Genomic DNA, 114694 nt, shown 5'->3' on the forward strand with positions numbered 1-114694 from the left:
GCAGGAAACGACGAGCAACAGGCCGCCGCTCCAGCGGACGACGACCAGCACGCGGCCCAGATGGCGGCGGTCGCGGGTCAGCGCGAAACACAGCACTCCCCACCCTATCGCCAGTATCGTCGCCAGCAGCCACAGCCGCCAGAAGCCGAACACGGCCTCACTCCTCTGGCGGCAGCTGGTGGAAGCTGGACGGCGCGTCCAGCGGATCGTCGAAGCTGGCGTATTCCCAGGCCTCCGGCGTCTCCAACAGCTTGCGCAGCAGCTTGTTGTTCATCGCGTGGCCGGACTTGTGGCCGGAGAAGGCCGCGATCAACGGATGGCCGACGATGTAGAGATCGCCGATCGCGTCCAGGATCTTGTGGCGGACGAACTCGTCCGGGAAGCGCAGGCCTTCCGGATTCAGCACGTATTCGTCGTCGATGACGATGGCGTTGTCCAGACTGCCGCCGCGGCCCAGGCCGTGGTTGCGCATGTACTCGACCTCGTGCATGAAGCCGAAGGTCCGCGCGCGGCTGATTTCGTCGGTATACGAATGATGGGCGAAGTCGACTTCCACCGTCTGCGGCGCGCGATTGAACGCCGGATGGTTGAACTCGATCGACAGCGTGATCTTGAAGCCGTCGTGCGGGTCCAGCCGGACCCACACGCCGCGGTCTTCCACCATCACGGTCTGCTTGACGCGGATGAAGCGCTTCTTCTGGTCTTGCTCGATCACCCCGGCCGCCTGCAGCAAGTACAGGAAGGGGGCGGCGGAACCATCCATGATGGGGATTTCCGCCGCCGTCACCTCGACGACCAGGTTGTCGATACCGAAGCCGGCAAACGCCGACATCAGATGCTCGATCGTGCCGACACGCACGCCGGTATCCGTCACCAGCGTGGAGGAGAGGCGCGTGTCGTTGACGAGCGAAGGTTCCACCCTCACGTCGACCGGCTCGGGCAAGTCGGTACGACGGAAGATGATGCCGGTATCGGGCGGCGCCGGCAGCAGGGTGAGCTTCACCCGCTCGCCGGAATGCAGACCGACGCCCGTGGCGCTGATCGCTTGCTTCAGCGTGCGCTGCAAGATCATTTCAGGCTACTCAACCAAACGGGAAAACCCGATTCTAGCATAGCGACTGCCTATGCTTTATTGATTGATTCGCTTTCATGAATAGCGTTTATCTATCCGCGTCCCTCGCTCAATCGGCCTGCTTGCGCAGGAAGGCCGGAATGTCGTAGCTCTCGCTGACTTCCGGATTGGAGAAGTCCAGCGACGGCGACGCGCGACGGCGGCCGGTGCGCATGATGGCCGGCGCGTCCAGGTCCTCGTAGTTGACCATCTCGACGGCGCGGTCGTCGGTGCCGGTCTTGACGATCTTGATGTATTCCGGACGGTCTTCGTTGCGGACCGCCTTCTTCTGGCCGAGGCCGGTGGCGATCAGCGTCACGCGGATGGTGTCTTCCGGCATGTCGGCCACTTCGGCGGTGCCGAACTTGATCTGGGCGTCCTCGTCGGCGTACTGGCGCACGATGCTCATGATCTCGCGGTACTCGCTCATCTTCAGGCAACCCGGCGCGGTCGAGATGTTGACCAGCACGCCGCGCGCGCCTTCCAGCGTGATGTTGTCCAACAGCGGGCTGGCCACGGCCTGTTCGGCGGCCACGCGGGCGCGGTCGATGCCGGAGGCGTAGGCGGAACCCATCATCGCCAGACCCATCTCGCCCATCACGGTGCGCACGTCGGCGAAGTCGACGTTGATCAGGCCCGGGCAGGTGATCACTTCGGCGATGCCGGCCACGGCGCCCTTCAGCACGTCGTCGGCGGCGCGGAACGCTTCGCGCATGGTGACGTCGTCGCCCAGCACTTCCATCAGCTTCTCGTTCGGGATCACGATCAGCGAGTCGACATGCTTCTTCAGATCCTCGATGCCGTTCTGCGCGACCTTCATCCGCTTGCCTTCGTGCTCGAACGGACGGGTGACCACGCCCACCGTCAGGATGCCCATTTCCTTGGCCACTTCGGCCACAACGGGCGCCGCGCCGGTGCCGGTGCCGCCGCCCATGCCGGCTGTGACGAACACCATATTGGCGCCGCGCAGCGCCTCGGCGATGCGTTCGCGGTCTTCCAGCGCGGCGCTGCGGCCGACTTCCGGATTCGCGCCGGCGCCGAGGCCGCGGGTCAGATTGGTGCCCAGCTGCAGTTTCTGCGGCGCGCTATTGCGCTGCAGCGACTGCGCGTCGGTGTTGGCGCAGATGAATTCCACGCCGTGCACATGGCCGGTGATCATATTGTCGATGGCGTTGCAACCGCCGCCGCCGACGCCGATGACCTTGATGACGGCCGAGCTGGCCGTTTCCTGCATCACTTCAAAAATCATTCCGCTCATTTCCCTCTCCTCAACATAAGATGAGCTACGACTAACCGTGTGTACTACGCCCGAATTGCCGCGCCGCCGCGCCTCGCGGCGGCGCGTTTCTACTAGAAGTTCCCGGCGAACCAGGCCTTCATCTTGCCCAGCAACTGGCCCACGCCGGCGGATTCCACCTTGCCGCTGGGGCCCGAATAACCCTGAATCTGATCCTTGCCGTACAGCAGCAAGCCGACGCCGGTCGAGAAGCGCGGCGTCTTCACCACCTCGGCCAGGCCGCCGACGTACTTCGGCACGCCGACGCGGACCGGCAGGTGGAACACCTCCTCGGCCAGCTCCACCATGCCCGGCATCAGGCTGGCGCCGCCGGTCAGCACCATGCCGGACGACAGCAATTCCTCGAAGCCGCTGCGGCGCAGCTCCTGCTGCACCAGCTGGAACAACTCCTCGACGCGCGGCTCGACCACCTCGGCCAGCGTCGCGCGCGACATCTGGCGCGGACCGCGCTCGCCGACGCCCGGCACCTCTATCATCTGCGCCGGATCGGCCAGACCCACCAGGGCGACGCCGTGCTGGATCTTGATGTCCTCGGCCTCCTTGGTCGGGGTGCGCAGCGCCATCGCGATGTCGTTGGTGATCTGGTCGCCTGCGATCGGGATCACCGCCGTGTGGCGGATCGCGCCGCCGACATAGACGGCGATGTCAGTGGTGCCGCCGCCGATGTCGATCAGGCAGACGCCCAGATCCTTCTCGTCCTCGGACAGCACCGCGATGGCCGAGGCCATCGGCTGCAACACCAGGTCGGACACTTCCAGGCCGCAGCGGCGCACGCACTTGGTCACGTTCTGCGCGGCGGATACCGCGCCGGTGACGATGTGCACCTTGGCTTCCAGCCGCACGCCGCTCATGCCCAAGGGCTCCCGCACGCCTTCCTGGCCGTCGATGCTGTATTCCTGGGTCAGGATGTGCAGCACCTGGTGGTCCGGCGGGATGGTCACCGCGCGCGCGGTCTCTATCACCCGGTCGATGTCCATCTTGGTGACTTCGCGATCCTTGATCGCCACCATGCCGTGCGAGTTCACGCTCTTGATGTGGCTGCCGGCGATGCCGACGAACACCTCGTGAATCTTGCAGTCGGCCATCAGCTCGGCCTCTTCCAGCGCACGCTGTATCGCCTGCACGGTGGACTCGATGTTCACCACCATGCCGCGTTTCAGGCCGCGGGACGGGGTATGGCCCATGCCGACGATGTTAAGCTGGCCGTCTTCCAGCACTTCCGCCACGATCGCCACGATCTTGGAGGTGCCGATGTCCAGGCCGACCAGCATGCTCTTGCTTTCCTTTGGTTTGCTCACCTGTCGCTCCAACGCCTAATCACTTGTTTCCCTTGGCCGGCGGCGCCTTGTAATCGGGCATCCGCACGGCGAATCCGTTCGGGTAGCGCATGTCGACGTATTCGATGTGATACGGCAACCGCGCCAACCTGCTCTTCCAATAGCCGGCGAAGCGCTCCGCGCGCATCGCCGCGTCATTACGTCCCAGCTCCAGCTGCAACTGGTTGTCCAGCACCACTTTCCACGCCCGCCGCGACGACAGCCACAACTCGCGCGGCGCCAGGCCCGACGGCTGCAATGCCTGCCGCAACTGCGTCAGCATCGCCGTCATGTCCTTCTCGGCGCCGGCCGGGCCGTAGAACACCGGCAGCTTCGCGTCGCTGGCGGCGTCGAAACGCTCGCCGCGGGTGTTGACCAGGCCGTTCTCCCCCCAGCGCGCCAGCGCCGCGTGCTCCTCCACGGTGATGTCCAGCGCGTCCGGCCAGCGCCGCCTCACCTGCGCGTCGCGCACCCACGGCAACTTGCCGAAGGCGGACCGCGTCTTGTCGATGTCCAGCGTGAAGAAGGTGCCGGACAGCTCGTGCTCCGCGATGAACTTCAGTTGCTCCGCCGTCACCCGGTTCATGTCGCCCTGAATCCGTATCTTCTTCACCGGGAATACCGGCGCATGCGTCAGCCAGAATCCCCCCGCGTACAGCAACATCAGCGCTGCAGCGCCCAGCATCAGATTGGCCAGGCTCCGGAGCAACCGATAGTTATCCCACATGCACCGTATCCAATACCTTCAGACACAGGTCTTCGTAACTGATGCCCTCCGCCCGCGCCGCCATCGGCACCAGGCTGTGGCTGGTCATGCCCGGATTGGTGTTGGCCTCGAGCAGATACACGCCGCCGGCCTCGTCCATCAGGAAATCCACCCGGCCCCAGCCCTGGCAGCCCAATACCTTGAACGCCTTCAGGCACAATTCGCGCGCCCGGCTTTCCGCGTCGCCGGCGAGGCCGGGGCAGCGGTAGACGGTATCGTCGCGGAAGTACTTGGCGTCGTAGTCGTAGTACTCGGTCGCCGGCTCGATCTTCACCGTCGGGTAGGCGGTATCGCCTATCACCGCGCAGGTGTACTCGCCGGCGCCGATGAATTGCTCGGCGATGACGATGTCGTCGTAGCGGCTCGCTTCCTGGTACGCCGCCTTCAGGCCGCCCGGCATCTTGACCTTGGTCACGCCGATGCTGGAGCCCTCGGTCGACGGCTTGACGAAGATGGGCAGGCCGAGCGCCTTCTCGATCGCGTCGAAATCGCTGTCGTCGCTCAACAGCTCGAACGCCGGAATCGGCAGGCCCGCGCCCTTCCACAACAACTTGGTGCGCCACTTGTCCATGCAGATCGCCGACGCCATCACGCCGCAACCGGTATACGGGACGCCCAATGCCTCCAGCGCGCCCTGCAGCGTGCCATCCTCGCCGAACGGGCCGTGCAGCACATTGAACACGCTGTCGAAACCCTCGTCCTTCAGCGCAGCCAACGGCTTCTCGCTCGTATCGAACTTGTGGGCGTCCACTCCCTTGGCCAGCAGTGCCGCCAGCACGCCGGCGCCGCTCATCAGCGACACTTCGCGCTCAGCCGAGCTTCCGCCCATCAACACCGCCACCTTGCCGTACTGCTTCATCTGTCTATCCTCTGCGTGTCCGCGCCGACGGCGCGGACCAAATCCTGTCAAACAGCCAGCGCCAACACCTTGGCCGGCACCGCGCCGACCGAGCCGGCGCCCATCGTCACCACCACGTCGCCGTCCCTCGCCGCGTCGACGATGGCCTGCGGCAGATCGGCGATATCCTCGACGAACAGCGGCTCCACCTTGCCGCCGACGCGCACCGCGCGCGCCAGCGCCCGGCCGTCGGCCGCGACGATCGGCGCCTCGCCGGCGGCGTACACCTCGGACAGCAGCAAGGCGTCGACGCCGGACAGCACTTTGACGAAGTCCTCGAACAGATCGCGGGTGCGGGTGTAGCGGTGCGGCTGGAAGGCCAGCAGCAGCCGGCGTCCCGGGAAGGCGCCGCGGACCGCGGCCAGCGTCGCGGCCATTTCCACCGGGTGGTGGCCGTAATCGTCGACCAGCGTGAAGCTGCCGCCGTCCTTCGCCTTGACCTCGCCGTAGCGCTGGAAGCGGCGGCCGACGCCGGCGAACTCGGACAGACCCTTCTGGATCGCCGCTATGCTGGCGCCGCACTCCAGGCCGATGGCGATCGCCGACAGCGCGTTCAGCACGTTGTGGCGGCCCGGCAGGTTCAGCACCAGCGGGAAGCGGGTGATGGTGCCGTTCTTCACCACCACGTCGAAATGCATCTGGCCGGCCGCCGCGCGCACGTTCTCGGCGTAGATGTCGGCCGATTCGTCGAGGCCGTAGGTGGTCACCGGCTTGGTGACGCGCTCGCGGATCTCGCGCACATTGATGTCGTCTATGCACAGCACCGCGCGGCCGTAGAACGGCATCCGCTGCAGGAAATCGACGAAGGCCTGCTTCAGCTTGTCGAAGCTGTGGTCGTAGGTGTCCATGTGATCGGCGTCGATATTGGTCACCACCGCCATCACCGGACTCAGATGCAGGAAGGACGCGTCCGACTCGTCGGCCTCGGCCACCAGGAATTCGCCCAGGCCCAGCTTGGCGTTGGTGCCGGCGGCGGTCAGCTTGCCGCCGATGACGAAGGTCGGATCGAGCCCGGCCGCGCCCAGCACCGACGCGGTCAGGCTGGTCGTCGTCGTCTTGCCGTGGGTGCCGGCGATGGCGATGCCCTGCTTGAAGCGCATCAGTTCGGCCAGCATCATCGCGCGCGGAATCACCGGGATGCGCTTGTCGCGCGCCGCCAGCACTTCCGGATTGTCGGCCTTGACCGCGGTCGAGGTGACCACCACGTCGGCGCCCTCGATATAAGTGGCGTCATGGCCGAAGAACACGCGCACGCCCTCGGCGGCCAGCCGCTTGGTGGTGGCGCCGTCGGCCATGTCCGAGCCGGACACGGTATAGCCCAGGCCGTGCAGCACCTCGGCGATGCCGCACATGCCGACACCGCCTACGCCGACGAAATGTATGTGTTTGACCCTGTGTTTCATGTCTGTGTCTCTGCTGGGACGCTCGTTCGGCGCCCTGTCATTCCCCGGCCAGCTGCCGGCACAGCGCGGCCACTCGGCCCGCGGCGCCCGGACGGGCCTGCGCGCGGGCGCGCTCGGCCTTGTCCAGCAACTGTTCCCTGTCCAGCCCCGCCAACAGGCCAGCCAGCCTGTCAGCGCTCAATTCCTTTTGCGGCACATGCCAGGCCGCGCCTTCCTTTTCCAGCCACTCGGCGTTGTCGCGCTGGTGGCCGGTGGTCGACACAACCAGCGGCACCAGCACGCTGGCCACGCCGGCCGCGCACAACTCGCTGACGGTGATCGCGCCGGCGCGGCAGATCACCAGATCGCACTCGGCCAGGCGCCGCGGCATGTCGTCGACGAAGGGCAGCAACTCCACCGCGTCCGCCAGGCCGGCGGCCCGATAGACCGCCTCGACCGCGGCGAAGTTCGCCTCGCCGGTCTGATGCGTCAATAGCGGCCGCTGGTCGGCCGGCAAGCGGGCCAGCGCCTGCGGCAGCGTTTCGTTCAATACCCTGGCGCCCAGACTGCCGCCGACGACCAGCACCTTCAGCGGACCGGAACGACCGGCGAAACGCTCGGCCGGCGGCGCCATGCCCTCGATCTCTCCGCGCACCGGATTGCCGGTGACCTGCGCCTTGGCCGCGCTCGCCGCGCCGCCGTCGAAACCGCAGGCCAGCGTCTTGGCGAACGGCAGCAGGGCCTTGTTGCTCAGCAGCAGGCTGGCGTCGGCGTTGACCAGCACCAGCGGCTTCCACAGCAGGCCGGCCATCACGCCGCCGGGCAGGCAGACATAGCCGCCCATGCCCAGCACCACGTCCGGCCGGTGGCGCAGAATCAACGCCGCGCTGCCGAAAAAGGCGCCGACCAGTTGCAGCGCGCCCTTGACCGAGCCCAGCAGACCCTTGCCGCGCACGCCGTGGAAATTCAGCCTCTCCAGCGGAATGCCGGTCGGCGGCACCAGCTTGTTCTCCATGCCGCGACGGGTGCCCAGCCACACCACCTTCCAGCCGCTCTGCTGCAACTCCCTGGCCACGGCGAGGCCGGGGACGATGTGTCCGCCGGTGCCTGCCGCCATCACCATGACCGTTCGATTCACCATTTACCTTCTTCCCATGAGGCGGAAGCCCTAAGGGCCTCCCGCCTATTCATCACTGTTCATCCGCGCATGACGCGCCGGTTTTTGCTTCGCCCTTCGGGCTCGCAGAAACCGAAGGAAACGGCGCTGAAGCGCCTGGAAAGGCCTACAGCCTTTCCTTATGCGGGGCTAAACCTTATAGCCCCGCATAATCCTTCGATTTTCGTAATCAACCCGCAGCAGCACCGCCACCGCGATCAAATTCATCAGCATCGCCGAACCGCCGAACGACATCAGCGGCAGCGTCAGACCCTTGGTCGGCAGCAGGCCCATGTTCACGCCGATGTTGAAGAACACCTGGATGCCGAGCCAGATGCCCACGCCCTGCGCCACCAGCGCCTGGTAGTAGCGCTCCAGCTTTTTCGACTCGACGCCGATGTGGAAGGCGCGACGCACGATCCAGGCGTACAGGCCGATCACCACGCAGATGCCGGCGAAGCCGAACTCCTCGGCGATCACCGCCATGATGAAGTCGGTATGCGCCTCCGGCAGGTAGAACAGCTTCTCTATGCTGCCGCCCAGACCGACGCCGAACCATTCGCCGCGGCCGATCGCGATCAGCGAGTGGGACAGCTGATAGCCCTTGCCGTACGGGTCGTCCCACGGATCCATGAAGCCCAGCACCCGCTTCAGCCGGTACGGCGAGGAAATGATCAGCACCACGATCGCCCCCACCGCCATCACCGCCAGGCCGGAGAAGATGCGCATATTGATGCCGCCGAGGAAGAGCAGGCCCATCGCGATGCTCATCACCACCATCAGCGCGCCGAAGTCCGGCTCGCGCAGCAGCAGGAAGGCCACCACCACCATCGCCATGAACATCGGCAGAAAGCCTTCCTTGATGCTGTGCAGCAGATGGCTCTTGCGCACCGTGTAGTCGGCCGCGTACAGCACCACCGCGAACTTCATCACCTCCGACGGCTGCAGATTCAGCACCAGCAGGTTGATCCAGCGGCGCGAGCCGTTGACCACCTTGCCGATGCCCGGAATCAGCACCAGCACCAGCATCACCAGCCCGATCAGGAAGATCTTCCCCGAGTACTTCTGCCAGAAGCCGGTCGGAATCTGGAAGGCCATGTACGCCGCCGCCAGCCCGATCACCATGAACACCACGTGGCGGATCAGGTAGAAGTAGCGGTTCTGCGTCGCCGCGTCGGCCTCGGCGTAGGCGATCGACGCCGAGTACACCATCACCAGGCTGATCGACAGCAGCAAGGCCAACGCCCAGGCCAGCGCCTCGTCCAGCGGAGTGATCGCCGTGTAGCGGCGTGCCGGATTGGCGTTCATGGCCGCGCCGCCTTTACCGCCGCGACGGTGTCGATGAATACCTGCGCCCGGTGCGCGTAGTTCCTGAACATGTCCAGGCTGGCGCAGGCCGGCGACAGCAGCACCACGTCGCCGGAACGGGCCAGCGCCGCCGCGCGGCGGGTCGCGTCCTCCAGCGTGTCGTGGCGCTCCAGCGCCAGGCCGCTGCCGTCCAGCGCGGCCGCGATCTTGTCGGCGTCGCGGCCGATCAGCAGCACCGCGCGGGCGATGCGCCGGCAAGCCGGCATCAGCGGCGCGAAGTCCTGGCCCTTGCCGTCGCCGCCGGCGATCAGCACCACCGGCCGGGTCATGCCGTTCAAGGCCGCCTCGGTGGCGCCGACATTGGTGCCCTTGGAATCATCGATAAACGCGACGCCGTCGAATTCGTCTACCAGCTCGACGCGGTGAGCCAGGCCGCGGAAGGTCTTCAAACCGTCCAGCAGCTTCTCCAGCGGCAGGCCTATGCCCTGGCACAGCGCCAGCGCGGCCAGCGCGTTGGCGGCGTTGTGCAGGCCCTGCAGCTGCATGTCGGCGCAGTCGAACACCGTTTCGCCGGCGACGCCGAGACCGTAGCGCTCGCCGTCGCGCGCCAGCGCGTAGTCGGCGGCGCCGCTCAGCGAGAACCACTTGTGCGCCTGGCCCGGCCGCGCCATCGCGCGCACCAGCGCGTCGTCGCGGTTCAGCACCTGCACGCCGCGGCCGTTGAACACCCGCGTCTTGGTGTGCGCGTAGTCCAGCAGGTCGGCGTAGCGGTCGAGGTGGTCCTCGGAAATATTCAGCACGGTGGCGGCGTCGGCCTCCAGCGAGTAGGTCGATTCCAGTTGGAAGCTGGACAGCTCCAGCACCCACACGTCGGGGCGCTTGCCGCTCCGCTCTCTCTCCAGCTGCGCCTCCAGCACCGCCAGGCCGATATTGCCGGCGACGACGGTGTCGAGACCGGCGGCCTCGCACAGATGGCCGACCAGGCTGGTGACGGTGCTCTTGCCGTTGGAGCCGGTGATGGCGATCACCTTGCTGCCGTCGTTCCGGATCGCGCGCGCCAGCAACTCGATGTCGCCGACCACCTCGCCGCCGGCGCGGCGGAAGGCGGCGACGGCCGGATTGGCCAGCGGCACGCCGGGGCTGAGCACCAAGAGCTCGGAGCCGGCGAAGGTCGCGTCGTCGAAGGCACCGGCGATCACCTCGGTGCCCGGCAGATGACGTTCCAGCTCGGCCAGCCGCTCGTCGGACGGCCTGGCGTCGGCGACGCGCACGCGCGCGCCGTGGGCGGCCAGGTAGCGCGCGGCCGCCAGGCCCGAGCCTCCCAGTCCCACCACCGTCACATGTCGATTGGCGTAATCCATCTATTCCGTCCTCAGCGCAGCTTCAGCGTCGACAAGCCGATCAGCACCAGCATCATGGTGACGATCCAGAAACGCACGACCACCTGGGTCTCCTTCCAGCCCTTCAATTCAAAATGGTGATGCAGCGGCGCCATGCGGAACACGCGCTTGCCGGTCAGCTTGAACGAGGTCACCTGTATCATCACCGACAGCGCCTCCATCACGAACAGACCGCCCATGAAGAACAGCACGATCTCCTGGCGGACGATCACCGCCACGGTGCCGAGCGCGGCGCCGAGCGCCAAGGCGCCGACGTCGCCCATGAAGACCTGGGCCGGGTAGGCGTTGAACCACAAAAAGCCGAGGCAGGCGCCGCACATCGCCGCGCAGAACACCACCACCTCGTGGGCGCCCGGGATGAAGGGCAGGCCCAGATACTTGGAGAACACCGCGTGGCCGGCGACGTAGGCGAAGATGGACAGGCCGGCCGACACCAGCACGGTCGGCAGCGCCGCCAGGCCGTCCAGGCCGTCGGTCAGATTGACGGCGTTCGAGGTGCCGACGATCACCAGATAGGTCAGCACGCAGAAGCCGATCGCGCCCAGCGGGTAGGCGACGGTCTTGACGAAGGGCAGGATCAGCTCGGTCGAGGCCGGCAGCTTGGCGGTGACGATCAGGAACACCCCGGCGCCGATGGCGATGGCCGACTGCCAGGTCATCTTGAACTTGGCGGACACGCCCTTCGGGTCCTTGTACACCACCTTGCGCCAGTCGTCGTAGAAGCCCAGCGCGCCGGTGCCCAGCATCACCGCCAGCAGCAGCCAGACGTATTTGTTCGACAAATCGGCCCACAGCAGCGTGGTCAGCGTGATCGCCAGCAGAATCAGCGAACCGCCCATGGTCGGCGTGCCGGCCTTGACCAGATGGGTTTGCGGACCGTCGTTGCGCACCGCCTGGCCGACCTTCAACTCGGTCAGTTTGCGGATCACCCACGGCCCCAGCAGCAGCGAGATCGCCAGCGCGGTCAGCGCGGCCATCACCGCGCGCAGCGTGGTGTAGTTGAAGACATTGAAGGCCCGGATATGCGAACCCAACAGATCAGCCAGCCAAAGCAGCACCTTAAACTCCTTCTTTCTTTGCTTGCATCAGGTGTTCCACCACCCGTTCCATGCGCATGAAGCGCGAGCCCTTGACCAGAACGGCGGTACCCGAAGCCAGCCGGCTATCCAGGCACTCCAACAACTCGTCAATCGAATCGAAACCCTGTCCGGCGGCGCCGAAGGCCGTCGCCGCGCGGCGCGAAACCTCGCCCAGCGCGAAAAACTGCTCGATGCCGCGCGCGCGCGCATGCTCGCCGACTTCGGCGTGCAGCGCCGGCGCGCCCTCGCCCAACTCGCCGATATCGCCCATCACGAAGCAGCGCGGCGCCGGCAGGCCGGCCAGCACGTCTATGCCGGCCTTCATCGAGTCCGGGTTGGCGTTGTAGCTGTCGTCTATCACCGTCAGGCCGCGCGGACTCTGCTTGATCTGCAGCCGGCCCTTGGCGCCGGCGAAAGCGGCCAGGCCCGCGGCGATGGCGGCCAGCGGCACGTCCAGCGCCAGCGCGACGGCGGCGGCGGCCAGCGCGTTGCGAACGTTGTGCTCGCCCGGCGTCGGCAGCGATACCTCGATTTCGCCGGCCGGCGACAGCAGCGTGAAGCGGCTGCCCAGCGCCGACAGCGCCAGATCGCTCACGCTCACATCGGCCTGCTCCAGGCCGAAGCTCAGCTGGCGATGCGAAGCGGCCGCGGCGCAGAACAGCGCCAGATTGGCGTCGTCGGCGTTGACGACGGCCACGCCGTCGCCGCTCAGTCCCTCGAAGATCTCGGCCTTGGCGCGGGCCACCTCGGCGGTGGAGCCGAAATGGCCGAAGTGGGCGCGCATCGCGTTGTTGACCAGCGCCACCTGCGGCCGGGTCAGCCCGGTCAGGTAGCTGAGCTCGCCGTGGTGGTTCATGCCCATTTCGATCACGGCGTAGCGGTGTTGCGGTTTCAGCTGCAGCAGCGTCAGCGGCAGGCCGATGTCGTTGTTGAAATTGCCGGCGGTGGCCAGCACGGCGTCGGCGCCGGCATGGGCGCGCAGTATCGCCGCCAGCATCTCCTTGACCGTGGTCTTGCCGTTGGAGCCGGTGATGCCGATGCGGACGGCCGGCTGCGTCTCGCGCCAGCCGGCGGCCAGACGGCCCAGCGCCAGCCGGGTGTCGTCGCCCGCCTGGATCAGGCTGGCGCCGGCCAATTCGAAGCCGTCGCGCACCAGCGCGGCGGCGCCCTTGGCCACCACCTCGGCGACGAAATCATGGGCGTCGAAGCGCTCGCCCTTCAACGCGACGAACAGATCGCCCGGCTGCGCCAGGCGGCTGTCGGTGATCACCCGCGACACTTCGCCGTCGGCGCCGGCGAGGCGGCCGTTGGCGAGGCGGGCGGCTTGGCTCAGCGTCATCATGGCCGCTTCCCCCACGCCGTCAGCGCTTCCTCGGCGACGCGGAAATCGGAGAACGGCCGCTTGACGCCGGCGATGTCCTGGTATTCCTCGTGGCCCTTGCCGGCCACCAGCACCACGTCGCCGACGCGGGCCTGGCTCACCGCCCAGTGGATGGCGGCCTCGCGGTCGGCCTCGACATGGGCGCGCGCGGCGTCCATGCCGGCCAGCACGTCGCGGATGATGGCCTGCGGGTCCTCGCTGCGCGGGTTGTCGCTGGTCAGCACCGCCACGTCGGCGTATTTCTCGGCGACGCCGCCCATCATCGGGCGCTTGCCCGGATCGCGGTCGCCGCCGCAGCCGAACACGCAGAACAGCCTGCCGCCGGTCGGGCGGATGTCGGACAAGGTCGCCAGCGCCTTCTCCAGCGCGTCTGGCGTGTGGGCGTAATCGATCACCACCAGCGGTTCGTGGGTGCCGCCCACGCTCTGCATCCGGCCGCGCGCCGGCTGGATACGCGCCATCACCGCGGCGGCTTCCTGCAGGCCGATGCCGTTGACGCACAGCGTGGCCAGACAGGCCAGCAGATTGGCGGCGTTGAAGCGGCCGACCAGGCCGGTGCGCACGTCCACCGTGCCCCACGGCGTGGCGACGGTCAGTTGCAGGCCTTCCAGCGTCGCGGCCAGCGCCAGCGGGCGCACATCGCCCTGCTCCAGGCCGTAGCTGACCACCCGGGTCAGCTTGGGATCGATCTCGGCGGCCAGCTGGCGGCCGAAGGCGTCGTCGGCGTTGATCACCGCGTGCTTCAGGCCTTCCCAGAAGAACAGCTTCTTCTTCGACTCGCCGTAGGCCTCCATCGAGCCGTGGTAGTCCAGGTGGTCGCGGGTCAGATTGGTGAACACCGCGGTGGCGAACTCGACGCCGTTGACGCGGAACTGGTCCAGGCCGTGGCTGGACACCTCCATCGTCACCACGTGCGCGCCCTGGCGGCGGTATTCGGCCAGCTTCTGCTGCACCGTCACCGGGTCCGGCGTCGTGTGGGTGGTTTCGGTCAGCTGGCCGTAGAAACCGTTGCCGACGGTGCCGATCAGCGCGGCCTTCTGGCCCAGCAGCGAGAAAGCCTGCGCCAGCCAGTGCGAGATCGAGGTCTTGCCGTTGGTGCCGGTGATGCCGACCACGGTCAGGTCGCGCGACGGCAGGCCCAGCACCTGGGCGGCGACGATGCCGGCGCGCTCGCGCAGATTCGGCACCGCCAGATTCGGCACGGTCCACTCCGGCTGCCAGGCGAAACCATCGGCGTCGTCCCACAGCACGGCGGCGGCGCCCTTTTCCAGCGCGGCCGGGATGAAATCGCGGCCGTCGGCGTACTCGCCGCGGCAGGCGAGAAACACATCGCCCGGCAGCACGCGGCGGCTGTCGGCCTCCACCCTTTTGATCGGGAGGCCCAGCTGTTGCAACAAGGCCGGATCCCAGTCCGGCAACGCAGTCAAACGGCTCTTCATGATCTTAGAAATCCACCGGAACCGGGGTCGATTCCGGCAATAAAGTGTTGTTGGATGGCTCGTCCGGCGTGACGTTCAATATGCGCAGCGCGCCGCCCGCCACCTGCGAGAACACCGGGGCCGACACGGCGCCGCCGTAATACTTGCCCGCCGTGGGTTCGTCTATCATCACCGTCACGATCACCCTGGGCGCGTGGCCCGGCGCGAAGCCCATGAACAGCGCGCGGTGCTTGTTGGCCACATAGCTGCGGCCCTCCAGCTTGCGCGCGGTGCCGCTCTTGCCGCCTATGCTGTAGCCGATGATGCGGCCGCCGACGGCGCCGCCGCCCGGCTGGCTGTTGGCGATCAGCAGGTCGCGCATCTCGTGCGCGGTCTTCTCGTTGAGCACCCGCTTGCCCGGCATCGGATTCGACGTCTTGTACAGCGAGATCGGCAGCATCACGCCGTCGTTGGCGAAAATGGTGTAGGCGCGCGCCATCTGGATCAGGCTGACCGACAGGCCGTAGCCGAAGGACATCGTCGCCTGCTCGATCGGGCGCCACTTGTGCCAGTCGCGCAGCCGGCCGCTGGCCTCGCCGGGGAAGCCGGTTTCCGGCGCGCGGCCGAAGCCCAGCGCGTCGTAATGCTTCCAGGACTCTTCCGGGCTGTTCATCAGCGCCAGCTTGCTGGTGCCGACGTTGGACGACTTCTGGATGATGCCGAGAATGTCCAGGCTGGGACGCGGCGCCACGTCGCGTATCGTCGCCGGCCCTATCATGTAAGTGCGGGTATCCAGCACGGTGTTCAGATTGGCCTTGCCGTGCTCCAGCGCCAGCGAGATCGACAGCGGCTTCATCGTCGAACCGGGCTCGAACAAGTCGATCACGCCGCGGTTGCGCATCATCTCCGGCGTCACGCCGACGCGGTTGTTCGGGTTGAACGACGGATAATTGGCCAGCGCCAGCAATTCGCCGGTCTTGGCGTCCAGCACCACCACGCTGCCGGCCTTGGCCTTGTTGGCCTCCACCGCGGCCTTGATCTCGCGGTAGGCCAGGTACTGGATGCGGTGGTCCACCGCCAGCGCCAGCTTCTGGCCGTCGCGCGGCGGCTCGATGGCGGCGACGTCCTCGATGATGTGGCCGCGTCTGTCCTTCAGCACCACCCGGCGGCCGTCCTTGCCCGCCAGCATCTTCTCGCGGGCCAGCTCGACGCCTTCCTGGCCCTTGCCGTCCACGCCGGTGAAGCCGATGATGTGCGACACGATCTCGCCGGCCGGGTAGAAGCGGCGGTATTCCTGCTGCTTGGCGATGCCGGGTATGCCCAGCGCCATCACCTTGTCGGCCTGCTCCGGACTGATCTGGCGCTTGATGTAGACGAATTCCTTCTTGCGGTCGGACAGCTTGGCCGACAGCTCCTCCGGCGACAGGTCCAGCAGGCCGGCCAGCTCGCGCAGCTTGGCCGGCGGCACCGGCTCCATGTCGGTCGGACTGGCCCAGATGGTCTGCACCGGCGAGCTGATCGCCAGCGGCTCGCCGTTGCGGTCGGTGATCACGCCGCGGTTGGCTTCCAGCGTCAGCGTGCGGCGGAAACGCGCCTCGCCCTGGTTCTGCAGGAAGTCCTGCTGCACCACCTGCAGATAGACCGCGCGGCCGATCAGCGCCAGGAACAGCAGCGCGAGCACCAGCAGCACGCAGCGCACGCGGGTGCTGGTCATCCGCAGCGCCGGGCTGGCCGGCACCGGGCGGGTGCGCACGCTGTAACTGGAACCGGCGCGCATCAGAGCGGCCCTCCCGGTGCGATGACCTGGATCTGGCGCGGATCCGGCGTATGCATGCCGAGGCGGGTCGACGCGGCTTTCTCAATCACCGCGTGCGCGCCCCAGGTGCTCTGCTCCAGCTGCAACTGGCCGAACTCGACCTCCAGTTGCTGGCCCGACTTGGTTTCCTTCTGCAAGTCGCCATAGAGCTTGCGCGACACGTGGGTGGACGTCACCACCGACCAGGCGGAGAACACCGTCATCACCAACAGCATCGCGTTGAGCTTGTTCATGCGTCGCCCTCCCGCCACGGCGCCGCCGTGCGCTCGGCGACGCGCATGATGGCGCTGCGGGCGCGCGGGTTCTCACGCACCTCCTCGTCGCCGGAGCGGATCGCCTTGCCCACCAGCGCGATCGGCGGCTTGGCCATGTCGGCCGCGCGCACCATCGCCCAGGCCGGCAGCTTTTCCTCGCTGCTGACGTCGCGCAGGTAGAGCTTGACGATGCGGTCCTCCAGCGAGTGGAAGCTGATCACCGCCAGCCGGCCGCCTTCGTTCAGTAGCCGCGCCGCCTGCGGCAACACCGCCGTCAGCTCGTCCAGCTCGCGGTTCACAAAGATCCGGATCGCCTGGAAGGTGCGCGTGGCCGGATCCTGGCCCGGTTCGCGAGTACGGACGTTTTGCCCAACGAGCACAGCGAGCTCGCGGGTGGTCGTGATGGGAGTTTCCCCCCGTTGCGCAACAATGGCTGCTGCGATCTTGCGAGCAAACCGCTCTTCACCATAAGTCTTGATGACCTCTCTGATATCGGCCTCATCGGCCGTTGCCAACCACTCGGCGGCCGTCATGCCGCGGGTGGTATCCATGCGCATGTCCAGCGGCGCGTCGAAACGGAAGCTGAAACCGCGGCTGCCGTCGTCTATCTGCGGCGACGACACGCCCAGATCCATCAACACGCCGTCGACGCCGGCCACGCCGAGGCGGGCCAGCTCGGACGACAGCGTCTCGAAACCGTTGTGCACAATGCTGAAGCGGGCGTCGTCGGCGGCCAGCCGCTCGGCGACGGCGATGGCCTGCGGATCCTTGTCGAAGGCGATCAGCCGGCCCGACGGGCCGAGCTTCGACAGGATCAGCCGGCTGTGGCCTCCGCGCCCGAAGGTGCAGTCGACGTAGACGCCATCGGGGCGGATGGCCAGCGCGTCGACCGCTTCGGTCAGCAATACCGTGCGATGCACGAAGGTGGGGGTGCTCACAGCGTGAAATCTCCAAGGTGTTGCGCCAGGTCGGCCTGATCGATCGCCAGCGCGTCGGCGGTCTGGCTGTCCCATTCCTCGGCATTCCACAATTCGAAGCGGTTGCCCATGCCTACCAGGGCAACGTCCTTGTCCAGCGCGGTCAGTTCGCGCAGGCGGGCCGGCAGCAGCACGCGGCCGGCGGAGTCCATCTCCAGCGTCTCGGCATGGCCGAGCACCAGTCGTTGATAGCGTTTCAGGGTGGGATTGCCGGTGGGAAGGGCCAGCAGACGGGCCTCGACCGGGCGCCAATTGGGTTCGGGATACAGCAGCAGATGGTCTTGGGATTCGAGGGTGACGATCAACTTGTGGCCGAAAGCGGACAGCAGCGTCTCGCGGTGCTTGGCCGGAATAGCCAAGCGCCCCTTGCTATCGAGAGACAAGATACTGACGCCACCAATCATGATTTGAACCCGCTGACCGAGAAAACAGAGCCGTCGCTCCGGGGGGCAGTTACCCCACTTTCACCCACTTTACCCCACTTTTCGCCACTATAAGAAAGAACGGCCCCACGGTCAACATCGGAATTCCCTAATTCGCCTTTTGCGACAATGACTTACGGACAGGCATAAAAATGGAATCCCTGATAAATCAGCAACTTAAAATCAACGATGAAAGTGGGACATGAATATCGGGCATCGCGGCGGGGGCGGCGTGGCGGCAATCATTAGCGCTGGAACTGTTTGAACCACAAGCATCTTTAAGAAAAGCAACAAATTACCGGCGACAAACCACCGGGTGTATTTAAAAAACGACATGGCGGCCATTGCGGCCGCCATGCGCGTTTTCCAGACTCCGGTTTAAAGCAGCTTCTGGCGCAGGATATCCTGCACTTGCGCCGGATTGGCCTTGCCCTTGGACGCCTTCATCACCTGGCCAGCCAGCGCGTTCAGCGCCTTTTCCTTGCCGGCGCGGAATTCCTCCACCGCCTTCGGATTGGCTGCGATCGCCTCTTCCACCATCTTCTCGATGGCGCCGACGTCGGACACCTGCTTCAGGCCGTCGCGCTCGATGATGGCGTCGGCCGACAGATCGCTGTCCCACAGCGCCTCGAACACCTGCTTGGCCAGCTTGCTGGACAAGGTGTTGTCGGCGATGCGGACCAGCAGGCCGGACAGGCGCTCCACCGAAATCGGGCAGTCGGCGATGTCGGCGCCGTCGCGGTTCAGTCGCGCGGCGATCTCGCCGTTGATCCAGTTGGCGGCCAGCTTGCCGTGGCCGGACGCCTTGGCGGCGGCCTCGAAGTATTGCGCCTGCTTGAGGCTGGACGTCAGCAGCGCCGCGTCGTAGGCCGACACGCCGTAGCTTTCGATGAAGCGGGCCTGCATCGCGGCCGGCAGCTCCGGCATCTCGCCCTTGATGCGGGCGATCTGCTCGTCGGAGATGCGCACCGGCAGCAGGTCCGGATCCGGGAAGTAGCGGTAGTCGTGCGCGTCTTCCTTGCTGCGCATCATCCGCGTCTCGCCGGTGTCCGGATCGAACAGCACGGTGGCCTGCTGAATCTTGCCGCCGTCTTCCAGCGTGTCGATCTGCCACTGGATCTCGTACTTGGCGGCCTGCTCCAGGAAGCGGAAAGAGTTCAGGTTCTTGATCTCGCGGCGGGTGCCGAAGGCCTGCTGGCCTTCCGGGCGCACCGACACGTTGACGTCCATGCGGAAGCTGCCTTCCTGCATGTTTCCGTCGCAGATGCCCAGCCAAGTCACCAGCGAGTACAAGGCCTTGACGTAGGCCAGCGCCTCGTCGACCGAACGCATGTCGGGCTCGGACACCACTTCCAGCAGCGGCGTGCCGGCGCGGTTCAGGTCGATGCCGGACAGGCCCTGGAAGTCTTCGTGCAGGCTCTTGCCGGCGTCTTCTTCCATATGGGCGCGGGTCACGCCTATCACCTTCTCCTGATCGCCGACCAGGATCTTCAACCGGCCATGCTCGACGATGGGCAGTTCCATCTGGCTGATCTGGTAGCCCTTCGGGAGGTCGGGATAGAAGTAGTTCTTGCGGGCGAACACGTTCTTCTGGTTGATGCCGGCGTCCAGCGCCAGGCCCAGGCGGATCGCCTTGTCCACCACCGCGCGGTTCAGTACCGGCAGCACGCCGGGCAGCGCCAGCTCCACCGCGGAAGCCTGGGTGTTCGGCTCGGCGCCGAAGGCGGTGCTGGAGCCGGAGAAAATCTTGGAGACGGTATTGAGCTGCACGTGCACCTCGATACCGATGACGACTTCCCATTTCATGGTCGGAAAATCCTTATTCATGCCAGGACGCAGCCAGAGCTGCGCCCTCGAAAACGTAAACTTTCAGTCGGCGTGCGAGCGGCGCGAAGGCAAGCGCGCCCAACGCGGCATTCGCGTCGCGCGGCCGCCGGCGTTACAGCGCCGGCGCCTTGGCGTGCCAGTCTGTCGCCTGCTGGAACTGGTGCGCGACGTTCAGCATCTTCGCCTCGGCGAAATAGTCGCCGATGATCTGCAGGCCGATCGGGCGGCCGTTGGCGGCGAAGCCGGCCGGCACGCTCATGCCGGGCAGGCCGGCCAGGTTGACCGACAGCGTGTAGACGTCGGACAGATACATCTGCACCGGGTCGGACGACATCTGGCCCAGATCGAAGGCGGCGGTCGGCGCCACCGGTCCCAGAATCACGTCGCACTGGCCGAAGGCGGCCTTGAAGTCGTTGGCGATCAGCCTGCGTATCTTCTGCGCCTTGATGTAGTAAGCATCGTAATAGCCGTGGCTCAACACATAGGTGCCGACCATGATGCGACGCTTGACCTCGTCGCCGAAACCTTCGGCGCGGGTCTTCTCGTACATCTCGACCAGGTCCTTGTAATCGTTGGCGCGATGGCCGTAGCGGACGCCGTCGTAGCGCGACAGATTGGTCGAGGCCTCGGCCGGCGCGATCACGTAATAGGCCGGAATCGACAGCTCGGTGTTCGGCAGGCTGATCTCGACCGCCTCGGCGCCCAGCTTCTTCAATTCGCTCACCGCATTGTCGACGGCGCGCGCGACGTCGGCGTCCAGACCGGCGGCGAAGTACTCCCTGGGCAGGCCGACCTTCAGTCCGGCCAGCGAGCGGTTCAGATCGCGGCTGTAGTCCTCCGTGGCGCGCTCCAGGCTGGTGGAGTCGCGCGCGTCGAAGCCGGCCATCACGTTCAGCATCAGCGCGCAGTCCTCGGCGGTCTGCGCGATCGGGCCGCCCTGGTCCAGCGAGGAGGCGAAGGCCACCATGCCGTAGCGCGACACCGCGCCGTAGGTCGGCTTGATGCCGGTGACGCCGCAATGGCTGGCCGGCTGGCGGATCGAGCCGCCGGTATCGGTGGCGGTGGCCACCGGCGTCAGACGCGCGGCGACGGCGGCGGCCGAGCCGCCGGAGCTGCCGCCCGGAATCGCGTTCAGGTCCCACGGGTTCTTCACGGCGCCGTGGAAGGAATTCTCGTTCGACGAGCCCATCGCGAACTCGTCCATATTCGCGCGGCCCAGCGTCACCATGCCGGCGGCGGCGCACTGCTCGACCACGTGGGCGCTGTACGGCGAGACGAAGTTGTCCAGCATCTTCGAGCCGCAGCCGGTCTTCCAGCCTTGCTGGCAGAACAGGTCCTTGTGCACCAGCGGCACGCCGGTCAGCGCGCTGGCGGCGCCGGCGGCGATGCGGGCGTCGGCGGCGGCCGCCTCGATCAGCGTCTTCTCGCGATCGACGGTGACGATGGCGTTGAGCCGCGGGTTCAGCGCCTCGATGCGGTCCAGGTACTGGCTGGCCAGCTCCACGCTGGAGACCTCTTTGGCCGCCAGCTGTTGCGACAATTGCTTGAGGGTGGCTTGTGTCATTTCGATCAAATCTTGCTATCGGGATAGTCTGGCCCGGCAATCGGCGTCCCGCTGGGAACCAATCTCGCCGGGGCGGCTCAGAGGCTTACTCGATCACTTTGGGAACGAGGAACAGGCCTTTTTCCACCTGCGGCGCAACCGCCTGGAAAGCCTCGCGCTGATTGGTTTCGGTGACGACGTCTTCGCGCAGCCGCAACGAAACATCCTGCGGATGCGCCATCGGTTCGATGCCGTCGGTGTTGACCGCCTGCATCTGTTCGATCAGGCCGAAAATATTGTTGAGCTGCTCCGCGGTGGCGGCGATTTCCGCTTCGCCGACCTCGATGCGGGCGAGCTTGGCGATCCGTGCGACATCCTGGTGCGTCAGCGACATGGCTTCCTCGTTAAAACCTTTAATATTTCAAGCTTTATAGGGTATCATACCCCGTTTGATTCTCCCAAGATCGACATTGCGCCACGACGCATTCCCGGGGCATTTCCCGCCCCGCAGGAAGCCTGCGCCGGGGCCCGCAGACGCAGGCCGTATCCGCCGCCGGGAAAGACCGGCAACGTCATGTTGCCACGCCTGATAAAAAGGCGGGGAAATCGGCCTGCCACAGATTAAACTGGATTTTTACGGACGCCGCCGGCGTCCGCCACTGACGAAAACTGACCAGGACCGCCCAATGTTTCGTTCGCTGACCGGATACTTCTCCAACGACCTCGCCATCGACCTCGGCACCGCCAACACCCTGATCTACATGCGCAGCAAGGGCATCGTCCTCGACGAACCCTCGGTCGTCGCCATCCACAACGACGCGCCGACCAACAAGAAATCGATCCTGGCCGTCGGCCTGGAAGCCAAGCGCATGCTGGGCCGCACCCCGGGCAGCATCCAGGCGATCCGTCCGATGAAGGACGGCGTGATCGCCGACTTCACCGTCACCGAACAGATGCTGAAGCAGTTCATCAAGAAGGTGAACCCGAACCGCTTCTTCGCCGCCAGCCCGCGCATCGTGATCTGCGTGCCCTGCGGCTCCACCCAGGTCGAGCGCAAGGCGATCCGCGACTCGGCCCTGGCCGCCGGCGCGCGCCGCGTCGAGCTGATCGAGGAACCGATGGCGGCGGCGATCGGCGCCGGCCTGCCGGTGGAAGAACCGACCGGCTCGATGGTGGTGGACATCGGCGGCGGCACCACCGAGGTGGGCGTGATCTCGCTGGGCGGCGTGGTCTACTCCAACTCGGTGCGCGTCGGCGGCGACAAGTTCGACGAGGCCATCATCAACTACATCCGCCGCAACTACGGCATGCTGATCGGCGAGACCACCGCCGAGGAAATCAAGAAAACCATCGGCTCCGCCTTCCCGGGCGCCGAGGTGCGCGAAATGGAAGTCAAGGGCCGCAACCTGGCCGAGGGCATCCCGCGCGCGTTCACCGTGTCTTCCAACGAAATCCTGGAAGCGCTGACCGAGCCGCTGAACCAGATCGTTTCCGCGGTCAAGATCGCGCTGGAGCAGACCCCGCCGGAGCTGGGCGCCGACATCGCCGAGAAGGGCATGGTGCTGACCGGCGGCGGCGCGCTGCTGAAAGACATCGACCGCCTGCTGGCGGAAGAGACCGGCCTGCCGGTGTTCGTCGCCGAGGAACCGCTGACCTGCGTGGTGCGCGGTTCCGGCAAGGCGCTGGAAAAAATGGACAAGATCGGCACTATTTTCACCAACGTGCCTTAAACTTCCAGCAACGAACTTAACCCGAGCGAACGCCGCGCCGTCAAGGCGCGGCGGTTGTGGCCATGGATTTCGCCAACACCCCCAGCTTCTTCCGCTCCGGGCCGCCGCCGGGCGCGCGCCTCGCCATGAGCGTGGTCGCGTCCATCGCGCTGCTGATAGGCGATAGCCGCTACGGCCTGATGGAACAAGCGCGCGAGGCGCTGTCGCTGGCGCTGTACCCGGTGCAGCGCGCGGTCAACCTGCCGGCGCAGGCGATGCGCCACGCCGGCGACTACCTGACCTCGCAGACCGAGCTGAAGCAGGACAACACCGAACTCAGGGCCCGCCAACTGCAGATGTCGGCGCAGCTGTCGCGGCTGCAGACGTTGGAGCGCGAGCTGAACGAGTTGCGCGCGCTGAACCGCATCCGCGCCCAGCGCGACGACGCGGCCCAGATCGCCGAGACGCTTTACACCGGCCGCGATCCGTTCTCGTACAAGATCATCATCGACAAGGGCGACGACGCCAAGCTGCAAGCCGGCCAGCCGGTGGTCGACGGCCAGGGCCTGCTGGGCCAGGTGACCCGCGTGCAGCCGCTGACCGCCGAAGTGACGCTGATCATAGACAAGAACCAGATGGTGCCGGTGATGATAGCCCGCACCGGCGAGCGCGCCATCCTGTACGGCTACGGCGGCGGCATCGAGCTGCGCTACCTGCCGCAGAGCTCGGACGTCAAGGAAAACGACCGGGTGGTGACCTCCGGTCTCGACGGCGTGTTCCCGGAAGGCATCCCGGTGGCGGTAGTCAGCAAGGTCGACCGCAACGCCGGCGCCGCCTTTACCCGCGTCAGCACCCAGCCGCTGGCCGGCGTGCAGCAGACCCGCTACGTGCTGGTGCTGCAGGCCAGGCAGACGCCGGCGCGTCCGGCGGAACCGCCGGCGCTGCCGGAGAAGAAGACCAAGGGCGGCAGGAAGGCCGCCGACGAGGAGTAAGCCGCGATGTCGTTGGACCGCCCCAAGGAATTGCTCAAGCCGGTCAAGCGCCGCTTCATCATGACCACCTTCGTGATCGCGGTGTTGATCGAGCTGGTGCCGCTGCCGCACGGCAGCACGCGCTGGCTGCCGGACTTCATCGGCCTGTTGATACTGTACTGGGTGATCAATCAGCCGCGACGCGTCAATATCGGCATCGCCTTCATGATGGGCATCGTCGCCGACGTGTCCACCGCCGGCCTGTTCGGCCAGCACGCGCTGGCCTATTCGGCGACCGCCTTCCTGGCGCTGAGCCGCCAACGCCAGCTGGTGATGTTCAACCTGGGGCAGCAGGCGCTGGTGGTGCTGGGGCTGATGCTGACCAATCAGCTGATCATGGTGGTGGTGCGGATGCTGACCGGTTCGGCCTTCGTCGGCTGGAGTTATTTCATGCCGCCGTTGATCGGCGCGCTGCTGTGGCCGCTGTTGACCAAGCTGATGCTGATTCCCTACCGCCACAATTCGGTATGAGATCCGACTGACCCATGCGCCGCCCGTCCCGCCTCAAGAACCCGCAAACCGAAGAAGAACAGTTCGAGTTGCGGCTGGTCATCGCCTACGCGCTGATCATCCTGATGTTCCTCACGCTGCTGGCGCGCTTCGTCTGGCTACAAGTGCTGCAGCACGACCATTTCTCGACGCTGGCGCAGAACAACCGCATCTCGCTGGTGCCGATACTGCCTAACCGCGGCCTGATCCTGGACCGCAACGGCGTGGTGCTGGCGCAGAACTACTCGGCCTACACGCTGGAATTGACGCCGAGCAAGATCGCCGACCTCCCCGCCACCATCGCCAAGCTGAAAAAACTGGCCGACGTCAGCCCGCGCGACGAGAAGCTGTTCAAGAAGCTGCTGGCCGAGAGCAAGAACTTCGAGGCCATCCCGCTGAAGGTCAAGCTGACCGACGAGGAGGCCGCCCGCGTCGCCGCCAACGCCTGGCAATTCCCAGGCGTCGAGGTGAAAGCCCGCCTGTTCCGCGACTATCCGTACAAAGAGATGACCAGCCACGTGCTGGGCTATATCGGCCGGATCAACCAGAAAGACCAGGAGCGCCTCGCCGACGAGGACAAGACCACCAATTACAAGGGCACCAACTACATCGGCAAGACCGGCCTGGAGGAAGTCTACGAGGACGATCTGCACGGCCAGGTGGGTTTCGAGGAAATGGAAACCGACTCCGGCGGCCGCGCGGTGCGCAGCCTGCGCCGGACGCCGCCGGTCAACGGCAACACCTTGAAGCTGGCGCTGGACATCCGCCTGCAGGAAATGGCCGACAAGCTGTTCGGCGACCGCCGCGGCGCGCTGGTGGCGATAGACCCGTCCACCGGCGGCGTGCTGGCCTTCCTGTCCAAGCCCGGCTTCGACCCCAGCCTGTTCATAGACGGCATCGACAGCCAGACCTGGGCCTCGCTGAACACCGACTGGCAGAAGCCGCTGGTCAACCGCGCGCTGCGCGGCACCTATCCGCCCGGCTCGACGTTCAAACCGTTCATGTCGATGGCGGCGCTGATGACGCACAGCATCGGCCTGCACGATATGCGCGGGGCGCCCGGCTACTTCACGCTGCCCGGCTCCAGCCACCAGTTCCGCGACAGCAAGAAGAGCGGCAACGGCGTGATCAATCTGCAGCGCGCGATCACCGTGTCCAGCGACACCTTCTTCTACAAGCTGGCCTGGGACATGGGCATAGACAAGATCCACCCGGTGGTCGGCTCCTTCGGCCTGGGCAGCAAGACCGGCATCGACCTGGACGGCGAGGCCACCGGCGTGCTGCCGTCCAAGGAGTGGAAGGAAAAGCGCTTCGCCCGCTACAAGCCCGAAGTGCGGCGCTGGTATCCGGCCGACGTGGTCAGCGTCGGCATCGGCCAGGGCTTCAACGCCTACACGCCGCTGCAGATGGCCAACGCCACCGCCATCATGGCCAATAACGGCCAGGTGTTCAAACCGCACCTGGTGCAGCAGGTGGTGGACTCCAAGACCGGCCAGACCCGGCTGATCGAGCCGAAGCCGCTGCGGCAGCTGCCCTATCCGCAGGAATACTTCGACTACATCAAGGAAGGCATGCACGGCGTGATGATCTCCGGCACCGGTCGCCGCGTCGGCATCGGCCTGCAGTACTCGATGGCCGGCAAGACCGGCACCGCCCAGGTGGTGGCGATCAAGCAGGGCGCCAAGTACAACGCCGCGTCGCTAGCCGAGCAGTACCGCGACCACAGCTGGTTCATCGCCTTCGCGCCGGTGGAGCAGCCGAAGATCGCCGTGGCCATCATCGTCGAAAACGCCGGCTTCGGCGCGGCGGCGGCGGCGCCGGTGGCGCGCGGCCTGTTCGACTACTATCTGCTGGGCAAGGTGCCCAATGATCTGGCCGGCCTGCTGAAGACGGTGCCGATGGAAAACGGGGAAGCGCGTGAAGAGTCCGCTGATTAAACAAATCTGGCAGCAGATCAAGGAGCCGCTGGACGGCTGGATGATGCTGTTCCTCGGCCTGATCTTCGCGGTCAGCATGGTGCTGCTCTACTCCGCCAACAACCAGTCCTTCGACAAGATAGACAACAAGCTGGCCTACACCGTGCTGGCGCTGGCGGTGATGTGGGTGATCGCGCGGATGCGGCCGCAGAGCGTGATGAACTTCGCGCCGCCCATCTATGTGCTGGGCGTGCTGCTGCTGGTGGCCGTGCACTTCAAGGGCATCACCGTCAACGGCTCCACCCGCTGGCTGAGCCTGGGCGTCACCCGCATCCAGCCGTCGGAGATACTGAAGATCGCGCTGCCGATGATGCTGGCCTGGTTCTTCCAGAAATACGAGCTGTCGCTGCGCTGGTGGCACTACCTGGTCGCCGCCGCGCTGGTGCTGGTGCCGGTGGGCCTGGTGCTGAAGCAGCCCGACCTGGGCACCGCGCTGTTGATCACCGCCGCCGGCTTCTTCGTGCTGTTCTTCGCCGGCCTGCCGTGGAAGGTGATCTTCGCCGGCGCCGCGCTGTTCGCCGCCAGCCTGCCGGTGGTGTGGAACCATCTGCACGACTACCAGCGCAAGCGGGTGCTGACGCTGATAGACCCGACCACCGACCCGCTGGGCACCGGCTACCACATCATCCAGTCGATGATAGCGATCGGCTCCGGCGGGCCGTGGGGCAAGGGCTGGCTCAACGGCACCCAGACCCATCTGGACTATATTCCTGAGCGGACGACTGACTTCATCTTCGCCGTCTACTCCGAGGAGTTCGGCCTGGCCGGCAATGTGGTGCTGCTGGTGCTCTACCTGCTGATCCTGAGCCGGGCGCTGATGATCACCGCCAGCGCCCAGACGCTGTACGGCCGGTTGATGGCGGCGTCGATCACGATGTCCTTCTTCGTCTACGCCTTCGTCAACATGGGCATGGTGTCCGGCATTCTGCCGGTGGTCGGCGTGCCGCTGCCCTTCATGTCCTACGGCGGCACCGCCTCGGTGACGCTGTTCATCGGCATGGGAATGTTGATGGGCATCAGCAACCTGCGCCGGCTCTGAGAGCCTGTTTACGATCTTTTTACGAGCAGCGCAGGCCAGCCCTTCGGGACGGTTTTCTGCCGGCGCATGGCTTTGTCAAACGTCCCTTGCAGTGAGCGACACTGCCGCGGGCCGTTTTTCGTGCCCTGCATCCGGCAGAATACCGTCGATGCCGCAAAAAGATCGTAAACAGGCTCTGAGCCACTGGCAAAATCCCCGATCCTGCATTGCGCCTCCTTGCCGTACTATGTGTACTGCCTGCGTCGGCGCGCCTTGGCTCAGGGATTTTTCCAGCGGCTTGGCGTTAAGCGCGTCGTCTAGAACCGACGTGGGCAAGCATGCTTGCCCACCCTACGGCGCCAACGCACCTTGGCCCGGACATCTCGTCATCCGATACCGGTAGGGTGGGCAAGGCCCGCCTTGCCCACGCGGCGGTGTGTCGTCGAGAATGCGGCGTTTCGCCGCCCCGCCTCACCCGCCTTGCTGATCCGGCTGCGCCGTCTCCGCCGCGTCGGCCGGCGGCGCGCTGTCCGGCAGCGGCTTGCCGTCCCGGCCGAACAGGCGCAGCTGGCGCGGCAGGTCCTGGTCGTCGGCCATCTTCACGCCTACGCCCAGCAGGCGCACCGGCCGGCCGCCGCGCGCGTGGCCGGTGCGCAGCAGCTGGCCGAAGGCGGCCATCGATACGACATAGCCTGGCTGCTCGACCGTGGTCTGGCTGAAGTCGTCGAACTTCAGCTTGACCGACAGGCCCTTGAAATCCGGATTGCCATTGCGGGCCAGCCTGGCCTGCAGCCTATCGGCCAGCTCCGGCAGCTTGGCCAGACAACTGGCCAGGTCCGGCAGATCCTGCGCGTAGGTTTCCTCGACGCTGATCGATTTGCGGCCGCGATCGGTGGACACCGGCCGCTCGTCGCGCCCCTCGGCCAGCGCCAGCAGTCGCTCGCCGAAGCTGCCGAAATGGCGGAACAGATCGGCCGGCGACCAGTGCCTGAGATCGCCGCAACTGCGGATGCCCAGCCGGTGCAGCCGCTCGGCGGTGACCCGGCCGACGCCGTGTATCTTCTCCACCGGCAGCGTGACGACGAAGGCGTCGACGTCGCGCGGGCGGATCAGGAACTGGCCGTCCGGCTTGTTCCAGTCGCTGGCCACCTTGGCCAGGAATTTGTTCGGCGCGATGCCGGCCGAGGCGGTGATGCCGACCTCGTCGCGGATCTGCCGCCGTATCGCCTCCGCCATCAGCGTCGCGCTGCCTTGCTCGTGCGGCTGGCCGGTGACGTCCAAATAGGCCTCGTCCAGCGACAGCGGCTCGATCACCTCGGTATAGCGCTGGTAGATGGCCATGATCTGCTGGCTGGCCAGCCGGTAGCGCGCCATGTCCGGCGGCACGATCAGCAATTCCGGGCACAGCCTGAGCGCGCGCGCCGACGACATCGCCGAATGGATGCCGTAACGGCGGGCGATGTAATTGCAGGTGGCCACCACGCCGCGCGTTTCCGGCCGGCCGCCGACCGCCAGCGGCCGCTCGCGCAGGCTGGGGTCGTCGCGCATCTCGATCGCGGCGTAGAAGCAATCGCAGTCGATGTGGATGATCTTGCGCTGGACGGCGTTCATCGCGGCGTCAAGGACGGTCGCTGTGTCCCAGCGGCTTGTCCGGCGCGATGCGGTCGCGCAGGCGCTGCTTGAGGATTTTCAGTTCGGGAAAGCCGTCTTCCGCCTTGCGGTCCCACAGCAGCTCGCCATCGACCTCGACGCGGAACACGCCGCCGCTGCCGGGACGCAGCGCGACTTCGGACAATTCTTTTTCAAAGGTGGTGAGCAGTTCCTGCGCCAGCCAGCCGGCGCGCAGCAGCCAGCGGCAGCCGGTGCAGTAATGGATGACGACGCGGGGCAACGGGGGCAGTGGGGAATCGGCGCTGATCATGACAAAAGACAATGCGGACAAAAACAGAGCATAACGCAGAAAATGGCCGCCGCCCCCTGTCTTTAGCTTGTTTTCGGGTGCAAGGCACCCGCTCCTCCATCGTTTCTCTTGTAGTGGCAGACTTGGCGCAGTACCGATTGCGGGGGGCGGCAGCCGATGGCGTCTTGTTCAAAGCTCATTGCCAGGCCCAGTTTGCCCAGCGCGCCACGGGCTGTAAAGCGAATGCTCGGGCTCCGCCAGCTTGCTGCAAAGCACCATGTAACTTCGGCGCAACGCCGCCGCAAAGCGAATAAAAAACAGCAGCTTGTCCGTCTGGCGGGCAAGCTGCCGTTCATCGTTCCCGCCGGCTCATCGGCCGGCGCCGGTCAATGGCTGTGGCTCTCGGCCGGCATGCCATCCTGCACCACCACGTCGACGACGATGCTGCCGGCCTTCTCGAAGTTCAGCGTCAGCGGGAAGCGGTCGCCGGCCTTCAGCGGCTGCTTCAGGCCCACCAGCATCACGTGGTAGCTGCCCGGCGCGAACTTGACGGTCTGGCCCGGCGCGATCTCGACGCCGCCTTCGACCTTGCGCATGCGCATCACGCCGTTGTCGTTGACGTGGGTGTGCAGCTCGGCGCTGGCGGCGCGCGGCGTGCTGGCCGACACCAGGCGGTCGGCGCCCTTGCCCTGGTTTTCCAGCGACAGGTAGACGCCGCCGGTCGGGCTGGCGATCGGCATCGCGCGGCTCCACGGATGGCCGATGTGGATGGAGCCGAGTTGGAAGGAATGGGCGGCGGCCAGGCCGGACAGGCACAGGGCGAACAGGGCGGCGGCAAAACGTTTCATCGCGGACTCCGGCGGATCGGGAAAGGGAAAAAACGCGCCACTGTAACACAGCGCGCCGCAGCCCGGACGCGACAAAATGTCGCAGTCGTGGCGCCCGCCGCCACACCTTGCCATGCCGCTGGTCTAAAGCGCAGCCCCCCGCTACCCCGCCGCAACGTAAGCCTCTACAATCGCATGGCTACACAATCGGCCCGTACCCATGTTTAAGACGCTGTCGCTGCAATTCCTGTTTGGCGGTCTGCTCAGCCTGATCACCATCACCAATCCGCTGTCCAAGATTCCGCTGTTCATCACGCTGACGCGCGAGATGAACGACGTCCACCGCGACTCGCAGGCCAAGCGCGCCTGCGTGTTCGCCGCCGCCATCATGGCGGTCAGCCTGCTGGCCGGCAACCTGATCATGGCCGCCTTCGGCATTTCCTACGGCGCGCTGCGCATCGCCGGCGGCTTCGTCGTCGCGGTGCTCGGCTACCGCATGCTCTTCCTGTCGCAGGACCCGGGCCAGGCGCCCAGGCAGTCCGGCGAGCGCGAGGACTACGCCTTCTTCCCGCTGGCGATGCCCGGCATCAGCGGCCCCGGCACCATCGCGGTGGTGATAGGCATCTCCACCGAGATCGCCGAACTGACCACCGTGCCGGCCAAGGCGCTGGCCTTCGCGATGACTTTCGCCGCCATCGGCCTGACCTGCGCCGGCATGTGGCTGACGCTGAAATCCTCGCTGCTGATCTCGGAGCGACTGGGCCGCGGCGGCCGCGAGGTGATGACGCGGCTGATGGGCTTCATGCTGATCTGCATCGGCGTGCAGTTCGTCGGCTCCGGCATCCGCACCTTCATGGCCGGTTCCTGAACGGGATCGCGGCGCGCACAAGCCGCGCCGCCTCTGCCACAATGGACCGATCGCCACCGCCGGTCCATCCGATGTCCGCCCTTCCCGCCGAACGCTCCCTGCTGTTCCGCGCCGACGATCTCGGCGCGCTCGAATGCCTGGACGCGCAGTACGCCCGGCGAACCTTCCCGCCCCATTTCCACGAACAGTTCGTCGTCAACACGCTGACGCTGGGCGCCCAGTCCTACCGCCATCGCGGCGGCCTGCACCGCGCCGGCGTCGGCGCGCTGGTGCTGATCAATCCCGGCGAAGTGCACACCGGCGAGACCGCGCACGAGAACGGCTGGGCCTATCGCGGCTTCTATCCGGACGCCGAGATGATGCGCCGCCTGGCCGCCGACCTGGGCGGCGGGACCGCGCTGCCGTATTTCCGCGACACCGTCGTCGTCGATCCCGGTCTGGCGGACCGGCTCGACCGCCTGCACCGGCTGCTGCGCGACAGCCGCGACGCGCTGCGGCGCGAATCGGCGCTGACCGCCGTCTTCGGCGAGCTGCTGTTGAAACACATGCGGCTGCGCCCGCGCGAACAGGCGGCCGCCCCCGCCGCCGTGGAAACCGTCAGACAAATGCTGGCCGACGACCCGGCCGCCAACCATTCGCTGCAGCAGCTGGCCGCCGCGGTCGGCCTGTCGCCGTGGCAGCTGTGCCGCCAGTTCAAGCGGGAGACCGGCCTGCCGCCGGTCGCCTGGCGCAACCAGCTCAGAGTGGCACGGGCGCGCCGGCTGCTGGCCGCCGGCATGCGGCCCGGCCCGGTGGCGCTGGAACTGGGCTTCGCCGACCAGCCGCACCTGACCCGCGCCTTCCAGCAGGCGCTGGGCCTGACGCCGGCCGCCTACCAGAAGGCGGTGGGCGCCCGCGCCGGCTGAACCGGCCGCAAAATCGTTCAAGACAGCTCCGGCCGTCTGTTCCATCATCAGGAACAGGGCGCCGATGTTCGGCCCCGCCGCAACGCAGGACTCATCGATGCCCTCCTTACACCACCGACGCCGCTGGCTGCTGGACGGCGCGCGCGACACCATCCCGATGATGGTCGGCGCGGCGCCGTTCGGCGTGATCTTCGGCACGCTGGCCGTCGCCGCCGGCCTGTCTCCGGCCGCGACGGCGGCGATGTCGCTGCTGGTCTTCGCCGGCTCCTCGCAATTCATCGCCGTCAGCCTGGTCTCGGCCGGCGCCGCCGTGCCGGTGATCTGGCTGACCACCTTCGTCGTCAATCTGCGCCACGCGCTGTACAGCGCGACGCTGCTGCCGCACGCTCGCGCCTGGCCGCTGTCCTGGCGCTGGCCGCTGGCCTTCTGGCTAACCGACGAGACCTTCGCCGTGGTCGAACACCGCTTCCGCAGCCTGGGCGCCGACGGCGGCCAGTGGTACTGGGCTGGGCTCGTCGCTGGCGATGTATCTGAACTGGCAGCTGTGGACGCTGGCCGGCGTCGCGCTCGGGCGCTCGGTGCCCGGACTGGACAAGCTGGGACTGGATTTCGCGATGGTGGCCACCTTCGCCGCCATCGTCGCGCCGCAGTTGAAGAAGCGGCCGACGCTGGCCGCCGCGGCGACCGCCGGCGCCGTCGCGCTGTTGGCGCGCGGCCTGCCGTACAAGCTGGATCTGATGTTGGCGGCGCTGGCCGGCGTCGCCGCCGGCATGACCGTCGAGGCCTGGAAACAAAGGGAGGCGGCATGAGCGAATGGCAACACTGGGCGGTCATCGCCGGCATGCTGGCGGCCACGCTGGCAATACGCGCGAGCTTCCTGGTCTTCGGCCAGCGGCTGGCCTTCCCCGGCTGGCTGAACCGCGCGCTGCATTACGTGCCGGCGGCGGTGCTGTCGGCGCTGGTGGCGCCGATGGCGCTGGCTCCGGCCGGCAGCATCGACCTGTCCTGGCGCAACGCCTATCTGGTCGGCACCATCGTCGCCATCGCCGTCGCCGTCGCCTGGAAGAACGGCAAGACGCTGCTGGCCATCGTCGTCAGCTTCGCCGTCTACGGCGCGCTGCGCTGGCTATAGATTGTAAACCAGCACCAAGCCGATCAGCAGCGGCGCCAGCCAGCGGCAGGCGACGCGCATCAGCGCGGCGGCCGGCGCCGACAGCCGCAACTCGTCCCGCACCGCCGGCCAGGCCACCCGCCCGGCGAACAGCGCGGTGCCGATGCAGCCCAGCGGCAGCAAGACATTGGACGCGGCATAGTCCATCAGCTCGAAGGCGTTGCGGCCGAACAGCCTGTAATCGGCCAGCGGGCCGAAGGACAGCGCCGCCGGCACGCCGGCCAGGAAGGCCAGCGCGGCGACCGCCAGCGTGGTCTTGCGCCGGTCCGCACCGAATTCGTCTATCGGCAGGATGGCCACCACCTCCAGCAGCGACACCGCCGAAGTCAGCGCCGCCATCAGCAGCAGCGCGAAGAAGGCCGTCGCGAACAGCTGGCCGTACGGCAGGTGGTTGAACACCACCGGCATCACCATATAGGTCAGGCCGGGACCGGCTTGCGGGTCAAGCCCGAAGGCGTAGATCGCCGGAAAAATCATCAGGCCGGCCAGCACCGAGGTCAGCGCGGTCAGCCCGGTCACCCACAGCGCGGAATTGCCGAGCCGGGTGTCCGGCCCCAGATAAGAGCCGTAGGCCAGCATGCAGCCGGCGCCGACCGACAGCGAGAAGCAGGCCAGGCCCAGCGCCTCCACCAGCATCGCCGGCGTCAGCCTGGCGAAATCGGGCCGGAACAGCGCCTCGACGCCGGCCATCGCGCCCGGCAACGTCAAGGCGCGGACGAGCAGCGTCAGCATCAGCAGGAACAGCAGCGGCATCAGCAGCTTGCCCATGCGTTCGATGCCCTTCTGAATCCCGCCCGCCACCACCAACAGCGTCAGACCGGCGAACAGCGCGTGGGTCAGCAGCGCCTCGGCGGGATTGCCGACGTACTGGCCGAACAAGGCGCCCAGCGCGCCGACATCGTCGCTCATCACCCGGCCGTCCAGCGCGCGCAGCAGATAGCCCAGCGTCCAGCCGCCTACCACGCTGTAAAAGGAAAATATCAGAAAGCAGCACAGCACGCCGCCGTAGCCCAGCAGCTTCCAGCGCGGCGAGCCCAGCCGGGCAAAGGCGCCGACCGCGCCGCAAGCGGCGGCCCGGCCCAGCGCCAGCTCGGCCTGCAACAAGGCGAGGCCCAGCGTGAAGGTGAAGGCCAGATAGACCAGCAGGAAGGCGCCGCCGCCGTTCATCGCGGTGACGTAGGGGAATTTCCAGATCGAGCCGAGGCCCACCGTGGCGCCGGCCGAAGCCAGAATGAAACCGAGGCGGGAACCCCATTGCGTGCGTGGCATGACAACTCCTGAGTTGAAACGATTTGCCGCCGCACGGGGAGAAAAACTGGATACGACAAGGCCGCCCGTGACGGCGGCCTGGAAAGCGGATGTGAACACTCCTGGCGCGCCGGCTTAGCCGCGCCACCACCAATATTGGGTCTGGAGTGAAATAATCTGCTTCATCATGGTTCAAGCATGCCGGTTAACGCCCTCAAGCGTCAAGTCCGGCATGCGCGCTCAGACGCTCTCATTCGCCAGCCGGGCTTCGGCCGGCCGGGACTTTTTTAGCCGGAAGCCCACCCACAGCAAGACCAGCCAGACCGGCAGCACATAGACCGACACCGCCATGCCCGGCGTGAACAGCAGGATGCCGAGTATCATCACCATGAAGGCCAGGCAGACCCAGTTGGACAGCGGGAACCAGAGCGACGGGAACACCAGTTTCTGGCCGCTCTTCGCGCGGCGGAACTTCAGGTGGGTCAGGCTGATCATCGCCCAGTTGGTCACCAGCGCCGCCACCACCAGCGACATCAGGATGCCGAGCGCCTCGCCCGGCAGCAGGTAGTTCAGGATCACGCAGGCGAAGGTCGCGACGGCGGAGAACAGCGTGGCGTTGACCGGCACGCCGCGCTTGTCCAGCCGGCTCAGCGGCTTCGGCGCGTTGCCCTGCTGCGCCAGGCCGAACAACATCCGGCTGGTCGCGTAGACGCAGCTGTTGTACACCGACAGCGCCGCCGTCAGCACGACGAAGTTCAGCGCGTGCGCGGTGAAGCCGGCGCCTATCTGCTGGAAGATCATCACGAAGGGGCTGCCGCCGGCGGCCACCTTGTTCCACGGGTACAGCGACAGCAGCACCACCAGCGAACCGATGTAGAAGATCAGGATGCGGTAGATCACCTGATTCACCGCCTTCGGGATGGTCTTCTGCGGATCGGCCGCCTCGGCCGCGGTCATGCCTATCAGCTCCAGACCGCCGAAGGAGAACATGATCACCGCCATCATCATGAACAGGCCGCCGAAACCGTGCGGGAAGAAGCCGCCGTCGTTCCACAGATTGCTGACCGAGGCCTGCGGGCCGCCGGTGCCGGACAACAGCAGATAGCCGCCGAAGGCGATCATGCCGATCACCGCCGCCACCTTGATCAGCGCGAACCAGAATTCGGTCTCGCCGTACGATTTGACGTTGGCGAGGTTGATGCCGTTGATGCAGACGAAGCACACCAGCGCCGTCAACCAGGTCGGCACATGCGGCCACCAGTACTGGACGTAGGCGCCGACCGCGGTCAGCTCGGCCATGCTGACCAGCACGTACAGCACCCAGTAGTTCCAGCCGGACAGGAAGCCGGCGAAACTGCCCCAGTAGCGGTAGGCGAAGTGGCTGAACGAACCGGCCACCGGCTCCTCGGCCACCATCTCGCCCAGTTGGCGCATGATCAGGAAGGCGATGAAACCGGCGATGGCGTAGCCGAGTATCATCGAGGGGCCGGCCGCCTTCAGCACGCTGGCCGAGCCGAGGAACAGGCCGGTGCCGACGGCGCCGCCCAGCGCGATCAGCTGGATGTGTCGGTTTTTCAGCCCCGCGCTGCAAACCGGTGTGGGCTTCGCTCACTATCAATTCTCCTTGTTTGGACGGGCGGCGCTCGCCTCCCGCGAAAGTGCTGCGACATCTAACCATCGCCGGCCGGGCAGCGTCAAACCCCGGTATCAAAATAAAATATCCAAATTATGACTTTTGGTTTTATTTTATTGATTAAATTCTACGTTTATTGGAATTTATACAAATAAATTGCCAGTCATCGTTCATCATCCTGCGAAATATGGCCGCAACTGCCTGCCTGGCGGCAATCTCCTGTATTTGCCGCCGACTCAGCGATAGTCGTAGCGGCAGCGCATCTCGTCGAGCGGATTGCCGGCCGCCAGCTCGCCGCCGCAGCTGCGTATCACCGCGCAGGCGCTGTTGATCCCGGTCTGCACCGCGCCCTCGACCCAGCCGCCGGTGAAGGAACTGCCGCAGCCGGCCAGGTAGACGCCGCAATCGTCGGCGCGGCCGGCCGACTGGAACTGGAAGAACAGATCGCGCGAGTAGCCATCCTCGCCCGGATAGTTCAGCTTGAAGGCACCCAGGGCGTTGGGATCGGAAATCCAGTCGTATTCCTGCACGTGGCGCTCGTAGTCGTCGTCCAGCGGCCGCAGATGCCGGGCGAACTCGGGGTTGCACACCGCCAGGTCCTCCACCAGCCGCCGACAGCGCGCCGCCTTGCCGGCCAAGGCCAGCAGCTTGTGCGAATCGTCCTCCCAGGTATAGCTGATCAACACCACGCCCCAGCCGTCCGGATCGTCCGGCTGGTAGTCCAGGCAGTACACGCCCTTGACCAGCGTGTCGGTCTGGATAGTGTACGGCAGGCCGTGGTCCAGCCAGAACTTGCGCCGCGTCAGGATGAACAGCTTGGACGAGCCGACCAGGTGGGTCTCGTTGATCGCGCGGCCGACGTCGGCGTCGAACCAGTGCCCGCCCTGGGTCAGCTTCAGATTGACCTGCATCGAGCGGTTGGTGCAGGTGACGATCAGCCGGTCGAAATCGAGCGCGCCGCCGTCCTCCAGCAGGACGCGTACCGCGCCGTCGCCGCGCGCCACCCCACACACCCTGGCGTTGCGGACCCGTTCGCCGACGCTGCGTCCGTCGAACACCTCGGCCGCCAGCCGGCCGGACAGCGCCGAGATGCCTTCCGGGATCAGCCGCTGGTCGGTCTCCAGCGCGTTGACCACCAGCCGCATGATCTCGATGAACGACGCCCGGAACACCGGCTGGAAGCCGCCGGAACCGATGCCCAGCGAGCCGAACAACTGGAAATCGTCCGGCTTGCGCCAACGCTCCCCGCCCGGCGGCAGCCGGCCACAGAAGATTCTGACCAGCGCGGAATAGAAGGACAGATCGCCGCAACTGTCCAGATAGCGCTGCCACTCGTCCCGCGCCTCCTCGTAGCGGCCGTCGGCCAGCAGCGTGGTCAGCCGGTGCGGCGCGGCCAGCCTGATGCCGTCGTCCAGCTCGACGCCTTCGTCGAGGAAGGCGCGCCAGCCCCGGTGCACGCGCTGGAACAAGGCCGGCGGCGGCTGGTTGGCGGCCCAGGCGTAGCCGCGGCCGCGGTAGTGGATTTCGGTGTCGACGACGCCCGGATCCGGAAACACCGAGCTGGTGGCGATGCCGAAGCGGCGCAGATAATGGAACATCCCGACCTCGCTGGGCGGGAAGCGCATCGCGCCGAGTTCGGCGACAAAGCGCGGCTGCTCGACGCAAAAGGCCTTGGTATAGGCGCGGCCGCCGATGCGGCCGGGCTCCGCCTCCAGCAACGTCACGTCGCGCGCGCCGGCGCGCAGCAGCTCGTAGGCGGCGACCAGGCCGCTGATGCCGGCGCCGACGATGCCTATCCTGGCGCCGGCGGCGTCGGCGCCCAGCCGGCCGATCCCGGCGTCGGCCGACTCGAGAAAGGAACCGTAGTCGTACAGCTGATCGATGAAGGCGAAATGCCTCTCCGGCTTGGGCGTGGACGGCTGCATGCGTCTCCTCTCGGTCGAATGGCGTCAGCGCGGACGGCCGATGGCGGCGCCGCGCTACCCGTTCAGCATATCACCGCCGCCGGCCGACGCGTCGACCGGAAATATTCGGTTACCTGCGGTGACAAACGGAAAACACAACTGTTGCAACTGTTTATCGATAATCGCAGTCGAAGACACAAGCGACCCAGTGTGTCGTTTTCAGGGAGAGAACAATGAAACAATCGTTATTGATCGCCGGCATGCTCGGCGGCGGCATCGCGCTCGGCGCGGTCGGCGTGGCCGGCATCCAAGCGCTGAAATCGTCCAAGGCGGAAACCGCCGTCGTCGCCAGCGCGCCGCTGGCCCAGGCCTCCGCTCCCGCCATGCAGGCGCTGGCGCCCAGCGCCGCCTCGACGGTGGCCGTCCAGCCGGCGTCGCAACCGGTCGCCGTCGCGGCGGTTCCGGCCGCCCCGCCGAAACCGGTGCACGCGACCCATGCCCGCATCCTGTCGGTGACGCCGATCCGCGAGGCCGGCAGCGAGCCCAAGCAGGTCTGCCACCAGGAACAAGTGGTGCACCAGGCCCCGGTGCAGGATGAAAACCGCATCGCCGGCTCGGTGCTCGGCGGCGTGGTCGGCGGCTTGCTCGGCAATCAGGTCGGCGGCGGCAACGGCAAGAAGGCCGCCACCGTGATCGGCGCGCTGGCCGGCGGCTACGCCGGCAACCGGGTGCAGGAGGGCATGCAGCAACGCGACCAGGTGGCCAGCACCCGCACCATCTGCAACACCGAGGACGTGAAGACCGAGAAGATCGTCGGCTACAACGTGCGCTACTCGCTGGACGGCAAGACCGGCACCGTGCGCATGGACCAGAAGCCGAAGGGCAAGACGCTGCCGGCCAGGGACGGCAAGCTGCTGGTCTGATCGAGGCTGGTTGGTCAAAGCCAAAGACAAGGCCCGGCGATGCCGGGCCTTTTTCCATTCAGGGCGTCAGGCCGCCGCCCGCCTAGCGGCGCCGGCGCGCTGCCGCTCGGCCACCTTCTCCGCCGCCTCCGGCGGTCCGAACAGCACCGTCAGCCGGTCGCACCAGCCGTCGGCGCGCCAGGCCTCGGCCAGCATGTCGCGCCACTCCACCAGACTGACCCACAGCGGATTGAAGCTGTCGACCGGCTTGACCGTGCCGTAGTCGCACGGCTCGTCGTCCCGCTCCTCGACGTAGCTGCCGAACATCCGGTCCCAGATCACCAGCACACCGGCGTAGTTGTGGTCGATGTAGCGCGGGTTCTTCGCGTGGTGGCCGCGGTGTATCGACGGCGTGTTGAACACGTATTCCAGCCAGCCGAGCTTCGGCGCGGCCTGGGTGTGGACGAAGAACTGGAAGGCCAGGTTCAGCAACACCACCGCCACCACCTGCTCGGGCGGGAAGCCCACCCAGGCCAGCGGCAGCCAGAACGCCCACATGCCGGCCAGCGGATACATCAGGCTCTGGCGGAAGGCGGTGGTGAAATTCATCCGCGTCGAGCTGTGGTGGACGCTGTGCGCCGCCCACAGCCAGCGCACGCGGTGGCTGACGCGGTGGAACCAGTAATAGAGGAAGTCCTGGCCGAGAAACAGCAGGAAGAAGCTCAGCCAGCCGGCCGGGAAGTCCAGCAGCCGGTGGTGCTGGTAGATCCAGCCGTACAAGGGCAGCACCAGCACCCAGGCCAGCTTGTCGGCGCCCTGGTGCAGCAGGCCCAGCGCCGCGCTGCATACGGAATCGCGCCAGTCGTAGCGGGTCAGCCGGCCCTGGCGCCGGAACAGCCACAGCTCCCAGGCGACGCAAAGCAGAAAGACCGGCGCCAGCGCCAGCAGTATCAGTTCAACCGGAAATTTCATCGCGACCCACCGCAGAGCAAACACTTGATTGGAGTTTAGGCTCTATACCGGTCACGCTGTCAATCTCCGCCGCCGGCCCGGCGCGCTTTCCCCGCCGGCTGTGGCGGGAAAGCCATATCAGCCGCGGCGGGCCATCAAGGCCGCCAGCGACGCGTCGCGCTCTGCCCAGACGCGGGCCACGCTCTGGCGCTCGCCTAGACGCCGCAGATAGTCGGAACAGCCTTCCATCCGCTGCGTCATGTCCTCGCCGAGAAAAGTCTGGCTCAAGCGCGCCACCACCGGCAGGATGCCGGCGGCGCTCAGATCGGCGAAGCTGAAGTCCTCGCCGGCCAGCCACGGCCGGCGCTGCGCCAGCTTGGCCACCGCGCCGATGCCGCGCGCCACCGCCTGGCGGATCTCCTCGGCCTGCTCCGGCTCCGGCCGCGTGCCTTTCAGCATGTGGCGGATCAGCGGACTGGCCGGCAGCATCACGTACAGTTCCAGCATCGACGTCAGCTCGCGCGCCAGCGCGCGGCCGTTCGGCGTCGGCGGCAGCAGCGAAGCGGTCGGATAGGCGTCCTCCAGCCACTCCAGGATCACCGTCGACTCCGCCAGCGGATGGCCGTTGATCTCGACGAAGGGAATCTTGCCCATCGGGCTCTTTTCCAGCAACTCCTCTTCCTGCGACGGAGTCGTCACCACTTCCTGGAAATTGACGCCCTTCTCCAGCAAGGCGATCTTCACCTTGTTGTAGTAGGGCGACAACGGAATACCGTGCAGTCTGATCATGCCGTCTCCAAGGGAAATGCGCGGGCGGCCCGGCGGCCCGCCCGCCGGATCATAGTCCCTTATTTGGTCAGCGTCAGGCTTTTCTGCTGCAGCAGTTTGCGGATTTGCGGCAGCATTTGCTGCGCCGCTTTCTCGCCTTCCAGTATCGCCTGGTTGCGGGCGTCGAAATCGGCGGAGCCGATATTGAGCACATTCGGATGGATCACCACATCGGCCTGTTGCAGCTCCTGCGTCAGCGCCGGGCCGTTCATGATGCTCAGGCTCTGGTCCAGCATCGACAGGAAGCCGGTGGCGCGGCCGCTCTTCGGCCGGCCGGTGATGTCGACGGCGATGACGAACTGGCCGCCCATCTCGCGCGCGGCGCTGACCGGCACCGGGCTGACCAGGCCGCCGTCGACATAGCTCTTGTTGCCTATCTTCACCGGCAGGAAGACATTGGGGATGCTGGCGGAGGCGCGCACCGCCTGGCCGGTGTTGCCGACGCGGAACACCACCTTGCGGCCGGAATCCAGCTCGGTCGCCACCGCGGCGAACGGCTTGCTCAGTTTCTCCAGCGGGCGGTTGCCGACCTGGGCGTTGATCCAGTTCTGCAGCTTCTCGCCCTTGATCACGCCCTTGGTCGACAGCGTCCAGTCGGTCAGGTCGGCCTGGTCGAGCGCGATCGCGCGCTGTTGCAGCTGCATGCCGTTCAAGCCGGACGCGTACAGGCTGCCGACCACGCTGCCGGCGCTGGTGCCGACGACGATGTCGGGCACGATGCCGGCGGCTTCCAGCACCTTGATCACGCCGATGTGGGCGAAGCCCTTGACCGCGCCGCCGCCCAGCGCCAGCGCGATCTTGGGCCGGGCCGCCTGTTGCGGCTGCGGCGTCGGCGCTATCGTGGTGTTGCAGGCCGCCAGCAGCGCGGCGGCGCCGGCCAGTAGGACCGGACGCAAAATGTTTCTGCTTATCATGGTTTCATCAGACTTTCAGTACAGGCGGCCGGCGTCGTCGTCGGCCGTCACAACAGGCGCATCCAGCATCACGTAATTCAGATGACGCGCGCCCTCCAATTCGAAATGCCATTCGCCGTGGACCGCCATGCCCATCCGGCGATAGAAGGCGATCGCGCGCGCGTTGCGATGCCACACCGTCAGCCACAGCCGCGGCTGGCCGGCGAGGGAGGACGCCCATTGCCGCGCCGCCATCGTCAGGCGCCGTCCCAGGCCGCGCCCGGTATGGCTCTCCGACAGGTAGAGTCGTTCCATTTCCAGCGCGGGACCGTCGAAACCGTCGCAGGGACTGTCCAGCTTCAGCTGTGTGTAGCCCAGCAGATGGCCGTTTAATTCGATCACCAGCAGCCGGCGCGCCGGATCGGCGATCAGCGCCGCCAGCTTCGCCGGCGTGAACGCGTCGAACACATAGTCGGCCAAGGCCTGGCGGACGCCGTCGACGGCATAGGCGCTCAGCCACACCTGGATGGACAGCGCGGCGAGGCTGCTCGCGTCTTCCGGGCGCGCGGCGCGGATCTCCCCTTCCATCACGGCTCTCCCCACCGCGCCGCCTATTCGGCCCGCGGCGCCTTCTTGACGAACTCGATCACCTGGCGGCCGTCGTCGCTCATCTTGGCCAGCTTCTTGCCGGTGCCCTTCCACGCGTGGCCGTACACCACCTCGTAGCTGGCCGGCAGCTTGCCGCCCTGGCGGTACTGCTCGTAAGTCTGCTCGACGCCGCGCCAGGCCTGCTTGCCCATCAGGCCGCGGCCGCGGCCGGCGGTGGCGTTGTGCGCGCCTATCGCCTTCAGGTCGCGCATCACGCCACGGGCGTCGTCATAGGTCAGCACGATCTTTTCCATGTCCATCACCGGCTCGGCGAAGCCGGCGCGCATCAGCGCGTCGCCGATGTCGTGCATGTCGATGAACTGATTGACGTGGGTGGCGCCGTCGACGCCGGCGAAGGCCGCCCGCAACTCGAACAGCGTGTCCGGCCCCAGCGTCGAGAACATCAATAGACCGTCCGGTTTCAGCACCCGGCGCATCTCGGCGAACATCCGGTCCGGCTCGTTGATCCACTGTATGGTCAGATTGGACCAGATCATGTCGACGCTGGCGTCGGCCAGCGGCAGCCGTTCGATGTCGGCGTTGATCTGCCACGGCAGGCTGGGCTTGAACAATTTCTTCAGCAGGCCGTCGCCGGCGCGGCCGCGCTCGCGCGAGGCCAGCAGCATCGCGTGCGCCAGATCCAATTCGACCACCCGCGCCTGCGGGTAGCGCCGCCTGAGCTCGGCCGAGCCGTAGCCGGTGCCGGCGCCGGCGTCGAGGATCACCGCCGGCTGGTGCTTGATGTAGTCCAGCCGCTCCGCCATGCGGTCGGAGACTTCGCGCTGCAGCACCGCGGCGGAGTCGTAGCTGGCCGCGGCCTTCTCGAACGAGGCGCGCACCCGCGCCTTGTCGGTGTAAAACGCTTCACTCATGCCTGCTTTTCCAGATGCTCGGCAAGCGCGCGCACGAAGTCCTGTTCATGCGACAGGAAGGGGGCGTGCGAGGCCTGCGGGAATTCGTAAAGGACTGCGTCGCCCAGGGCCGCCGCCAGCCAGCGGCCGGCGCCGATCGGGGTGATGGCGTCGCGCGCGCCGCAGAACAGCGCGGCCGGGCAGCGGATGTCGGCGGCCAGCGCGCGCGCGTCGGCCTCCAGCAACAGCTCCAGCGCCGGCAGCAGGCCCTGCGGCCGGCCGTGGGCGAACAGCTCGCCGCGCAGCGCCTTCAAGGTGTCGCGCGCGGCCGGCGCGCCCATCATCTGCAGCGCGAGAAAGCGCTCCAACGTCTGTTCGAAGGCGGTGTCCAGACTCTGCGCGACGGCCTCTATCGCCTGGCGCTGCTGCGCGTGCGGCCAGCTGTCGTCGCGGACGAAGCGCGGGCTGGTGGACACCAGCGCCAGGCTCGCGACCTTGTCCGGATGGCGCGCCGCCCAGTGCTGGGCGATCAGCCCGCCCAGCGACCAGCCCAGCACATGGACCGGCAGCGGGAAGTGCGCGTCCAGCAGATCGGCGACCGCGTCGGCGTCGAAACGCGTCAGCGCCGGCGAGGCGCCGTGGCCGGGCAGGTCCACCAGATGGACGCAGAAGCGGTCGGCCAGCTGCCCGGCCACGCGGGCGAACACGCCGCCGTGCAGGCCCCAGCCGTGCAGCATCACCACGTCCGGGCCCCGGCCCAGCGTTTCGACAAACAGATTCATGAACGGACAAATTGGGCGAAAACCTTATTTTCGCAAGAGTGCGATGCGAAAGAAACCTCCAAAGCCGGCTTCTTCGTCGTGAATGCGTTGCAATTTGGTGACGGCGACGATGTCGCCCAGCTTGCGGTTGACGTCGGTGGCCACCGCCCGCGCCAGCAGATTGCCGGCGCGGCGCCACAACGGCGCGCGCGCGCCGTCCGGCAGGAATTTGTCGAACACCGTCGCGCGGCCGCCGGGCTTCAACACCCGCTCCACCTCGAGCAGGCAGGCGCGCGGGTCCGGCACCACCGCCAGCGCCAGATGCAGCACCACCGCGTCGAAGCTGGCGTCGGGAAAATCCAGCCGCTGCGCATCCATCTCGCGCGCGTCGACGTCCAGCCCCAGCCGAGCGGCTCGCTGGCGCAAGGTCGACAGCATGGCCGGCGCGATGTCGATCGCGGTGACGCGACGGCAACGCACCAGGAAGTCGAGATCCAGCCCGGTGCCGGCGCAGACCAGCAGCAGGCGTTCGTCGGGTTGCGGATTCAGCAGGCCCAGCGAGCGGCGGCGGTGGGCGGCGAAGCCCTGCGCCAGCCTGTCGTACAGCGGCGCGTACAGATCGTAGCGCCAGCGGTTGAAACGATTGGCCCAGTCACGCGGCATCGCGCATTTCCTGTTCGAAGCGCGCCAGCCTCGCCCAGTCCAGCCCCCAGGCCGGCGCCGGCGCGGCGAAGTAGAAGCCCTGCAGCTTGGCGCAGCCCATTTCCCGCAGCATCGCCAGCTGGCTGGCGGTCTCGACGCCCTCGGCCACCACGTCCAGGTCCAGCGCGCGCGCCAGCGCCAGGATGGCGCGGACGATGGCGGCCGACTCCTCCTTGCGGTCCAGGTCGAAGACGAAGGACTGGTCTATCTTCAGCACGTCGAAACGGTAGCGGTGCAGATAGGACAGCGCCGAGTAGCCGGTGCCGAAATCGTCCAGCGCCAGCCTGACGCCAAGGCCGTGCAGCGCCTGCATCGTCGTCGCGGCGGTGTCCGGCTGGTCTATCAGCGCGCTCTCGGTGATCTCCAGATGCAGCATCGCCGGCGGCAGCTGGTAGTGGGCGATGCGGCCGCCTATCCAGCCCGCCAGGTCCGGATCGTGGAAATTGGCCGACGACAGATTGATGTGCAGCGCGATGTCCTCGCCGACCTGGCCGTCGGCGCGCCAGGCCTGCAGCTGGGCGCAGGCGGCGTTGACCATGTAGCGGTCCAGCCGGGTGATCAGCCCGCTCTCCTCGGCCATCGGCAGGAACAGCGCCGGCGAGATCAGGCCGCGCTGCGGATGCTGCCAGCGCACCAGCGCCTCGAAGCCGGACAGCTTGCCGTTGCCGGCGTCGATGAAGGGCTGGTAATACGGTATCAGCTGGCCCTCCTCCTCCAGCGCGCGCCTCAGCTCGCTCTCCAGCGCCAGTTGGTCGGCCTGGTCTATCCGCAGCTGGTGGCTGAACAGCGTGTAGCCCTGGCGGCCCTGCTGCTTGGTGCAATACATCGCGTGGTCGGCGTCGCGCAGCAGGTCCTCGGCCTTGCGGTAGTGCTCGCGGTCGGCCAGCACCACGCCGACGCTGGCGGTGGAGAACACCTCGCGGCCGGCCAGGATCACCGGCCGCTCGAATTCGCTGACGATGCGGCGGGCGATGGTCTCGCACTCGTCGACCGCGTCCATGCCGAACATCAGCACGGCGAACTCGTCGCCGCCGAGGCGGGCCAGGAAATCGTAATGGCGCAGGCAGGCCCGGATGCGGGCGCCGGCCTCGAACAGCAGATGGTCGCCGGCCAGGTGGCCCAGCGTGTCGTTGACCAGCTTGAAGCGGTCCAGGTCGATGAAGACCACGGCGAAGCGGTCGCCGTTGCCGGCCAGGTAGGCGTCCCAGGCGCGGCGCAGCGCCTTGGACAGATAGCTGCGGTTCGGCAGCTTGGTCAGCGGATCGTGCAGGCTGTCGAATTCCAGCTGGGCGTTGACCGCGTCCAGCTCGCTGGTGCGCTCGCGCACCCGCTGCTCCAGCTCGGCATAGGCCAGCTGCAGGCTTTCCAGCGCGCGCACCCGCGCCAGCGCGGCGCCGATATTGTTGGCGACGAACTCCAGCACCTCCTGGTCGCGGAAGTTGTACACCACGTCGCTTTCGTAGCTCTGCACCGCCAGCACGCCCAGCAGCTCGTGGCCGCAATACAGCGGCACGCCCAGCCAGCTTTTCGGCCGGATGGCGCCGTCGTCGGCGTCGCCCGCGCCGGCATCGCCGCCGTACGGATCTATCAGCAGCGGCCGGCCGCTGTGCAGCACCTGCTCGATATAGCCCTTGCCGGGCTTGCGGGGCTGCAGCGACTGCGCGTGCTCGTCGGCGCAGTAGGGGAAGGCGATGCAGTCGTTGACGGTGTCGTACAGCGCCACCAGACAGTTGCGCGCCGCCACCATCTCCGACAGCAGCCGGTGCAGGCCGCTGAGGAAGGCCTCCAGCGACAGGCTGGTATTGGACAATTCGGCGATGCGGAACAGCACGTCCTGGAATTTTTCGGCGCGCTTGCGGCCGGACACCTCGGCGCGCAGCCTGGCGTTGGCGCCCTCCAGCTCGCTGGTGCGCAGCCACACCTGGCGCTCCAGCTGGCTGCGGTACAACACCCGGTCCAGCGCGAAGCCTACGTGGCGCGCGGCGAACATGAACAGCAGCTGTTCGGCCGACGAGAACGGCGTCTGCTCGTCGTACAGCTGCAGCACCACGGCGCCGATCAGATTGCCGGCGGCGTTGACCAGCGGCGCCCCCATCCAGAACGACGCCGACAGCAGCGGCTGGGCCAGTCCGTGTTGCCGGCAGATTTCCAGGATGCGCTCGCGGGTCAGCACCATGGGCTTGCCGCCGCGTATCAGCCAGGCGGTCAGCGAGCTGTTGGCGCCATTGACCGGAAACACGCTGTCGGACGCCGGCGGCGCCGGATCGTGCCGATCGACGTAGAACGGGAAGCGCAGCGTGGCGCACTCCTCGTCATACAGCGCGATGTAGAAATTGCTGGCGTCCATCAGCCGCGACATCAGCTTGTGCAGCCTCGGCAGTATCCGCTCCAGGCCGTCGCCCTCGCCGGCCAGCAGGCTGATCTCCAGCATCGTCTCGTTGGCGACGCGGGCGGCGGCCTGTTCGTCGCGCAGCGCCGCGCAATACAGATGGCCGGCCAGCAGGGCGGCGATATCGGCCACCGTCTCCGGCGCGCGGCCGCGCCACACCAGCCAGCCCAGGCGCTGGCCGGCGGCGGTCAATTCCAGCGCGCCGCCGTCCGGGCCGGGCAAACGGCCCTTGTCCAGCGCGTCGGCCGCCGGCAAGCCGGCTGCGGCGCCGCTGCCGGCAAGTTGACGCCAGACCACTCCCTCCCGAATCCATACCGCGGCGGCGGATAGCCCGCCGGTTTGCTGCAGCATGGCCAAGGCCCGCCCCGCGGCCTGCTCCGGGGTTTCCAGATATTCAGCCGTGCTCATCATGTCATTATCGTAGTACGAGTTAGCCGGAAAATCCGTGTCCGACCCCGCGGTCCCCTTCCCCAGGGACCGGCGGCCTTGGCGTCTGTTCGACCCCATAGGCAAAAGCCCGGAGCGGACTCCGGGCCTGCGTCGTCACAGTAGCGACCTCATGCCACGATAGCTTCCCCGCCGGCGGCGGAAATCAGGCTTCGGCCAACAGCAGCATGGCGTCCAGCAGCGCGTCCAGCTGCGCCAATTCATGGCGCGCCGACAGCGAGATCCGCAGACGAGCGCCGTTCTCCGGCACCGTCGGCGGACGGATGGCGGGCACCCAGTAGCCTTGCTGCCGCAAACCATGGGCCAATCTCATGGCATGAGCATCGCCGCCTATGATAAATGGTTGAATCGGGGTGCGGGAAGCCCCCGTGGAGAAACGGCTGCCGGCCAAGCGCTCGCGGCAGCGCGCCACCAGCTGCGCCAGCCTCGCCCGCCGCTCGTCGCCGTCGGCGATCAGCCGCAGGCTGGTCGGCACCGCGGCCGCCAACGCCGGCGGCTGGGCGGTGCTGAAGACATAGGTGCGGCCGCGGTTCAGCAGCCACTCCACCAGCGGACGCGCGCCGGCGACGAAGGCGCCGGCGAGGCCGGCCGCCTTGCCCAGCGTGGCCATATAGATCAGCCGCTCGCTGGACAGATCATGTTCGGCCAAGGCGCCGCGACCATGGCCCAGCACGCCGAAACCGTGGGCGTCGTCGACGTAGAGCCAGGCGTCGAAGCGCTCGGCCAGCGCCAACAGCGCCGGCAGCGGCGCCTCGTCGCCGTCCATGCTGTACACGGCGTCCACCGCGATCAGCTTGGTGCTTGCCCGGCTGGCGGACAGCAATTGCTCCAGGTGCTCGAGATCGTTGTGGCGGAAGCGCTGGAAGTCGGCGCGCGACAGCAGACAGCCGTCGTTCAGCGACGCGTGGTTCAGCTTGTCGGCGAACACCGCGTCGCCGCGGCCAACCAGGCTGGTGATCACCGCCAGGTTGGCGGCGTAGCCGGAGCCGAACAATAGCGCCGCCTCGCGGCCGACGAAACGCGCCAACGCCTCCTCGGCCTCCTGGTGGGCCCGGCTGTGGCCGGTCAGCAGATGGGAGGCGCCGCTGCCCGCCCCCCACCGGTCGGCGCCCTGCTGCAGCGCGCGCACCAGCGACGGATGGTCGGCCAGGCCGAGGTAGTCGTTGCTCGCAAAAGACAGGTATTCCTCGCCGTCTACGACGATCTCCACGCCTTGCGGCGATTCGAGCGTCGCCCGTTGACGGCGGCGGTGGCTGGCGTCCAGTTCCAGCAATGCTGCGGACAGGTCTTGCAGGCGCATGGCGGGTTGCACTCTTTTACGTTGTTGACCAAACCGCGGCAGCGGGCCGCCCCGGCACGACACACTATATATATGTTTCCATTTAAGACCACACGGCGGAATTGCTAATGTTTTTTACAGCGCCTGCAGATCCAGCTTGGCCATCAGCGACTGGTCGGCCAATACGTCCGGATTGCCGGTGGTCAGCAGCTTGTCGCCGTAGAAAATCGAATTGGCGCCGGCCAGGAAGCACAGCGCCTGGGTCGCCTCGTCCATTTCGCGCCGGCCGGCCGACAGCCGCACATAACTTTTCGGCATCGTGATGCGCGCCGCCGCGATGGTGCGGACGAACTCGGTCCAGTCCAGCCGCTCGGCGTTCTGCAGCGGCGTGCCGATCACCTGCACCAGATTGTTGACCGGCACCGACTCCGGCTGCGGGTCCAGATTGGCCAGCTGGACGATCAGACCGGCGCGGTCGCGCCGGGTCTCGTTCATGCCGACGATACCGCCGCAACATACCGACAGTCCAGCCCGGCGAACCTTGCCCAGCGTGTCCAGCCTGTCCTCGTACTCCCGGCTCTGGATGATGTCGGCGTATTTGTCCGGCGCGGTGTCCAGATTATGGTTGTAATAGTCGAGGCCGGCGTCCTTCAGCTTCTCCGCCTGGCCGTCGCGCAACAGGCCGAAGGTCGCGCAGGTCTCCATGCCCAGCGCCTTCACCTCGCTGACCATCCGCAGGGTCTGCTCCAGATCGGCGTCCTTCGGACCGCGCCAGGCGGCGCCCATGCAGAAGCGGCCGGCGCCGTTGGCCTTGGCCTGGCGCGCGGCGGCCACCACCTCGTCCACCGTCATCATCGGCTGATCGGTCACCGGCGTGTCGTGGTGCACCGACTGCGGGCAATAACCGCAATCCTCCGGACAGCCGCCGGTCTTGATCGACACCAGCGTCGACAGCTGCACCCGGGTCGGATCGAAAAACTGGCGATGGATTTCGGCGGCGCGGAACACCAGCTCCATGAAAGGCAGGCCGAGCAGCGCCTCCACTTCCTCCACACTCCAGTTGGCCTGTTCCGGGTGCGGCCGGGACGGACGCTTGAACTCCATCGTTGCAGAATGCATCGTATGCTCCATTACCGTTGGTCATTGTGATGAAGGACCTGCCGGTCCGTCACCCTGCCCGCTTGGGCAGGCCGGCAAAATCTTGGAGCGAGAGCGCGATGCTGTCAAACCTGATATCGCCATTAATTGACAACTGCACAATTTTTAATCAACCGTGCATCTTGTGCGGCGCGTCGGACGCCCGTGGCGGCCTGTGCGGCGGCTGCCGCGACATGCTGCCGACGCTGCCGGCCGAACGCTGTCCCCGCTGCGCCGAACCAACGCCGGGCGGCGTCTGTTGCGGCCACTGCCAGCGGCGCGCGCCGGCCTTCGACGCGCTACACGTTCCTTATCTGTTTGGCTACCCCCTGAACGGACTGATATACGCGTTCAAGTACGGCCGGCGCTTACAATTGGCCGGCGTCCTGGCCGGTCTGCTCAGCGATTTCGCCCGTTGTCAAGCCCCGTCATACGACCTTGTCATTCCCGTTCCATTGGCAAATGAAAGACTTGCGGAAAGAGGCTTCAATCAGAGTTCCGAGCTCGCCCGGGCGTTCGCTGTTACAATAAACAGCCGTTTTTCGGACCGCATGTGTTGGCGAAAATGCAACACATTGCCGCAGGCCTCGCTCGGCCGCGACGAAAGACGGCGAAACGTACGTCATGCATTCGGCGTAAAACGCCGCTGCGACGGGCTTTGCATTGCCATCATCGATGATGTCGCCACCAGTGGCGCCACCCTGTCCTCGCTCGCTCTCGAGCTGAAAAAACAGGGGGCAAAACGGGTCGACGGATGGGTGCTTGCCCGGGCGTTTTCCCCAAAAACTTGACCAAGATTTTGATTCCTTGGAACAATCCAGCCTGCCAACGATGTTCACTGTTGTTCTATTTCAGCCGGAAATTCCGCCCAACACGGGCAATGTGATTCGTTTATGTGCCAACACCGGCTGTGAACTGCATCTGGTCAAACCAATGGGCTTCCCGCTTGAGGATGCCAAGTTGCGGCGCGCAGGACTCGATTACCACGAGTATGCCCGCGTCGTCGTCCACGAAGATTGGTCCGCTTGCCTGCGGGCCCTTCAGGGACGGCGGATATTCGCCGCGACGACGAGGGGCGCCACGCGCCATGACCGGATTTCCTACCAACCCGGGGACGTATTTTTGTTCGGTCCCGAATCCCGCGGCTTGCCGCAAGATGTGCTGGCTGCCCTGCCGGCGCAACAACGGATTCGCTTGCCGATGCGTCCCGAGTCGAGAAGTCTCAATCTCTCCAATGCTGTCGCCGTGACGGTATTCGAGGCTTGGCGCCAGCTCGATTTCGCCGGGGGGGTATAGCGGTTCACAAGGTTGGCCCAACAGCATAGGGAGGTTTATGCAACCTGTACTCCGATGGCTGTGGCTTCTATTTGTCAGTCTCGTGCTTGTGGCCTGTTCCACCGTGAAGACGGCCAGTGCCACAAACCAGTCGGCGTCGCCGACCAACAAGAAGTCCGTCGCCAAAAACGGAGCTTATTTCCAGAACGACGGTCCGGCCGATCATATCCCGGTCAACCTGAATCTGGTCCCGGATGCCGTGCCGCAGGACGAGCCGCTGATCAAGTCGGCCAACCTGCCTTACTCGGCCCTGGGAATGAGCTTCCGTCCCGATGTGCGTGAAAAGCCTTATCACGCCACCGGCCGTGCCTCATGGTATGGCAAGCAGTTCCATGGACGCAGGACGTCCTCGGGCGAACGCTACGATATGTTCGCCATGACCGCAGCGCATCCGACGCTGCCGATCCCGAGCTATGCCCGGGTGACCAACTTGACCAACGGCAAGTCGGTGGTGGTCCGCGTCAACGATCGCGGTCCGTTCCACAAGAGCCGTTTGATGGACTTGTCGTACGCAGCCGCCTACAAGCTCGGCTTCATCCAGCAGGGCAGCGCCAAGATCGCGATCGATCGCGTCTGGCCGGCCGCCGACAACACCTTCTCCGCGTCAGCGCAGCCGGCCACCATGCCGGTAGCCCGCGAGTTGCGTGCAGGCGACAATCCGAAGTACCTGCAGCTGGGTTCGTTCAGCACGCTGGCCAACGCCGAGGCGCTGCTGCAAAGAACGCTGGACGAGCTGGACGACAAGTACGATTCCAAGCTCGGCATCGTCAACCAGCAGGGGGTGTACAAGGTACGGCTTGGGCCGTTCCCGTCGGACGAGGCGGTGCGCAGCGCCGCCGAAAACCTGCACGTGGAGACCGTGATCACCAGCCTGTAATGGCTGTCAGCTGAACCGTATGGCAAAGGGCGAAAGGCGAAGGATGCATCCTTCGCCTTTTTTCATGCCTGCGGGATACGCGCCTTGAACAGGCGGCAAGAAAAAGCCCCGGCCTGGGCCGGGGCAATGCCTGGATATCAACGATTCAGGCCCCGCTCAGGGAGCCAAGCGGGAGGTGTGAACACCTGCAGCTTAGGCGCGGGCCCCGATTCAAAGTTCCTGCCCGGCGACGTCGTCCACCGGCGGCAGCGCGTCGAACCAGCCCTTGACCACTTGCTCCACCTCGTCGACGCCGGCCTTCTTCAGGCTGGAGAACATCTGCACGCTGACGGCCGGATAGTCGGCCAGCTCGCGCTTCACCAGCGCCAGCACCTTGTTCTGATCCTGGCGCGACAGCTTGTCGGCCTTGGACAACAGAATGTGCACCGGCCGTCCCGCCTTGCGGAAAAATTCCAGCATTCTGCGATCCAGGTCCTTTAATGGATGACGAGCGTCCATAATCAACAAAAGGCCGATCAGGCTCTGCCGCGTCTGCAGGTAGCGGCCCAGCAGCTCCACCCAGTGGGCGCGCACCGCTTCCGGCACCTCGGCGTAGCCGTAGCCGGGCAAGTCCACCAGAAAACATTCGTCGCCCAGCTCGAAGAAATTGATGTGCTGGGTCCGGCCCGGCGTCTTGGAGACGTAGGCGAGCCGGGTGCGGTTGGCCAGCGTGTTGATGGCGCTGGACTTGCCGGCATTGGAGCGACCGACGAAGGCGACCTCGGCGCGGGTGGCCGGCAGGTCCTTCATATGATTGACGGTGGTATAAAAACGGGCGTTCTGAAAAATCGACATGGTAGTAAGGTTGAAATCAGTTGGTATAGAATAACAGGTTTGGAATTGCTACTTTTACAGATATTTTAGGGATCCCCCCTAAAGGAGCGACCATGAGACGTAAAATGCTGTTGGCGATGGCAACCCTGATCCTGGCCGGCAATGCGCTGGCGGCGGCACAGGAGGTGAAGGGGGACCCGGCGAAAGGCAAGCCGACCGCCGAGACGGTCTGCGCGGCCTGCCACGGCCCAGACGGCAACAGCGCGGCGGCGACCTACCCGGCGCTGGCCGGCCAGAACCCGCATTATCTGTATAGCCAACTGCAGGCGTTCAAGAAGGGCGAGCGCAAGGACCCGACGATGCTGGGCATGACCGCCGCGCTGTCCGACGACGACATGCGCAATCTGGCCGCCTACTTCAGCCAGCAGAAGCCGAAGGACCGCGAGGCCGCCGACAAGGCTCAGATGCCGCTGGGCGCCAAGATCTACCGCGTCGGCAACGCCGCCACCCACGTGCCCGCCTGTATGGCCTGCCACGGACCGGCCGGCAAGGGTCTGCCCGACCAGTTCCCGCGCCTGGGCAGCCAGCATGCCGCTTACGTCGCCAAGCAACTGGCCGATTTCAAGGCCGGCACCAACCGCAAGAACTCCGTCATGGCCGACATCGCCAGCCGGATGACCGACGCCGAAATGAAGGCGGTGGCCGAATACATCTCCGGCCTGCGCTGATCCCCGCCATGCCGGCCGCCGCGCAGCACCCGCATTCGTCGCTGACGCTCAGCCCGGCAGGCCGCCGCAACTTCGCCGCTCAGGCGCGTTCAAAAGGGAAGCTCCAGGCGGGCTTCCCTTTTTGCCTATCCGAACATGAAAAACCAACACCGCCATACCATCCGCCACGCGCTATACGAACTGCTCAGCTCGATGCGCTTCGCCATCGGCCTGCTGACGATACTGGCAATCGCCTCCATCGTCGGCACCGTGCTGAAGCAGAACGAGCCCTATCCGAACTACGCATTTGAATTCGGCCAGTTCTGGTTCCAGGTTTTCGAACAGCTGGGATTGTACGACGTCTACCATTCCGCCTGGTTCCTGACCATCCTGGCCTTCCTGATGTTGTCGATCACGCTGTGCATCATCCGCAACGGCCCCGGCTTCATCCGCCAGATCCGCGGCTATCGCGAGAAGGCCAGCGACGCCTCGCTGGCGGCGATGTCGCACAGCCAGGTCTTCGCCGCCGAAGCCGCCGCGCCAGAGCCGCTGCTGGCCTATCTGCGGGCGCAGGGCTTCCGCTGGCGCGAGGCCGAACGCGGCGACGGCGGCCGCCTGATCGCCGCCAAGAAGGGCGCGGCCGGCAAGCTGGGCTATTTCTGCGCCCACGCCGCGCTGGTGGTGATCTGCATAGGCGGCTTGCTGGACGGCAATCTGCCGCTGAAGCTGGCCGAGCTGGCCGGCCGCGTGGTGCCGGAAACCCGCGACCTGCCGCAAAGCCAGATTCCGGCGCCCAGCCGGCTGTCGGCCGGCAATCTGTCGTTCCGCGGCAACGTCAACGTCGCCGAGGGCAAGAGCGCCGACGTCATCTTCCTGAATTCCGGCAACGGCTATCTGGTGCAGGAACTGCCCTTCATCGTCACGCTGAAGAAATTCCACGTCGACTACTACAGCAACGGCATGCCCAAGCTGTTCGCCAGCGACATTGTCGTCACCGACAAGCAAAGCGGCAAGGTCACCGAGGCGACGGTCAAGGTCAACCACCCGCTGATCGTCGACGGCATCGCCATCTACCAGGCCTCCTTCGGCGACGGCGGCTCGCCGCTGCGGCTGAGCGCCTGGAACCTGGCCACGCCGCAAAGCGCGCCGGTGCCGCTCTCCGGCGTGTCGATGAACAGCCAGCCGCTGCGCGCCAACGGCAAGGACTACGCGCTGGAGTTCGGCGAGCTCAGGGTGTTCAACATCGAGAACATCGGCAAGCCGGGCGACGGCGAGGCGACGCTGACGCAGCGGATGCACGACGCCCGCGAGGTCAAGCAGACCCACGAGCTGAAGAACTTCGGCCCGTCCATCGCCTTCAAGCTGCGCGACACCCAGGGCCAGGCGGTGGAATACGTCAACTACATGTCGCCGATAGAGCAGGACGGCGCCAGCTACATGATGGCCGGCATGCGCAAGACGCCGGCCGACCCGTTCCAGTATCTGCGCCTGCCGCTGGACGACGACATGAAGCTGGACCGCTTCATGCGCCTGTACGCCGCGCTGCGCGACCCGTCGCTGTATGAACAGATCGCCGCGCGCGCCACTCGCAAGGCCCGCCAGGGCGGCGTCATCGACGAGAAGCTGGCCCGCCAGTTCGGCGACAGCGTCAAGGGCGTGCTGCAACGCTTCGCCCAGGGCGGCTTCGACGGACTGGAGCAATTCCTGGACCAGCGCGTGCCGGCCGACAAACGCCAGGCGGTGGCGCAGACCTACATCAAGATATTGCAGGGCGCGGTGATCGACGTGATGGCGGTGGCCGACGACAAGGCCGGCGCCAAGCCGCTGGCGGCCGACGCCGCCCACTACCGCTTCCTGCTGGACGGCCTGGTGGCCGCCAGCGGCCTGCAGGACTACGGCGCGCCGGTATTGCTGCAGCTAGAGGGCTTCGACCAGGTACAATCGTCCGGCCTGCAGCTGACCCGCTCGCCGGGCAAGGCGCTGGTCTACCTGGGCTCGATCTTGCTGGTGCTCGGCATCGTGCTAATGTTCTATGTGCGCGAGCTGCGGCTGTGGATACGGCTGGACGGCGACCAGGTGCGGGTGGCGATGGCTTCGAACCGCCACAACAGCGATCTGGACCGAGACTTCCAGCGTCATCTCGACGCGATAAAACAGCTGACACGGGGAACATGATGGAACTGGCAACCACGACATTCGACCGCCTGCCGCTGTGGCGCCGGCTGGACCGCCGCGACTGGGCGTACGCGCTGCTGATCGCCGTCGCCGCCGGCTACGCCTTCGGCCTCTACCATCACGCGATGGACGGCTACGAGCAGGCGATACTGGCCGGCTCGGCGCTGGGACTGATCGCGCTCGGCTGGTTCTGGAAGGCCTGGCGCTGGTACTTCCTGCTGTCCGGCGGCCTGGCGCTGCTCGGCATCCAGTTGTACCAGCACGACCTGGCCCGCGGCCAGAGCGCGTTCTGGCTCAAATACGCGCTGTCCAGCCAGTCCGCCATCATGTGGATGTGCACGTTGTTCTTCCTGGCCACCGCGGTGTACTGGATCGGCCTGGCCCGGCGCGCCGAGACGCTGTACCGGATGGGCGCCGGCCTGAGCTGGGCGGCCGCGGTGATGGGCCTGGCCGGCCTGTTCGTCCGCTGGTACGAGAGCTATCTGATCGCGCCCGACGTCGGTCACATCCCGGTGTCCAATCTGTACGAGGTCTTCGTGCTGTTCACGCTGATCACCTCGCTGATGTATCTGTACTACCAGGCCAAGTTCGCCGCCGGCCCGGCCGGCGCGCTGGTGCTGCCGGTGGTCAGCGCCGCGGTCGGCTTCATCCTGTGGTACAGCCTGGACCGCCAGGCGCACGGCATCCAGCCGCTGATCCCGGCGCTGCAGTCGTGGTGGATGAAGATACACGTGCCGGCCAACTTCGTCGGCTACGGCGCCTTCTCGCTGGCGGCGATGCTGGGCGTCGGCGAACTGCTGGTGCAGAAGGGCTGGCTGCGCGACCGCCTGCCGCCGGCCGAGGTGCTGGACGAGATGATGTACAAGGCGATCTCGGTCGGCTTCCTGTTCTTCACCATCGCCACCATACTGGGCGCGATGTGGGCGGCCGACGCCTGGGGCGGCTACTGGAGCTGGGACCCGAAGGAGACCTGGGCGCTGATCGTCTGGCTGAACTACGCTGCCTGGCTGCACATCCGGCTGGTCAAGGGCTGGCGCGGCGCGCCGCTGGCCTGGTGGTCGGTGATAGGCCTGGTGGTCGTCACCTTCGCCTTCCTCGGCGTCAATATGTTCCTGTCCGGCCTGCATTCCTACGGCGGGCTGTAAGCGAAGCCACCCCGCAAGCCCGGCCGAAGCGCCGGGCTTTTTGCATTTTCCCTACCCGCCGCGCCGGCATTTGGTATGCTTGTAGCGCTTTTACCGCTTTTTTATATCGCACAGGAACGCTTTACACCATCATGGACTTTTCATGGCTGTCCGACCCCGCCGCCTGGCTGGGCCTCTTGACGCTGATCATCCTCGAGATCGTACTCGGCATAGACAACCTGATCTTCGTGGCCATCCTGGCCGAAAAACTTCCACCAGAACAACGCGACCGCGCCCGCATCGTCGGCCTGTCGCTGGCGCTCGTCATGCGCCTCTTGCTGCTGGCCAGCGTCTCCTGGCTGGTCACGCTGACCACGCCGCTGTTCTCGGTCATGGGCGTCGGCTTCGCCGGCCGCGACCTGATCATGCTGGGCGGCGGCGTCTTCCTGCTGTTCAAGGCCACCACCGAGCTGCATGAGCGGCTGGAGGGCGTAGACCACGTCAAGAGCGGCAGCCAGCGCGCCTACGCCGCCTTCGCCACCGTCGTCGCGCAGATTCTGGTGCTGGACGCAGTGTTCTCGATCGACTCCGTCGTCACCGCCATCGGCATGTCCGAGCACCTGCCGGTGATGATGCTGGCCGTCATCGTCGCGATGATATTGATGATCGCCGCCAGCAAGCCGCTGACTTCCTTCGTCAACGCCCATCCGACGGTGGTGATGCTGTGTCTGGGCTTCCTGTTGATGATAGGCTTCAGCCTGGTCGCCGACGGTTTCGGCTTCCACATACCGAAGGGCTATCTGTACGCGGCCATCGGCTTCTCGGTGCTGATCGAGGCCTTCAACCAGGTGTCGCAGGCCAACCGCATCCGCTACATGAACCGCTCGCAGAGCTTCCGCGAGCGCACCGCCAACGCGGTGCTGAGCCTGATGGGCAGCCGGCTGTCCGACGCCGCCAACGCCGAGGCCAAGCCCGAGGCCGGCCCGCAGCAGGTGGAGGACGCCGCCTTCGGCCACAACGAGCGCGCGATGATACACAGCGTGCTGACGCTGGCCGAGCGACCGATCCGCGTGATCGCCACCCCGCGCGCCGACATCCACCGCCTGGACCTGAGCCAGCCGGAAGCGGCGCAGCGCAAGGCGCTGCGGGACAGCCCGTACTCGCGCCTGGTGGTGATACGCGACGGCAGCATAGACGAGCCGCTGGGCATCGTCGCCCGCAAGGACCTGCTGGCCCAGCTCCTGGACGGCCGCCCGCTGGACGTGGACGCCGCGCTGCGCCAGCCGCTGGTGCTGCCGGAGACCGTCACCGTGCTGAAGGCGCTGGAAAGCTTCCGCCAGCACGCCGCCGACATGGCCTTCGTCGTCAACGAGTTCGGCAGTCTGGAAGGCATCGTCACCCAGAAGGACCTGATGGAGGCGATCGCCGGCGAATTCCCGGAAGAGCACGAGCGTCACGAACTGCCGGCCATCGTCGCCAACGCCGACGGCAGCTACGACGTCGAGGGCAGCCTGGAATTGGTGACGCTGGAGCAGTATCTGACGCTGGGCGATTTCGAGGACGAGGACTTCCACACCGTGGCCGGCCTGCTGATGGACTGCCTGGAGCGCATCCCGCGCGAGGGCGACGAAGTCGGCATCGGCGAATGGAAGCTGCGCGTCACCGCGCAGAAGGGCAACCGCACCGAACGGGTGCTGATCAGCCCGCAGTCCGACAGCTTCGATGCCGGCATCTGATCCGGCCCAGGGCCTTCCCCGGCCCTGGTTCCTCTACGTGCTGCGCTGCGCCGACGGCGCGCTGTACACCGGCGTCAGCACCGATGTCGCGCGCCGCTACCGCCAGCACCAGGCAGGCAAGGGCGCGCGCTACACCCGTTTGAACCCGCCGGTCGCCGTCGCACTGATCGTCGAATACCCCGGCCGCTCCGCCGCGCTGCAGGCCGAACACGCGTTCAAGCAGCTGTCCGCCGCGGCCAAGCGGGATTTCCTGGGCCGCCACGGCGACGCCGCCGTCCCGGCCTGAGCCGCCGGCGCTCCCCCTCTTTTCCTCCGACGCTGGCCTAGCCCGCGCGATGAACGGTATAGTGAACGCCATCGTCATCGCGTCCGCTCCGCGGCGGCAACCGCGGCCGGGCCACCACCGGGAGGGATCATGCCAGGCAGTATTTCCCGAATCGCCGCGCTATTGGCCGGCGCTCTGCTGGCCGCCGCGGCCAGCGCCGCCGACGCCGTCCGCGTCGGCTCCAAGATAGACACCGAGGGCGCGCTGCTCGGCAACCTCATCCAGCAGGTGCTGGAAGCCCACGGCGTCAAGACCGAGAGCCGGCTGTCGCTGGGCAATACCAAGGTGGTGCGCACCGCCATCGCCGCCGGCGAGATCGACATCTACCCCGAATACACCGGCAACGGCGCCTTCTTCTTCTCCGACGAGAAGAACCCGGCGTGGAAATCGGCCGCCGCCGGCTACCAGCGGGTCAAACAGCTCGATTACGACAAGAACCGCATTGTCTGGCTGGCGCCGGCGCCGGCCAACAACACCTGGACCATCGCCGTCCGGCGCGATGTCGCCAGCGCCAACCACCTCGGCACGCTCGCCGATCTGGGCGCCTGGCTGAACCGCGGCGGCCGCTTCAAGCTGGCCGCCTCGGCCGAATTCATCGAACGGCCGGACGCGCTGCCGGCCTTCCAGAACGCCTACGGCTTCAAGCTGCGCCGGGACCAGCTGCTGGCGCTGGCCGGCGGCGACACCTCGGCCACCGTCAAGGCGGCGGCCGAGCAGACCTCGGGCGTCAACGCCGCGATGGCCTACGGCACCGACGGCCCGGTGGCGGCGCTGGGCCTGATCGCGCTGCGTGACCCCCAGGGCGTGCAGCCGGTGTACGCGCCGACGCCCATCATCCGCGCCGACGCGCTGGCCCGCCACCCGGACATCGCCGCCTGGCTCAAGCCGGTGTTCCAATCGCTGGACGAGCCGACGCTGCAACAGTTGAACGCCAGCATCGCGCTGGAAGGCCGCAATGCGCGCCAGGTGGCCGCCGGCTACCTGAAGCGCAAGGGCTTCATCAAGTGACGGCGAAGGCGCGCGCCTGATGCGGCCGCGCAACCGGGTGCGACTGGCGCTGGCCCTGCTGTTGCTGGCCGGCGCCTGCTGCCCCTTGCTCAGCCACGCGCCCAACCGCCTGCTGAGCGGCCAGGGTCTCTACCTTACCGCGCTGCCCGGCGCCGCCTGGCTGTTGATGCCGGCGCTGCCGCTGCTGCTGGCGCCGTGGCTGGCCGACGCCCGCCGGCTGCACGGCCTGTTGGCGCCGTGCGCCGCCGTGCTCGCCAACGGACTGTTGCTGCTGGCAGGCCATGAGGCCGCACGCTTGGGCGGCGGCGATCGGGACGCGCTCTCGCGCACCACCTTCGGCGCCGGCTTCTGGCTGCTGCAGCTGGCCGCCGGCCTTTATCTGGCCGAGGCGCTGCGCGGCCTGGCCCTGAAGCCGCCGGCCCGCGCGCTGGCGGTCTGCGCCGCCTGCCTGCCGGCGCTGGCCCTGCTGGCCGCCGGCCGGCTGGACGCGCTGGCCTTGCTGCGCGAATACCACAACGACGCGGACGCCTTCCACCAGGCGCTGCTGCGCCATCTACAATTGCTGGCGCTGTCGGTGCCGCCGGCCGCGCTGCTGGGCGCGGCGCTGGGCTTGGCGGCCTTCCGCCGCCCCCGCGTCGAAGCCTGGCTGTTTCCGGCGCTGAACACGCTGCAGACGGTGCCGTCTCTGGCGCTGTTCGCGCTGTTGATCGCGCCGCTGGCCTGGCTGGGCCGGCTATGGCCGCAATCCGGCATCGCCGGCGTCGGCCTGGCGCCGGCCGTCACCGCGCTGGCGCTGTACTCGCTGCTGCCGATGACCCACGGCGCGCTGGCCGCGCTGCGCCAGGTGCCGGCCGCCGCCCGCGACAGCGCGCGCGGCATCGGCATGTCGCCGTGGCAGGTGTTCCGCCTGGTGGAGCTGCCGCTGGCGCTGCCGGTGCTGATGACCGGCCTGCGCGTCACCACGGTGCAGGCGGTGGGCCTGGCGGCGGTGGCGGCGCTGATAGGCGCCGGCGGCTTCGGTGCCATCGTGTTCCAGGGCCTGTCAGCCAGCGCGCCGGACCAGGTGCTGCTGGGCACGCTGCCCATCGTTATCCTGACGTTGTGCTGCGACACCGTCTTCAAACTGCTGGCCTCGCGGCTGGAGCGCGCCCCCCGATGATAGAAATTTCCGCCGTCAACAAATCGTTCCACGGCTGGCAAGCGGTGTCGGAACTGACGCTGAATGTGGCCGCAGGCGAGCTGGCGGTGCTGGTCGGCAGCTCCGGCTCCGGCAAATCGACGACGCTGAAAATGCTGAACCGGCTGCTGGAGCCGGACAGCGGCGAAATCCGCATCGCCGGCCGCGACATCCGCGAACAGCCGCCGGAGCGGCTGCGCCGCCACATCGGCTACGCGATACAGTCGGTGGGCCTGTTCCCGCACTGGAACGTCGAAGAGAACATCGCCGCGGTGCCCAGATTGCTGGGCTGGCCGCGGCAGCGGATACGGGATAGGGTGGACGAGCTGCTGGCGCTGCTGCAACTCCCCGCCGACTTCCGCCGGCGCTACCCGCAGCAGCTGTCCGGCGGCCAGCAGCAGCGCGTCGGCGTCGCGCGGGCGTTGGCCGCCGATCCCGACGTGCTGCTGATGGACGAGCCGTTCGGCGCGCTGGACCCGGTCACCCGCGCCAGCCTGCAACAGGAACTGGCCCGCATCCACCGGCTGTCCGGCAAGACCATCGTCCTGGTCACCCACGACATCGACGAGGCGTTGCTGCTGGGCCAGCGCATCGCGGTGATGGACCAGGGCCGCCTGCTGCAACAGGGCAGCCCGCGCGACATCCTGCTGCATCCGGCCAACGACTTCGTCCGCGATTTCTTCCAGCCCGACGAGGCCGGCGTGCGCTTGCTGGGCCTGCAGCGCGTCGCCGAGCGGATGCGGCCCGGCGAGCGCGCCGCCGGCGACCCAGTCCGGGCCGACGCCACGCTGCGCCAGGCGCTGTCGGCCTTCATCGTCCAGGGCGCGACGGCGCTGCCGGTGGTGGACGCCGCCGGCGCCGAAATCGGCGCGCTGCGCTTCGAAGACCTGCTGGGCGCGCCGGCATGAGGCGGCGCATCGGCCTGATTGTCGGCGCGCTGGCGCTGGCCGCGCTGCTGCTGGCTCTGCCGCATGGCGCGCCGCTGTTCCACCATCTGTTCCCGGAGCTGGACCGCCCGCTATACCAGCAGGACGACATCGCCGAGCTCTTGCTCGCCCACCTGGGCATCGTCGCGCTGTCCGGCGGCGGCGCCTCCGTGCTAGGCATCGCCGCCGCGCTGTGGGTCGGCCGGCCCGCCGGCGGCGATTTCCGCCCGCTGCTGGAGACGCTGCTGGCCATCGCCCAATCGTTTCCGCCGGTGGCGGTGCTGGCGCTGACGGTGCCGCTGATAGGCTTCGGCGCCGCGCCGGCGCTGATCGCGCTGGCGCTGTACAGCCTGCTGCCCATCACCCACGCCGCGCTGGCCGGCCTGGCCTCGGTGCCGGAAGACGCGCGCGAGGCGGCGCGCGGCATGGGCATGAGCCCGGCGCAGATGCTGTGGCGGGTGGAGCTGCCGCTGGCGGCGCCGGTCATCGTCGCCGGCGTGCGCACCGCGATGGTGATCAATATCGGCACCGCCGCGCTAGCGTCCACCGTCGGCGCCCGCACGCTGGGCCTGCCCATCATCGTCGGCCTGTCCGGCTTCAACACCGCCTACGTGATACAGGGCGCGCTACCGGTGGCGCTGCTGGCCATCGTCGTCGACCAGGCGTTTTTGTGGCTGGGCGACTGGCTGAGACCTCCTGATCTTGGCAAACCATAGTCCGCCATCAAGACCCGGCTCACCGCCAACCCGTCGCTGCGCCTTTCCGTCATATTGAACTTCATAAAAATGGATGGCTCTATCTGTAGCGACAACGCTTGCCAAACGCACTGGAAACGACGGTGTCATTGCCAGCTTCCGTGCATGCCGGCTCTTGCTATTGCCCGCTCTCGCCAGTGTCTTAATGCCCTGCAATCTACAAAACCAATGCCAGCGCTTTGGTTTTCCCTACTCGGTCTTCGCCAAAAAACAACAACTGCCAATAATTTGCTATACCGTGAATAAGAACATTTCGATGAAATCAAGCTATTCGGGTGACTGTGCACGGCGCAGTGACTTAGCCTTACCGCCATGCAGAACAGTTACGTAATGGCCGAACGACATTCAATTCCATTGTCATTTAAAATAAATGCCACAGCATTACATGCCACATGGCGCTTTCATCGAAGCAAATTTAGCTCCTTGGCAAGCCGTAGCCCAAGCACGGACATGCCTGCCAGCGGACTGAGCCACGTTGAGGAGACTCCCATAATCATGGTGAAAACGTTGCCAAGCTGAAAGCAACTGCAACTGTTCAACAAAATTACCCGACAATGGCATCAACCGAGTGTTTGTGCGGCAGCGCGTTTCTCAAGTAAAATGAACCCATTTTCGTGAATAACGATTACTGGATTGATTGTTATTATCACCTGCTATATCACCATGCATTTCGACGACAAGTCAGTATTCTTTTATCGCTGCTTGCCGCCCTTTTCAAAAGCCTAGATCATGATTCAAAAAAAATTTCGCCTTGTCGAAAAACATAGAGCGTACAGAAAAAAAATTGTTGCGAACCGCCTCTCCCTGAAAGAAAAAATTTCCGGTCGGTATCAAGAATGGCGCCTTTCTCGATCCAATACCCAAATAGTAAGCCATATTGCAAGACGCCTGTATCAAAAAATCAAAGACAAGCTTCGCCTTTCATACTCGGTGCATAACAGCATTCATCTTTCCCCGCCAAAGAAGGTGAAACAGAATATTTTCTGTATCAGAATAACCGGCGGGATAGGCGATGCCGTCATCATTGCAAGAATGGCCCGGGATTTAGTGGCCAATATTGGCGAATATCAATTCGATATTTACTTTCAATCCCCCGCTGTCATTAGACCATTCTTTAGCAAAATAAAAGGCTTTCGAGAATGCATGCACATAGATGCATTCGATCAAACCAAGCATTACTACCAGTTCTCACTTATCGCAAATCAATTTGTCTATTTCGAGGATGGCGTAGCCAATCTTCAAGAGATTACTGCTAAACATCCTAAGCTGCTTAGCATATTCTCGAATACAGTTGCCACAAAGAATAAGTATGATCGATATATAAGGCTGCATCCCACCCTTGATGGCGCCTTTTCCGACATTGCCACCAAACAGGGGCATCGTCGCTATACATACCTCCATCACACGCTGGGGATCAAGTATACGAGCGACCTCTTGGATATCGAGCTCGCATCTCAGCTCCCCTCTGCCTTATTAGATAAGAATTACATTACCATTCATGATGGTTGGGATGGCAATTTTCCGATAAAAAGCCATAGACCAACCAAATCGGTACCAATAGAAAAATGGGCGGAAATTGTTGCCTTGATAAAAAAAGAACGAAGCGATATAACGATCGTTCAGTTAGGCGGAGCGACCGGATCGAATATTGACGGCGTTGATATCAATTTCAAAAACAAACTTAGCTTTGATCAAGCCACGACTGTGCTATCAAAATCGCTACTTCATATAGATGCTGAGTCCGGCCTTGTTCATATCGCTGCATCTTTAGGTGTACGTAGCATCGTTTTGTTTGGCCCGACCAACTCGGATTGGTTCTCCTATCCAAGCAATATCAATATATTGCCGAAAGAGTGTGGAAATTGCTGGTGGTCAACCAATAACTGGATGGAGAAATGTCCCGCAGGATTCGATATTCCTATTTGCACAAATAGCATAAGCGCAAAATTAGTCGCTAAAGAGGCGGTAAAATTTTTAAGCACGGTATGAAATTTATCTAGCTTAGAATTTAACTAGATCAATCGGTAGGCTTGCTCAAGAGATAAAGAAACTCATGAGCAAGCCTACACCGCGACAGCGCCAAACCAAGTCGTCGTACCCCGACAACCCATGCTTCAGAAATCAACGATAACCGTCTGATAACAAGCAAGCATGGTAGAAAATCTACTATTACAAGCCACGCCAGCAAACAATTTCGGCGCCCGCACGCTGGGCCTGCCCATCATCGTCGGCCTGTCCGGCTTCAACACCGCCTATGTGATACAGGGCGCGCTGCCGGTGGCGCTGCTGGCCATCGTCGTCGACCAGGCGTTTTTGTGGCTGGAGGAATCGCTGAGCCCGCAACGGCATGGCTGAACCGGCGGCCCGGCGCGGCCGCTGTGGATAAGAACGGCCCGGCGCGATTTCTGTGGATAAGCCCGCCGGCCGCCCCCGGGACCACGGTGCCCGCCAGAAAGCAAAAAACCACCGGCAAGCGGTGGTTTCGGGGCAGGGATCGCGCGCTTACTTGCCTATGCAGAAGCGCGAGAAGATCACGCCCAGCAGATCGTCGGCGGAGAAGGCGCCGGTGATCTCGGACAGCGCGTTCTGCGCCATCCGCAATTCCTCGGCGAAGATCTCCACCTGCTCCCAGTCGGCCTCGGCCAGCTCCAGGTGGTCGGCGGCGCGGGCGATCGCGTCCAGGTGGCGCTGCCGCGCCAGGAACACGCCCTCGTCGGCGCCGCTATAGCCTATCATCTCCAACAGCTTGGCCTTCAGGATGTCGACGCCGTCGTGGGTGCGGGCCGACAGCCTGACCAGCGGATGGCCGTCCAGCTCCGACAGGCCGGCGGCCTCGCCGGACAGGTCCACCTTGTTGAAGACCTGCACCCTGGGCAGCGCCGGCGGCAGCCGCTCCAGTATCGCCTGCACCTCGGCGGTCCGGCCCTCGCGGCTGTCCACCAGCAGCAACGCCAGATCGGCGCGCTCCACCGCCTGCCAGGTGCGCTCTATGCCTATCTTCTCCACCACGTCGTCGGTGTCGCGCAGGCCGGCGGTGTCGATCACGTGCACCGGTACGCCGTCGATGACGATCTCCTCGCGCACCGTGTCCCGGGTGGTGCCGGCGATATCGGTGACGATGGCGACGTCGTCGCCGGCCAGCGCGTTCATCAGGCTGGACTTGCCGACATTGGGCTGGCCCACCAGCACCACGTGCATGCCCTCGCGCAGGATGGCGCCCTGCTTGGCGGTAGCCTGCACGCCGACCAGATGGCCGCGCAGCCGCTGCAAGCGGCCCAGCGCGTCGGCCTGCTTCAGGAAGTCTATCTCCTCGTCCGGGAAGTCCAGCGTCGCCTCGACCAGCATGCGCAGATTGATCAGCTCGTCCACCAGGCCGTGTACCTCGCGCGAGAACGCGCCCTTCAGCGACTTCAACGCGCTCCTGGCCGCCGTCTCGCTGCTGGCGTCTATCAGGTCGGCCACGCTTTCGGCCTGGGCCAGGTCCAGCTTGTCGTTGAGGAAGGCCCGCTTGGTGAACTCGCCCGGCTCGGCCAGCCGCGCGCCCAGCTCCACGCAGCGCGACAGCAGCATCTTCAGCACCACCGGCCCGCCATGGCCCTGCAGCTCGATCACGTCCTCGCCGGTGAAGCTGTTGGGGCCGGGGAAGAACAGCATCAGGCCGTTGTCCAGCGCCTGGCCCTCGGCGTCGACGAAGTCGGTGTAGGTCGCGTAGCGCGGCTTCGGCGTCTTGCCATTGGAGATGGCCTGCGCGAACGGCAGCAGGTTCTTGCCGGACACGCGGATCACGCCGACGCCGCCGCGTCCCGGAGCGGTGGCGACGGCGCAGATGGTGGCGGGGGTGTAGCTGAGATTCATCGGCATTCCTTGGATGCTTTGCCGCGGACGGCGGGCTGGTACACGGGCGGACATCGGGCATCAAGAGTCGGCATCGCCCCTCTCCCCGGCCCTCTCCCGCGAGGGGAGAGGGAGGCAGGCCGCCTTGCGCTCATGCTCCGCACCGGCTTCATGCCCGCGGCAAACTGATTTATCTAATTATCCAGCAAAAAACCCGGCCAGTGGCCGGGTTCGATCAGCAATTAGGACGGGTCGCTTACGACTGCAGCGCGGCCTTGTTGCTGTTGGCGATCTGCTTGTTGATGAACCACTGCTGCGCGATCGACAGCACGTTGTTCACCACGTAGTACAGCACCAGGCCGGCCGGGAAGAAGAAGAACAGCGCCGAGAAGGCCAGCGGCATGATCTTCATCATCTTCGCCTGCATCGGATCGGCCGGCGGCGGGTTCAGGAAGGTCTGCAGGAACATCGTGGCGGCCATGATGGCCGGCAGGATGTAGTACGGATCCGGACGGGCCAGGTCGGTATACCACAGCACCCACGGCGCGCCGCGCAGTTCCACCGATGCCAGCAGCGCCCAATAGAGGCCGATGAACACCGGGATCTGGATCAGCATCGGCAGGCAGCCGCCCAGCGGATTGACCTTCTCGGTCTTGTACATCTCCATCACCGCCTGCTGGAACTTCATGCGGTCGTCGCCGTACTGCTCCTTCATCCGCTCCAGACGCGGCGCCAGCGCCTTCATCTTGGCCATCGAACGATAGGAGGCGGCGGTCAGCGGGTAGAACACCGCCTTCACCGTCAGCGTCAGCAGGATGATGGCCCAACCCCAGTTGCTGACCAGCGCGTGCAGCTTCACCAGCAGCCAGAACAGCGGCGAGGCGAAGATGTAGAACATGCCGAAGTCCTTGGCATATTCCATGCCGTCGGCCACCTTGGAGATCAGGTTGTACTCTTCCGGACCGGCGTACAGCGGCACCGACACGCTCAGGCTCTTGCCCGGGGCGATGGCGGCGTAGTCCACCAGCGCGGCGGCGGAATTCAGGCCGCCGGTCTGGCTCAGTTCAAAGCGGCAGGCGCGCTCGTCCTTGCACACGGTCTTGCCGTCCAGCGGCTTCAGCACCCAGGCGGACAGGAAGTAGTGCTGCACCATCGCCACCCAACCGTCGGTGGTGGTCTTGGCGTAGTCGCCCTTGCCCTTGGCCAGGTCGTCGAAGCTGACCTTCTGGAACTTGTGCTCGGAGGTGTACACGGCCGGGCCGGTGTAGGTGTGAGCGAAACGGCCCTCACCTTCCGGCGCCTGGCTGTCGCGCAGCAGGCGGTAGTAGGCCATCGGCGCCACCGGCGTGGTGCCGCCATTGACGATGTCGTAGCGGACGCCGATCTCGTAGCTGCCCTTGTCGAAGGTGTAGACCTTGCTCACCTTGACGCCGTTGGCGTCCGGCGCGGTCAGCTTCACTTCCAGCTTGTCGCCGTTCAGCTCGTAGCTGGACTTGTCGGCGGTGAAGACGGTTTTATGCGTCGGCAGCGCCGGGTTGCTCGCCGCCACCAGGCCGGTCTGGGCCACATAGGTGCGCTTGGCGTCGTCCTCGAACAGCTGGAACGGCTGATTGTGGTCTTCGGCGGCGCCGTGCTTCAGCAGCTTCAGCGAACGCAGATCGCCGCCCACGGTATCGATCTCGGCCTCGACCACATCGGTCTTGACGCGAATGCGTTGGCCATAAGTCAGCTTGTTGCCGTCAACCGGCTGCGCGGCGCTGGCCGCGGCCTCGGTCTTGGCCGCCTGCTGCTGGGTGTGCTTGGGCATGAAATACTCATTCCACCCAAACAGGATGCCCACAGACAGTAGAACAAAGATTATCAGTCGCTTGGAATCCATCTTCTCGATACCGGAAAGTTCAGGGAACCGGGTCATAGCCGCTGCCGCCCCAGGGGTGACAACGTCCGATGCGGCGGGCGGCCAGCCAGCCGCCCTTGAGCGCGCCGTGTTTTCTCACCGCCTCGATCGCGTAGCTGGAACAGGTGGGCTGGAAGCGGCAACGCGGTGCCAGCCACGGGCTGATAGCCAGCTGGTAGAAACGGATCAGGAGGATGAGGATGCGCGACATCGTGCCAGTTTAGCAAACAACGCCTGCAAAGCCGTTACAGCTTCGGCGCGCTGTTCGCGGGTAAACGCCGTCTTGGCGCGCACCACGTAGTCCACGCCGCCCAGGCCATGCTGATTCAGGCGGAACCACTCGCGCACGCAGCGCTTGATGTAATTGCGTCGCACCGCCCGCTTGGCGACCTTCTTGCCGACCACCAGCCCGACACGGGCGTGGTCCAGACCGTTGGCGCGGGCGTACACCTGGAAGAACGCATTGCTGCGCTGCTGCCGCAAACTAAAAACGGATGAGAACTCATCCGTTTTTAATAGCCGGTACGCACGGCGAAAGCGGTAAGCCGACAAAGGCTTAGACGGCCAGTTGCTTGCGGCCCTTGGCGCGGCGAGCGGCGATGACGCGACGGCCGCCCTTGGTCTTCATGCGGACCAGGAAGCCGTGGGTGCGTGCGCGACGGGTCTTGGAAGGCTGGTAAGTACGTTTCATGATATGGGTTTCCTGTTTCGAAACGGAAATAAACGCGTGATTTGACTAGATATTCGTCGCTTTGTCAACGAGGAATTTTCTCCACCCCTGTGGATAACTTTGCAAAAAACCGTTAGAATGTCTGGGTTTACCGTTGCCGTCCGGCTGCACAACAAATGAACGCCACCAGGGCCGCTGCCCGCCGCGTTCCACCACCGCAGCCTGCCGGCCGCTTCCATGCCGAATATCCGCCGCCTGCGCGCCTGTTGCGCCAGCGCCGCATGCGGCTCCTCCCGCTGTTGCAAGCCCTGTGCCCGCAGCGGGTTTTTCGCTTTCACTTGCGTATATGTAATGACCGAACTGGATCAATTCTGGCCTGCTTGCCTCGCTCGCCTGGAGGCCGAACTGTCTTCGCAACAGTTCAACACCTGGATCAAGCCGCTGACTGCCGAAGCCGGCGACGAAGGCATTGCGCTGTTCGCGCCGAACCGCTTCATCATGCAGTTCATCAAGGATCGCTTCCTTGGCCGCATAGAAGAGCTGGCGGTGGAACTGGTGGGCGAGTGTCTGGTGGAGCTGCGTCTGGGCGCGCCGTCGACGAAGCCGCTGCAGCCGGCCGCCCCCGGCGGCCAGCCCAAGGTCCGCGAGCCGGCCAAGGCCGCCGCCAGCAACGCGCCGGCCGCGCCGTCCCCGGCCAAGCAGGCCGCGGTGAAGGCCATAGGCGGCAGCCACGAGAGCACGCGGCTGAACCCGTCCTTCACCTTCGACACGCTAGTGACCGGCAAGGGCAACCAGCTGGCGCGCGCCGCGGCGATGCAGATCGCCGAGAATCCGGGCGACCAGGCCTATAACCCGCTGTTCGTCTACGGCGGCGTGGGCCTGGGTAAGACTCACTTGATCCAGGCCATCGGCAACCACGTGTTCCAGAAGAACCCGCAGGCCAAGATCCGCTACATCCACGCCGAACGCTATGTGGCCGACATCATGCGCGCCTACCAGCACAAGGCCTTCGACGAGTTCAAGCGCTACTACCACTCGCTGGACCTGTTGCTGATTGACGACATCCAGTTCTTCGCCGGCAAGAACCGCACCCAGGAAGAGTTCTTCTACGCCTTCAACGCGCTGATCGAGGGCGGCAAGCAGGTCATCATGACCTGCGACAGCTACCCCAAGCAGATAGAAGGCATGGAAGAGCGGCTGATCTCCCGCTTCTCCTGGGGCCTGACGGTGGAAATCCAGCCGCCGGAGCTGGAAATGCGCGTGGCCATTCTGATGAAGAAGGCCGAGGCCGACAGCATCAAGCTGGAACACAACGTCGCCTTCTTCATCGCCCAGAACGTGCGCTCCAACGTGCGCGAGCTGGAAGGCGCGCTGAAGCGTGTGGTGGCCTACGCCCGCTTCACCAACCAGAACATCACACTGGAGCTGGTGAAGGAAGCGCTGAAGGACATCCTGGCCGCCGGCAACCGCCAGGTGACCGTGGACGCCATTCAGAAGACGGTGGCCGAGTACTACAAGATCAAGCTGTCCGACATGCACAGCAAGAAGCGCAGCCGCGACATCGCCCGGCCGCGCCAGGTGGCGATGGCCCTGGCCAAGGAGCTGACCCAGCTGTCCCTGCCGAATATCGGCGACGCCTTCGGCGGCCGCGACCACACCACGGTGCTGCACGCCTGCAAGACCATCACCGAGATGCGCGCCAACGACGCCGACATCGCACACGATTACGAAGCGCTGCTTTCCATGCTGCGCAATTAACACCATGATCCGACTCTTCACCATTCATTGGGAGCCCGCCACATGCTGATCCTGCAAGCCGAACGCGATGCCCTGCTCAAGCCCCTGCTGGCAGTCACCGGCATTGTCGAGCGTCGTCACACCCTGCCCATCCTGTCCAACGTCCTGATCGAGAAAAAGGGCGGACAGGTAGGCTTCCTGGCCACCGACCTGGAAATCCAGATCACCACCGCCAGCAGCGACGAGTTGCCGGGCGAGGATTTCCGCCTGACCACCTCGGCCAAGAAGCTGCAGGACATCCTGCGCGCCATCCCCGGCAACACCGCCGTGACGCTGGAACAGCTGGACGGCGGCCGCCTGGTGCTGAAGGCCGGCAAGAGCCGCTTCAACCTGCAGACGCTGCCGGCCGAAGACTTCCCGCTGCTGTCCGTGGGCAGCGCCGGCGAATCCAGCTTCACGCTGTCGCAGCGCGAGCTGAAGCGCCTGATCTCCCAGGTGCAGTACGCGATGGCGGTGCAGGACATCCGCTACTATTTGAACGGCCTGCTGATGCAGACCGACGGCAACCAGGTGCGCCTGGTGGCCACCGACGGCCACCGCCTGGCCTTCGCCAGCGCCGACGTCACCGCCACCCTGCCGAAGGCCGAGGTGATCCTGCCGCGCAAGACTATCATCGAGCTGTACAAGCTGCTGCAGGACAGCGACGACGAGATCAAGATCGAAGTGCTGGCCAACCAGGTGCGCTTCAGCTTTGGCGCCACCGTCATCATCAGCAAGGTGGTGGACGGCAAGTTCCCCGACTACAACCGCGTGATCCCGCTGGACAACGACAAGCTGTTCCTGATCGAACGTCTGGAATTCCTGCACGCGCTGCAACGCGCCGCCATCCTGGCCAACGAGAAATTCCGCGGCGTGCGCCTGGTGCTGGCGCCGGGCAAGATGTCCATCCTGTGCACCAACAGCGAACAGGAAGAGGCCGAGGAAGAGCTGGAAATCGCCTTCCAGGGCGGCACGCTGGAAATCGGCTTCAACATCAACTACCTGCTGGACGTGCTGACCAATCTGCCGGCCGACACCCTGCAACTGGCGTTTGGCGACTCCAACCGCAGCGCGCTGTTCACCATTCCGGACGTCAGCAACTTCAAGTACATCGTGATGCCGATGCGCATCTAAATGTAGAACGGAGCGGGCGGCCCAGCCGCCCACCGGGTTAAAGAGCCGCCGCCCACCGGACGGGCGGCTCTCAAGAATGACCGGCGCGGCGCGCCTCGCGGCGCAGCCGCCGCCATTTGGAAGGTTTGAGTATGAGCGAACAAGAATACGGCGCGGACAGTATCAAGGTTCTCAAAGGCCTGGATGCGGTGCGCAAGCGCCCCGGCATGTACATTGGCGACACCCAGGACGGCACCGGCTTGCACCATATGGTGTTTGAAGTGCTGGACAACGCCATTGACGAGGCGCTGGCCGGCCATGCCGACACCATCAAGGTCACCATCAATCCGGACAACTCCGTCTCCGTAGAAGACAACGGCCGCGGCATCCCCACCGACATCCACCCCGAGGAAGGGCGTTCGGCGGCGGAAGTGATCATGACCATCCTGCACGCCGGCGGCAAATTCGACAGCAATAGCTACAAGATCTCCGGTGGCCTGCACGGCGTGGGCGTATCGGTGGTCAACGCGCTGTCCGACTGGCTGAAGCTGAAGATCTGGCGCGACGGCAAGGTGCATGAAATGGAATTCCGCCGCGGCGACGCCGTGGCCCCGCTGACCGTCACCGGCCATACCAGCCACCGCGGCACCGAAGTCACCTTCTTCGCCAGCGTGGAAACCTTCGGCCATATCGAATTCCACTTCGACATCCTGGCCAAGCGCATCCGCGAGCTTTCGTTCCTGAACCAGGGCGTGGGCATCCAGCTGATAGACAAGCGCAGCGGCAAGGAAGAAAACTTCGCCTTCTCCGGCGGCGTGTCCGGCTTCGTCGAATACATGAACCGCAACAAGACCGTGCTGCACCCGAAAGTCTTTTACGGCATCGGCGAAAAGGACGGCATGAGCGTGGAAGTGGCGATGCAATGGAACGACTCCTACCAGGAAAGCGTCCAGTGCTTCACCAACAACATCCCGCAACGCGACGGCGGCGCCCACATGACCGCGCTGCGCCAGGTGATGACCCGCACGCTGAACCAGTTCATCGAAGAATCCGAAGTGGCCAAGAAGGCCAAGGTGGACACCACCGGCGACGACATGCGCGAAGGCCTGACCTGCGTGCTGTCCGTCAAGCTGCCGGACCCCAAGTTCTCCAGCCAGACCAAGGACAAGCTGGTCTCCAGCGAAATCGGCCCGGTGGTCAATGAGGTGGTCAGCGAAGCGCTGAAGACCTATCTGCTGGAAAACCCGAACGACGCCAAGATCATCTGCGGCAAGATCGTAGAAGCCGCCCGCGCCCGCGAAGCCGCGCGCAAGGCCCGCGAAATCACCCGCCGCAAAGGCGTGATGGACGGCCTGGGCCTGCCGGGCAAGCTGGCCGACTGCCAGGAAAAAGACCCGTCGCTGTGCGAACTGTACCTGGTGGAGGGCGACTCCGCCGGCGGTTCCGCCAAGCAAGGCCGCGACCGCAAGTTCCAGGCCATCCTGCCGCTGAAGGGCAAGATCCTCAACGTGGAACGCGCCCGCTTCGACAAGATGCTGCAAAGCCAGGAAGTGGCCACGCTGATCACCGCGATGGGCTGCGGCATAGGCAAGGACGAGTACAACCCGGACAAGCTGCGCTACCACCGCATCATCATCATGACCGATGCCGACGTGGACGGCGCGCACATCCGCACGCTGCTGCTGACCTTCTTCTACCGCCAGATGAGCGAGCTGGTGGAACGCGGCCACATCTACATCGCCCAGCCGCCGCTGTACAAAGCCAAGCACGGCAAGCAGGAACGCTACCTGAAGGACGACTACGAGCTCAACCAGTACCTGCTGCAACTGGCGCTGGAAAAAGCCGAGCTGATCCCGGCCGAAGGCGCGGCCCCGCTGGCCGGCGACACGCTGGACGAAATCGCCCGCCAGTTCTTGCTGACCCGCGCGGTGATCGAACGCGAAAGCCGCGTCATCGACCCGCTGGTACTGGAAGCGATGCTGAAAACCCCGGCGCTGTCGCTGGAAAGCCAGCAGCAGTCGGAACAGACCATCGCCAGCCTCAAGGCGCTGCTGCCGGCCGAAACCATCGAGCTGCAGCTGCTGCGCGACGAGAAGAACGACGGCCACCTGGTGAAAATCATCCGCAAGCTGCACGGCAACGTGCTGGTGACGGTGCTGGACCAGAACTTCCTGGACAGCGGCGACTACGCCGAGCTGAAGAAGACCGGCAGCCTGCTGGGCGGCCTGCTGCGCGAAGGCGCCCACGTGAAGCGCGGCGAAACCGTGCGCCCGGTGGCGGAATTTGGCGAGGCGCTGGACTGGCTGCTGGCCGAGGTGAAGAAGGGCATGAACATCCAGCGCTACAAAGGCCTGGGCGAGATGAACCCGGAACAGCTGTGGGAAACCACCATGGACCCGACCGTGCGCCGCCTGCTGAAGGTACGCATCGAAGACGTGATGGGCGCCGACGACGTGTTCACCACGCTGATGGGCGACGAGGTGGAGCCACGCCGTGCGTTCATTGAGGGTAACGCCTTGATTGCGCGGAATATCGACGTGTAACGTTGTAGGGTGACACTCAAAGTGAAATTTGTGTCAGGTTAGTGAAAAAATGCTGACACAGATAATGAAAAAACCCACCGGAGCAATCCGGTGGGTTTTTTACGATTGATCAAACTACCGCTTTTCGGCCGGAGCGGACTTTCGACAGAGAAGAGGGGAACGGCTGGTTTACACAGAATACCGTACAAGCTCCTGACATTGGGCGGAGATACGGCGCAGTATCAATGTCGCCATCCAGAAGAGACAGATCGAACACAGCTTGCGCCAACGCGGGGAATTCTTGCGCAGCAATGGCGTCGGTGTCGACTGAGAACTTGTAGAGGCTGGTTAGTGCCAGGGCTTGCAGAGAGCGACAGAGCGCAGTCGATAGTTCGGCTGACCAAGATTCAGACGCCAATGTGAGGGCTGAAGAGCCCCTCAGATACGGAGCACAGCTGGCCATGACCTGCAACACCGAGCGCAGAGGCTGTTTGAGCAGGAACTCAACATAGATAGCAACGTCGCCACTGGTTTTGACGCGCAATCCGCGCCGAACAATTGTCTGGACGACATCCTTAACATGGATCGGTTCGGTCCCCCAAGCAGGATGCGTAACCCGACAGTTCGCGCGAAGCATGACATTCCAGAGCGGCTGCAGTTGCATGCGCTTGTGGATCGGGAAGAGCTTGAGTAGGTACTGCTCTTCTAGGTGATCAATCATACGCAGGTACTGGGTCGACCGATCCCCTTGTATTGAACGGCGTTGAAGTTCTATGGCTGCCTCGCGCTTGCCAGCAACTGTCTGCGCGAAGTGCTGGCGCACGAGCAGCGAGTAGAGCTCAAGGTCACCTGTCACCAGAACCATTACGATAGGGGCATCCAAGTATTTCCGAATACACTCCAACAGGCTGACCGCATGCGTGGAATCCGTGTCGGCATCGTCGAATGCCAACATGAGTGCGCGTACGCCGAGGATACGGCAGGCCGTGGAAAACAGACAGTGCAGCTTCGCTCGCAGGTTCGTACTATCGCCGGCACGCTCCAGTCCCCATTCGAGGAACAGATCCGGGTCCAAATCGTTAAGAGGGTGGTAGTCCTTGGCGAACATACTCAGGCCTCCGGCGACTCCCTTGAAAGTGCGGTGCCATTCTTCTCGTAGCTGTTCGTCTTGCGATCGGCACTGCACTTTGAGAGCGTCGTCAACCCGCTTGCGAAGTTGTTGCAGTATCACAAGAAGGATAATCTCGCTGCGCTCAATGCGACTTGGATCGATCAGGTTGATGAAAGCAAGATGGCCATTCACCTGGGCGTCGTTCTCAAGGGCGACTTTTACCGAGCTAAGGAATGTCGACTTGCCCGCACCTCGTGTCCCGTCCAGGAACTGTGTCCAGCCACTACCGGGGTCATACCTTGAGGTCGCTTCTGCGTTGAGGTGTTTGATAACCTGATCTCGAAGGCGCTCGTAGTTCTCTCTGTGTACGAGTTGGTCGATCGATAGCGCTTTGGCACTGTCCCCATGCTCAAGACGAATAAGTACTTCTGAGGATTTCTCTGGGGCGGCTGTGGGTTGGATCAAGGGGTATCTCCCGGGGTTTCAATCGTGGGAGCCACTCCATACTTTCTCGACAGGCAGGTGCGGCCTGTTGGACTGTGCCGGGTTTGGTTGGGGTCCCAATCTTATGATTTTAGCATGCCAAAATGACCATGGCCTGTCCTGCTCATATGGAAAATGTGAGATAAGGCTGCCTCCGTCAAATTCACGGCAAAGAGCATACGACGGCTTTGGCCGACGATCTGCCTTCGTCCTTTTCGAACCATCAGCAGGTTGGCTAAAGCTGTCCTCTGAAAACCAGATCAAAGATGACTACTGTCGCTTGGGAAGCAGCTGGACTGTCCCGGGTACCGTAGACAAACTCCCGCCTCACGCCGAGATCCGCTCAAAGGCCTCCGAGATATTCATGCCGCCGAATTTGTTGCGCCAGAGGTAATAGCTGGCTTCCGAGAAGGCATGCTTGCGGCACAGCTCGACAATGGGCATTCCCGCGTCCGCTTCGTGCAGGAAGCCGATGATCTGTTCTTCAGTGAATCGTTTCTTCATGTCCAATCTCCGTGTGTGGTTGATTGGACTCTAAAGTCACACGCTACTCAGAGTGGCTATTAATCCGGCAGTCAAATACCGTACAGAAAGCTCATGCCGCGTAGCGGATTTTTTCATGCCGGAAGTACGACCGGATTCTGGCCGGCTGCTTCTGCAATGAGCGTAAATGGGACAGCACTTTCCCTTGAAGTTGACCGTCTGATCGAACCGGCTCACCTGCGCTCATTCTGGCCTTCAGGTCGCCGTTCAAGTATTCATCCGGGTTCAGTTCCGGTGAGTAGCTGGGCAGGAAGAACAACTCAATCGCCTTCTTGTTCTCTTCCTCCTCCAACCATGCTTGCACCAGCTTGCTGTGATGCACGCGCAAGTTGTCGAGGATCAAGAACACCTTCTTGCCGCCAGCATCACGGATCAGCCGCATCAGAAACTTGATCAGCACCCGGGCCGTCAAGGTCTCCCGGTACAGCATGAAGCGCATCTTGCCTTGGTTGGTAATGGCCGAAATCAAGTTGATGCGCGCTCTTTTCGATTGGGATAACACCAGAACTGGGGTTTGGCCTTTTGGGGCGTAGCCACGCGGAAAGTGCTCAACACTCGACACCGCCGATTCGTCGCCCCAGCTGATTTCAGCCATTTCCGCTTTGGCACGCGCGACGATAGCCGGGTATTCCTCCTTGAGCCATTTCTCGACTGCTGCCGGTCGCTGCTCATAAGCGCGTTTGAGCGGGCGCTGCGGCGTAAAGCCCCAGCGGGCCAAGTACAGACGGACAGTACGGATCGGCAGATCGATCAGAAACATCTGCTTGATTACAGCCTTGACCGCCTGAGCACTCCACAGGGCAAACCTCAGCTTCATCTGGTCTGGCGTGCGATCCACGATGTCCTGCTTGATCCGGGCTTCCTGCGCCTCGGTCAGCCGACGGCCGGTGCCTTCGGCGCGACCGCGCTTCTGTTCTTTGAATCCCTGCGCACCTAGTGCTGCCTCACGCACCACCCAGGCGGAAATGGTGGGGCGGCGCAGCCCGAGTTCTTCGGCAATACTGGCTTGAGACCGGCCTCGCTTGTACATCCGGATAGCGGTACGCCTCAGCTGCTCACGGGCGGCCAGTTCAAGCTTGCGCACATCGATTTTTTCCATGCCGGAAGTATACAATCTGTACGGATTATTACTGCCGGATTAATAGTAAAAAGCCCACCGGACCATGTGGCGGGGCAGGCTTCTCTAGCAAGACACGGCACTCATGCCAGATGGCACTGGTAGTTCACCGGATCAAGCCGGCAGTGGTCGTCTATCGCGCCGCGCAACTGAAACAATTGGGGCTCTTGCGGAAAACGTTCCACGAGCACGGAGACTCGCCGCCAGGTCAGTAGTGGACCACCATCGGCAAACGCTACCATTAGGCTTTGCGCTCATACTCCGGCCCGATGCCAAATCAACAGCAAACTCGCACGCCCCACACCTCGCTCCCCTATACCCGCAAGCCGGAGCCCAAGCTGGGCAGGGCAGGCGTGTTGGCCATCGTGCAAATACTGGAATTTCTGCTCAAACTGGCCGCATTGAACATCACCCTGCTGGGCATCTTCGCCTGGATTGCCGGGAGTTGCTACCGTTACGGTTTCTGGTCCCAAGTTGGCAATGGCGGCCCCATATCGTCCATTTCGCTACAAGAAACTGCCCTATATGGCTTCATCTCACCGTATAAAATCTGGCTATGGGCAGTTCTTGCTATTTCCGTCTTCAGTATATTTATTGCTGCTTTGGGAATTGGCATAAAAAGAAAAGAACGCCAGCCTAAAAACAGTGCCATCCGGATTTGGTTGGAAAAACGTTTCAGTTACGATAAAAGCTTCTTTATTTTATCGATGATCGTCTTTACTGTCGCTTGCTTTATTTATTCATACCTGATATTTCCCATTGGATTATGGGTTGTCGGATCTTATTCGACAGGGAAAGACAACTTCTTGAAGAGTGCGTGCCATGCCAAGTTAGAAAGCCGCTACGCCACCACAATCACCCTGGACAACGGCAAAACCATCAACGGCTGGCTACTGGACCGTTCCGACAAGTTTCTGATGCTGGCCGATGGCGGCCACGTCTACACCGTCGCCATTGGCGAAAAGGTCCGCTTGATGGACACTACCGCGCTTGCGCTGGATTGCAAGCCGCCAAGTGTTTGAGCCTAGACCAAATTCATAATTTCCTTGCAGGGCCTATCCACCGCTGATTGCTGGGTCTAAAAAATCCGGCCTCTGGCTCAGTAAATCCACCTACAAAACAGGTAAATAACGAGTTGCATTGAAATTCACCTTGTCATGCCACAATCCGTGAACCAGAATCAATTTCAGCTTCGGCTAAAGCCTGTTATTGGACAATAACCTGGGCATGGTAAACCCATATCCCCATAGTGCATCCATTGGGTAATATGGGTTTTCTTTTTCTTTTTGGTTGACATCAAGCGTTAATACTTTCCATTGAAATCGAGAAGTTTTGCGCATGAATTAGCAGAGAAGAGGATTGACATGGGCAACAATGTTTACCAGCAGCCATTTTATGTCCCGCCACGGACATCTACCCCGTTTCCGGGAACGTGCAAATCTGGCCAGATCATCCTGTATAAGGATAATAACTGGAACAGCACGACCCTCACCGTCGACACCAACAGCCCGCAGTATCCATCCGGCCATTTCTTTTCATTCTCCGGAACACCGTTGCAGGACAATGCAACCTGGATTGTCTTCAATCTGCCGGAGAACGTCGTCTGCACGCTTTGCAACAACGTGGTGCAAAACGCCAATCCCTACGATTTTTCCGGCGCCGGCGTCTGCGTGGATTTGATCGGCAATGGCCAGGTTCAAACCATCGACCTGGTGGCCTATGGCGCCAACGACTGCCTCAGCGGCGGCGTCTGGCGTGATGTGGAACCGGATCAAGGCTGGTTTCAGCTGTTCTACGACATCGGCGAGAGCGGCTCGTTTGCCACCATTTTCCTAAGCGAATGGCCCACCGCCCAGCCGGTCTCCATCGCCAAATGGTGGCTGCAGGATCAAGGCTCCTCGGTCAATTTCCCCTGCCTGACGCCGCCGCAGCAGCTGACGCTCTCCGACAACTCCGATGGCAGCGGCCAATCCGTCACCGTTGGCGCAAGCAACGCCTTTGGCACCTACGGCACGCCGGCCGTGATGGACCTGACCGGCAGCGGCATGAACGACAAGGTGAGTTCCTTCACCTACAGCCTGCTTTCGCCGGTCAGAACGGTTGTTTCGTCGGTCACCGTCAATGTGGACTCCACCATTTTGCCCGGCCAGACCTTTACCGAAACCATCAAGGGCACCAACGCCTCGTCGGAAGTGCTCACCGTGACCGATACCGTGGCCGTGGGCAAGACGGTGGAGATCTCCAATACCGCGACGCAGCAATACGAGACGATGGCGTCCATCTCCGCCACCGTCACGGCGACGGAGGGCGTTCCGGATGTGGACTCCATCCAGGCCAGCCTGACCACGTCGTTCTCCGTGACGTCCACGACATCGTCGTCCCAGACAACGACCAATACCAGCACCATCAGCCTGGAGCAGCAGATCACCTTCAACGTCCCACCGCAGTCCAGCTATTCCGGCGTGGCCACCATCTCCATCGGCCAGGTGCCACCCACAACCGTGACGCAGAACGGGCAGTACTACTACAGCCAGAACCTGCCCGGCTCGGTCAAGCAAGCCGACGGCACCTATCTGCTGACTTCGCCGATCACCGTCAACATCAGCGGCGAAGTGGGCTCGTCGGTTCAGTTCACCGTCACCTCCACCCCTCTGACTACCGCGTCTCTTAGCTCCAAATAGGCCAGCCGCCTCGCGGCCTGCCCAGGCCATGCCTGGGTGGGCCGCTACTGGCGACGCGGCTGCCTGCGCTCCAGCACATTCCTGACGCTGGCCAACGGCCGCCATGTTCACACCGTCGCCATCGGCGACAAGATACTGCCGATGGACACCGCCACACTCGCGCTGGATTGTGGAAAACCAACCGTATTCTGTTGCAACACGGGTCATGCAACACGAGCCTAAGCGCGCTCAACCCTGAAGAAGCGGCGCTCTAAAGCCAGCCCGCCAAGCGGCTGGAAAGCCGTAGCGGGCTTAGTCGCCGCGGCTTGCCGTATCGCGCGCCTTGCCCGCCTATCCACCCCGTTTCGCCCGCCCTTTTTCCGCACGATCCCCGCACTTTGCCGCCAGATAACGGCCCGATCTCGCCCTGTTGCCATCTTGCCAACGACTTATGCCAAAAATCATACGTTCGCTTTAATTCCTGATTACATACTGATACTATGCACTTAGGATAGTTCTATGAAGTAGATTATTTCATGTTCATATAAGAACTATTCATATGCCACCCGACATCAGATCCGGGGGCAGGGCCTTTTCGCAGCCGCCGCATAGAACGGCGGCGCGGCAAGCGCGAAACGTTTGAATCAACACAAGACGGGGCTATACACGATGCATCAACACACCAATATCAAAAAGGCCATCCAGCTGAGCAACAGCTTCTGGGATGTGACCACCGCGGCCGGCATGGCCAATATCGTCACCCGCAATCTGGGCGACGGTCGTCACGAGGCGGTGGCCAATGGCCGACACTTCACCAATATGTCGTCCTACTCCTACCTGGGGCTGGACTCTCACCCGGCCATCCTGCGCGCCGCGGCGGACGCGGTGCTGAATACCGGCTCGCTGAACACCTCCATCTCGCGCATCCGTGTGCAGTTCGACATCCTTCAGCAGGCGGAAGAAGCGCTGGCCGGCCTGGTGGACGCGGAGACGCTGACGGTGCCGTCCTGCGCCGCCTCGGCCGCCGCCACGCTGCCCTTGCTGGCTTCCGGCGCGCTGACCGGCGACGTGGCGCCGCTGATGGTGTTCGACAAGAACGCCCACTTTTGCCTGAACATGATGAAGCCGATCTGCGCCGACGAGACGGAGATCCAGACCATACGCCACAACGATCTGAACGCGCTGGAGGACTTGTGCAAGACGCATCAGCGCGTCGCCTACGTCGCCGACGGCGTGTACAGCACCGGCGGCATGGCGCCGGTGAAGGAGTTGCTGGCCCTGCAGGACAAGTACGGCCTGTTCCTGTTCTTCGACGAGGCGCACGGCCTGTCCACGCTGGGCCATCAGGGCCGCGGCCTGGTGCTGGAGGAGATGGGCGCGATCAACGACCGCACGCTGATCGTCACCTCGCTGAACAAGGGTTTCGGCGCGTCCGGCGGCGCCATCTTCCTGGGTCCGCGCGGCGACGCCGAGCGCCGCAAGCTGGCCACCCGCTTCGGCGGCCCGGTCACCTGGTCGCAGCGCATCAACACCGCCGGCCTGGGCGCCATCATCGAGTCGGTGGCCGTGCACAAGTCGGCCGAGCTGCCGGTGCTGCAGCAGAAGCTGCAGGACAATATCCGCCTGTTCGACCAGCATGTGGAATCGGAAAACAGCGGCGAGCCGCTGCCTATCCGCTTCGTCTCCATCGGCTCGGAAGAGCGCACCATCCTGTACGCCAAGAGCCTGCTGGAAGACGGCTATTACACCTCGCCCATCTTCTTCCCGGTGATCGCCAAGGGCCGCGCCGGCCTGCGCATCATGATCCGCGCCAATATGACGGCGGCGGAGATCGAGCGCTTCGGCGCCTGCCTGAAGCAGCTGCGAGCCAACCATGAGTAAGGCGTCGGCGCAGACCGCCGCCGCCCCGCTGGAGGCGGCGCGCCCGGCCGCGCGGCTGATGGTGCTGTCCTGCCTGATCGTGTTCATGGCGCAGATGGCCACCACCGTCTACCTGCCGTCGCTGCCGGCGGTGATGCGCGAGCTGGCGATGAGCCAGAGCCTGGTGGAGATGTCGATCTCCGGCTTCGTCGTCGGCGCCGCGCTGCCGGTGCTGTTCTGGGGATCGGCCGCCGACCGCTGGGGCCGCCGCGGCCCGCTGCTGGTTTCGCTGGCGCTGTTCGTGCTGTGCAGCGCGCTGCTGGCCGCCGTCGGCAGCGCCGTCGAGCTGCTGGCGCTGCGGGTGCTGCAGGGCATCGCCGCCGGCGGCGCGGCCATCATCGCCCGCATCATCGTCCGCGACAACTGGAGCGGCGACGAGCTGGCGCGCCGGCTGTCGGTGCTGTCCATCGCCTTCATCACGGCGCTGGGCGGCGGCCAGTTCATCGGCGGGCTGATAGGCGAGTACAGCCACTGGCAGGCCGGCTTCGTGCTGATGGCCGTCACCGGCTGCCTGGCCGCGCTGCTGAGCCTGAGCGTGCCGCTGCAGGGCGGCCGGCCGGCGGCCGCGCGCCACGGCGGCAGTCCCTACTGGCAGATCCTGCGCCGGCCCGGCTTTGTGCTGCCAGCCTGCGCCGGCGGCCTGGGCTTCGCCACCACGGTCACGCTGCAGGAAGTCAGCCCCTTCGTGTTCCAGGAGCATTTCGGCCTGGCGGTGGCCAGCTTCGGCAATGTCGGCCTGCTGATCGGCCTGGCCTATTTCAGCGGCGCGATGGTGGTCAACCGCGCGGTGGCCAAGCTGGGCGGCAGGAAGCTGATGCGCGCCGGCGCGCTGCTGATGGCCACGGCCACCGTCGCCATGCTGCTGTGCTGGCATCTGGGCGTGCTGGAGGCCCGGCCCGGCCTGCTGCTGTTCATCGGCCTGTATTGCCTGACCATTTTCGGCCAGGCGGTGCTGTTCCCCAACAGCATGGCCACGGCGGTCAGCGACGCCAAGGACCACGGCGCCCACGCGATGGCGCTGTGCGGCTTCCTGCAGCAAGGCCTGGCCGGCATCGCCGCCACCGCCTCGGTGCTGTTGCATCACAACGGCGCCTGGACGCTGGCGGTGGCCGCGCTCGGCCTGATCACTCTTCTGCAAGTTCTGTTCCAGGCGCGCCTCAAGGCGGCCTGACGCAAGGAATCGGATATGTCTCGAATCGAATCGCGCCTCCCGGCCAGCGGCGAGGCCTATGAGCGCAATCTGGCGGCTTACGGCCAGCTGCGCGGCCAGATCGCCGCCGCCCGCGACGCCGCCTTGCAGGGCGGCGGCGCCGAGGCCCGCGCCAAGCAGGCGGCCAAGGGCAAGTTGTCGCCGCGCGAGCGGCTGTCGCTGTTGCTGGACCCGGGCACGCCCTTTCTGGAAATCGGCCAGCTGGCCGGCCACGAGGTCTACGACCACGCGGTGCCCTGCGCCGGCATCGTCACCGGCATAGGCATCGTCTCCGGCCACGCGGTGGCGGTGTTCGCCAACGACGCCTCGGTCAAGGGCGGCACCTACTATCCGCTGACGCTGCGCAAGCATCTGCGCACCCAGGACATCGCCCGCGAGCTGGGCCTGCCCTGCCTGTACCTGGTGGATTCCGGAGGCGTCTACCTGCCGCTGCAGGAGGAAATCTTCCCGGACGAGCACCATTTCGGCCGCATCTTCCGCAATATCGCCGAGATGTCGGCGCTGGGCCTGCCGCAAATCTCGGCCGTGCTCGGCTCTTGCACCGCCGGCGGCGCCTACATCCCGGCGATGAGCGACGAAACCATCATCGTGCGCGGCAACGGCTCCATCTTTCTCGGCGGCCCGCAGCTGGTGCGCGCGGCCACCGGCGTCATCGTCGACGCCGAGACGCTGGGCGGCGCCGACGTCCACACCCGCGACAGCGGCGTGGCCGACCATTACGCGGTCAGCGACGAGCACGCCCTCCAGCTGCTGCGCGACATCGTCGCCCGCCGCGGCGTGGGCAAGCAGTACGCGCCGCCGCAGGCGCCGCTGCCGCCGCGCCACGATCCGGCCGAGCTGCCCGGCATCATCAGCGCCAATCCGCGCGAGCACATCCCGGCGCGCGAAATCCTGGCCCGGCTGCTGGACGATTCGGCCTTCGCCGAATACCGCGCCCGCTTCGGCACCAGCATTCTGTGCGGCACCGGCCATATCGGCGGCTACCCGGTGGGCGTGCTGATCAATGACGGCGTGCTGTTCTCGGAAAGCGCGCAAAAAGCGGCCAACTTCATCGAAATCTGCTCCCAACGCGGTATTCCGCTGCTGTTCCTGCACAATATCAACGGCTTCATGGTGGGAGCGGAATACGAGGCCGGCGGCATCGCCAAGCACGGCGCCAAGATGGTCAACGCCGCCTCCTGCGCCCGCGTGCCCAAGTTCAGCATCCTGATAGGCGGCAGCTACGGCGCCGGCAATCTGGCGATGTGCGGCCGCTCCATCGGCCCGCAGCTGATGGCGATGTGGCCCAACGCCAAGACCACGGTGGTCGGCGGCGAGCAGGCCGCCACCGTGCTGGCGCTGATCCGCGCCGAGCAGTTGGAAAAGCAGGGCAAGAGCTGGACGGCGGAAGAGGAGGAGGCCTTCAAGCGGCCGATACGCGAGGCCTACGAACGGCAGGGCCAGGCGCTGTACGTCGCCTCCCGCCTGTGGGTGGACGCCATCGTCGACCCCGCCCAAACCCGGGAGTGGCTGGCGCTCAGCCTGGCGCTGGCCGCCGCCGCCCCCGCCCGGGAAACCCGCTTTGGCGTCTTCAGGATGTAGACCATGTTCAAACGAATTTTGATCGCCAACCGCGGCGAGATCGCCCGCCGCATCGCCCGCAGCTGCCAACGGCTGGGCATAGAATTTGTCGCCGTCCACTCCAGCGCCGACGCCGGGGCGGACCATCTGCAGGGCGCCGTCGCGCGCGAATGGATAGGCGAGGCCCCGGCCAGCGCCAGCTATCTGAACGGCCAGGCCATCATAGACGCCGCGCTGCGCAGCGACAGCGAGGCCATCCATCCCGGCTACGGCTTCCTGTCGGAAAACGCCGGCTTCGCCCGCGCGGTGGCCGAGGCCGGCCTGGTCTTCATCGGCCCGGACGCGGACACCATCGTCCAAATGGGCGACAAGGCGCGCGCGCGCCAATTGATGGAGGCCGCCGGCGTGCCGGTGCTGCCCGGCTCGCCGGAAGCCACCGAATCCTACGGCCTGATCCTGGAGACCTGCGCCGAGATCGGCTACCCTGTGATCCTGAAGCCGTCCGCCGGCGGCGGCGGCAAGGGCATGCAGGTGGTGTGGGCCGAGGCGGAGCTGCGCGAGGCGGTGGACGCCGCCGTGCGCATCGGCCGCTCCAGCTTCGGCGACGGCCGGCTGCTGGTGGAGCGCTACGTCTCGCAGCCGCGCCACCTGGAGGTGCAGGTCTTCGGCGACGGCCGCGGCGCGGCGGTGCACCTGTTCGAGCGGGAATGCTCGCTGCAGCGCCGCCACCAGAAGATCGCGGAGGAAGCACCCGCCTTCGGCCTGCCGGCCGACACCCGCGAGGCGCTGCTGGCGGCCGCGGTGCGCGGCGCCCAGGTGATAGGCTACCGCAACGCCGGCACCTTCGAGTTCATCCTGGCGCCGGACGGCGGCTTCTACTTCCTGGAGGTGAACACCCGCTTGCAGGTGGAACACCCGGTCACAGAGGCCATCACCGGCCTGGACCTGGTGGAATGGCAGCTGCGCGTCGCCGCCGGCGAGGGCCTGCCGCTGGCCCAGGCCGACATCCGCGCCGACGGCCACGCCATCGAGTGCCGCGTCTACGCCGAGGACCCGCTGCGCGAATTCGCGCCGATGCCCGGCGCCGCGCTGCACGCGCGCTGGCCGGCGCAGCTGCGCGTGGACTCGGCCTTCGACCATGGCGGCGCGGTGCCGGCCTTCTACGACCCGATGCTGGCCAAGCTGATCGCCCACGGCTCCGGCCGCGCGGCGGCGCTGGCGCAGTTGCAGACCGGCCTGCGCGACACCGAGCTTCTGGGCCTGACCAGCAATCTGGGCTTCCTGCAGCGGCTGCTGCGCGAGCCGCGGGTGCAGGCCGGCCAGCTGCACACCCATCTGGTGGACGAGCTGGCGGCGGCGCCGGAGGCCAACCGCCTCACCGCCGCCGTGGCCTGCGCCGCCACCATCCGCCAGGCCCGCGCCTGCGCCGAATCGGCCTCGCCCTGGCAGGGCGGCGTCGGCGCCTACGACCGCGCCGCGCTGGATCCGGAGGCGCCGCTGGGCCGGGTGGCCTACCGCGGCGGCGCCGAGCGCTGGCAGGCCTGGCTGCTGGACCGCGACGGCGAGCAGACCCTGGTGCAGGTGGATGGACGGCGCCACGCCGTCAGCCTGGCCGGCGCCGGCGATCACTGGCACGGCGAGGTGGACGGCTGGCGCTGGTACGCGCTGCTGCACGGCGACGATGTCGAGCTGAGCGTCGGCGGCCAGCGCGTCGCGCTGCGCGCCGAGCAGGCGGAACAGGCCGAGCAGGAAGCCGGCGGCGGCCTGCAGGTGCGCACGCCTATGCCCGGCACCGTGGTGGCCCTGCCGCTGGCGGCCGGCACTAGGGTGGAGGCCCAGCAGGTGGTGGCCATCGTCGAGGCGATGAAGATGGAAAACCGCCTGTACGCGCCCTGCGCCGGCATCGTGGCCGAGCTGCACTGCCAGGTCGGCGACATCGTCAACGCCGACGCGCTGCTGGTCAGCCTCAGTCCGGCAGAAGCCGAGTAGGCCGCCGGATCCGGCAAAGCGAAAGCCCGTTCCGCCGTGAGGCGGCACGGGCTTTATTCCATGCGCGGCCTACAGAAATCGCCAGCCATAACCGTCGCCGTCGCGGCTGACCACGCCGGCCGACGAGGCGCCGAAATGGGCGGTGAACACAGTGGCGCTGCGCTCGCAAGCGTAGTCCAGCAACCAGCGGCGCGACGCGCGCGCGCCGTCTTGTTCGCGGCAGAAGGCCGAATTCCACTCCGGGTGGTAGACCTGCGCCGGCGAATGCATCGCGTCGCCGGTGAAGATGGCGGTCTCGCCGGCCGAATGCAGCGAGATCGACATGTGGCCGGCGCAGTGTCCCGGCGTCGGGTGAAAATGAAAGGCCCCAGCGTAATCGGCGCCGGCCGCGTCCACGCCGACCGCCTGGCCGCTGGCCAGCACCGGCGCCACGCTGTCGTCGAACACCATGCGACGCTTGTCGGCCTCCGGCGTGGCGAAGAAGTCCAGCTCGCCCTGCGGCATCGCATAGACGGCGCGCGGAAAGGTCGGCACCCAGCGGCCGTCGACCAGACGGGTGTTCCAGCCGACGTGATCGGCGTGCAGATGGGTCAGCAGCACGTGGTCCACGTCCTCCGGCCGGATGCCCAGCGCGGCCAGGCGCGCCAGGAACGGCGTGCGCAGCCGGTGGAACATCGCGCTGAACGGCCGCTCCTTGTCGTTGCCCAGGCCGGTGTCTATCAGATAAACCTTGCCGTCCAGCTCCACCACCCAGGTGTGCACGCTGAGGATGATGTGCTCGCCGCCGTCGTCCAGCAGCGCGCGCAGCTGCGGCTGCTCGGCCAGCACCGCGTCGCTCCAGTCGGCGTAAAGATAGGCCGGCGTGATGCCGGTGAGCAGGGTGTCCGTCACGCGCGTCACGCGCGCATTGCCGATGCGGTAGGTTTGGGTGTTCATCATCATTCTCTGGTCGGTTGGCGGCGTGGCGACGCCGGGCATGGGTCCACTATCCCGGAAATCACTCATGCCTTCCAATGCCAATTTATGAATTTGTGATAAATTAAAAGCATCACCACGGGCGGGAAGAATCTAGAGATATGGAGCTGCGGCATCTGCGCTATTTCGCGGCGGTGGCCGAACACGCCAGCATGCGCGCCGCGTCGGAGCGGCTGCACATCACCCAGCCCGCCATCACGCGCCAGATCCAGGACCTGGAGGCGGAGCTGGGCTTCACGCTGTTCACCCGCTCGCCACGCGGGCTGCGGCTGACGCCGGCCGGCGACAGCTATCTGCGCGACGCGCGCAGGATACTGGCGGCGCTGGACGCCGCGGCGACGGCCGCGCGCCGCGTCGCCGACGGCGTGGCCGGACAGCTGCGACTGGGTTATGTCGAGAACGCCGGCTGGGACGGCGTGGTGCCGCAGGCCTTGCACCGCTTCCAGGCGGAGGCGCCGGACGTCGCGATGGCGCTGTCCACGCTGAACAGCCCGGAGCAGCTCGCCGCGATCGCGCAGGACGCGCTGGACGGCGGCTTCATCTACCGCTTCGATCCACTGCCGGACGACTTGGCCGCGCTGCCGCTGCTGAGCCACGACATCGTGCTGGCGCTGCCGCGCGCGTGGCGGATCGCGCACGACGAAGCGCAGCCGTTCGATCTGCACGCGCTGGCCGGACGGCCGTTCGTCAGCTTTCCGCGCGCCGTCTACCCGGCCTACCACGACCGGCTGTTCAGCGCCTGCCAGCAGGCCGGCATCCGCCTGAACATCGTGCAGGAGCAACCGACCGAGGCGGCGATGCTGTCGCTGGTCTGCTCCGGCATCGGCGCCGCCATCGTCAACGCCGCCAATCTGGCGCGCCCGCCGGCGCAGGTGCGCTTCTACCGGCTGCAGAACCTGTCGGTGCCGCTGCCGCTGTGCTTCGTCTGGCAGCGCCAGGCCGGCAATCCGGCGCTGGCGCGCTTCGTCGAGACGCTGCGGGAAACCGTCAGGGTTGCCGAGGCCTGAACACGGAGGCCTTGCGCGGCGTCGCCGCCCGCAAAACCGGCCGCAATCCAAGCGGAAGCCCTGCTGATTGACGCAGTCGCATTCGTCCGATTCCCCGCCAGGATTGCCGTCATCGGTTAAATTCCCGGTTGCAGTGCAAGGGCAACGGCATTTATTTTTGCTCAATACGCACCAGATACCGGTTGAGCTTCTCACAAAAAGCGCATCCGAAGTCATCCGAAACTGGACAGCTCATGCGATTTTATTGACTTTTAAACTCAAACCGATCCTGGCTTTTTAATGTTCTCGCCTGAGTTACCTCATACATCTCTCTTAGAAGAACATCTCTCTTTTCGGCTCTATCCAAATAATTCAAGGCAAGATCAGCTCTTCTTATCGACTCAAGCGCCAAGTTGCTTCTTTGCGACTTGTCTTCTATCAGACAAGGCGGTGTATCAATAACATATTCGACTTGTTTTGTTTCTAAATTACCTTCAAAAAAATTATTCATGTCACTTTCAAGATCGTCTCTTTCATAATTTTCTTGCGTCAGCATTCTAGCTGGAATCGCACCCATCATTTCCAAAGCGCTCTTTGCCAAGTCTGCTTTTTCATTCTGGAAAACATACTTTTCCCCATCTGAAAAAATATTGACACTCGACATCTCAAGCACTTGGTCTTTCGTACGAAATGATTCTTTGGTGAACTTCAAGCTATCCACCTTCATCTCACCACTCAAAAGCGCTTGCGAATTCAGGCTTGTCGTGATTCCACACCCCATATTTCCATATTGCAATGACTGGCAAAATTGGAAATCGCCGACTTCAACGCTAGAAAGAACTTCGCTCTTTTCAAATACAGCATGTAAAAGTGACTGAACCTGCTTGTAGCCATCAAGTATTTCTTCGTGGCTTTCTTTTACTTTTGCTTCATTTGTTGTATTTATTATTGTGGTCCGGATTTGATTACGGCCTTTATCTATCTCCACATGCACCGCATACCAATGATCTTTGTTTGACAGTACGGGAATTACCATCTCTTTTATATTTGGATTTCTTTTCAGCCTAAAATCGATCAAATCTCTAAGCTCGCTACTTCCCGTAGAAAGGCCATGCTTCACTTCATTTGAATTAAGCTCCACATATGGAAGTATTTCATTTTCCTTGCTATGGCTTTTTGAAATCATTCCTTCTAGTGCATGCATCTCGCTGTGGGGGAACGTCCCATTCATGCTTAAAATATTCTTACTTACATACTCAGGAACTTTAACTTCAAGCCCAGATTTGAATATCTTGACATTTTCACATCGACCATTTCCAGAAACTAGCAATTTTATATCGCCATATTCCTTATCAAAATACGATATCTCGTGCTCTTTTGAGTTGAAAAAGTCGTGCGATTTTTTGTCAATATTTTCCAGCGTTCTGATTGACACATCACGCTTACCCAGCAATTCCTGATGGAACTCTGTTTTTTCATGCCGGGCTTTATTCTCTGTGCTTTCTAAGATGCTTACTTGCGATGGTTTGGCGGAAAATATTATCTCTGGCATGGCTTACTTTATAAAGAATCGATTGCATTCAAAATGCATATTAAACAGCGGGATCAATTCATGCCTGCCCCATATGAAACGCAAGGTCCGATACTCTGGGTATCATTTCTTGAGTCCATGAAAGGCGACACCAATTGATAAATGGTTTTGAGCACGGATTGAAAGAACCTCAATCCATGTAGATTTCTTCTACGCGACAAGAAATAACAATGAACCACACCGCGAGTCTTGCAAAACTCGATCATCTCTTTCAGCCAACATCCGCCCACAGCCAACGGCTCGACGATGCCGCCCCGCTCCGCGGACGGACGCGACTCATGCCTTCGCGCGCCCTACCTGCTCCATATGGCAGTACATCCAGGAGGCGGTTGGCGGTAAAAACGGAATTTCACGCCGCCAAGGAGGCTAGCGATGCGCATCGCCCCGTTTTGCCGCTCCGGCCCGGACCAGGCCGCCGCGCCCATCGATCCCACCCGCATCAGCGAGCAGGAGTGTCTGGACCTGTCCGGAGAGTTGATGCGCGCCGGCGCCATCACGCTGGGCCAGCGCGCGGCGCTGCTGGTGCCGGCCGCCAGCCATCTGTTCGACATCCTGCACGGCGAGGCCCTAGGCGAGCGCTTCGATCTACTGGCCGGCATGCGCGCCGGCATAGACCGCTACCGGGCCCAGGGCCGGGACGAGCAGGCCGGCGAGGCGGAGCTGGCGCTGGCCGCGCTGCTGCGCCACCGGGACGCGGCGGCGGAACGGATCGCCGCCGACGGATCGCCGCTTACAGCTTGAAGCGGCCGATCAGGCTGTCCAGCTCCTCGCTCAGCCGCGCCAGCGCCACCGTGGCCTGTTGCGCCTGGTGAATGGAGTCGTCGGTCTGCAGCAGCATGCCGTGGATGTTTTCGATGTGGCGGGCGATCTCCTGGCTGGCGCTGGACTGCTCGGCGGTGGAGACGGCGATGTCGCCCACCGCGTTTACCACCTGCTGCGCCTGACCGCTGATCTGCTGGATAGACTGCGACGATTCGCCGGCCAGCCGCACGCCCTGTTCCACCTGCTGCAGCGCGCCGTTCATGCTGTCGGACGCGTGGGCGGTGTCCTTCTGCATGGTCTGGATCACGTCGGAGATTTCCAGCGTGGCCTTGGCGGTGCGTTCGGCCAGCTTGCGCACTTCATCGGCCACCACCGCGAAGCCGCGGCCCTGCTCGCCGGCGCGGGCGGCCTCGATCGCCGCGTTCAAGGCCAGCAGATTGGTCTGGTCGGCGATGTCGCGGATCACCGACACGATGCCGGAGATGCGATCGGAACGCTGTTGCATGCCGCCCAGCACCTCGGCCAGCTGGCGCACGGTGCCGGCGATGCGGCCGATTTCCGCCGCGGTGGCGTCGACATTGGCGGCGGCCTGATTGGACAGGGTGTCCGCCTCGCGGGCGCGCTGCTCGGCCACCCGCGCCGATTCGGCGATGTGGGTGACGCTGACCGACAACTGCTCGACGCTGGCCGCGGTGGCGTTGGCCGCCTGAGACTGGCGGGCGGAGCTGTCGCGAATCTGATTCACGTCGCCGGACAACTGGCGCACCGAACCCAGCATGTCGCCGGCGTGGCGGCGCACGTCCAGCATCATCCTGCGCAGCGAGCCGGTGAAGGTATTGAACGCGCCGGCGGCCTGGCCGATCTCGTCGCGGCTGGCGATGGACAGCTCGCGGGTCAGGTCGCCGCTGCCGGAGGCCAGTTCGGTCATCGCGCCCTGCAGCCGGCCCAGCGGGCGCAGCAGCTGGTTCAGCGTCGCGCCCAACAGCAGCAGGATCAACACCAGGATGCCCAGGCTGATCAAGGCCGACTGCCAGCTGGCCGCCCGCACCGGGGCGAAAGCCTCGTCTTCGGGTATGGAGATGCGCACCGCCCACGGCGTGCCGGCCTCGCCGACGACGATGGGCATGATGAAGTGGCGGAAGCCGTCTTCGCTGCGGTATTCGGCCGGACGGCCGTCCTTGATCGCCGCCTTGGCCTCGGCCGGCAGGTCCGGCGCGGCCTTGCCGTTCAGTCCGGGCTGGCGGCCGGCCAGCTGCACGCCGCCGTTGGAATACAGGCTCATGAAGCCGGCACCGTAAGGCTGCACCTTGGCCGCCATTTCCTGCAGGTGGCCCAACGCGATGTCGCAGCCGGCCACGCCCAGCACCTTGCCGCCGATGTTCAGCGGGAAGGAGATGGTGCCCATCAGGATCTTCACGTCCGGATCGACATAGGGTTCGGTCAGCATCGGCTTGCCGGTCTTGCGCGGCTCGGTGTAGTAGGCGCTTTCGTCGACACCATCGCTGCCCCACACCACATCGACCTTGCCGGCCTTGCGGAACCAGTACACGCCGTAGCGGCCAGTGTGGTCGTTTTCCGGCTTGCCGGCCAGCTCGGCGTCGCGCCCGTCGAAGGCGTTGGTCTCCCAGTCCACCCAGTAGCCGACCGCGTCCGGATTATTGGGCAGCTGGCGCTTCACCACCTCGGACAGCAAGGAGCGGCCGTTGGCCGGCAGCGCGACCTTCACGCCGGCCGCCGCTTCGGCCATCGCCTGCGCGGAATCATAGGTTTTGCCCAGCATGCGCTGCACGCGGCCGGCCTCGCTGTCCGCCAGCAGACGCGCATGCTCCAGCACCGCGTTTTCCGCGTTGCGGTAGCTGTTGTAGATATTGGCCCCCGCCAGCACGGTAAAGCCGATCAGGATCAGCAGGCCGGAACCGGCCAGTATTTTGCCCTTGATGGTTGCAATCATGATTCACCTCTTGCCGGATGGACCGTCGCCCAATGCCGGTCCGTCCGATTGTCTGCTTATTCATCGCGGAATGAGAATCGATAGTCGCCCATCGCGACCGCTTCCCCAGTCCCGAAGGTAACGCAGGAAGCGTTCTAGCACAAAGGGATGATTACCGATGCCGCGCAAGGGGAGCGATGATACGCCGCGCCCCGCCGGCTGGCCACCCGGCTACCAGCCGGCGCGCTTGAACAGGCTGAGCTGGTTGACGCGGAACAGGCGGGCCGGCCGCTGGCTGCCTCCCTGGAACTGGTCGGTAGCGATCAGGATGTCGGCCTGGTCGGCGGCCTCGCCCGGGCGCATGTCGCCGACCTTGATGCCCAGCCGGGAACGGAAGGTGCCGCGCGGCACCGTCTCGCCGAAGATCTGCTCGTAAGTGCGCTGCAGCTGGGTCAGCGTGAAGCGCTCCGGCAGCAGCCAACAGGGCAGCGTCGAGTAGCTGGCCTTGTTGCGCACCCGCTCCACCGCCGCGCGGACCTGCTCGGCGTGGTCGAAGGCCAGTTCCGGCAGCTGGTCGACATCGTAGAAGTGGAAGACCTCGGCGCCGGCCTGGCTCAAGTCCTCGTGCGGCATCAGCGCCACGTGGGAGATGGCCGCCGACCAGCCGCGCGGATCGCGCGTCGGGCCGGCGAAGGTGCGCAGCTGTTCCAGATAGCGCGGCGCCACGCCGGTTTTGTCGCGTAGCACGCGCAGCGCGGTGGCTTCGGCCGAGGCGTCCTCTTCCGGATGCACATAGCCGCCGGGCAACGCCAGGCTGCCTTGGAACGGCTGGCGGTCGCGCCGGTGCAACGCCGCCTGCAGCTTGCCCTGGTGCAGGGTGAGCAGGACGACGTCCACGCTGACGATGGGAGTGGGGCGGGAGGTAAGCATGGCCAGTCCGTTCAATCTTGTATGATGGTATTTTCGCCAACTTAGTTGCAGATTTCAACTAAGAGGGATATGCTGCGCTCAGTTAGTTGAAAAAAACGACTAAGTACGCAAGCAACCGCCGCGCGGTTGCGCTCAAGCAAAGGACTCACGCGATGATCACCGTCAGCTACCACTCCCGGAACGGCCAGCAGCAAGCGCTGAAGCTGAATGTCTTCACCTTCCCCGGCGGCGAAGTGCACGCGACGGTGGAAACCGGCGCGCCGGCCGCCTCGCTGAGCATACGCGCCGATCTGCGCGACGCCGGCGAGACGATGGCGCTGCTGATGGCGACCGACGCGCTGCGCCGCGCCTATCCCGGCCTGCCGCTGGAACTCTGCCTGCCTTACGTGCCCTACGCCCGCCAGGACCGGGTGGCCAATCCGGGCGAGGCGCTGTCGGCCAAGGTGTTCTGCGGCCTGATCAACCAGCAGGGCTACAGCCGGGTCGTGATCCAGGACCCGCACAGCGACGTGGTGACCGCGCTGCTGGACCGGGTGGAGGTGGACGACCCGCTGCCGGCGCTGCGCCGCGCGCTGGAGGCCGTCGGCCCGGCCACGCTGGTGGCGCCGGACGCCGGCGCCCGCAAGCGGGTGCTGAAGCTGGCCCAGCTGCTGGGCTGCGACGCCGTCTGCGCCGACAAGGTGCGCGACACCGCCACCGGCAAGATCAGCGGCATCGAACTGCACGGCGCGCTGCCGGACGGCCCCTTGCTGGTGGTGGACGACATCTGCGACGGCGGCGGCACCTTCGTCGGCCTGGCCGAGGCCATCGCCGCGCGCCAGGCGGCGGAAGGCAAGCGCGCGCCGCTGTACCTGTACGTGACCCACGGCATCTTCAGCCGCGGCCTGGACCGACTGCTGGAGCGCTTCGACGCCGTGTTCGCCCGAAACGACTGGAGCGGCGACGCCCGCTGCCGCCTCGTTTGAGCGCGGCCGACACAACCCCGATCCCGCGCGGCGCCTTGGCTCAGCCGCTTGCCAAGCGCCCCAGACCGAAAAGACAGATAGAAGGAGAATCATGATGACCGCCCCGAAAACCGCCGAAAATAAAAACCAGCTGGTCCCGTTCAATCTGGCCGACTTCTACAAGACTGGCCACCCGGCGATGTATCCGCGCGAAACCACCCGGCTGGTGGCCAACTTCACGCCGCGCTCGGCCAAGTACGCCCCGGTGCTGCCGCAGCTGTTCGACGACAAGGTGGTGTGGTTCGGCCTGCAGGGCTTCATCGAGGAATACTTGATCGACCTGTTCAACCGCGAGTTCTTCCAGCGCCCGAAAGCGGACGCGGTGCGCCGCTACCAGCGCCGGATGGACACGGCGCTCGGCGCCGGCGCGGTGGACGGCGGCCGACTGGAGGCGCTGCACGATCTGGGCCACCTGCCGCTGGAAATCCGCTCGCTGCCGGAAGGCGCGCGGGTGGACATCAAGGTGCCGCCGGTCACCTTCTCCAATACCCATCCGGACTTCCCCTGGGTGGCCACCTACTTTGAAACGCTGTTCAGCTGCGAGAGCTGGAAACCGTCCACCGTGGCCACCATCGCCTTCGAATTCCGCAAGTTGCTGACTTACTTCGCCGCGCTGACCGGCGCGCCGCAGGACTTCGTCGGCTGGCAGGGCCACGATTTCTCGATGCGCGGCATGAGCGGCGTGCACGACGCGATGCGCTGCGGCGCCGGCCACCTGCTGTCCTTCACCGGCACCGACACCATCCCGGCGCTGGACTATCTGGAAGACCACTACGGCGCCGACGCCGACCGCGAACTGGTCGGCGGCTCCATCCCGGCGTCCGAACACAGCGTGATGGCGCTGCGCATCCTGTTGACCCTGCAGCGGCTGGCGCGGATGCCGGCGCACAGCGGCCTCGACGACAAGGCGCTGCGCCGACTGGCCGAGCGCGAGGTGGTGCGCGAATTCGTCGGCCGCGACTACCCGACGGGCATGGTGTCCATCGTCAGCGACACCTTCGATTTCTGGAACGTGGTCACCGTGATCGCCCGCGAGCTGAAAGAGGACATTCTGGCCCGCCGCCCGGACGCGCTGGGCAACGCCAAGGTGGTGTTCCGCCCGGACTCCGGCGACCCTGTGAAGATCCTCACCGGCTACCGCGACGACGAACTGCTGTTCGACGCGGCCGGCAACTGCACCGCGCGCGACGATGGCCGCCCTATCGGCGAGGCCGAGCGCAAGGGCGCGGTGGAGTGCCTGTGGGACATCTTCGGCGGCACCGTCACCGAGCGCGGCTACCGCGTGCTGGACAGCCATGTCGGCCTGATCTACGGCGATTCCATCACCCTGCCGCGCGCCCGCGACATCCTGCTGCGGCTGGCCGACAAGGGCTACGCCTCCTGCAATGTGGTGTTCGGCATCGGCAGCTTCGTCTACGGCATGAATTCCCGCGACACCTTCGGCTACGCGCTGAAGGCGATCTACGCCGAAGTGGACGGCGAGGCCGTCGACATCTACAAGGACCCGGCCACCGACGACGGCACCAAGAAATCGGCGCGCGGCCTGCTGCGGGTGGAGGAGGAGGGCGGCCGCTACGTCCTGTACCAGCAACAGACGCCGGCCGAGGCCGACGGCGGCGCACTGCGGCCGGTGTTCCGCGACGGCGAGCTGCTGATCAAGCAATCGCTGGCCGAAATCCGCCAGCGGCTGCAGGCCTCGTGGACCTGCCCGACGCCGGGCAGCCTGGACTGGACCGCGTAGCCACCCTGCCCGCCGCCCGGCGGGCTTGTTTCATTTAAGCAAAATGCCGATACTGAACAGGCAAACGCCGATGGAGGCCATCATGTCCCAAGCCCTGTTCAAACCCGACGCCGGCCCGCTGTCGGAACAACCGCGCGCGCCGGCGCTGCGCCTCGCCCGGCTGTCGCGGCTGATCGGCCAGCCGGTGCACTCCGACCTGGAACTGGCGCGCTATGTGGCCGACGGGGCGAATCCCGATCTGATCGAATGCCTGATCAGCGAAGGTCTGACCCGCAAGGAGCTGGAATTCGTCATCCCGGCGCGCACGCTGTCCCACCGCATCAAGAAGCAGGAGCGGCTGAGCCGCGACGAGTCCGAGCGCGGCGTGCGGGTGGCCAGCCTGCTGGCGCTGGCGCAGCAGGCGCTGGGCGAGGAAGCCACCGGCTGGCTGCGGCAGCCGCTGCGCCGCTTCGACAACGCCAGTCCGCTGGAAGTGGCGCAGACCGAGCAGGGCGCGCGGCTGGTGGAAAACCTGCTGATCCAGATCGACGAAGGCTATGTCGCGTGATCGGCTGGCGCATCAGCAACTACGCTGACCTCAACGGCCTGGGCGGGCTGCGCGCCGACGGCCGCTGGCACCACGCCGGCCGCCCCGTCGTCTACCTGGCCGACCATGCCGCCAGCGCGATGCTGGAAATGCTGGTCCACAGCGAGTTGCGCGTGCTGCCGGCCAGCTTTCAGTTATTGAAGGTGGAACTGCCGGACGAGGCCATCCTGGCGCTGGATCCGGTCGCCTTGCCGGACGACTGGCGCGCTGCTCAAGGTGCCGAGCGCGCTGGCGGTGGACGGCTGGAACCTGCTGCTGAACCCGCAGCATCCGGACGCCGCGCGTTGCCGCATCGTCGAGGTGATCGCCGCGCCGCTGGACGGCCGGCTACGCCCGGTCTGACGTCCTTCCCCATATAAAAAAACCGGCCTCGAGGGCCGGTTCGTTCGCGCGGGTTCCGCGTCAGTGGTAGTTCTGCGCCGCCTTCACCGCCGCGGCCGCGTCCACCAGGCCGGCCGAGCAGCCTTCGCAGTCGGTCGCCGCCGGCCGCGACGTCTGGATCAGCAGCTTGCGGACAGCCTTCCAGTCCAGCGCGGGATTGACCGACAGCATCAACGCCACCAGGCCGGCGACGTGCGGCGTGGCCATCGAGGTGCCGCGATCCGGCGCGTAGATGTCGTTGCCCGGCGCGGTCTTGCCGTCGTTCAGCGTCGAGATGATGCCCGGATCGGCGCCGATGAAATCGCCGCCCGGCGCCGTCACCGCCACCATCGCCCCATAGTTGGAATACGAGGCGATGCCGCCGTTCATGCCGTTGGCCGCCACGGTGATCACGCCCGGGCAACTGGCCGGAGCGAAGTCGCGGGTGTTGCGCATCGCGTTGCCGGCCGCCACCACGACGATGCCGTTGCGCGCGGCCACCTGCTGTATCACCTCGCGGTAGGTCCGCGTGCACGGCTGGCTGCCGCCCAGCGACATGCTGATGATGCGCGCCGGCGTCGCGTTGGCCGGCAGGCCGGGCACGGTGCCGCCCACCGCCCACAGCATCGCGTCGGCGATGTCGGCGTCGTTGCCGCCGCAGCGGCCCAGCACCCGCAGCGGCAGCAGCTTGGCCTGCGGCGCCACGCCGGTCAGGCCCTGGCCGCCGCCGCCGGCCGCGGCGATGGTGCCGGCCACGTGCGTGCCGTGCCAGGTGCTGTCGGACGCCGGCGAGCCGGCGCGGCAATCGCCGGCCGCCGCCCAGTCGCCCTGATCCTGCGCATTGGCCTGGCGCGCGGTCTTGCCGTCCGGTCCCACCGCCAGGCGGGCCGAGGCCGGATTGGACACGAAGTTGTAGCCGGGCTGCAGCAGATTGGCCACCAGGTCCTTGTGCGGACGGTAGCCGGTGTCCAGCACCGCCACCGTCACGCCCTGGCCCTGGGTGATGTCCCAGGCCGCCGGCAGATTCAGCGAGCCGGGCTGGCTGGCCTTGTCCTGCATATCCCATTGCTGGGCGGCGAACAGCGGGCTGGCCGGCGCGAAATTGGCCTGCTTGATGAAGTTGGGCTCGGCGTACTCCACCGTCGGATCCTGCTGCTGGATGCGGCGGGACAGCGTCCGCGCCTCCGCTGGCGTCAGCGGCTGGCCGCTGTTGAACACATAAGCGCCGGTGCCCATCTGGTGATGGAATTGCAGCGGCAGGCCGGTGATCTGCTGCAACTGGCGGGTGCGCAACGCGAAATCGCCCGGACGGGCCGGCAACGCCTGCCCGCGCGGCAGGCTGGCGGCCTGGCGGGCCAGCAAGCCCTGCGAATTCTGCTTGTACTTGACGATGATGCCGGCCACCTCGGGCCCGCCCGGGGCCGCTTGAACCGCGCCCGCGCCCAGGCCCGTCAACAGCAGGCCGGAAATCAGATGATGAATCTTCACGAAAAACTCCTTCTGCTCGCGACGCGGCGCTCAGCGTTTCAGATACGGGATCACGGTCAGGCCGGCCGGAACCGGGCCCCCGCCGGCGGACGGGCTGCCCCAGTTGACGAAGCTGCCGTCCTTGGCCACCGCCAGGAAGCCGCCGAGCGCGGTGGCGTAGATCGCGCGGATGTTGCGCAGCTTGGGCTGCGCCGCCGAGCTGTCGCCGCCGTGAACCGCCGCGCCCCAGCTGACCACGGTGCCGTCCCGCTTCAGCGCGGCGAAGGCATAGTCGTTGGAGAACAGGGCCACCACATTGTTCAGCTGCGGCTGCACCGCCGAGCTGTCGCCGCCGCGGGTCTCGTCGCCCCAGCTGACCACGGTGCCGTCGCTTCTCAGCGCGGCGAAGGCCGTCTCGGTGCTGGCCACGGTCAGCACATTATTCAGCTGCGCCTGCACGCTGGCCACATTGTTGCGCTGGGCGTCGCCCCAGCTGACCACGGTGCCGTCGCGCCTCAGCGCGGCGAAGGCGGTCTTGCTGGCAAACACCTTGGCCACATTGTTCAGCCCGCCGGCGAAGCCGCTCAGATCGGCGCCGCGGTCGAACATGACGCCGCCTATCGTCGACACCACGCCGGTCTGGCTCAGCGCGGCGATCACATTGCGGTTGCTGAGCAGCGACAGATTGGCCTGCGGCATGGTCTGGGTGGCGGTGTAGAGGTCGTCGCTGTCCCAGTCCAGCCCCCAGCTCACCAGGCTGCCGTCCTTGCGCAGGGCGGTGAAGCTGTAGTCGGTGGAATAGATTTTCACCACATCGCGCAGCTGGGCCGCCACCGGCGAAACATCACCGCCGGAAACCTCGTCGCCCCAGGCGAACACAGTGCCGTCGCGCTTCAGCGCGGCCGCCGCGCCTTCGGAATAGCTGACGTCGACCACGTCGCTGAACTGCGCCAGCGTCGTCGGCGTGAAATACGACGACACCGAGGCGCTGCCGCCGTTGCCGTCGAAAGTCTTCTCCAGATTGCCCCAGGCGGTGGCGCTGCCGTCGCCGTTCAGCGCCACGAAGCCGCGCTTCAGCGCCCAGATATTGCGCACCTTGCTCAGCGGCGCCACCGGCGCCGTGCTGTCGGCGCTGCCGGCGCCCGGCGTGCCGGCGTAACTGCCGCCGGAGCCGGCGCGGCCCCAGGTCACCACGGTGCCGTCGGCCTGCAGCGCGGCCCAGGCGCGCTCGCCGCCGACCACCTTGACCACATTGCGCGGCTGCGTCTGCAGCGCCGAGGTATCGCCGCCCAGCCGGCTGCTGCCCCATACCGCCAGCGTGCCGTCGGACTTGGCGACGGCGAACACCGACGGCGCGGCGAACACGTTCTGCGCGGCCAGCGTCACCATGGTGCTGAGGTTGCCGCAGCTGGCGCTGACGGTCAGCGGAGTGGTCGGATCCGGGTCGTCGATGCTGGCGCCGCGCAAGGGGCCGACATGACCGGGGCTGCTCCAGCCGACGGCCAGATTGTTCGGGCAGTTGCCGCTGACTGCCGTCAACGTGCCGCCGCGGGCGCCGTACACGTCCACCGACAGGGAGGCGCCGGCGAAGTTGCTGGCGCCGGCGTTGTCACTGGAGGAGCCGCCTCCTCCTCCGCATCCGGCGAGCGCGCCCGCCAGCCCCAGACTCAGCGCCAATGCGCCGGCGTGCCGGGGCGAATACTTCCTGATCATCACGTTTCCTTTTCTCTCTTGTAGCACTGCTGTTGTTTATGTTTGTTATTCATGCATTCGGCATGAAAACAAAATTTAACAGTGCGGAAACAAAAGAGAAAAGTATTTAGCGACAACGCATGCCATCTGTGTATTTTTGCAACAATTTGCCAATTATTTACCGTCATCTTCTAAAACGGAAAACGGCATGATGTTGCAGGCCGATCGCGCTTTAATGGCTCATGTCTTCGACATCCACGACTCCTGCCGCTCATTGACGCCGATCCCGGCCTGATCCTGCACGATCCTGCCCTGCTCCAGCACCACCACCCGTTCCGCCATCGCGATGGTTTCCGGCCGGTGCGCCACCAGGATGCGCGTCATCTCGATGTCGCGCACCGCGGCGTTGACCAGCTTCTCGTTCCACACGTCCAGATGACTGGTGGCCTCGTCCAGCACCAGCAGCCTCGGCTGCTTGTACAGCGCCCGCGCCAACAGCACGCGCTGCTTCTGGCCGCCGGACAGCCCGGAGCCGATGTCGCCGACCAGGGTGTTGTAGTTCATCGGCATCGCCATGATTTCGTCGTGGATGGCGGCCAGCTTGGCGCACTCCTGCACCCGCGCCGAATCCGGCTGCGGATCGAAGAAGCAGATATTGTCGGAAATGGAGCCGGAGAACAGATGATCGTCCTGCATCACCGTGCCCAGCAGCCTGCGGTAGTTGGTCAGCCCCAGCTGCCGGAGCGGCACGCCGCCGATCAGGATCTCGCCCTCGGTCGGCTCCATCAGGCCCAGGATCAGTTTCAGCAGCGTGGTCTTGCCGCAGCCGGAGGTGCCGGTGACGGCCAGGCACTGGCCGGCCGGAATCGCCAGATTGAGCTCCTTCAGCACATAGGGTTCGCCGTCGGAGTAGCGGAAGGACAGATTGCGCACCTCGATCGCCGGCTGGATGTGAGCCGGGTCGATCTCGACGTCGCTGAGCTCCGGCTCCGCCGCGGTCAGCACGATGTCGGCCACCCGCTCGCCGTGCAGCCTCAGCATCCTCAGTTCGAACAGCTTGTCTATCAGCGCGGCGATGCGCTGGCTGAACTGGTCCTTGTAGCTGAGAAAGGCGAACAACATGCCGACCGAAAAGCGGTTGTCCATCACCGCCAGCGCCGCCAGCCACACCACGATCACCCGTTCGGCGCCGAACAGCAGCGTGTTGGCGGTCTGGAACGACAGGTTCAACCGGGCGATGCGCAGATCGGCGTTGAACTGCTCGGCCAGCGCGTTCATCCAGCCTATGCGCCGCTCCTCCTGCCGACCGAACAGCCGCACGCTCTGCGCGCCGCGCGCCGACTCGATGAAATGGGTGTTCTGCCGCGAGGCGTGGATGATCTGCTCGGCGGTCGCCTCGCGCAAGGAACGGAACACGCTCCAGCGCAGCAGCGAGTACAGGGCCACCGCCACCAGGCTGATCGCCGCCAGCGACGGGCTGTACAGCAGCATCACCACCAGCGTGGCGATCACCAGCAAGCCGTCTATCACCCCCTCGACGAACTGGGTGGTCAGACTACGCTGCATGGTCTGGATCGAACCGAAGCGCGACACGATGTCGCCGAGGTGGCGCTTTTCGAACCACGGCAGCGGCAAGCGCATCAGATGGGCGAAGGCATTGCCCAGCCACTGGAAATTCAGGCTGGTGGCCAGCGCCGTCGTCGCCCAGGAGCGCACCGCGCCTATCAGGGTCTGCAGCAACACCAAGAGCAGGAAGCCTATGCCGAGCACGGTGATCAGGTTGCGGTCGGCCGCCACCAGCGCCTCGTCGACCACCCATTGCAGATAGAACGGCGCCGCCAGTGCGCACACCTGCAGCGCGATGCCCAGCAGCAGCAGCTGTCCCAACCCGTTCCCCAGGCCCTCCACCCTCCCCATCAGCGACAGCAGGCTGAACTCCAGCTTCTCCTTGGCCTGCTGGAAAGACGCGTCCGGCGACAGCTCCAGCGCCACGCCGGTGAAATGCTTGGACGCCTCGTCCATCGTCAGCCGGCGCTCGCCTATCGCCGGATCGTGAATGACGATGTGGCGGGCGGCCACCTGCTTCAACACGACGAAGTGGTTCATGTCCCAGTGCAGCACGCAGGGCAGTTTCAGCTGCGGCAGATGCTGCAGGTCCAGCTTCAGCGGCCGCGACGCCAGGCCCAGGCCCTGGGCCATCGCGATCAGGCTCTTCAGCGTCGAGCCTTTCAGCGATACCGAGAAGCGGCGGCGCATATTGGCCAGATCGATGTGATGGCCCCAATAGCCGGCCACCATGGCCAGGCTGGCCAGGCCGCATTCGGCGGCCTCGGTCTGCAGCAGCAGCGGCAGCCTGCGCCGGCCCCAGAATTGCAGCATCGGTTGCTGATGGCTCATCTCATGCCTTTCCGCTGATGCTGTAGAGCGGCTCCAGCACCCACTCGTACAATTTGCGTTTTTCCAGCAGCACGCTGGCGTCCAGCGCCATGCCCGCCTTCAACGACTGCGTCTGGCCGTAGGTGGTGACGTTCTGGCGCTCCAGCCTCACCCTGACCCGGTACATCTGCTCGCCGGAACCACCCTGGCCTCCGGGCAGATACAACTCCTCCGGCCGCAGCGCGCTGCGCGACACCTCGCGCACCGTGCCCTTGAACTGGCCGAACTTCTGATACGGATAGGCCTGGTAGCGGATCAACACCGCCATGCCCGGCTTGACGAAGCCGGCGGCGCGCGACGGCGCGTACAGCTCCGCCTCCAGCGGCGAGCCGGCCGGCGACAGATTGGCCAGCGTCTGGCCGGACGACACGGTCTGGCCGGCCTGGGCGGCGATGCCGCTGACCATGCCGGCCTGCGACGCCCTGACCAGCAGCTTGCGCTTGGCCTCGTTCTCGGTCAGGTCCTGTTCCAGCTCCGCCATGCCGCGCTGCGCGGCCGCCTCGTCGCGCTTGGCCTGCAACTGCAGATCGCCCAGGTCGGACAGCGCCGCGTCGTGGTCGCTCTGTACCGCGGCGCAGTTGCGCTGCAGATCGGCCAGCTTGGTCTGCTGGTCTATCACCTCGGCCTGCTTGTCCTGCAACGCGGCGGCGGAGATGAACTGCGACTCCAGCAGCTTGCGGTTGCGCTGCAGCGTTTCCTCGGCCAGCGCCACGCGCCGCCGCTGCAGGCCGATCTGCTCGTTCATCCGCTGCAGCTCGGCCGCCAGATCGTCTGCCTTGCGCCGCAGCGTCTCCTGTTTCTGCCTGGCCTGCATCCGCAGCATCGCCTGGTCGCCGGCCAGGCTGTCGCGCCGCGACTGCAGCAGCGCGGTGATCTCGCGGCCGGCGTCGCCGCGGGTGGCGCTCTCGCGCTCGTTGCCGAGCACGAACAGCACGTCGCCGGCCCGCACCTGCTGGCCTTCGCGCACCTTGACCTCGGCCACCACGCCGGATTGCGACGGCTGCACCCGGATCAGCCCCTGGCTGGGCAGCAGCACGCCCGACACCTGGGCCTTGCGGGTATAGCTGGCCAGCACGAAGAACAGCACGATGGCCACGGCGATCAACGCGAAAACGCCGGTCAGCCAGGCGAGGCTGGCCGGACGCAGCAGCATGATGCGACCATAGCGCCGGTCGGAGGCATGGGTCAGGGCGGCGGAACGAAAAAGTGACACGGATAGGGCGCCTTCGGTGGACACGCCGCGTCGCAGCATGCGGAGGTTCGACAATCTACCATTAAAGCCAATGTCATTTTAAGTGGCAACTGTCGCGACATATGCATTTGCGCGCATCCCGGTCCGGCACGCGTCCATGCATCCTCTTTCCTTCTTTAAATTCCGATCGCCGATCGTCTGCGTGGCACACTGTCTGTTAGGACAGTTCAAGCGCCGTCATTTCGGACACTTTCCGCCGACGCCATCGACGACAGGCAAGCTGGGCAAGGCTCGCTGACTTGTTGCGGGATACAGACAACCCGCCCCCATTCCGCCGCCACGGCTGATTCGTAGTCATCCGAGTTGTTCCTCCATTGATACCGTCCAATAGTGCACTGTCATCGATGGAATTATCCAATCCAGTCCAATCAATCAGCCACAACCAGGCTGCGCAGCTTCCATCCGGTGACGCGTCCGGGCCGCCAATCGACGGCCCTCACACCAGCGTAAGGAGAAGCAAAATGCAAACCGACAAGCAAGTGGAACAGGTCGAACAGGACGACCAGGAAATCGCCGACATCCTCGGCATCACCGTCCTGTCCCCGCTGGAAGAAAGCGCGGTCAGCGGCGGGCTGGAGCCCGTCCACACCGACGAAGACCACGTCCACGTTCACCCGAGCTAGGCCGGTCTTCCCGCCCCTGAGCCAGCATCAGGCGCCCGGCTCCGCCTGGAGTCCGGGCGTGCCTCATCGCTCGCCGCACGCCCAGCGACCACTTCGGAGAATCCATTCGATGGACAAGCACACCCCAAGCTTCAGCGACGCATGGTGGGATGGTTTTCTGCACGAATCCCGGCATCTGAACAATCCGGTCGTGTTCAAGGGCGCGCTCGACGAGAGCCGGGTCGCCGCCTTCCGGCAAGCGGTGCTGGAGTTGCTGGCCACGCGGGCCGGCCTGCGGCAAAGCCCCTACGGTTTTCGCGTATACGCGGCCGGCCGGCTGTTGAACCGCGACGAACTGGAACGCTTCTACGACTGCCCGCCCCAGGCTGGAGAAAGCCTGGAGGCATGGGGCGAGCGGGCGTTTCCCGGCACGCCGTACGGCATCATTCTCAATGCCGGAGAGAAATTCCATCACGAGCTTTCGCGCGAGATCGCGCTGATGCTGGCGCCGCTGTTCCAGAAAATCGGCCTGCCGCGGGACGGCGTCCAGTTCAGCATCTTCATCGGCAATTACGACAAGACGCCGCTGGGCATACACCAGGACCTTCGCGGCGAAAACGTCATCCACTTCCATGTCGGCCCCGGCGCCAAGACCATGTATCTGTGGGAGCCGGAACGCTACCGCCGGCTGACCGAGGAGGAGGGGATCACCAAACGCGACTTCGCCGCGCTGAAACCGCACGCCCGAACTTTCCATTTCGAGGCCGGTGACCTGTTTTTCATGCCGGAAGGCACTTTCCACATCGGCGCACAGGACGAGTTGTCGATCGGCATCACCGTCTGGCAATACACCCACAGCAACCAGGCGATGTTCAAGAACCTGCACGCCTTCCTGCTCAAACAGCTGGACGGCGAGCCGGACGACGCCATCGTCCACGACCCGTCGCCGCCGGACGACGGTGGCGCGCTGGAACCGATTCTCTCCGCTCGCCGGCTGCCGGAGGAGTACCGAGGCCGGGACTATGACCAGCTGATGCGCCTGGCCTACCTGGACTGGCGCCACTGCCTGGCCAGCAACGCCGGCTACCGCAGCCCGCCGTTCCCGCGGGAAAAAGAGGAAAACCTGACGCCCGCCGACTGGGTGCGCGCGGAAACGCCGTACCGCATCCTGACGCGCGAAACGATGCCGGGGCGGATGGCCGTCTACGTGCGCGGCAACAAGCTGGAAATGAACCGCCACCCCGGCCTGATCGCGATGCTGGACCGGCTGAACCAGGGCCGGAGCTGCGCCGTCGCCGAACTGCTGGGCCTGCTGGACCCGCGCTGGCCGGCCAAGGTGGGCCTGCATCTGCTGAACGAGCTGTTCCACTGGCGCGGCGTCCTCAAGACCGACCCGCCGTCGAACTGAGCCTTCGCCAACCCCAGCCAGGGAGCCCGGCATGCACCATTTCCGCGAGAGCGACACGATAGAGAATCCCCTCGCTCCGGCCCGCCTGCGTCGGCAATTCGACGCCGGCTGGTGGACCGATTTTCTCGCCCACAGCGAGCAGATGAGCCGGCCCTGCGTCTTCGCCGACGCGCTGGACGCCGGCCAGGCGCGCCTGATGCGCCGCCAGGTGCTGGACATCCTGGCCGAGCTAGGCCAGACGCACAAGGCGAAATACGGTTACCGCCTGTGGCTGGACGGCCGGCAGGTCGACGAGCTCGACGAGCACTTCGCCCTGCATCCGCTGCCGCACGAGGAGGTGGAAGACTGGGTGGGCCGCGCCTTCGGCGAACGCAAGTTCGGCATCATCCTGAACCGCGGCGAGAAGTTCAGCCCCGGCCTGTCCCAGGCGATCGCGCTCATAATGGAGCCGGCGCTGAAGATGATAGGCATGCCGACCGAGGGCATTCTGTTCACGGTGTTCATCGGCAACTACGACATGACGCCGCTGGGCATACACAAGGACTCGCCCGGCAAGAGCGTGATCCATTTCCACCTTGGACCGGGGCCGAAGACCATGTACACCTGGCGCGACGACGACTACGTCACCGCGCCCGGCGAGAAGCGCTGCAACAACATGAATATCGCCCCCCACCTGCCCAGCGCCGCGCACCATGCCTTCGGCGCGGGCCAGCTCTACTTCATGCCGGAAAACATGTTCCATCTGGGCATGCAGGACGAGCTGTCCATCGGCATCGCCTGCTGGTTCTACAACCGCTCCGATCACGATTTCGCCTGCGAGCTGCTGCACCGCGTCCGGGAAGCCCACCTGCGCCCGTCCGAGCGCATGCTGAAAGCCGACCGGCGGCCGGTGGACGACATCGCGACCGTCGAATCGGCGCTGTCGTTGCTGGCGCTGCCCGGCGGCGGCGATCTGCGCGCGCTGATGCGCGACGTCTACCGCGACCTGCGCTACTCGCTGTTCAGCAACGCCGGCTACCGCAACAGCCCGGTGCCGCGCGAGGACAAGCCCGAGATGCGGCCGGACAGCCGCGTCGTCGCCGAGGCGCCGTACCGGATGCTGTGCCGCCCGGCCGACGAGGCCGGCCGGCTGGCGCTCTATGTGCGCGGCACCAAGATCGCGCTCGGCAATTTCCCGGGGCTGGAAGCCATAGTCGACCGGCTGAACGGCGGCGGCAAATTCGCCGTCGAGGACATCGTCGCCATGGTCGACGATCCGCTGGCGGAGAAGAAGGTCCGCTATCTGCTAGGCCTGCTGCACCGTTACCGCGGCATCGCCGTCACGCCGCGCTGAGCGGCGCGACGACCATCCCGTCCTTCCCGACCACCCCATTCGGCTCGCCGCGCATGCGGCGATTATTTTTATTATTTATTTGACATTTTTTACTGTATTACCTATGACAAATAGTGCTGCGGATCATATCAGCAAAAACAAAGCGACAGGACGCCGGCTGCCAGCGCGGCAGCAAGCGACACGGAATGACCGCCCTCGGGCGGCAACGGCAAGGGCTGACCGTATTTTCAGCCCGCACACATAGAGGAAAAACCATGACCAACGAAAAACAGCTTGCTCAAGAACAAGACATCCAGGACTTTCTCGGCATGAAGGTTTTGACCCCGGCGGAAGAAGCCGACGTATCCGGCGGCAAGGTCACGGTTACCGTGACGGTTACCGTCACCGTCTCCGAGTAAGCTCCGCGAGCTTCTCGACCGGCCACGGCGTCCAAGCGGGCACCGTGGCCATGCTGCGGCACAAGCGCCTTGTGCCGCAGCATTTTTACCGGCGCGCGCGCCGCCGGCGATATCGAACAACCCGTTTCCATACCCCCGGGACGAACGGTCATGACGACAAGCATCACCGCCAGAGATGGCGACACTTTCGGACGCGCCTGGTGGCGGGACTTCATCGACCGGACCGATTCGCTGAGCCAGCCCATCGTGATCAGGGACCTGTTCCCGGCGGAACGGCTGGACTTCTATACCCGCAAGGTGCTGGAGGTACTCGCCACCGTCAAAACCACCCAATACGGCTATCGAGCGTTCGTCGACGGCCGCCAGTTGGGGCCGGCGGACATGGAGGACTTGTTCAAAAAGGTCCCGGAGGACGATGAAACGCTGGAAGCCTGGGCGCAGCGGGCATTCGACGGCAGGAACTTCGGCATCATCCTGAACAACAGCGACAAATTCAACGAAGCGCTGGCCAGCGACGTCGCCAGCTCGCTGGCGCCGTTCTTCGCCGAGATCGGCCATCCGCGCGGCGGCGTCCAGACCACGATCTTCATCGGCAACTACGACCAGACCCCGATCGGCATCCATCAGGACGATCGCGGCGAAAGCGTGCTGCATTTCCATGTCGGCCCGGCCGACAAGACCATGTATGTCTGGGACAAGGACGAATACGAGGCGCTGCTGAAGGACAAGAACTGGACCAAGAAGGACGTCGAGGCGCTGAAACCCTACGCGCGCGCCTATTCCTTCAGCGCCGGCGATCTGTACTACATGCCGGAAGGCACCTACCACCTCGGCGAGCAGGACGGGCTGTCGATAGGCATCACGATCTGGACCTACTGCCATACCGACGATCTGTTGGTGCAGAACCTGCACCAGCAGATGCTGAAGCAGATACCGGTCAAGAAAACCCCGGACTTCCATCACGACAACCGCCCGCTGGACGACACCAGCGGCCTGGACGACATCGTCAGGAAATACGCCGTCACCGACGAATGCAAGCATCTGAATTACGGCGACCTGCTCAGGGCGGCCTACCAGGACTGGCGCTACGGCATACACAGCAACGGCGGCTACCGCAACAAGCCTATGCCGCGCGCCGACGACGACAAGGCCGATTTTCAGCCCGGCGACCTGCTCCGGCTGGAGGCCCCGTACCGGATACTGATACGCGAATCGATCGCCACCGAGAAGATGTATCTCTACGTCCGCTGCGAAAAGATCGAGTTCCGCTATTTCGCCTGCCTGATCCCGTTCATCGAACGCATCAACCGCGGCGAAGCCGTCCGCGTCGACGCGCTGCTGGCGCTGCTGGATCCAAGCTGGCCACCGCGCATCGGGCTGCACCTGTTGAACGAGTTGTACCGCTGCCGGGGCGTGGCCAAGCTCTAAGAGCCTGTTTACGATCTTTTTACGAGCAGCGCAGGCCAGCCCTTCGGGACGGTTTTCTGCCGGCGCATGGCTTTGTCAAACGTCCCTTGCAGTGAGCGACACTGCCGCGGGCCGTTTTTCGTGCCCTGCATCCGGCAGAATACCGTCGATGCCGCAAAAAGATCGTAAACAGGCTCTAAGCGCCTGTTCTCAAGGCGTTTTGAGAATGGGCAGTTGGAGCCGGCTCCCTGTGTGGAGGGACCTCCGAACAAAGGGGGAAAGGGTGGCAAGCATTTTCGGTTCAAATGTCCGCCAATGTCCAAGGACTTGCGTTGAGAGCGCCTGTAAGTCGCCGCCAGCAACGCACCGCTACTTCACTCCCAGCCGCTCCATCCGGTACCTCAGCGAACGGAAAGTCAGGCCCAGCCGCTTGGCCGCCTGGGTGCGGTTGTAGCGGGTGGCGTCCAGCGCCTTGACGATGGCCTCGCGCTCGACGCGGTCCAGATAGTCCTGCAGCGGCTCGGCGCTGCCCGGCTCCGGCGCGTGCTCGGCCGGCGGCGTCAGTTGCAACTCGCCGCGGCCCAGCACCGGCCCGGAGGCCAGCGCCACCGCCCGCTCCAGGATGTTCTCCAGCTCGCGGAAGTTGCCGGGATAGGCGTAGTCCTGCAACGCTCTCAAGGCGTCGGCCGTCAGCTGCGGCGCGCCGTCGCCGCCGGCGTAGCGCCGCAGCAACCGCTGGGCGAACAAGGGAATGTCGTCGCGCAACTCGCGCAGCGGCGGCATTTTCAGCGGCAGCACATTCAGGCGGTAGTACAGGTCCTGGCGGAAGGCGCCGTCCTCGACCCCGGCCGCCAGGTCCCGGTGGGTGGCGCAGATGATGCGCGCGTCCACCGCCTCCTCCTGGCTGGCGCCCAGCCGACGCACGGCCTTTTCCTGGATCGCGCGCAGCAGCTTGACCTGCATCGCCAGCGGCAGCTCGGCCACCTCGTCGAGAAACAGCGTGCCGCCCTGGGTCTGCTGGAAGAAGCCGTCGCGGTCGGCGTCGGCGCCGGTGAAGGCCCCCTTGCGGCAGCCGAAAAACTCGCTCTCCATCAGGCTTTCCGGAATCGCGCCGCAGTTGACGGCGACGAAAGGCCGGCCGGCGCGCGGCCCCAGTTCGTGGATCAGCCGCGCCGCCTGCTCCTTGCCGGTGCCGGACTCGCCGCTGATGTAGACCGCCGCCTGGCTGCGCGCCAGCTTCTCCACCAGCCGCAACACGTCCCGTATCGCCGGCGATTCGCCCAACAGCCGCGGCTGCGGCGCCGGCCGGGCCGGCGACTCCACCCGCAGCGCCGACTTCACCAGGCTGCGCAGTTGCGCCAGGCTGACCGGCTTTTGCAGATAATCGAAGGCGCCGGCCTTCATCGCCCGCACCGCGTTGTCGGCGCTGCCGTAGGCGGTCAGCACCGCGATGGGCACGTCCAGGCCGGCCTCGCCGATATGGCGCACCACCTCCAGCCCCTCGCCGTCGGGCAGCCGCATATCAGTCAGCGCCAGATCGAAGGCGCCGGCCGCCAGCGCGCTGCGCGCCTCGGCCACGCTGCCGGCGCACACCGGCGCCAGGCCCATCTTGGCCAGCGTCAGTTCCAGCAGCTCGCGGATGTCGGGTTCGTCGTCGACGACCAGTACGCGCAACGGTGTCTTAGTCATAAGCCAGGTGACCGATCAGCCGGAACACGCCGCCAGGCGGGCTGTAATCGAGCCGCGCGTCGTTGGCCTCGGCCAGCTCGCGCGCGATGTACAGGCCCAGCCCGCTGCCGGCGCTGTCCGTGGTGAAGAAAGGTTCGAACAGGCGCGACTGGTCGGCCTCGGCCACGCCGGGGCCGTCGTCGATCACTCGCAGGATCAGGCAGTCCTCGGCGACGCCGGCCTGCAGCCGCACCGAACCGGGCCGCCGACTGCCGTGGCGCCAGGCGTTGGCCAGCAGATTGCCCAGCACCTGGGTCAGGTGGCCGCGGTCGAACAGCAGCCGGCAACCGGCCGGCGACTCGCAATGGATGGCGCCGGCCGCCTCCGGCTGCGCCATCGTGAAGTGTTCCAGCAGCTGGACCAGGAACGGCGCCAGCTCGATGGACTCGCGCTTGACGCGGTCGCGCCGGCCCAGCGTCAGCACGTCCTCGACCAGGCCGTTGATGCGCCGGCTGTTGTCCAGCATGATGCGCAACAGCCGCTGCCGCGCCGGATCGGCCTCGTCCTCGGCCAGCAGGTCGCCGGCGTGGCTGATCGCGGCCAGCGGATTGCGGATCTCGTGGGCGATGTTGGCGGTCAGCCTGCCCAGCGCCGCCAGCTTGATCCGCTTGGCCTCCTCGGCCATGTCGGCCATGTCGCGCATGAACAGCACCACGCCGCGCAACTCGCCGTCCGGCACCGGCACCGGCACCAGTCGCCCCACCAGCTGGCGGCCGCGCACGCTGTGCTCGACGAAGGTGGACAGCGCCGGATAGCCGTTTTCGCGCCAGCGCTGCACCAGGGGCAGCAGCTCCGGCAACAGCTGGCCGCGCTGCAGGCGGCTGAAGTAGCGCTCGGCCTGCAGATTGAACTGGCGCAGGTGGCCGCCCTCGTCCAGCACGACGACGGCGTCGCGCTGGCTTTGCAGGATCAGCTCGTTCAGGTGGTTGAGGTTGGCGATTTCGCCGCCGCGGCGCGCGGCCAGCGCCTCGGACGCGCGCGCCATCCGCCCCAGCTGCCAGGTGGCGATGGCGGTCATGAAGCAGGCCATCGCCAGCAGCGCGCTGTAGAACAGGTCTGACGAGCGGGCGGCGCCCATCTGGTATTCGACGCCGGCGTAGCCGAACAGCGTCAGCGTGGCGATGGCGGCGTAGAACAGCGCGTAGCGGCCCGAGGACAGCAAACCTGCGGTGGCGAGATAGGGCAGCAGCAGCAGGCCGAAGCCGCCGTGCAGACCGTCGTTCATCGCCATCAGCAGCACCATCATCGCGATGTCGGCGGCGATAGCCAGCGTCAGCTGCAGCGTGTGGCCCAGCCGGCCGTCGCGCAGCAGGAACCAGCCGGCCACCAGCGCCAGATAGACGACGGACCACAGGTAGAAGCGCGGTCCGCCGGCGATCAACGACTGGCCGTCGCTGCCGGACAGCAGCGACATCAGGAACAGGACCAGCAGCAGCAGGGCGCGGAAGCCGTTGACGAACAACAGCGCGGCGCGGGGCGAGAGGGCTTGCGGCTGGCCTGTCGGTCTCATCACATCGGCAACTCGCTGATCGCGCCGACCAGCCATTTCTTGGGCATCAACTTGCCCTTCTTGCCGCGCTTGCCGATGAACTCCTCGAGCGGCAGCTTCTCGTCGGCTGTCTTGCCGCGCACCGAGGTGGTGGACAGCAGCGCCCTGGCTCCGGCCACCAGGCCGATGGCCGTCATGCGCGCGCCGTCGTCCAGCGCCATCAGCATCAGGCCGCGGCCCTTGGCCAGTTCGCGCAGCTCGTTCGCCGGGAAGGCCAGCAGCCGGCCGCTGTCGCTGGCGGCCACCAGTTGCAGGCCGTCCAGGCCGGCGCCCTGCGGCGCCGCCACCGGCGCCAGCACCGTCTCGCCGGCGTCCAGCGTGATGAAGGCCTTGCCTGCCTTGACCCGGCCGGCCATGTCGCCGATCTTGGCGATGAAGCCGTAGCCGCCGCTGCCGGCGACGACGAAGCGGTCCTCGTCGCGGCCGGAAATCAGCTGCGCCGGCTTGGCGCCATCCTGCAAGTCCACCAGGCTGGCCACCGGCACGCCGTCGCCGCGGCCGGTCGGCACCGTCGCCGGATCGATGGTGTAGGCGCGGCCGTTATGATCGAGCACGATGGCCGACCACACGGTGCGCGTCTCCACTGTCGCCGCCAGCGCGTCGCCGTCCTTGAAGCTCAGCGTTTCCAGTTCCAGATTGTGGCCGACGCGGGCGCGGATCCAGCCCTTCTGCGACAGGATCAGCGTCACCGGCTCGTCGGCGGTGGTCTGGGTCAGCACCGCGCGCTCGGCGGCCTTGATCTCGCTGCGGCGCTTGTCGCCATACTTGGCGGCGTCGGCCTGGATCTCGTCGCGGATCAGCTTGGTGAGCGCATTCGGCGTATCCAGGATATGGCGCAGGCCCTCGCGCTCCTCGCGCAATTCGGACAGCTCCTTTTCCAGCTTGAAGCCTTCCAGCCGCGCCAACTGGCGCAGACGGATTTCCAGGATGTCCTCGGCCTGGATCTCGGTCAGGCCGAAGGCCTTGATCAGGTCCGGCTTCGGCTCGTCCGACTCGCGGATCACGCGTATCACTTCGTCGATGTGGATGAAGGCGATCATCCGGCCTTCGAGAATGTGGATGCGCTTGTCGACCTGGGACAGGCGGTGCGCCAGCCGGCGGGTGACCGTCGTGCGGCGGAAGTCTATCCACTCGGTGAGGATGGGCTTCAGGCCCTTCTGCCCGGGGCGGCCGTCCAGGCCTATCATCACCAGGTTCAGCGAGGCGTTGCCTTCCAGGCTGGTCTGCGCCAGCAGCGTGTTCATGAATTCATCAGGATCCTGGCGGCTGGACTTCGGTTCGAACACCAGCCGCACCGGACATTCGCTGTCGGACTCGTCGCGGACGCGGTCCAGCAGGTCCAGCATCAGCTTCTTCAGATTCTGCTGGTCCTGCGA

The 114694-nt window shown here is 65.4% G+C and carries 98 protein-coding genes and 3 pseudogenes (2 of these 101 only partly in view); 45 read left to right on the plus strand and 56 right to left on the minus strand.

The window, feature by feature from the left end; translation table 11 throughout:
• The 20 genes from CXB49_RS19630 to gatC all read right to left on the minus strand — a co-directional run.
• A protein-coding gene (locus CXB49_RS19630; RefSeq protein WP_101709928.1) for a hypothetical protein crosses the window boundary here: on the minus strand, positions 1 to 153 show its 5' portion. 30 nt of this gene lie to the left of the window's left edge; the window shows 153 of its 183 coding nt (coding positions 1-153); its start codon is at positions 151 to 153; its stop codon lies beyond the left edge, outside the window.
• A gap of 4 nt (positions 154 to 157) precedes the next feature.
• Entirely contained in the window at positions 158 to 1069 is a 912-nt protein-coding gene (lpxC, locus tag CXB49_RS19635; protein WP_199406907.1) for a UDP-3-O-acyl-N-acetylglucosamine deacetylase, read from the minus strand.
• Between the two features lie 112 nt (positions 1070 to 1181).
• Positions 1182 to 2369 (minus strand): cell division protein FtsZ, encoded by a 1188-nt coding sequence (gene ftsZ, locus CXB49_RS19640; RefSeq protein ID WP_101709930.1) that lies wholly within the window; start codon positions 2367 to 2369, stop codon positions 1182 to 1184.
• Between the two features lie 92 nt (positions 2370 to 2461).
• Positions 2462 to 3679, minus strand: a complete 1218-nt coding sequence (ftsA, locus tag CXB49_RS19645; protein WP_233493124.1) for a cell division protein FtsA — start codon at positions 3677 to 3679, stop codon at positions 2462 to 2464.
• 46 nt (positions 3680 to 3725) lie between these two features.
• The gene (locus tag CXB49_RS19650; RefSeq protein ID WP_101709932.1) at positions 3726 to 4451 is read right to left on the minus strand and encodes a cell division protein FtsQ/DivIB; all 726 of its coding nucleotides are present in this window, start codon (positions 4449 to 4451) and stop codon (positions 3726 to 3728) included.
• Positions 4441 to 5349, minus strand: coding sequence for a D-alanine--D-alanine ligase (locus tag CXB49_RS19655; RefSeq protein ID WP_101709933.1), 909 nt, complete (start codon positions 5347 to 5349; stop codon positions 4441 to 4443). Before CXB49_RS19655 ends, CXB49_RS19650 begins: the two co-directional genes overlap by 11 nt.
• A 47-nt stretch (positions 5350 to 5396) precedes the next feature.
• A complete protein-coding gene (murC, locus tag CXB49_RS19660) occupies positions 5397 to 6791 on the minus strand; it encodes a UDP-N-acetylmuramate--L-alanine ligase (protein WP_101709934.1) in 1395 nt (464 codons plus the stop codon).
• A 37-nt stretch (positions 6792 to 6828) separates the two neighbouring features.
• Positions 6829 to 7911: an undecaprenyldiphospho-muramoylpentapeptide beta-N-acetylglucosaminyltransferase gene (murG, locus tag CXB49_RS19665; RefSeq protein WP_101709935.1), complete on the minus strand. Its 1083-nt coding sequence runs from the start codon at positions 7909 to 7911 to the stop codon at positions 6829 to 6831.
• A 165-nt stretch (positions 7912 to 8076) separates the two neighbouring features.
• A complete protein-coding gene (gene ftsW, locus CXB49_RS19670; RefSeq protein WP_101709936.1) occupies positions 8077 to 9234 on the minus strand; it encodes a putative lipid II flippase FtsW in 1158 nt (385 codons plus the stop codon).
• On the minus strand, positions 9231 to 10595 hold the full coding sequence (gene murD / locus CXB49_RS19675) for a UDP-N-acetylmuramoyl-L-alanine--D-glutamate ligase (RefSeq protein ID WP_101709937.1): 1365 nt from the start codon (positions 10593 to 10595) through the stop codon (positions 9231 to 9233). The genes ftsW and murD overlap by 4 nt, the downstream gene beginning before the upstream one ends.
• Positions 10596 to 10606: 11 nt before the next feature.
• Positions 10607 to 11692 carry a phospho-N-acetylmuramoyl-pentapeptide-transferase gene (gene mraY, locus CXB49_RS19680; protein WP_101709938.1) on the minus strand — a complete coding sequence of 362 codons (1086 nt, stop codon included), beginning with the start codon at positions 11690 to 11692 and terminating at the stop codon, positions 10607 to 10609.
• Between the two features lies 1 nt (position 11693).
• Positions 11694 to 13055 (minus strand): UDP-N-acetylmuramoyl-tripeptide--D-alanyl-D-alanine ligase, encoded by a 1362-nt coding sequence (murF, locus tag CXB49_RS19685; protein WP_101709939.1) that lies wholly within the window; start codon positions 13053 to 13055, stop codon positions 11694 to 11696.
• A complete protein-coding gene (locus CXB49_RS19690; RefSeq protein WP_101709940.1) occupies positions 13052 to 14533 on the minus strand; it encodes a UDP-N-acetylmuramoyl-L-alanyl-D-glutamate--2,6-diaminopimelate ligase in 1482 nt (493 codons plus the stop codon). Before CXB49_RS19690 ends, murF begins: the two co-directional genes overlap by 4 nt.
• 4 nt (positions 14534 to 14537) lie before the next feature.
• Entirely contained in the window at positions 14538 to 16289 is a 1752-nt protein-coding gene (locus tag CXB49_RS19695) for a penicillin-binding protein 2 (RefSeq protein WP_101709941.1), read from the minus strand.
• Complete coding sequence (gene ftsL, locus CXB49_RS19700) at positions 16289 to 16561, minus strand: cell division protein FtsL (RefSeq protein WP_101709942.1); 273 nt, start codon at positions 16559 to 16561, stop codon at positions 16289 to 16291. The genes CXB49_RS19695 and ftsL overlap by 1 nt, the downstream gene beginning before the upstream one ends.
• On the minus strand, positions 16558 to 17520 hold the full coding sequence (rsmH, locus tag CXB49_RS19705; RefSeq protein ID WP_101709943.1) for a 16S rRNA (cytosine(1402)-N(4))-methyltransferase RsmH: 963 nt from the start codon (positions 17518 to 17520) through the stop codon (positions 16558 to 16560). Before rsmH ends, ftsL begins: the two co-directional genes overlap by 4 nt.
• Positions 17517 to 17963 (minus strand): division/cell wall cluster transcriptional repressor MraZ, encoded by a 447-nt coding sequence (gene mraZ / locus CXB49_RS19710; protein WP_043571751.1) that lies wholly within the window; start codon positions 17961 to 17963, stop codon positions 17517 to 17519. The genes rsmH and mraZ overlap by 4 nt, the downstream gene beginning before the upstream one ends.
• 396 nt (positions 17964 to 18359) lie before the next feature.
• On the minus strand, positions 18360 to 19787 hold the full coding sequence (gene gatB, locus CXB49_RS19715; RefSeq protein ID WP_101709944.1) for an Asp-tRNA(Asn)/Glu-tRNA(Gln) amidotransferase subunit GatB: 1428 nt from the start codon (positions 19785 to 19787) through the stop codon (positions 18360 to 18362).
• Between the two features lie 133 nt (positions 19788 to 19920).
• The gene (gene gatA / locus CXB49_RS19720) at positions 19921 to 21372 is read right to left on the minus strand and encodes an Asp-tRNA(Asn)/Glu-tRNA(Gln) amidotransferase subunit GatA (RefSeq protein ID WP_101710782.1); all 1452 of its coding nucleotides are present in this window, start codon (positions 21370 to 21372) and stop codon (positions 19921 to 19923) included.
• An 85-nt stretch (positions 21373 to 21457) separates the two neighbouring features.
• On the minus strand, positions 21458 to 21745 hold the full coding sequence (gene gatC / locus CXB49_RS19725) for an Asp-tRNA(Asn)/Glu-tRNA(Gln) amidotransferase subunit GatC (RefSeq protein WP_101709945.1): 288 nt from the start codon (positions 21743 to 21745) through the stop codon (positions 21458 to 21460).
• Positions 21746 to 22037: 292 nt separating this feature from the next.
• On the opposite strand from gatC, the gene CXB49_RS19730 reads away from it, so the two are divergent.
• The 5 genes from CXB49_RS19730 to rodA all read left to right on the plus strand — a co-directional run bounded on the left by CXB49_RS19730 (position 22038) and on the right by rodA (position 27595).
• Positions 22038 to 23081, plus strand: coding sequence for a rod shape-determining protein (locus CXB49_RS19730; RefSeq protein WP_011137903.1), 1044 nt, complete (start codon positions 22038 to 22040; stop codon positions 23079 to 23081).
• A 62-nt stretch (positions 23082 to 23143) separates the two neighbouring features.
• The gene (gene mreC / locus CXB49_RS19735; protein ID WP_101709946.1) at positions 23144 to 24052 is read left to right on the plus strand and encodes a rod shape-determining protein MreC; all 909 of its coding nucleotides are present in this window, start codon (positions 23144 to 23146) and stop codon (positions 24050 to 24052) included.
• A 6-nt stretch (positions 24053 to 24058) separates the two neighbouring features.
• Complete coding sequence (gene mreD / locus CXB49_RS19740) at positions 24059 to 24562, plus strand: rod shape-determining protein MreD (RefSeq protein WP_101709947.1); 504 nt, start codon at positions 24059 to 24061, stop codon at positions 24560 to 24562.
• Positions 24563 to 24576: 14 nt separating this feature from the next.
• Positions 24577 to 26517, plus strand: a complete 1941-nt coding sequence (gene mrdA / locus CXB49_RS19745; RefSeq protein WP_101709948.1) for a penicillin-binding protein 2 — start codon at positions 24577 to 24579, stop codon at positions 26515 to 26517.
• Positions 26498 to 27595 (plus strand): rod shape-determining protein RodA, encoded by a 1098-nt coding sequence (gene rodA / locus CXB49_RS19750; RefSeq protein ID WP_101709949.1) that lies wholly within the window; start codon positions 26498 to 26500, stop codon positions 27593 to 27595. Before mrdA ends, rodA begins: the two co-directional genes overlap by 20 nt.
• A gap of 450 nt (positions 27596 to 28045) precedes the next feature.
• Here rodA and dinB read toward each other — a convergent pair whose 3' ends face one another.
• The 3 genes from dinB to CXB49_RS19765 all read right to left on the minus strand — a co-directional run bounded on the left by dinB (position 28046) and on the right by CXB49_RS19765 (position 30322).
• Positions 28046 to 29185: a DNA polymerase IV gene (gene dinB / locus CXB49_RS19755; protein ID WP_101709950.1), complete on the minus strand. Its 1140-nt coding sequence runs from the start codon at positions 29183 to 29185 to the stop codon at positions 28046 to 28048.
• A 7-nt stretch (positions 29186 to 29192) separates the two neighbouring features.
• Complete coding sequence (locus tag CXB49_RS19760; protein ID WP_101709951.1) at positions 29193 to 29495, minus strand: SelT/SelW/SelH family protein; 303 nt, start codon at positions 29493 to 29495, stop codon at positions 29193 to 29195.
• Positions 29496 to 29860: 365 nt separating this feature from the next.
• On the minus strand, positions 29861 to 30322 hold the full coding sequence (locus tag CXB49_RS19765) for a copper chaperone PCu(A)C (protein WP_101710783.1): 462 nt from the start codon (positions 30320 to 30322) through the stop codon (positions 29861 to 29863).
• Between the two features lie 199 nt (positions 30323 to 30521).
• Here CXB49_RS19765 and CXB49_RS19770 point away from each other — a divergent pair, with 199 nt between their 5' ends.
• From CXB49_RS19770 to CXB49_RS19785, 5 genes and pseudogenes are all read left to right on the plus strand, one after another.
• Entirely contained in the window at positions 30522 to 31169 is a 648-nt protein-coding gene (locus tag CXB49_RS19770) for a MarC family NAAT transporter (RefSeq protein WP_101709952.1), read from the plus strand.
• A gap of 71 nt (positions 31170 to 31240) precedes the next feature.
• Positions 31241 to 32074 carry an AraC family transcriptional regulator gene (locus tag CXB49_RS19775; RefSeq protein WP_101709953.1) on the plus strand — a complete coding sequence of 278 codons (834 nt, stop codon included), beginning with the start codon at positions 31241 to 31243 and terminating at the stop codon, positions 32072 to 32074.
• A gap of 160 nt (positions 32075 to 32234) precedes the next feature.
• Positions 32235 to 32531: pseudogene (locus CXB49_RS24180) on the plus strand (AzlC family ABC transporter permease); the annotation flags it as partial.
• Positions 32532 to 32598: 67 nt separating this feature from the next.
• Positions 32599 to 32883, plus strand: coding sequence for a hypothetical protein (locus CXB49_RS24185; RefSeq protein ID WP_233493134.1), 285 nt, complete (start codon positions 32599 to 32601; stop codon positions 32881 to 32883).
• Positions 32880 to 33206 (plus strand): AzlD domain-containing protein, encoded by a 327-nt coding sequence (locus tag CXB49_RS19785; RefSeq protein WP_101709954.1) that lies wholly within the window; start codon positions 32880 to 32882, stop codon positions 33204 to 33206. The genes CXB49_RS24185 and CXB49_RS19785 overlap by 4 nt, the downstream gene beginning before the upstream one ends.
• On the opposite strand, the gene CXB49_RS19790 is transcribed toward CXB49_RS19785, so the two are convergent.
• From CXB49_RS19790 to CXB49_RS19800, 3 genes are all read right to left on the minus strand, one after another.
• Positions 33201 to 34514: a sodium-dependent transporter gene (locus CXB49_RS19790; protein ID WP_101709955.1), complete on the minus strand. Its 1314-nt coding sequence runs from the start codon at positions 34512 to 34514 to the stop codon at positions 33201 to 33203. The two genes, CXB49_RS19785 and CXB49_RS19790, sit on opposite strands and share 6 nt — an antisense overlap.
• 219 nt (positions 34515 to 34733) lie before the next feature.
• On the minus strand, positions 34734 to 36071 hold the full coding sequence (locus CXB49_RS19795; protein WP_101709956.1) for an amino acid permease: 1338 nt from the start codon (positions 36069 to 36071) through the stop codon (positions 34734 to 34736).
• A 291-nt stretch (positions 36072 to 36362) separates the two neighbouring features.
• Entirely contained in the window at positions 36363 to 38051 is a 1689-nt protein-coding gene (locus CXB49_RS19800) for an NAD(P)/FAD-dependent oxidoreductase (RefSeq protein WP_101709957.1), read from the minus strand.
• 212 nt (positions 38052 to 38263) lie between these two features.
• Here CXB49_RS19800 and CXB49_RS19805 point away from each other — a divergent pair, with 212 nt between their 5' ends.
• Entirely contained in the window at positions 38264 to 38953 is a 690-nt protein-coding gene (locus CXB49_RS19805; protein WP_101709958.1) for a glycine zipper 2TM domain-containing protein, read from the plus strand.
• A 66-nt stretch (positions 38954 to 39019) separates the two neighbouring features.
• On the opposite strand, the gene CXB49_RS19810 is transcribed toward CXB49_RS19805, so the two are convergent.
• The 10 genes from CXB49_RS19810 to bioB all read right to left on the minus strand — a co-directional run bounded on the left by CXB49_RS19810 (position 39020) and on the right by bioB (position 49800).
• Positions 39020 to 39904 carry a sterol desaturase family protein gene (locus CXB49_RS19810; protein WP_101709959.1) on the minus strand — a complete coding sequence of 295 codons (885 nt, stop codon included), beginning with the start codon at positions 39902 to 39904 and terminating at the stop codon, positions 39020 to 39022.
• Positions 39905 to 40021: 117 nt separating this feature from the next.
• Positions 40022 to 40672: a glutathione S-transferase family protein gene (locus tag CXB49_RS19815; protein WP_101709960.1), complete on the minus strand. Its 651-nt coding sequence runs from the start codon at positions 40670 to 40672 to the stop codon at positions 40022 to 40024.
• Between the two features lie 59 nt (positions 40673 to 40731).
• A complete protein-coding gene (locus CXB49_RS19820) occupies positions 40732 to 41625 on the minus strand; it encodes a patatin-like phospholipase family protein (protein ID WP_101709961.1) in 894 nt (297 codons plus the stop codon).
• A 15-nt stretch (positions 41626 to 41640) separates the two neighbouring features.
• The gene (locus CXB49_RS19825; RefSeq protein WP_101709962.1) at positions 41641 to 42192 is read right to left on the minus strand and encodes a GNAT family N-acetyltransferase; all 552 of its coding nucleotides are present in this window, start codon (positions 42190 to 42192) and stop codon (positions 41641 to 41643) included.
• A 23-nt stretch (positions 42193 to 42215) separates the two neighbouring features.
• Positions 42216 to 43124 (minus strand): malonyl-ACP O-methyltransferase BioC, encoded by a 909-nt coding sequence (gene bioC / locus CXB49_RS19830; protein ID WP_101709963.1) that lies wholly within the window; start codon positions 43122 to 43124, stop codon positions 42216 to 42218.
• Positions 43121 to 43885 carry a pimeloyl-ACP methyl ester esterase BioH gene (gene bioH, locus CXB49_RS19835; protein ID WP_101709964.1) on the minus strand — a complete coding sequence of 255 codons (765 nt, stop codon included), beginning with the start codon at positions 43883 to 43885 and terminating at the stop codon, positions 43121 to 43123. The genes bioC and bioH overlap by 4 nt, the downstream gene beginning before the upstream one ends.
• Positions 43886 to 43909: 24 nt before the next feature.
• A complete protein-coding gene (locus CXB49_RS19840) occupies positions 43910 to 44527 on the minus strand; it encodes a class I SAM-dependent methyltransferase (protein WP_101709965.1) in 618 nt (205 codons plus the stop codon).
• Positions 44517 to 47366, minus strand: a complete 2850-nt coding sequence (locus CXB49_RS19845) for an EAL domain-containing protein (protein WP_101709966.1) — start codon at positions 47364 to 47366, stop codon at positions 44517 to 44519. Before CXB49_RS19845 ends, CXB49_RS19840 begins: the two co-directional genes overlap by 11 nt.
• A gap of 181 nt (positions 47367 to 47547) precedes the next feature.
• The gene (gene bioF, locus CXB49_RS19850) at positions 47548 to 48702 is read right to left on the minus strand and encodes an 8-amino-7-oxononanoate synthase (RefSeq protein ID WP_101709967.1); all 1155 of its coding nucleotides are present in this window, start codon (positions 48700 to 48702) and stop codon (positions 47548 to 47550) included.
• Positions 48703 to 48816: 114 nt separating this feature from the next.
• Positions 48817 to 49800: a biotin synthase BioB gene (bioB, locus tag CXB49_RS19855; protein WP_101709968.1), complete on the minus strand. Its 984-nt coding sequence runs from the start codon at positions 49798 to 49800 to the stop codon at positions 48817 to 48819.
• 98 nt (positions 49801 to 49898) lie between these two features.
• Between bioB and CXB49_RS19860 the strand changes: the two genes are divergently transcribed.
• The 3 genes from CXB49_RS19860 (at position 49899) to CXB49_RS19870 (ending at position 52030) form a co-directional block, all read left to right on the plus strand.
• Positions 49899 to 50609, plus strand: a complete 711-nt coding sequence (locus CXB49_RS19860) for a ComF family protein (RefSeq protein ID WP_233492866.1) — start codon at positions 49899 to 49901, stop codon at positions 50607 to 50609.
• Positions 50610 to 50649: 40 nt separating this feature from the next.
• Positions 50650 to 51114, plus strand: coding sequence for a tRNA (uridine(34)/cytosine(34)/5-carboxymethylaminomethyluridine(34)-2'-O)-methyltransferase TrmL (gene trmL / locus CXB49_RS19865; protein ID WP_101709969.1), 465 nt, complete (start codon positions 50650 to 50652; stop codon positions 51112 to 51114).
• A gap of 103 nt (positions 51115 to 51217) precedes the next feature.
• Complete coding sequence (locus CXB49_RS19870) at positions 51218 to 52030, plus strand: septal ring lytic transglycosylase RlpA family protein (RefSeq protein WP_233492867.1); 813 nt, start codon at positions 51218 to 51220, stop codon at positions 52028 to 52030.
• A gap of 210 nt (positions 52031 to 52240) precedes the next feature.
• On the opposite strand, the gene yihA is transcribed toward CXB49_RS19870, so the two are convergent.
• A complete protein-coding gene (gene yihA, locus CXB49_RS19875) occupies positions 52241 to 52864 on the minus strand; it encodes a ribosome biogenesis GTP-binding protein YihA/YsxC (RefSeq protein ID WP_101709971.1) in 624 nt (207 codons plus the stop codon).
• 92 nt (positions 52865 to 52956) lie between these two features.
• Here yihA and CXB49_RS19880 point away from each other — a divergent pair, with 92 nt between their 5' ends.
• From CXB49_RS19880 to CXB49_RS19930, 11 genes are all read left to right on the plus strand, one after another.
• A complete protein-coding gene (locus tag CXB49_RS19880) occupies positions 52957 to 53571 on the plus strand; it encodes a cytochrome c (RefSeq protein ID WP_101709972.1) in 615 nt (204 codons plus the stop codon).
• Between the two features lie 135 nt (positions 53572 to 53706).
• On the plus strand, positions 53707 to 55725 hold the full coding sequence (locus tag CXB49_RS19885) for a cytochrome c biogenesis protein ResB (RefSeq protein WP_101709973.1): 2019 nt from the start codon (positions 53707 to 53709) through the stop codon (positions 55723 to 55725).
• Entirely contained in the window at positions 55725 to 56870 is a 1146-nt protein-coding gene (gene ccsB, locus CXB49_RS19890; protein ID WP_101709974.1) for a c-type cytochrome biogenesis protein CcsB, read from the plus strand. The genes CXB49_RS19885 and ccsB overlap by 1 nt, the downstream gene beginning before the upstream one ends.
• 131 nt (positions 56871 to 57001) lie before the next feature.
• The gene (locus CXB49_RS19895) at positions 57002 to 58585 is read left to right on the plus strand and encodes a TerC family protein (RefSeq protein ID WP_101709975.1); all 1584 of its coding nucleotides are present in this window, start codon (positions 57002 to 57004) and stop codon (positions 58583 to 58585) included.
• Positions 58572 to 58871 carry a GIY-YIG nuclease family protein gene (locus tag CXB49_RS19900; protein WP_101709976.1) on the plus strand — a complete coding sequence of 100 codons (300 nt, stop codon included), beginning with the start codon at positions 58572 to 58574 and terminating at the stop codon, positions 58869 to 58871. Before CXB49_RS19895 ends, CXB49_RS19900 begins: the two co-directional genes overlap by 14 nt.
• 129 nt (positions 58872 to 59000) lie before the next feature.
• Entirely contained in the window at positions 59001 to 59918 is a 918-nt protein-coding gene (locus CXB49_RS19905; protein WP_101709977.1) for an ABC transporter substrate-binding protein, read from the plus strand.
• Positions 59919 to 59937: 19 nt separating this feature from the next.
• Positions 59938 to 61077 carry an ABC transporter permease gene (locus CXB49_RS19910; RefSeq protein WP_101709978.1) on the plus strand — a complete coding sequence of 380 codons (1140 nt, stop codon included), beginning with the start codon at positions 59938 to 59940 and terminating at the stop codon, positions 61075 to 61077.
• Positions 61074 to 62003 (plus strand): ABC transporter ATP-binding protein, encoded by a 930-nt coding sequence (locus tag CXB49_RS19915; RefSeq protein ID WP_101709979.1) that lies wholly within the window; start codon positions 61074 to 61076, stop codon positions 62001 to 62003. Before CXB49_RS19910 ends, CXB49_RS19915 begins: the two co-directional genes overlap by 4 nt.
• The gene (locus CXB49_RS19920; protein ID WP_101709980.1) at positions 62000 to 62737 is read left to right on the plus strand and encodes an ABC transporter permease; all 738 of its coding nucleotides are present in this window, start codon (positions 62000 to 62002) and stop codon (positions 62735 to 62737) included. The genes CXB49_RS19915 and CXB49_RS19920 overlap by 4 nt, the downstream gene beginning before the upstream one ends.
• Before the next feature lie 768 nt (positions 62738 to 63505).
• Complete coding sequence (locus CXB49_RS19925) at positions 63506 to 64765, plus strand: glycosyltransferase family 9 protein (RefSeq protein WP_101709981.1); 1260 nt, start codon at positions 63506 to 63508, stop codon at positions 64763 to 64765.
• Between the two features lie 162 nt (positions 64766 to 64927).
• Complete coding sequence (locus CXB49_RS19930; protein ID WP_199406723.1) at positions 64928 to 65131, plus strand: hypothetical protein; 204 nt, start codon at positions 64928 to 64930, stop codon at positions 65129 to 65131.
• A gap of 147 nt (positions 65132 to 65278) precedes the next feature.
• On the opposite strand, the gene mnmE is transcribed toward CXB49_RS19930, so the two are convergent.
• The 5 genes from mnmE to rpmH all read right to left on the minus strand — a co-directional run bounded on the left by mnmE (position 65279) and on the right by rpmH (position 69198).
• Entirely contained in the window at positions 65279 to 66631 is a 1353-nt protein-coding gene (gene mnmE, locus CXB49_RS19935) for a tRNA uridine-5-carboxymethylaminomethyl(34) synthesis GTPase MnmE (protein ID WP_101709982.1), read from the minus strand.
• Between the two features lie 235 nt (positions 66632 to 66866).
• Positions 66867 to 68489, minus strand: coding sequence for a membrane protein insertase YidC (gene yidC, locus CXB49_RS19940; RefSeq protein ID WP_101709983.1), 1623 nt, complete (start codon positions 68487 to 68489; stop codon positions 66867 to 66869).
• A gap of 19 nt (positions 68490 to 68508) precedes the next feature.
• Positions 68509 to 68718 carry a membrane protein insertion efficiency factor YidD gene (gene yidD / locus CXB49_RS19945; protein WP_101709984.1) on the minus strand — a complete coding sequence of 70 codons (210 nt, stop codon included), beginning with the start codon at positions 68716 to 68718 and terminating at the stop codon, positions 68509 to 68511.
• Positions 68694 to 69059, minus strand: coding sequence for a ribonuclease P protein component (gene rnpA / locus CXB49_RS19950; RefSeq protein ID WP_101709985.1), 366 nt, complete (start codon positions 69057 to 69059; stop codon positions 68694 to 68696). Before rnpA ends, yidD begins: the two co-directional genes overlap by 25 nt.
• A 4-nt stretch (positions 69060 to 69063) precedes the next feature.
• Complete coding sequence (gene rpmH, locus CXB49_RS19955) at positions 69064 to 69198, minus strand: 50S ribosomal protein L34 (protein ID WP_101709986.1); 135 nt, start codon at positions 69196 to 69198, stop codon at positions 69064 to 69066.
• Positions 69199 to 69528: 330 nt separating this feature from the next.
• On the opposite strand from rpmH, the gene dnaA reads away from it, so the two are divergent.
• From dnaA to gyrB, 3 genes are all read left to right on the plus strand, one after another.
• Complete coding sequence (gene dnaA / locus CXB49_RS19960; RefSeq protein WP_101709987.1) at positions 69529 to 70935, plus strand: chromosomal replication initiator protein DnaA; 1407 nt, start codon at positions 69529 to 69531, stop codon at positions 70933 to 70935.
• Between the two features lie 42 nt (positions 70936 to 70977).
• Positions 70978 to 72087 carry a DNA polymerase III subunit beta gene (dnaN, locus tag CXB49_RS19965; RefSeq protein ID WP_101709988.1) on the plus strand — a complete coding sequence of 370 codons (1110 nt, stop codon included), beginning with the start codon at positions 70978 to 70980 and terminating at the stop codon, positions 72085 to 72087.
• A gap of 131 nt (positions 72088 to 72218) precedes the next feature.
• Entirely contained in the window at positions 72219 to 74609 is a 2391-nt protein-coding gene (gene gyrB, locus CXB49_RS19970; RefSeq protein ID WP_101709989.1) for a DNA topoisomerase (ATP-hydrolyzing) subunit B, read from the plus strand.
• Between the two features lie 109 nt (positions 74610 to 74718).
• Here gyrB and CXB49_RS19975 read toward each other — a convergent pair whose 3' ends face one another.
• The 3 genes and pseudogenes from CXB49_RS19975 to CXB49_RS19985 all read right to left on the minus strand — a co-directional run bounded on the left by CXB49_RS19975 (position 74719) and on the right by CXB49_RS19985 (position 77824).
• Positions 74719 to 76164, minus strand: coding sequence for a hypothetical protein (locus tag CXB49_RS19975; protein WP_101709990.1), 1446 nt, complete (start codon positions 76162 to 76164; stop codon positions 74719 to 74721).
• A gap of 366 nt (positions 76165 to 76530) precedes the next feature.
• Positions 76531 to 76686, minus strand: a pseudogene (locus tag CXB49_RS19980) (transposase); the annotation flags it as partial.
• 91 nt (positions 76687 to 76777) lie between these two features.
• A complete protein-coding gene (locus CXB49_RS19985) occupies positions 76778 to 77824 on the minus strand; it encodes an IS630 family transposase (protein WP_101706528.1) in 1047 nt (348 codons plus the stop codon).
• 287 nt (positions 77825 to 78111) lie between these two features.
• Between CXB49_RS19985 and CXB49_RS19990 the strand changes: the two genes are divergently transcribed.
• The 6 genes from CXB49_RS19990 (at position 78112) to CXB49_RS20015 (ending at position 87181) form a co-directional block, all read left to right on the plus strand.
• Positions 78112 to 78864, plus strand: a complete 753-nt coding sequence (locus tag CXB49_RS19990) for a hypothetical protein (RefSeq protein WP_101709991.1) — start codon at positions 78112 to 78114, stop codon at positions 78862 to 78864.
• A gap of 342 nt (positions 78865 to 79206) precedes the next feature.
• Positions 79207 to 80523, plus strand: coding sequence for a hypothetical protein (locus CXB49_RS19995; RefSeq protein WP_158300962.1), 1317 nt, complete (start codon positions 79207 to 79209; stop codon positions 80521 to 80523).
• A gap of 648 nt (positions 80524 to 81171) precedes the next feature.
• Positions 81172 to 82383: an aminotransferase class I/II-fold pyridoxal phosphate-dependent enzyme gene (locus CXB49_RS20000; protein WP_101709993.1), complete on the plus strand. Its 1212-nt coding sequence runs from the start codon at positions 81172 to 81174 to the stop codon at positions 82381 to 82383.
• Entirely contained in the window at positions 82376 to 83593 is a 1218-nt protein-coding gene (locus tag CXB49_RS20005; RefSeq protein WP_199406724.1) for an MFS transporter, read from the plus strand. Before CXB49_RS20000 ends, CXB49_RS20005 begins: the two co-directional genes overlap by 8 nt.
• A 15-nt stretch (positions 83594 to 83608) precedes the next feature.
• Complete coding sequence (locus CXB49_RS20010; RefSeq protein ID WP_101709994.1) at positions 83609 to 85213, plus strand: carboxyl transferase domain-containing protein; 1605 nt, start codon at positions 83609 to 83611, stop codon at positions 85211 to 85213.
• 3 nt (positions 85214 to 85216) lie between these two features.
• Positions 85217 to 87181, plus strand: a complete 1965-nt coding sequence (locus tag CXB49_RS20015) for a biotin carboxylase N-terminal domain-containing protein (RefSeq protein WP_101709995.1) — start codon at positions 85217 to 85219, stop codon at positions 87179 to 87181.
• A gap of 69 nt (positions 87182 to 87250) precedes the next feature.
• On the opposite strand, the gene CXB49_RS20020 is transcribed toward CXB49_RS20015, so the two are convergent.
• Positions 87251 to 88117, minus strand: a complete 867-nt coding sequence (locus CXB49_RS20020; RefSeq protein ID WP_199406725.1) for an MBL fold metallo-hydrolase — start codon at positions 88115 to 88117, stop codon at positions 87251 to 87253.
• A gap of 140 nt (positions 88118 to 88257) precedes the next feature.
• Here CXB49_RS20020 and CXB49_RS20025 point away from each other — a divergent pair, with 140 nt between their 5' ends.
• On the plus strand, positions 88258 to 89163 hold the full coding sequence (locus tag CXB49_RS20025; RefSeq protein WP_101709996.1) for a LysR family transcriptional regulator: 906 nt from the start codon (positions 88258 to 88260) through the stop codon (positions 89161 to 89163).
• Positions 89164 to 89404: 241 nt separating this feature from the next.
• Here CXB49_RS20025 and CXB49_RS20030 read toward each other — a convergent pair whose 3' ends face one another.
• Complete coding sequence (locus CXB49_RS20030) at positions 89405 to 90694, minus strand: hypothetical protein (RefSeq protein ID WP_199406726.1); 1290 nt, start codon at positions 90692 to 90694, stop codon at positions 89405 to 89407.
• Positions 90695 to 91105: 411 nt separating this feature from the next.
• Between CXB49_RS20030 and CXB49_RS20035 the strand changes: the two genes are divergently transcribed.
• Entirely contained in the window at positions 91106 to 91474 is a 369-nt protein-coding gene (locus CXB49_RS20035; protein WP_101709997.1) for a hypothetical protein, read from the plus strand.
• Here CXB49_RS20035 and CXB49_RS20040 read toward each other — a convergent pair.
• Both CXB49_RS20040 and CXB49_RS20045 read right to left on the minus strand, forming a co-directional pair.
• The gene (locus CXB49_RS20040) at positions 91464 to 93446 is read right to left on the minus strand and encodes a methyl-accepting chemotaxis protein (RefSeq protein WP_101709998.1); all 1983 of its coding nucleotides are present in this window, start codon (positions 93444 to 93446) and stop codon (positions 91464 to 91466) included. The genes CXB49_RS20035 and CXB49_RS20040 overlap by 11 nt on opposite strands.
• Positions 93447 to 93656: 210 nt before the next feature.
• The gene (locus CXB49_RS20045; RefSeq protein WP_158300963.1) at positions 93657 to 94355 is read right to left on the minus strand and encodes an NUDIX domain-containing protein; all 699 of its coding nucleotides are present in this window, start codon (positions 94353 to 94355) and stop codon (positions 93657 to 93659) included.
• 152 nt (positions 94356 to 94507) lie between these two features.
• Between CXB49_RS20045 and CXB49_RS20050 the strand changes: the two genes are divergently transcribed.
• The 4 genes and pseudogenes from CXB49_RS20050 (at position 94508) to CXB49_RS20065 (ending at position 98028) form a co-directional block, all read left to right on the plus strand.
• Positions 94508 to 95320: a ribose-phosphate pyrophosphokinase-like domain-containing protein gene (locus CXB49_RS20050; protein WP_101710000.1), complete on the plus strand. Its 813-nt coding sequence runs from the start codon at positions 94508 to 94510 to the stop codon at positions 95318 to 95320.
• A 94-nt stretch (positions 95321 to 95414) separates the two neighbouring features.
• Entirely contained in the window at positions 95415 to 97100 is a 1686-nt protein-coding gene (locus tag CXB49_RS20055) for a nicotinate phosphoribosyltransferase (RefSeq protein ID WP_101710001.1), read from the plus strand.
• A gap of 82 nt (positions 97101 to 97182) precedes the next feature.
• The gene (locus CXB49_RS20060; RefSeq protein WP_158300964.1) at positions 97183 to 97647 is read left to right on the plus strand and encodes an antitoxin Xre/MbcA/ParS toxin-binding domain-containing protein; all 465 of its coding nucleotides are present in this window, start codon (positions 97183 to 97185) and stop codon (positions 97645 to 97647) included.
• Positions 97644 to 98028 (plus strand): annotated as a pseudogene (locus CXB49_RS20065) (RES family NAD+ phosphorylase). The gene CXB49_RS20060 and the pseudogene CXB49_RS20065 overlap by 4 nt, the downstream one beginning before the upstream one ends.
• Positions 98029 to 98088: 60 nt before the next feature.
• On the opposite strand, the gene CXB49_RS20070 reads toward CXB49_RS20065, so the two are convergent.
• From CXB49_RS20070 to CXB49_RS20085, 4 genes are all read right to left on the minus strand, one after another.
• On the minus strand, positions 98089 to 99534 hold the full coding sequence (locus CXB49_RS20070; RefSeq protein WP_101710003.1) for a S8 family peptidase: 1446 nt from the start codon (positions 99532 to 99534) through the stop codon (positions 98089 to 98091).
• 30 nt (positions 99535 to 99564) lie between these two features.
• The gene (locus tag CXB49_RS20075; protein ID WP_101710004.1) at positions 99565 to 101226 is read right to left on the minus strand and encodes a hypothetical protein; all 1662 of its coding nucleotides are present in this window, start codon (positions 101224 to 101226) and stop codon (positions 99565 to 99567) included.
• 219 nt (positions 101227 to 101445) lie between these two features.
• Positions 101446 to 103602 (minus strand): peptidase domain-containing ABC transporter, encoded by a 2157-nt coding sequence (locus CXB49_RS20080; RefSeq protein WP_101710005.1) that lies wholly within the window; start codon positions 103600 to 103602, stop codon positions 101446 to 101448.
• A gap of 1 nt (position 103603) precedes the next feature.
• On the minus strand, positions 103604 to 104854 hold the full coding sequence (locus CXB49_RS20085; RefSeq protein ID WP_101710787.1) for an HlyD family secretion protein: 1251 nt from the start codon (positions 104852 to 104854) through the stop codon (positions 103604 to 103606).
• A gap of 500 nt (positions 104855 to 105354) precedes the next feature.
• Between CXB49_RS20085 and CXB49_RS23755 the strand changes: the two genes are divergently transcribed.
• The 5 genes from CXB49_RS23755 (at position 105355) to CXB49_RS20100 (ending at position 110062) form a co-directional block, all read left to right on the plus strand.
• Complete coding sequence (locus tag CXB49_RS23755) at positions 105355 to 105516, plus strand: hypothetical protein (protein WP_158300965.1); 162 nt, start codon at positions 105355 to 105357, stop codon at positions 105514 to 105516.
• Positions 105517 to 105625: 109 nt separating this feature from the next.
• The gene (locus CXB49_RS20090; protein ID WP_101710006.1) at positions 105626 to 106903 is read left to right on the plus strand and encodes a cupin domain-containing protein; all 1278 of its coding nucleotides are present in this window, start codon (positions 105626 to 105628) and stop codon (positions 106901 to 106903) included.
• Between the two features lie 31 nt (positions 106904 to 106934).
• Complete coding sequence (locus CXB49_RS20095; RefSeq protein ID WP_101710007.1) at positions 106935 to 108236, plus strand: hypothetical protein; 1302 nt, start codon at positions 106935 to 106937, stop codon at positions 108234 to 108236.
• A 254-nt stretch (positions 108237 to 108490) separates the two neighbouring features.
• Entirely contained in the window at positions 108491 to 108634 is a 144-nt protein-coding gene (locus CXB49_RS23760; protein WP_158300966.1) for a hypothetical protein, read from the plus strand.
• Positions 108635 to 108784: 150 nt separating this feature from the next.
• Complete coding sequence (locus tag CXB49_RS20100) at positions 108785 to 110062, plus strand: hypothetical protein (RefSeq protein ID WP_101710008.1); 1278 nt, start codon at positions 108785 to 108787, stop codon at positions 110060 to 110062.
• Positions 110063 to 110410: 348 nt separating this feature from the next.
• On the opposite strand, the gene CXB49_RS20105 is transcribed toward CXB49_RS20100, so the two are convergent.
• The 3 genes in view from CXB49_RS20105 to parC are tightly spaced (each overlapping or abutting the next) and all read right to left on the minus strand, a layout consistent with a single transcriptional unit that may run on beyond the window.
• Positions 110411 to 111730 (minus strand): sigma-54 dependent transcriptional regulator, encoded by a 1320-nt coding sequence (locus CXB49_RS20105; protein WP_101710009.1) that lies wholly within the window; start codon positions 111728 to 111730, stop codon positions 110411 to 110413.
• The gene (locus tag CXB49_RS20110; protein ID WP_101710010.1) at positions 111723 to 113279 is read right to left on the minus strand and encodes a nitrogen regulation protein NR(II); all 1557 of its coding nucleotides are present in this window, start codon (positions 113277 to 113279) and stop codon (positions 111723 to 111725) included. Before CXB49_RS20110 ends, CXB49_RS20105 begins: the two co-directional genes overlap by 8 nt.
• Positions 113279 to 114694, minus strand: the 3' portion of a protein-coding gene (gene parC / locus CXB49_RS20115; protein ID WP_101710011.1) for a DNA topoisomerase IV subunit A. Its footprint extends 939 nt past the window's final position; only the last 1416 of its 2355 coding nucleotides appear in the window; its start codon lies beyond the right edge, outside the window; it ends in the stop codon at positions 113279 to 113281. Before parC ends, CXB49_RS20110 begins: the two co-directional genes overlap by 1 nt.

Source organism: Chromobacterium sp. ATCC 53434 (assembly GCF_002848345.1).
In the GTDB taxonomy this organism is placed as follows: Bacteria; Pseudomonadota; Gammaproteobacteria; order Burkholderiales; family Chromobacteriaceae; genus Chromobacterium.

Excerpts from the sequence above, each read along its gene's own strand:
- ftsZ (WP_101709930.1), bottom strand. The coding sequence starts at position 2,369 with ATGAGCGGAATGATTTTTGAAGTGATGCAGGAAACGGCCAGCTCGGCC.
- ftsA (WP_233493124.1), bottom strand. The coding sequence starts at position 3,679 with ATGCTGGTCGGCCTGGACATCGGCACCTCCAAGATCGTGGCGATCGTG.
- CXB49_RS19650 (WP_101709932.1), bottom strand. The coding sequence starts at position 4,451 with ATGTGGGATAACTATCGGTTGCTCCGGAGCCTGGCCAATCTGATGCTG.
- CXB49_RS19655 (WP_101709933.1), bottom strand. The coding sequence starts at position 5,349 with ATGAAGCAGTACGGCAAGGTGGCGGTGTTGATGGGCGGAAGCTCGGCT.
- murC (WP_101709934.1), bottom strand. The coding sequence starts at position 6,791 with ATGAAACACAGGGTCAAACACATACATTTCGTCGGCGTAGGCGGTGTC.
- murG (WP_101709935.1), bottom strand. The coding sequence starts at position 7,911 with ATGGTGAATCGAACGGTCATGGTGATGGCGGCAGGCACCGGCGGACAC.
- ftsW (WP_101709936.1), bottom strand. The coding sequence starts at position 9,234 with ATGAACGCCAATCCGGCACGCCGCTACACGGCGATCACTCCGCTGGAC.
- murD (WP_101709937.1), bottom strand. The coding sequence starts at position 10,595 with ATGGATTACGCCAATCGACATGTGACGGTGGTGGGACTGGGAGGCTCG.
- murF (WP_101709939.1), bottom strand. The coding sequence starts at position 13,055 with ATGATGACGCTGAGCCAAGCCGCCCGCCTCGCCAACGGCCGCCTCGCC.
- CXB49_RS19690 (WP_101709940.1), bottom strand. The coding sequence starts at position 14,533 with ATGAAGAGCCGTTTGACTGCGTTGCCGGACTGGGATCCGGCCTTGTTG.
- CXB49_RS19695 (WP_101709941.1), bottom strand. The coding sequence starts at position 16,289 with ATGCGCGCCGGTTCCAGTTACAGCGTGCGCACCCGCCCGGTGCCGGCC.
- ftsL (WP_101709942.1), bottom strand. The coding sequence starts at position 16,561 with ATGAACAAGCTCAACGCGATGCTGTTGGTGATGACGGTGTTCTCCGCC.
- mraZ (WP_043571751.1), bottom strand. The coding sequence starts at position 17,963 with ATGATTGGTGGCGTCAGTATCTTGTCTCTCGATAGCAAGGGGCGCTTG.
- gatB (WP_101709944.1), bottom strand. The coding sequence starts at position 19,787 with ATGAAATGGGAAGTCGTCATCGGTATCGAGGTGCACGTGCAGCTCAAT.
- gatA (WP_101710782.1), bottom strand. The coding sequence starts at position 21,372 with ATGACACAAGCCACCCTCAAGCAATTGTCGCAACAGCTGGCGGCCAAA.
- gatC (WP_101709945.1), bottom strand. The coding sequence starts at position 21,745 with ATGTCGCTGACGCACCAGGATGTCGCACGGATCGCCAAGCTCGCCCGC.
- CXB49_RS19730 (WP_011137903.1), top strand. The coding sequence starts at position 22,038 with ATGTTTCGTTCGCTGACCGGATACTTCTCCAACGACCTCGCCATCGAC.
- mreC (WP_101709946.1), top strand. The coding sequence starts at position 23,144 with ATGGATTTCGCCAACACCCCCAGCTTCTTCCGCTCCGGGCCGCCGCCG.
- mreD (WP_101709947.1), top strand. The coding sequence starts at position 24,059 with ATGTCGTTGGACCGCCCCAAGGAATTGCTCAAGCCGGTCAAGCGCCGC.
- mrdA (WP_101709948.1), top strand. The coding sequence starts at position 24,577 with ATGCGCCGCCCGTCCCGCCTCAAGAACCCGCAAACCGAAGAAGAACAG.
- dinB (WP_101709950.1), bottom strand. The coding sequence starts at position 29,185 with ATGAACGCCGTCCAGCGCAAGATCATCCACATCGACTGCGATTGCTTC.
- CXB49_RS19760 (WP_101709951.1), bottom strand. The coding sequence starts at position 29,495 with ATGATCAGCGCCGATTCCCCACTGCCCCCGTTGCCCCGCGTCGTCATC.
- CXB49_RS19765 (WP_101710783.1), bottom strand. The coding sequence starts at position 30,322 with ATGAAACGTTTTGCCGCCGCCCTGTTCGCCCTGTGCCTGTCCGGCCTG.
- CXB49_RS19770 (WP_101709952.1), top strand. The coding sequence starts at position 30,522 with ATGTTTAAGACGCTGTCGCTGCAATTCCTGTTTGGCGGTCTGCTCAGC.
- CXB49_RS19775 (WP_101709953.1), top strand. The coding sequence starts at position 31,241 with ATGTCCGCCCTTCCCGCCGAACGCTCCCTGCTGTTCCGCGCCGACGAT.
- CXB49_RS24185 (WP_233493134.1), top strand. The coding sequence starts at position 32,599 with ATGTATCTGAACTGGCAGCTGTGGACGCTGGCCGGCGTCGCGCTCGGG.
- CXB49_RS19785 (WP_101709954.1), top strand. The coding sequence starts at position 32,880 with ATGAGCGAATGGCAACACTGGGCGGTCATCGCCGGCATGCTGGCGGCC.
- CXB49_RS19790 (WP_101709955.1), bottom strand. The coding sequence starts at position 34,514 with ATGCCACGCACGCAATGGGGTTCCCGCCTCGGTTTCATTCTGGCTTCG.
- CXB49_RS19800 (WP_101709957.1), bottom strand. The coding sequence starts at position 38,051 with ATGCAGCCGTCCACGCCCAAGCCGGAGAGGCATTTCGCCTTCATCGAT.
- CXB49_RS19805 (WP_101709958.1), top strand. The coding sequence starts at position 38,264 with ATGAAACAATCGTTATTGATCGCCGGCATGCTCGGCGGCGGCATCGCG.
- CXB49_RS19810 (WP_101709959.1), bottom strand. The coding sequence starts at position 39,904 with ATGAAATTTCCGGTTGAACTGATACTGCTGGCGCTGGCGCCGGTCTTT.
- CXB49_RS19815 (WP_101709960.1), bottom strand. The coding sequence starts at position 40,672 with ATGATCAGACTGCACGGTATTCCGTTGTCGCCCTACTACAACAAGGTG.
- CXB49_RS19820 (WP_101709961.1), bottom strand. The coding sequence starts at position 41,625 with ATGATAAGCAGAAACATTTTGCGTCCGGTCCTACTGGCCGGCGCCGCC.
- CXB49_RS19825 (WP_101709962.1), bottom strand. The coding sequence starts at position 42,192 with ATGGAAGGGGAGATCCGCGCCGCGCGCCCGGAAGACGCGAGCAGCCTC.
- bioC (WP_101709963.1), bottom strand. The coding sequence starts at position 43,124 with ATGAGTGAAGCGTTTTACACCGACAAGGCGCGGGTGCGCGCCTCGTTC.
- bioH (WP_101709964.1), bottom strand. The coding sequence starts at position 43,885 with ATGAATCTGTTTGTCGAAACGCTGGGCCGGGGCCCGGACGTGGTGATG.
- CXB49_RS19840 (WP_101709965.1), bottom strand. The coding sequence starts at position 44,527 with ATGCCGCGTGACTGGGCCAATCGTTTCAACCGCTGGCGCTACGATCTG.
- CXB49_RS19845 (WP_101709966.1), bottom strand. The coding sequence starts at position 47,366 with ATGATGAGCACGGCTGAATATCTGGAAACCCCGGAGCAGGCCGCGGGG.
- bioF (WP_101709967.1), bottom strand. The coding sequence starts at position 48,702 with ATGCGCCTGCAAGACCTGTCCGCAGCATTGCTGGAACTGGACGCCAGC.
- bioB (WP_101709968.1), bottom strand. The coding sequence starts at position 49,800 with ATGCATTCTGCAACGATGGAGTTCAAGCGTCCGTCCCGGCCGCACCCG.
- CXB49_RS19860 (WP_233492866.1), top strand. The coding sequence starts at position 49,899 with ATGCTGTCAAACCTGATATCGCCATTAATTGACAACTGCACAATTTTT.
- trmL (WP_101709969.1), top strand. The coding sequence starts at position 50,650 with ATGTTCACTGTTGTTCTATTTCAGCCGGAAATTCCGCCCAACACGGGC.
- yihA (WP_101709971.1), bottom strand. The coding sequence starts at position 52,864 with ATGTCGATTTTTCAGAACGCCCGTTTTTATACCACCGTCAATCATATG.
- CXB49_RS19880 (WP_101709972.1), top strand. The coding sequence starts at position 52,957 with ATGAGACGTAAAATGCTGTTGGCGATGGCAACCCTGATCCTGGCCGGC.
- CXB49_RS19885 (WP_101709973.1), top strand. The coding sequence starts at position 53,707 with ATGAAAAACCAACACCGCCATACCATCCGCCACGCGCTATACGAACTG.
- ccsB (WP_101709974.1), top strand. The coding sequence starts at position 55,725 with ATGGAACTGGCAACCACGACATTCGACCGCCTGCCGCTGTGGCGCCGG.
- CXB49_RS19895 (WP_101709975.1), top strand. The coding sequence starts at position 57,002 with ATGGACTTTTCATGGCTGTCCGACCCCGCCGCCTGGCTGGGCCTCTTG.
- CXB49_RS19900 (WP_101709976.1), top strand. The coding sequence starts at position 58,572 with ATGCCGGCATCTGATCCGGCCCAGGGCCTTCCCCGGCCCTGGTTCCTC.
- CXB49_RS19905 (WP_101709977.1), top strand. The coding sequence starts at position 59,001 with ATGCCAGGCAGTATTTCCCGAATCGCCGCGCTATTGGCCGGCGCTCTG.
- CXB49_RS19910 (WP_101709978.1), top strand. The coding sequence starts at position 59,938 with ATGCGGCCGCGCAACCGGGTGCGACTGGCGCTGGCCCTGCTGTTGCTG.
- CXB49_RS19915 (WP_101709979.1), top strand. The coding sequence starts at position 61,074 with ATGATAGAAATTTCCGCCGTCAACAAATCGTTCCACGGCTGGCAAGCG.
- CXB49_RS19920 (WP_101709980.1), top strand. The coding sequence starts at position 62,000 with ATGAGGCGGCGCATCGGCCTGATTGTCGGCGCGCTGGCGCTGGCCGCG.
- CXB49_RS19925 (WP_101709981.1), top strand. The coding sequence starts at position 63,506 with ATGATTCAAAAAAAATTTCGCCTTGTCGAAAAACATAGAGCGTACAGA.
- CXB49_RS19930 (WP_199406723.1), top strand. The coding sequence starts at position 64,928 with ATGGTAGAAAATCTACTATTACAAGCCACGCCAGCAAACAATTTCGGC.
- mnmE (WP_101709982.1), bottom strand. The coding sequence starts at position 66,631 with ATGAATCTCAGCTACACCCCCGCCACCATCTGCGCCGTCGCCACCGCT.
- yidC (WP_101709983.1), bottom strand. The coding sequence starts at position 68,489 with ATGGATTCCAAGCGACTGATAATCTTTGTTCTACTGTCTGTGGGCATC.
- yidD (WP_101709984.1), bottom strand. The coding sequence starts at position 68,718 with ATGTCGCGCATCCTCATCCTCCTGATCCGTTTCTACCAGCTGGCTATC.
- rpmH (WP_101709986.1), bottom strand. The coding sequence starts at position 69,198 with ATGAAACGTACTTACCAGCCTTCCAAGACCCGTCGCGCACGCACCCAC.
- dnaA (WP_101709987.1), top strand. The coding sequence starts at position 69,529 with ATGACCGAACTGGATCAATTCTGGCCTGCTTGCCTCGCTCGCCTGGAG.
- dnaN (WP_101709988.1), top strand. The coding sequence starts at position 70,978 with ATGCTGATCCTGCAAGCCGAACGCGATGCCCTGCTCAAGCCCCTGCTG.
- gyrB (WP_101709989.1), top strand. The coding sequence starts at position 72,219 with ATGAGCGAACAAGAATACGGCGCGGACAGTATCAAGGTTCTCAAAGGC.
- CXB49_RS19985 (WP_101706528.1), bottom strand. The coding sequence starts at position 77,824 with ATGGAAAAAATCGATGTGCGCAAGCTTGAACTGGCCGCCCGTGAGCAG.
- CXB49_RS19990 (WP_101709991.1), top strand. The coding sequence starts at position 78,112 with ATGCCAAATCAACAGCAAACTCGCACGCCCCACACCTCGCTCCCCTAT.
- CXB49_RS19995 (WP_158300962.1), top strand. The coding sequence starts at position 79,207 with ATGGGCAACAATGTTTACCAGCAGCCATTTTATGTCCCGCCACGGACA.
- CXB49_RS20000 (WP_101709993.1), top strand. The coding sequence starts at position 81,172 with ATGCATCAACACACCAATATCAAAAAGGCCATCCAGCTGAGCAACAGC.
- CXB49_RS20005 (WP_199406724.1), top strand. The coding sequence starts at position 82,376 with ATGAGTAAGGCGTCGGCGCAGACCGCCGCCGCCCCGCTGGAGGCGGCG.
- CXB49_RS20010 (WP_101709994.1), top strand. The coding sequence starts at position 83,609 with ATGTCTCGAATCGAATCGCGCCTCCCGGCCAGCGGCGAGGCCTATGAG.
- CXB49_RS20015 (WP_101709995.1), top strand. The coding sequence starts at position 85,217 with ATGTTCAAACGAATTTTGATCGCCAACCGCGGCGAGATCGCCCGCCGC.
- CXB49_RS20020 (WP_199406725.1), bottom strand. The coding sequence starts at position 88,117 with ATGAACACCCAAACCTACCGCATCGGCAATGCGCGCGTGACGCGCGTG.
- CXB49_RS20025 (WP_101709996.1), top strand. The coding sequence starts at position 88,258 with ATGGAGCTGCGGCATCTGCGCTATTTCGCGGCGGTGGCCGAACACGCC.
- CXB49_RS20030 (WP_199406726.1), bottom strand. The coding sequence starts at position 90,694 with ATGCCAGAGATAATATTTTCCGCCAAACCATCGCAAGTAAGCATCTTA.
- CXB49_RS20035 (WP_101709997.1), top strand. The coding sequence starts at position 91,106 with ATGCGCATCGCCCCGTTTTGCCGCTCCGGCCCGGACCAGGCCGCCGCG.
- CXB49_RS20040 (WP_101709998.1), bottom strand. The coding sequence starts at position 93,446 with ATGATTGCAACCATCAAGGGCAAAATACTGGCCGGTTCCGGCCTGCTG.
- CXB49_RS20045 (WP_158300963.1), bottom strand. The coding sequence starts at position 94,355 with ATGCTTACCTCCCGCCCCACTCCCATCGTCAGCGTGGACGTCGTCCTG.
- CXB49_RS20050 (WP_101710000.1), top strand. The coding sequence starts at position 94,508 with ATGATCACCGTCAGCTACCACTCCCGGAACGGCCAGCAGCAAGCGCTG.
- CXB49_RS20055 (WP_101710001.1), top strand. The coding sequence starts at position 95,415 with ATGACCGCCCCGAAAACCGCCGAAAATAAAAACCAGCTGGTCCCGTTC.
- CXB49_RS20060 (WP_158300964.1), top strand. The coding sequence starts at position 97,183 with ATGTCCCAAGCCCTGTTCAAACCCGACGCCGGCCCGCTGTCGGAACAA.
- CXB49_RS20075 (WP_101710004.1), bottom strand. The coding sequence starts at position 101,226 with ATGATCAGGAAGTATTCGCCCCGGCACGCCGGCGCATTGGCGCTGAGT.
- CXB49_RS20080 (WP_101710005.1), bottom strand. The coding sequence starts at position 103,602 with ATGAGCCATCAGCAACCGATGCTGCAATTCTGGGGCCGGCGCAGGCTG.
- CXB49_RS23755 (WP_158300965.1), top strand. The coding sequence starts at position 105,355 with ATGCAAACCGACAAGCAAGTGGAACAGGTCGAACAGGACGACCAGGAA.
- CXB49_RS20090 (WP_101710006.1), top strand. The coding sequence starts at position 105,626 with ATGGACAAGCACACCCCAAGCTTCAGCGACGCATGGTGGGATGGTTTT.
- CXB49_RS20095 (WP_101710007.1), top strand. The coding sequence starts at position 106,935 with ATGCACCATTTCCGCGAGAGCGACACGATAGAGAATCCCCTCGCTCCG.
- CXB49_RS23760 (WP_158300966.1), top strand. The coding sequence starts at position 108,491 with ATGACCAACGAAAAACAGCTTGCTCAAGAACAAGACATCCAGGACTTT.
- CXB49_RS20100 (WP_101710008.1), top strand. The coding sequence starts at position 108,785 with ATGACGACAAGCATCACCGCCAGAGATGGCGACACTTTCGGACGCGCC.
- CXB49_RS20105 (WP_101710009.1), bottom strand. The coding sequence starts at position 111,730 with ATGACTAAGACACCGTTGCGCGTACTGGTCGTCGACGACGAACCCGAC.
- CXB49_RS20110 (WP_101710010.1), bottom strand. The coding sequence starts at position 113,279 with ATGAGACCGACAGGCCAGCCGCAAGCCCTCTCGCCCCGCGCCGCGCTG.